The sequence below is a fragment of the Pseudomonas sp. Irchel 3A5 genome, assembly GCF_900187575.1.
In the GTDB taxonomy this organism is placed as follows: Bacteria; Pseudomonadota; Gammaproteobacteria; order Pseudomonadales; family Pseudomonadaceae; genus Aquipseudomonas; species Aquipseudomonas folii.
The window spans coordinates 57356-172698 of the sequence record NZ_FYDU01000013.1 but is presented as its reverse complement, the minus strand read 5'-3'; the positions used below and the strand labels follow the sequence as shown (position 1 = coordinate 172698).

Here is a 115343-nt window from a genome sequence, read left to right as displayed (position 1 = left end):
CATATAGGTCCTGTCAAACAAAACGCAGCGATCTAAATTGGAATATTTTTCTGTAGGAGCGCACGAGCACCGCGAGGCCGCGATGGCGGTGTATCAGACAGAACGCTATCGCTGCCTCGCGGTGCTCGTGAGCTCCTACAGGAAACATGTTTGTTACACCTGACTGCGCCGTGACACCGGCAGCAGTTTGGCAACAGGTTCGGCGCTGGCGCTGTGCTGCCCGAAGTTGACGTTGTAGGTAGCGATGACTTCAGCGGCAATCGATACCGCAATCTCGACAGGCAACTTGCCTTTGACCTCGCTCAGCCCCATCGGACAGCGCATGCGCTGCAACAGTGCCGGATCAAAACCGCGATCACGCAACCGATGCTCGAATTTGACTCGTTTGGTTTTCGAGCCGATCACACCGAAGTAGGCAAAGTCGCCGCGCTTGAGAATCGCTGCGGTCAGTTCCAGGTCCAATTGATGGTTATGGGTCATGACAATGCAATAACTGCCTTTGGGCAACTCATCGATTTCGTCCAGTGGGTCTTCGGCGACGATCTTGCGCACGCCGCTGGGGATCTGCGCGGGAAATTCCTGCTCACGGGAATCGATCCAGCGCACCCGGCAGGGCAGACTGGCCAATAAAGGAACCAGTGCTCGGCCCACGTGACCGGCGCCGAACACGGTGATGTGTGCCTGAGGTTGGCCCATGGGCTCGAACAGCAGCACATTCACGCCGCCACAGCATTGGCCCAGGCTCGCGCCGAGGCTGAAGCGCTCCAGTCGAGTGTTCTGGCTGCCGCATGCGAGCATTTCCCGGGCGATTTCCATGGCCTTGTATTCCAGATGCCCGCCACCAATGGTGTCGAAGATCCGTTCGGCACTGACCACCATCTTCGAACCGGCATTGCGCGGCGTCGAACCCAGCTCTTCGATGATGGTCACCAGCACGCAGGCTTCACCCTGGGTTTGCAGGTCGGCGAGGGCGCTTATCCAGTTCATTTTTTGATCTCCGGGCTTGCGATCTTCACCGCTCCCATCGCGGGCAAGGTCGAGCGCGACCCCGGCCGCTCCCACATTGGATCGCGGTCCCCTGTGGGAGCGGTGCTTGCCCGCGATATTGGCGACTCGGTCTTACGCATCTGCTCACACCCCCACAACACCCGTTCCGGCGTCGCGGGCGCATCGATCTTTGGTTGATGGCGATAGTCGGCCAGACTGGCCACTGCATCCTTGATCGCACACCAGGCCGAGATGCCAAGCATGAACGGCGGCTCTCCCACGGCTTTGGAATGAAACACAGTGTCTTCCGGGTTTTTGCGGTTCTCCACCAGCTTGACGCGCAAATCCAAAGGCATATCTGCGACCGCGGGGATCTTGTAGCCCGCCGGGCCGTTGGTCATCAGTTTGCCTTTGTCATTCCAGACCAGTTCTTCAGTGGTCAGCCAGCCCATGCCCTGAATGTAGCCACCTTCGACCTGGCCAATATCGATGGCCGGGTTCAGCGATGCGCCGACGTCGTGCAGGATATCCGTGCGCAGCATCTTGTATTCGCCGGTCAGGGTGTCGACGATCACTTCGCTGCAAGCCGCGCCAAAGGCGAAGTAGTAAAACGGTCGGCCCCGCGCCTGACTGCGGTCATAGAAGATTTTCGGCGTCTTGTAATAACCGGTGCTGGACAGCGAAACCTGCCCCATCCACGCCAACTGCGCCAGGGACTGGAATGACACCATCTGCTCGCCAGCGCGAATGTGGCCGTTGCGAAACTCCACGTCCGTTTCTTCAACCTTGAAGTGTTTGGCAGCAAATTCCACCAGACGCTGTTTGAGTATTTCCGCCGCGTTCTGCGCCGCCTTGCCATTCAAATCCGTGCCGCTGGAAGCCGCAGTCGGCGAAGTGTTGGGCACTTTGTCGGTGTTGGTTGCAGTGATCTGAATCCGATCGATATCGACCTGAAACACTTCGGCCACGACTTGCGCGACTTTGACGTTCAAGCCCTGACCCATCTCTGTGCCGCCGTGGTTCAGATGGATACTGCCATCGGTATAAATATGGATCAGCGCGCCGGCCTGATTGAGAAAACTGGCGGTAAAGGAAATGCCGAACTTGACCGGGGTCAGCGCCAGGCCTTTTTTCAGAATCGGGCTGCTGGCGTTGAACGCCCGAATAGCCTCGCGCCGCTCGTGGTATTGACTGCTTTCTTCCAGCTCGGCAGTCATTTCTTCCAGCAGGTTGTGCTCCACGGTCTGGTAGTAATGAGTGACGTTGCGGTCGGTCTTGCCATAGTAATTGGCCTTGCGCACCGCCAGTGGATCCTTGCCCAGATAGCGGGCGATTGAATCCATGACCTCTTCAATGGCGACCATGCCTTGCGGGCCGCCGAAGCCTCGGTACGCGGTATTGGATGCGGTGTTGGTCTTGCAGCGATGGCCGTTGATCGTGGCTTCGCCCAGGTAATACGAGTTGTCGGCATGAAACATCGCCCGGTCGACAATTGACGCAGACAGATCGGGCGAATAACCACAATTGCCCGCCAGATCCAGCTGAATGCCGTGCAGACGGCCATCTTCATCGAAACCCACGTCGTACTCAATGTAGAACGGATGGCGCTTGCCGGTCATCAGCATGTCTTCGACGCGGGGCAGGCGCATTTTGGTGGGCTGCCCGGTCAGGCGCGCGATTACGGCACACAGGCACGCAGGACTCGCTGCCTGGGTTTCCTTGCCGCCAAAACCTCCGCCCATGCGACGCATGTCGACGACAATTTTGTTCATCGAAACGTCCAGCACTTCGGCGACCAGTTTCTGTATCTCAGTGGGGTTCTGGGTCGAGCAGTAGACGATCATGCCGCCATCTTCGGTGGGCATCACCGAGGATATCTGGGTCTCCAGATAGAAGTGTTCCTGACCACCGATGTGCAGATTGCCCTGAAGACGATGCCGGGCAGCGTCCAGCGCAGCGGCGCTATCACCGCGCTTGTGCGTATGGCTGTCGAGCACGAAGTGCTTGTCGCGCAACGCTTGGACCACATCCAGCACCGGCTCCAGATCTTCGTATTCAATCACCGCGGCCATGGCCGCCTGACGAGCGATATCGAGGCTGCGAGCAGCAACGGCGAGCACCGGCTGGCCGACGAACTCCACTTTGTCGATGGCCAGCAATGGATCGCCGGGCAGCAGCGGACCGATGTCTTTCAGGCCGGGGATGTCTTCGTGAGTGATGACAATCCGCACGCCATCAAAGGCGTAGCATGGGGCGGTATCAACGCTGATGATCCGTGCATGAGCGCGGTCTGACAGGCGCGCATACACATGCAGTTGATTGGGAAATTCCAGGCGGTCATCGATATACACCGCTTCGCCGGATACATGTTTGTCGGCGCTGTCGTGCTTGACGCTGCGGCCAACACCGGTGGTCAGGTCCTGCTGAAACAGGGCGATCATTTCCGCCTGTGACTTGATGCCTGAATGATTAGACATAAGCCGTCACCCGCGTCTGGACGGTGGGCGTTTGCAGTTCGATGAAGCATTTGCGCAGCAGGTTTTGCGCGCTGAGCAGGCGATATTCCTTGCTGGCGCGGAAGTCCGACAGGGGGGTGAAATCTTCGGCCAGTGCCCCGCAGGCAGCTTCCACTGTGGCAGATGTCCATGGCGAACCGATCAATGCCCGCTCGCAGGCGGCGGCGCGCTTGGGAATTGCCGCCATCCCCCCGTAAGCAACCCGTGCATCAACGATGCTGCCATTCTCGACATGCAGATTGAACGCCGCGCATACCGCGGAAATATCGTCATCCAGCCGCTTCGACACTTTATAAGCGCGGAACGCCTGCTGCGCCTTGGCTTTTGGCACGACAATGGTTTCGATGAACTCGCTTTCCTGCCGCGCCGTTACCCGGTAATCAATGAAGTAGTCCTCAAGTGCCAGGGTACGGCGAGTGTCGCCTTTGCGCAGTACGATTTGCGCACCCAGGGCGATCAGCAGAGGAGGGGAATCGCCAATCGGCGAGGCGTTGCCGATATTGCCGCCCAGCGTGCCCTGATTGCGGATCTGTAACGAGGCAAACCGCTGCAGCAGTTCGCCGAAGTCCGGGTACTCGGCACTCAAGGCAGCGTAGCAATCGGTCAGTGGTGTCGCAGCGCCGATTTCCAGTCGATCATCGAAATACTCGATGCGCTTCAGCTCGGCGACATTGCCGACATAAATCATCACCGGCAGCGGGCGATGGAACTGGGTGACTTCAAGCGCCAGATCGGTACCGCCAGCCAGCAACCGCGCCTGCGGGTTGGCTTCATACAATTGCGCCAGGTCGGCGACGGTCTGCGGTACCAGACAGCGCTTGTCGCCGTCATTCAGTTCCCCGGTTTGCGTCGGCGTAATACTGCGCAGGCGAGCGATGGTCTGTGCTTTGCGTTCGTCGAACTGGTCCGGCTGACGCTTGCTGCATGATTGTTCGGCTGCATCGAGGATGGGCCGATAGCCGGTGCAGCGGCAGAGGTTACCCGCCAGCGCTTCGTGGGTTTTGTGACTGTCGGGCTGTGCGCTGTTCTTTTGCAGGGCGAATAACGACATGACAAAACCGGGAGTGCAGAATCCGCATTGCGAGCCGTGGCAATCGACCATGGCCTGTTGAACGCTGTGCAGTTTGCCTTGATGCTTGAGGTCTTCCACGCTGATCAACTGCTTGCCATGCAATGAAGCCACAAAGGTCAGGCACGAATTGAGGCTGCGATAACGCAGGCTGTCTTCACCCCGTGAATCGCTTTCAAGTTCACCGACCACCACCGTGCAGGCGCCGCAGTCACCGCTGGCACAGCCTTCTTTGGTGCCCGACTTGTGCAGATGTTCGCGCAGATAGTTGAGAACCGTCAGATTGGGGTCCAGGCTATGTTCGGTGCGTAGCTCATTGTTCAAGAGAAATTGGATCACGGCAGGTCCTCTACGCGTTTTTCTGGTCATCGAACACGACAGACCGCGTGAAAACTACTGCAGGCTGGGCACCTTCGGTGCTACGCGCACAATACTGCGTTAAAAACAGGCGAAAAATGCTCATTTAGAACACTAGAGTCGGACGCGACCCCGGCCGTTTTTCGCCTGTTTTTGCCTTGTCTTGCCGTCGCTCGCTACGTTTTCACACGGTCTGTAAGCCCGAATTTATCAGGTCTGACTTCTCGGTCAATTTGTTTCTGACTCTTAGGTCAGGAAGTGTCGTTTTTAGATCGGTCACAGGCTATCAGCGGGCTGCCAGTGCGACGAACTGACACGATATGTTGAAAGTTTTGCTTAATTCGTGCCAGTTTCCATCGGTATGGCCCTGCGCCATAGGCCTTGCTTGGGATACACTGCGCCGCTTGGTTATCACCAGCATTTGGGAAAGACATGACGTTCAAGGCTCCGGACAGCCTCGCCGAGCAAATTGCTCACCACCTTGCCGAGCGCATCATTCGGGGCGAACTCAAGCCCGCTGAGCGCATTCAGGAACAAAAAGTCACGCAGGCGTTGAACGTCAGCCGTGGCTCGGTGCGCGAAGCATTGCTGATTCTCGAACGCCGTCATCTGGTGGCGATCCTGCCGCGTCGCGGTGCCCAGGTCACGGTGCTAAACGCACATAACGTGCAGAGCCTGTGCACGCTGATGACTGAATTGTATGTGTTGCTGGGCATTGCGGTCGCCGAGAAGTGGCAGCAGCAAAGCGATCTGGCGACCTTCCTGCAAATCCAGCAGCGGCTGATGGCCAGTTACGAGCGTCAGGACGTAAAGGCCTTCGTAGAAGAAAGCTTCAGCGTGATGCGCGCGGCTTATCCCTTTGCCGATAACCCTTACCTGCAGGAAACCGTGGATAACCTGCAACCGTCCATGAGCCGCACCTATTATCTGGCGCTCGATCAGCGCAAGGCTGAGATGCGTGACTATCTGACCCTGTTCGAGCAACTGCTCGAAGCAGTGATAGCCCGGGATACCACCCGGGTCCGCAGCGTATTGACCGATTACGGGCAACGCAGCTGTCAGCTGGTGCTTTCGGCTCTGGAAGCGGGCTGAACCCATGCGGCTGAAGTGCATCAAGCTGGCGGGGTTCAAATCCTTCGTCGACCCCACTACGGTGAACTTCCCCAGTAACATGGCGGCGGTCGTCGGCCCTAACGGCTGCGGCAAATCCAACATTATTGACGCCGTGCGCTGGGTCATGGGCGAAAGCTCGGCCAAGAACCTGCGCGGCGAGTCGATGACCGACGTCATCTTCAATGGCTCAACCAGCCGCAAGCCCGTCAGTCAGGCCAGCATCGAGCTGGTGTTTGATAACTCTGACGGCACGCTGGTGGGCGAATACGCCGCCTACGCGGAGATTTCCATTCGCCGCAAGGTCACCCGCGACAGTCAGAACACCTATTACCTGAACGGCACCAAATGCCGTCGGCGGGACATCACCGATATTTTCCTCGGCACCGGTCTGGGCCCACGCAGCTATTCGATCATCGAGCAGGGAATGATCTCCAAGCTGATCGAAGCCAAGCCCGAAGACTTGCGTAATTTCATCGAGGAAGCGGCCGGCATCTCCAAGTACAAGGAGCGCCGTCGCGAGACTGAAAACCGGATTCGTCGTACCCACGAGAATCTTGCGCGCCTGACCGACCTTCGCGAAGAGCTGGAGCGTCAGCTGGAACGCTTGCATCGTCAGGCTCAGGCCGCCGAGAAGTATCAGGAATACAAAGCCGAAGAGCGACAGCTCAAGGCGCAGTTGTCGGCGTTGCGCTGGCAGGCGTTGAACGAGCAGGTGGGTCAGCGCGAAGCGGTGATCGGCAATCAGGAGGTCGGTTTCGAGGCATTGGTCGCCGAGCAGCGCAATGCTGATGCCAGTATCGAGCGTCTTCGTGACGGCCACCACGATCTGTCCGAGCGCTTCAATCTGGTTCAGGGCCGCTTCTATTCCGTGGGCGGTGACATTGCTCGCGTCGAACAAAGTATCCAGCACGGTCAGCAGCGTCTGCGCCAATTGCAGGACGACCTGCGTGAAGCCGAGCGCGCCCGCCAGGAAACCGAATCCCATCTGGGCCATGACCGCACGCTGCTGGCGACATTGGGCGAAGAGCTGGAAATGCTCGAACCCGAGCAGGAAATGACTAGCGCGGCAGCCGAGGAATCCGCTGCCTCGCTGGAAGACGCTGAAAGCGCGATGCATGGCTGGCAGGAAAAGTGGGACAGCTTCAATTTGCGATCCGCCGAACCGCGGCGGCAGGCGGAAGTTCAGCAGTCGCGCATCCAGCAACTGGAAAACAGCCTGGAGCGACTGGCCGAGCGGCAGCGACGTCTGGGCGAAGAATTACAGTTGCTCAAAGCCGATCCGGAAGACGCGGCGATCCTGCAACTGGACGAAGATCTTGCTACCCGGGAAATGACCCTGGAAGAGTTGCATATCGGCGAAGAACAAGCTGTCGAGCGGCTTGAGCAGTTGCGCAACGAGCTGCAACAGGCCAATCAGGCGCAGCAACAGGCGCAAGGCGAATTGCAGCGGCTTAACGGTCGTTTAGCATCCCTTGAAGCGTTGCAGCAGGCTGCGCTTGATCCCGACACCGGTACCGCCGAATGGCTGCGCGATCATGATCTGGCTGAGCAACCACGGCTGGCTGAAGGCCTGCGGGTTGAGCCGGGTTGGGAGCTGGCGGTGGAAACCGTGCTGGGTGCTGACCTGCAGGCCGTGCTGGTTGATGACTTCGGCGGACTTGATCTTGCGGGTTTCCAGCAGGGCGATTTGCGGCTGGTCAGTACTAGCGCCGAGGCTGCGCGAATCCCCGGCAGTCTGCTGGATAAAGTCGACAGTGCCATGGACCTTGCCAGTTGGCTGGGCCAGGTGCGTCCGGTGGAAACCCTCGACGAAGCGCTGGCCCAGCGCGGTCAACTGGCGACGGGGCAAAGCCTGATCAGTCGCGACGGTTATTGGGTGGGGCGGCATTTTCTGCGGGTGCGCCGCGCCAGTGAAGCGCAAAGCGGCGTGCTGGCCCGTGGGCAGGAGTTGCAGCGTCTGGGGCTGGAGCGCGATGAGCGTGAAGCCACACTGGCCACGCTTGAAGAGCAACTGTTGATGCTGCGCGAACAGCAATCGAATAAGGAAGAGGCCCGGGAAGAGCTGCGGCGTCGGGTGCAGGATGAAACCCGTGAGCAAAGCGAGCTCCGGGCGCAATTGTCTGCCGCCAGGGTCAAGGTCGAACAGCTCACCTTGCGACGTACTCGACTTGAGGAAGAACTCGCAGAGCTAGGCGAGCAACGCGCCATCGAGCACGAGCATCTGGGCGAATCACGCCTGCAACTGCAGGATGCGCTGGATACCATGGCGCTGGACACTGAACAGCGTGAATTGCTTCAAGCCCAGCGCGACAGCCTGCGCGAACACCTCGACCGTGTGCGTCAGGAAGCCCGTCAGCACAAGGATCACGCCCACCAACTGGCCGTGCGCCTCGGCTCGCTCAAGGCTCAGCACGATTCCACACGGCAGGCCCTTGAGCGTCTGGAAATGCAGTCCGAGCGGCTGACCGAAAAGCGTGAACAGCTCGATCTGAATCTGGAGGAGGGCGAAGCTCCGCTGGAAGAGCTGCGCCTGAAACTTGAAGAATTACTTGAACGGCGCATGGCGGTGGACGATGAAATGCGTACCGCCAAGAATGCTCTGGAAGACGCCGATCGCGAATTGCGCGACGCCGAGAAGCGCAGAACCCAGGCCGAGCAGCAATCACAACTGTTGCGTGGTCAACTGGAACAGCAGCGGATGGAGTGGCAATCCCTCACGGTGCGGCGTACTACCTTGCAGGATCAGTTGCTGGAAGACGGTTACGACCTGCAAGGCGTGTTGGCGACCCTGACCGCAGAGGCCAACGAAAAGGATGCCGAAGAAGAACTGGAGCGCATTGCCGGACGCATTCAGCGACTGGGCGCGATCAACCTTGCGGCCATCGATGAGTATCAGCAGCAGTCCGAACGCAAGCGCTATCTGGACGCCCAGAATGCTGATCTGGTTGAAGCACTGGAAACCCTCGAAAACGTCATCCGCAAGATCGACAAGGAGACGCGAAATCGCTTCAAAGAGACCTTCGATCAGATAAATAGTGGAATTCAGGCACTTTTTCCAAAAGTTTTCGGTGGAGGCTCAGCTTATTTGGAACTGACGGGCGAAGATTTACTCGATACAGGGGTAACAATCATGGCGCGCCCGCCGGGGAAGAAAAACAGCACGATCCATTTGCTGTCCGGTGGCGAGAAAGCCTTGACTGCGTTGGCGTTGGTTTTCGCCATTTTCAAGCTCAATCCTGCACCGTTCTGCATGCTCGACGAAGTGGATGCACCGCTGGACGATGCCAACGTTGGACGCTACGCGCGACTGGTCAAGGAGATGTCGCAGACTGTGCAATTCATTTACATCACCCACAACAAGATCGCCATGGAAATGGCCGATCAATTGATGGGTGTCACCATGCATGAACCGGGTTGTTCGCGACTTGTGGCGGTGGATGTGGAGGAGGCGATGGCGCTGGTCGATGCCTAGTAAGGCCTGTTCCGCACGGTAGAAATGGCCATTTAATGGCCTGCGTGAACAACTCTGTGCGGTAGATATCGCTTTGCGCACCAACCAGATGTAACAGACGGTGTAAAGTTACCTTTGGTCGTGCTAGTTTAATGTCCACTTTTTCTTTTCGCGTGGGCAAATTGCCAGTCAGAACAGAGACTTGGCACCACGTTTTAAAGGGGTTTAGGCCCTTATTTCAAGCATTCTTCACTAGAGGCACTGGATTACATGGAAATCGGTCTGCGCGAGTGGCTGATCGTCATCGGCATAATTGTCATTGCCGGTATTCTTTTTGATGGCTGGCGCCGTATGCGCGGCAGCAAGGGGAAATTGAAATTCAGGCTGGACCGCAGCTTCTCGAACCTGCCGGACGACGATGAAACGTCCTCCGCTGAGGTGCTGGGCCCACCGCGAGTGCTCGACACGCATAAAGAGCCGCAGCTCGACGAGGAAGACCTGCCGTCGATGAGCGCGACGCCGCGTCAGAGCAAGCGCAATAACAAACGCAAGGATGAGCCGCAGCAAGGCGATCTCAATCTGGACATGGACGGCCCGAGCCTGTTCACCGGGCGCGACGATGCCTTCGAAGACGACAAGCCCGCTCAGCGCATTACCGAAGACAAGGATCTGCCGCCGGTAGAGGAAGTGCTGGTTATCAGTGTTATCTGCCGTGACGAAAGTGGCTTCAAAGGCCCTGCGTTGTTGCAGAACATCTTGGAGAGCGGTCTGCGTTTCGGTGAAATGGATATTTTCCATCGCCACGAAAGCATGGCAGGCAACGGTGAAGTGCTGTTCTCCATGGCCAATGCGGTCAAGCCTGGGGTATTTGATCTGGATGACATCGATCATTTCAGCACCCGTGCCGTGAGTTTCTTCCTCGGCTTGCCGGGTCCGCGTCATCCGAAGCAGGCTTTTGACGTCATGGTTGCCGCTGCTCGCAAGCTGGCTCATGAACTCAACGGCGAACTCAAGGATGACCAGCGCAGCGTCATGACCGCGCAGACCATCGAGCACTACCGTCAACGCATCGTCGAATTCGAACGCCGCGCCTTGACTCAGCGTCGTTGAAGCCAAACCTGTAACTGTAGGAGCGCGCTTGCCCGCGATGGCGGTTGTCAGGCAACGAAGGTCCTTCGGCCCTTATCGCGGGCAAGCGCGCTCCTACGGTCGAACCAACAGAGCACCAACATCTGAGCAGCCTAGGCTGCTCTTTTGCTTTTGAAGAGAACACCGCATGAAAGCCGCCGAAACCCGAATCCTTGAGCTGCGTGCCGAACTGGACCAGCACAACTACCGCTATCACGTTCTCGACGAGCCGAGCATTCCGGATGCCGAGTACGACCGGCTGTTCCACGAACTCAAAGCGCTTGAAGCGGAAAACCCTCACCTGGTCACCCCTGATTCGCCCACACAGCGGGTCGGTAGTGCAGCGCTGTCGGCGTTCACTCAAGTGCGTCACGAAGTACCGATGCTCAGTCTGGGTAACGCGTTCGAAGAAGTCGACATGCGTGAATTCGACCGCCGCGTAACCGAAGGACTGGACCTGCCTGCTGGCGATTTGCTCGGTACCGGCGCGAAAGTGCAGTACAGCTGCGAACCCAAGCTCGATGGCCTTGCGGTCAGCCTGTTATACCGCGACGGCGCGCTGGTTCGGGGCGCCACACGTGGTGACGGCACCACCGGTGAAGACATCAGCGTCAATGTGCGCACCGTGCGTAACATCCCGCTCAAGCTGCATGGCACGGGCTGGCCTGAAGTGCTGGAAGTACGCGGTGAAGTGTTCATGTCCAAGGCGGGCTTCGAGCGACTCAATGCGAGCCAGGCGGAAATCGGTGGCAAGACTTTCGCCAACCCGCGCAATGCGGCAGCGGGCAGCCTGCGTCAGTTGGATTCGAAGATCACCGCCAACCGTCCGCTGGAATTCTGTGCGTATGGTCTGGGTCAGGTGTCTGCGGAAATATCCGACACCCATATCGGCAACCTGAACCAGCTCAAGGAATGGGGCATGCCGGTCAGTCGCGAACTGAAACTGGCAGATGGCATTGAAGAATGCCTGGAGTATTACCGCGACATCGGCGAGCGGCGTCTGGCCCTGACCTACGAAATCGACGGCGTGGTGTTCAAGGTCAACGATCTGGCGGCGCAACGCGAGCTCGGTTTTCGCGCCCGTGAGCCGCGCTGGGCGATCGCTCATAAATTCCCTGCCATGGAAGAGCTGACTGAACTGCTCGACGTCGAGTTTCAGGTCGGTCGCACCGGGGCTGTTACGCCGGTGGCGCGTCTGAAACCCGTGAAAGTAGCAGGTGTGACGGTCGCCAACGCGACCTTGCACAATATGGATGAAGTTGCACGGCTGGGCCTCATGATTGGCGACACTGTGATCATCCGCCGTGCAGGCGATGTGATTCCGCAAGTGGTGCAGGTGGTGGTTGAGCGCCGCCCGGAAAACGCCCGTGCGGTGGAAATTCCGCAAACCTGTCCGGTGTGCGGCTCGCACGTTGAGCGCACGCAACTTATCAAGCGTAGTAAAGGCAAGGAAACCGTCAGCGAAGGCGCGGTTTACCGTTGTGTGGGTCGACTGGCCTGCGGTGCGCAACTCAAGCAGGCGATCATCCATTACGTTTCGCGACGGGCCATGGATATCGAAGGTCTGGGCGACAAAACCATCGAACAACTGGTGGACGAGAAGCTGATCGGTTCTCCGGCTGATCTTTATGCACTGACCTTCGAGCAAATCGTCGACCTGGAGGGCTTCGCGGAAATCTCCAGCAAAAAGCTGCTCAAAGCCATCGAAGACAGCAAGCAACCCACGCTGGCGCGCTTTATCTATGCGTTGGGCATCCCCGATGTGGGCGAGGAGACCGCGAAGGTACTGGCTCGCTCGCTGGCGTCGCTGGAGCGGGTCAAGCAGGCGTTGCCTGAAGTGCTGACTTATTTGCCAGATGTCGGTCTGGAAGTAGCCCATGAGATCCACAGCTTCTTTGAAGACGCGCACAACCAGAACGTGATTGACGCGCTGCTGAACGAGCGCGGCCTGCAATTGCAGGACGAGGGTGAGCTGGGCGCAGAGTTCGCCGCCAGCGCGACGCTGGGTGGCATGGTCGACAAGCTGAACATCCCGTCGGTGGGCCCCGGTGCCGCACAGAAGCTCGCCGACAAGTTTGGCTCGCTGGAAGGCATCATCAAGGCTGACTGGCTGGACATGCGTCAGGCCCTGCCCGAGAAACAGGCCAAGGCGGTGCGTGAGTTTTTCGACAAACCGGAAAACGCCGAACGCGGGCTGGCCATCGAAGCCCAGTTGAAAGACTTCGGCATGCATTGGCAGAGCGAGAAAAAAGTCGTCGAAGGCCTGCCTTTGGCGGGGCAGACCTGGGTGTTGACCGGTTCGCTGGAGCTGATGAGCCGCGACGTCGCCAAGGAAAAACTGGAAAGCCTGGGTGCCAAGGTATCTGGCTCGGTATCGGCCAAAACCCATACCGTGGTTGCCGGACCGGGGGCGGGGTCAAAGCTGACCAAGGCCAACGAGCTGGGTTTGAAAGTGCTGGATGAAGAGGCGTTCGTGGCTTTCCTGGGCAAACATGGTATTGCGGTGGATTAAAGGGCCTCGTGCTGACTGTGTTTTTTACAGGAGGCAGTTGTGATCCCGATAATCGAGAAATGTCGTGGGACCGGCTTTAGCCGGGAAAAGGCCATTACAGTCACTAAAAATGTGTCGTTAGAAACACCGCCTTCCCGGCTAAAGCCGGTCCCACGTCATCAGCTTGCAGTCAGCCATGGATATCCCACGGAACCGTGCTCCATCAAAGATCTATGTCACGCATCAACTCCAGGGAACGACGGCAAGCGGCGGTGATCTAGTGCATGCTGGCCCACCAGGAGATCGCCATGTACCGGTTTTTCGAGCAACTCAGTTCACGTATTGCTGCACCTTTTGTTGGCGAGACCCGGCGTAACAGCAAGGTTTGGCAGTGCCGGTGTGGTCAGTCCGTATTCTTTCCCAATACCCTGTGCCTGGCCTGCTCCGCGGCGCTTGGTTACTTGCCAGAGCAGGGCCGGGTTGCAGCCCTTGAACCCGGCCCCGATCTTGACACCTGGCGCTTGAGTGACGAGCCCGGAGCCGGGTTGTATCGACGTTGCGCCAACGTCGATACGCCTGCTGCCTGCAACTGGCTGTTTCCTGCAGATGACAGCGGCGAATTCTGCATCGCCTGTAGCCTCAACCAGACCATCCCCGACTTGTCGGTCCCGGAAAACGGTGAGCGCTGGTGCAAGGTGGAAACGGCCAAGCGTCGACTTGTCGCACAGTTGATTTCCCTCGGTCTGAAAGTCATCCCTAAAGCCCGGGACGAAGAGCGCGGGCTGGCCTTTGAGTTTCTAGGCGTTGACCTGGAAGGCAAGGCGCCGACCACCGGCCATGCCAACGGTTTGATCACCCTGGATATCAAAGAGGCGGACGACGCCCATCGCGAGAAAATTCGCGTGCAGATGCATGAACCGTATCGGACTCTGCTTGGGCATTTCCGGCATGAAGTGGGGCACTACTATTGGGACCGATTGATCGCGAACACGTGGTGGCAGGACGGATATCGCAACCTGTTCGGCGATGAACGCGCCAGCTACGCCGAGGCTCTGGATCATCACTACCAGAACGGAGCACCTGCCGACTGGCAGCAGAACTTTGTCAGTGCCTACGCCACCATGCATCCCTGGGAGGACTGGGCGGAGACCTGGGCGCATTACCTGCACATGATGGATGCGGTCGACACCGCACTGGGTTTTGGCATGAGTGCCCGGGATATGGACCTGGATTATCAGCCGTTCCCGCTGGAAACCCTCTACGACCCGCAGCACCCTGGCGGGCCTGCGTTTCTGTCATTCGTCAATGCCTGGATTGAACTGGCCGGGATGCTCAACGAGCTGTCGCGCAGTATGGGTCAGCCCGACTTCTACCCGTTCGTCCTGCCTCCCGCAGTGATCACCAAACTGCATTTCATTCATTTGGTTATCCAGGATGCAGGCGGCAAGGCGGATGAGGTGTTGCAGGCGCAGTAGGTAGGGACGTAGTCCTCCGTTACGCCGCCGTATGCTGATCTGTAGGAGCTGCCGAAGGCTGCGATGGCGGTGGGCAGGCAGAATGCATTCGCAGCCTGCGGCAGCTCCTACAGATTGATTTATGGCAATGAGTCTCGCGCCAAACGGCAGACCTGTAGGAGCGCACGAGCCCCTGAGGAATGCATTGCAATTCGGTGATGATGTTTTGGATTGATAGGACCCGATTTCTCGAGGCTAAACCTTCAACACCAACTTCCCGAAATTCTCGCCTTGGAACAGCCTCTGCAGCGTTTCGGGAAAGGTTTCCAGACCATCGACAATGTCTTCGCGGCTCTTGAGCTTGCCCTCAGCCATCCAGCCAGCCATTTCCTGCCCGGCAGCGGCAAACTTGCTGGCGTAGTCCATGACCACAAAACCCTCCATTCGGGCGCGATTAACCAGCAGTGACAGGTAATTGCTCGGGCCTTTGACGGGCGAGGTGTTGTTGTACTGACTGATCGCGCCGCAGATCACGACTCGTGCCTTGGGGGCGAGACGGCTGAGTACCGCGTCGAGAATGTCACCACCGACGTTATCGAAATAGACGTTCACGCCTTTGGGGCACTCACGCTTCAGTCCGGCCAGCACATCCTCGTTCTTGTAGTCGATGACGCCGTCGAATCCAAGCTCATTGATCAGCGACTGACATTTCTGTTCGCCGCCTGCGATGCCGATCACCCGGCAGCCTTTAAGCTTGGCAATCTGCCCGGCCACGCTGCCCACCGCACCCGCTGCGCCGGAAATCACCACGGTGTCGCCGCTCTGCGGTGCGCCGACATCGAGCAACGCAAAGTAGGCAGTCATGCCGGTCATGCCGAGCGCTGAGAGGTAGCGGGGCAGGGGCGCGAGCTTCGGGTCTATCTTGTAGAAGCCTTTCGGTTCACCCAGAAAGTAATCCTGAACGCCCAGCGCGCCTTGAACAAAATCACCCTCCGCGAACTGGTCACTCTGCGAAGCGATGACTTCGCCTACGCCCAGTGCGCGCATTACCTCGCCCAGTCCGACTGGCGCGATATACGACTTGCCCTCGTTCATCCAGCCGCGCATGGCCGGGTCCAGTGACAAGTAATGGTTCTTGACCAGAATCTGCCCGGTTGCCAGATCGCCGACCGGTACTTCCTGATAGGTGAAGTCCTCGCGACTGGCGTGTCCGACCGGGCGCTTGGCGAGCAGGAATTGACGGTTGGTGGGGGTACTCATGGCATTTCCTCATGGATTGTCAAAGATTGATTGAAGTCGCTGAGGCGCTACCCGGCAAGTGAAGATCATTGCGCGAATGCGTTGCGATCCAGTTGGATGATGACGCGCTCTATATGTACAGGTCTTTCTCTTCAAGCAATTGTTTTGATAAGGGCGAATTTTTTTGTAATTTTTTACAAGTGTGTGTGCAGTTATGTACAGAAGGTATTTTCGTAATGTCCGGTAAGAGTTTCAAAGGGCTAAGGGGTGTTATCAGCATTCTGTTTATGGAGAATTCCCGAGCCCCGGATGGGGGTGGCTTGCTTTATCCAAATGGAGTAATAAGTGAAAACGTTAACAACTTCTCTTGCTGCACTGGCTTTGTCGGTCGCGTCGGTCAGTCAAGTAATTGCCAGTCCTGCTGACCCCCTGTTTATTTCCGGTGACTACACCTGTACAGGTTTTGACAGCCATGACGGTGCGTTCAAAGGCGCACTAAAGTTGACGGTGGACGAGCAGGCCAGTCATTTTCAGCAAAATTTCGGTGCCTATAAATTCACGTTTGATGTTGATGGGCATGCGTCAAGTTACTCGGGTTATGCCGCCGCGCAGGGGCAATCCCTGGCGATGTATTTCGCCAACGACAGCCAACAGGCATCCACAGATCGTGGGGTGGGTATGGCATTGATTACTCATGATCAGGATGCGGCCGGCCGGTTCACCACCACGCTGCACAAATCGTATTATCTGCCGGACTACATGCGCACTTCAAAAGAGGGAAAGGAGGCAGGCGGGCGCGGCACAGAAGTCTGTACCAAGGTCATGAAGCGATAGTGGGCGCTATCTGGGTTCGGCGGCTCACCGCTTGAATAAAGCGTGCTTGCGACGGCTGTCTCTATATAGAAAGTGGCCGTCGCTATTCCACGTGCAGTAAACATCCTCATGTTCGATTTCGCCGCGGGCTGCAGACAGCTGAAAAAGTACTCGATATCCAGCGATAAAATATTTATGTAGGTAGATCAATAGTCGCGACTGATCTACATTGTTTCCATCGCCTGAAGCTTGAGTTTTCGTAATGCCTTCCATCTGTTTGCCAACCCTTCGCCCTGATGCGCTTCGCCCTGGAGACTTAGTCGCTCTGGTTTCACCTGCTGGCCCGGTGGCGGCGGCAAAGGTCGAGAGCGCAGCAGAGGTTCTCAAGAGCTGGGGTCTGAAACCCCGGATCTATCCTCATGCACTGGATACCCATTCTTTTTACGCGGGCACCGATGAGCACCGGCTCGCAGACTTCAATGCTGCGTTGGCGGATCCGGAGATCCGCGCACTCTTTTGCAATCGTGGCGGATATGGGGCGCAGCGTATCGTTCAGCATCTTGATTTCGATGCGGTTAGACGCGATCCAAAGCTGGTAATCGGTTTTTCTGACATCACTGCTTTTCACGGCGCGCTCTGGGAGCACGCGCGACTGGCGACCATCCACGGGCCAGTGGCCAGTCAGCTTGAGCGCGGCGGCGTGTTCGTCAGTGGCTTGCAACACGTGACCATGAGCACCGAACCGGTTCTGATTGCAGCCGATGCAACGGAGCGCACTTTCGATGTGCGTACTCGCGGCACGGCCCGCGGTGTATTGCTGGGAGGCAATCTCAGCATACTCAGCAGCAGTGTGGGTACTGATTACATGCCCGACCTTAACGGCGCCATTCTGTTGATCGAAGATGTGAGCGAAGCGGCCTATCGTGTCGACCGCCTGCTTACTCATCTACTTAACAGTGGTGCGCTGAATGGGCTGGCAGGTATCGCTGTTGGGCAGTTCAGTGAACCCAAGGGCGCTACAGGAACAATCACCCATTCAAGTGTCTTGATGGAAAGACTGGGTGATCTGGGCATTCCTGTTCTGGGCGGTCTTTCCATTGGTCACGACGCCGTCAACCATGCCGTGCCGCTGGGCATCGAAGCCACTCTCGATGCGGATGCCGGAACCTTGCTGGTTGGTGCTGCAACTCGCTGACAACCCCAGTACATGTCAGCGCTACACGCCGGGTAATTGCCCCTGATCGGGCGTTTACCTTGGGATTGCTCCGAGGCTGGTCATTCTTGTCAGCCCGAAGCACCGTGCTCCAGGCTGACCGTTTGTCCGGAGTCTTCAAGAAACAGTCTGAAAGCGACTCCGGCATAGCTATTTGCCATTATCTCGACGTCAAAGTCTTGTACATCCCCTGACCCATTGCGAATCTGCACGATTATTGAATGGCGTGAATCAACGGCCTCAGCATTCGGCCAAAACGCCTTGAGTGATCGAACGGAGATGAGCGCTATGATTTCGGCCGTGCAAGCTCGCGTTGCCAACCTGGGGATGGCAAAGAAACTCGGCGTGGGTTTCACCCTGGTTTTGTTGCTGACCGCTCTGGTGGCGGCCATTGGTGTCTGGTCGCTGAAAAACATCAGCGCTCACTTCGATGGCCTTAACCAGATGTCTTCCCTGAACAGCGGGCTGCTCAAGGTTCGGTTGCTGGAGCAGGAATACGCGCTGCGCAGTGATCCGAAGATCGTGGAGCAACTGCATGTCGGGATTGATGAGTTGAATGCACTGGCTGAGCAATTGAAAAGCCAGTCCCCCGCCAGCGAGTCGCGTATGACCGAGGTCCAGCAGACGCTGGGGGCTTATCGCAAATCATTCGATCAGTTCGTCGATATCAGCCAGAGCAAGGACATTGCGCTGGAAATGGCCAGTTGGTCAGTTTCCAGCGTTGCCAACAATCTGGATGTTTTACAGGCAGGGCTGGCGGATGACGGCGCTTATGGGCTCAAGGAGTCCAAGGGAGAGCAGGGGGCTGAATTCATCGAGCAGGCCAATCAGGTCAGCCAGGTCTCCAGACTGATGATGCAGGCGATGGACGAGGCCCGGGTGCGTCTTGATAAAAGCCGCAAGACGGGCTCGGGTGATGAGGTCAAGACTGGCAAAATCCAGCAGGCCGATGAGGCAAGGGCGCTGGCCGAGGAGCTTAAAGGTGTCGTCAAGGACGAGGGCTATCTGACTGTGTTGGGTGAAGTCAGTACGCACATCGTCAATTTCACTGAAAAGCTGAACGAGTACACCGACCTGCTCGACAGCGAAGCTCAGGTATCACTGCAGCTGGCTGCCAACGCCACGCAGGTTGTCGAGCAGGTGAAGCAGGCCTACGCCGCTGAAGATCAATCGATGCAGGCGCAGCTCACCACGAACACGTGGCAGATCATCGGTTCATCAGTGGTGGCCTTGCTGGTGGGTGTCATCGCTTCGCTGTTGATCACTCGTCTGATCGTTCTGCCGTTGCGCAGCGTGATTGCCACTGCGCAACGAATTGCTGCGGGGGACTTGAGCGGTAGTATCGATATACGGCGCAAGGATGAGATCGGCCAACTGATGCTCGCCATGCAGCAAATGGGTGCTGGCCTGAGTGGTATAGTCAGAGGTCTGCAAGCGGGTATCGATCAGTTGGCCAGCTCCGCGCATTCCCTTTCGGCAGTGACCGAACAGACTAATCGCGAAGTCAGTCATCAGCAGGAAGAGACCGAGCAGGTCGCGACGGCCATGAACCAGATGACGGCAACCGTGCATGACGTCGCCCGCAATGCGGAAGAGGCCGCGCTTGCCGCGCAGAGCGCTGATGAGCAGGTCGACAGTGGCCAGGCAGTGGTGCGTCAAAGTTTGCAGCGCATTGAACAGCTGGCCAGTTCTTCTGCGTCTGCCAGCGACAGCATTCAGAGCCTAAGCGCCGAGATTCAGAACATTGGCACGGTGCTCGGGGTCATCAAAAGCGTGGCCGAACAGACCAATCTGTTGGCACTGAACGCCGCCATTGAAGCGGCGCGCGCAGGTGAGCAAGGCAGGGGCTTCGCAGTGGTTGCCGACGAGGTAAGAGCGTTGGCCAAGCGAACTCAGCAATCCACTGAGGAAATCGAACGACTCGTCAGCAGCCTTCGCAATGGTGCGTCTGCCTCTGTGGCACAAATCCACAGCAGTGGTGAACTGGTCAAGCTTGCGGTCAGCGATGCGCTGCAAACCGAAAGTGCGTTGGGCAGCATCGCTGCGGCGGTTTCGATGATCCAGCAGATGAACCAGCAAATTGCCGCAGCGGCAGAACAACAGACCTCGGTAGCCGAAGAGATCAACCGCAGTGTCACCAACATTCGCGCCAGCGCCGACCAGTCAGCCCTGGCCATGCGTGGCAATGCGGCATCGAGCACCGAGCTGGCGTCACTTGGGACCGAGCTGAAAGGGATGGTCGGGCATTTCAGGTTGTAGCGAAACACTGAATCTTACTGGCCTGTAGGAGCTGCCGAAGGCTGCGAAGCACTTAGTCTGATGCACCGCAATCGCAGCCTTCGGCAGCTCCTACAGATCACTCGTTTGTTGCGCAAAAGAGTTAGACCCACAGATCGTCTTGTCTCTACCGGCGAGACGTACCATTGAGGATCAGCATTGTCACAACTCCCGCCACAATTCCCCAGAACGCCGAGCCAATCGAAAGCAGGGTCAAGCCTGAAGCTGTGACCATGAAAGTGATCAGTGCCGCTTCACGCTCCCTGGGTTCGTTCATGGCAACGGTCAGGCCGTTGATGATCGAGCCGAACAATGCTAGGGCGGCAATCGACAGCACCAGCTCTTTGGGGAATGCGGCAAACAATGCTGCCAGCGCTCCACCGTAGATGGCCGCAATGGCATAGAAGATTCCACACCAGATGGCCGCTGTGTAACGTTTGTCACGGTCCTCATGAGCGTGGGCGCTGGTGCAAATAGCCGCGCTGATGGCGGCCAGATTGATCCCGTGGGAGCCGAACGGCGCCAGCAACAATGAAGCGATGCCTGTGACTGAAATCAGCGGCGAGGCCGGCACGTGGTAACCATCAGCGCGCAATACGGCGACGCCCGGCATGTTTTGCGACGTCATGGCCACCACAAACAGCGGGATGCCGATGCTTACCGTTGCCGCCAGGGAAAACTCCGGCGTCGTCCAGACCGGCATTGCGACTTCCAGAGTAAAACCGCTGAAGTCCAGCAACCCCAGCCAGCCCGACAGTACGATACCCACCAGCAGCGCAGCCAATACGGCATAGCGTGGTGATACTCGTTTGATCAGCAGATAGGTGAAGAACATGCCCAAGACCAACGTGGTGCGGTGTTGGGCGGCGACGAAGATTTCGCTGCCGATCTTGAACAGAATGCCTGCCAGCAACGCTGCAGCCAGAGATGCCGGAAGCTTTTTTACCAGTCGATCAAAGCTGCCGGTCACCCCGCAAATGATGACTAGCACAGCGCAGGTGATAAACGCGCCGATGGCTTCCGGATACGCCACGCCGCCCAGGCTGGTGATCAGCAAGGCAGCGCCGGGGGTCGACCATGCCACCGTGATAGGCGTCCGGTAGCGCAAGGAAAGACCGATGCTGCACACTGCCATACCCACGAACAATGCCCAGATCCACGAAGAAATCTGCGCACTGGTCAGCCCTGCTGCCTGACCTGCCTGGAACATCAGCACCAGTGAACTGGTACAGCCCGTCATCATGGCGATAAAACCAGCGACTATTGCAGCGGGGGAGGTGTCAGCCAATGGGCGTAGGCGGGCAGGGGGTGAGGCGTTCATCGATCCATCCTTGAGCGTGTGCAACGGCAGGTCGCAAGCGTAAACGTAGTGGTATCAGAGTGTTGCGATACAGCGGGATTCGTAAACGTGAGTACAGTTATGACTGCATTCAAATATTTTTCTGTAGGAGTGAGCTTGCTCGCGATAGCGTGAGGTCGGACGATAGTTTCTTGAAAAAAATTTACCTCTATCGCGAGCAAGCTCACTCCTACAATGGCCCATGCTTTCTGCGCTTCAGGGACGCTCCTACAGGCCCAGTGCTGGACTTTCAATCATCCTCACGGGAAACAGGCCTGGCACTGCTCTGCAATGTCCTGCCCAGCGCCTCATTGACCTGCAGCCAGCCATCAACGGCATCGCGACCGGCTTCGGCAAAGACCCGTTGCAACAGCTTTACCTGTTCGCGACGCAATGCCTGTTCGAACTTCACGCCCTCGTCGGTCAACCCCAACAGACGTTTGCGTTTGTCGGTGTCCGGGGCGGCGCTGTGGACCAGGTCCATAGCAATCAACTGACGCAGCGGCGCATTGAGTGCCTGCTTGCTGACACCGAGCACGCAGAGCAGCTCTTTCACGCTCAAACCAGGGTAGCGCGCGATGAAAAACACCACGCGTTGGTGTACGCGACTGAAGCCTCGGCGAGCGAGCATTTCGTCAGCTTTTGCTGTGAATGCCTGATAGCCGAAGAAAAAAGCTTCCATGGCGGCTTGTTGGGATGCGGAATTTTTAAGGTCAAGCATATTGACGTATCTAGGTCCGGCGTCGTAATTTCGGTCAACCAGTTTGACTTATTTCCAATTACTTCGGCTAGCGGTGATCTCAATGGCTTTCTCCGAACGCGTGTCCCGGCTTAAAAGTTCTCTGATTCGTGAAATCCTTGCCGCGGCTCAGCGTCCGGAAGTCATGTCTTTCGCCGGAGGCCTGCCGGCCGAAGCCATGCTGCCCAAAGTGGAGTGGGCGGACATGCCCGTTGCGCTCGGCCAATACGGCATGAGTGAAGGCGAGCCTGAATTGCGCGAAGCCCTGGCCGCAGAGGCGCGAGCTATCGGCTTGCAGTGCGACGCCAGCCAGGTGTTGATCGTCAGCGGTTCGCAGCAGACGCTGGATCTGGCGGCCAAGCTGTATATCGATAAAGGTACGCAGATCGTGCTTGAGGCGCCGACTTACCTGGCGGCGTTGCAGATTTTCCAGCTGTTCGGCGCCGATTGCCTGACGGTACCGCTGCAAACTGATGGCCCGGACTTGCAGGCCTTGCGACAGCAACTGGAGCAACACCAGCCTGCGTTCGCCTATCTGATTCCGACTTTCCAGAATCCTTCCGCAGTGCGTTACAGCGAGGCCAGCCGTGTGGCCGTGGCCGCCCTGCTTGATGAGTTCGACGTGACCTTGATCGAAGACGAGCCTTATCGCGATCTGACGTTTGATGGCGGCAGCGCCAAGCCCATCGCAAGCCGTTTGCAAAAAGCCAGCTGGATCTACACCGGCACCGTGTCAAAAACCCTTTTGCCAGGTTTGCGGGTCGGCTATCTGATTGCCAGTCCTGACCTGTTCCCGCATTTGCTGCGTTTGAAGCAGTCGGCGGATCTGCACACCAATCGTTTAGGCCAGTGGCAGGCTCTGCAATGGATCGGCACCGAGCACTACCGTGAGCACTTGTGTGAGTTACAGAGCTTCTACCGTCAGCGTCGTGATGCATTTGAGGCTGCACTAAAACAACATTTTGCCGATATAGCTGACTGGAACAGTCCGCAAGGTGGTTTGTTTTTCTGGCTGACGCTCAAACAACCGATGGATACACGCACTTTGCTCGACGAAGCGCTCAAGCAAAATGTTGCGTTTATGCCGGGGGAACCGTTTTTTGCTGATCCAGACGCCAACCTTGGTTATTTAAGGCTCAACTTCAGCCACATTGATCCGGCCCGTCTCGACGAAGGCCTGAGACGATTGGCAGCGGTCGTGCGTCAGGCCCGGTTAGAGCGAGCCGCTTAGCAGCGGGCATCAGGCGAATTCAAGGAGAAGGGTATGTACAAGGTTTACGGCGATTACAAATCGGGCAACTGCTACAAGGTCAAACTGATGCTCAATTTGCTGGACGTCGAGTATCACTGGGTGCCGGTAGATATTCTCAAGGGTGAAACCCAGACCGCAGCGTTCCTGGAGAAGAACCCCAACGGCAAGATCCCGGTACTGGAACTTGAGGACGGCACCTGCTTGTGGGAATCCAATGCGATTCTCAATTTCCTCGCTGATGGCAGCCAGTACCTGCCAAGCGAACCGCGATTGCGCACGCAAGTGCTGCAGTGGCAGTTCTTCGAGCAGTACAGTCATGAGCCGAGCATCGCCGTCGCACGTTTTATCCAGTTTTATCTAGGGCTGCCTGAAGAGCGTCTGGAGGAATATCGTTCGTTGCACAAGGCTGGCTACCGCGCCCTCGCGGTGATGGAACAGCAGCTGAAACGCACGCCGTTCCTGGTCGGCGATCACTTTTCCATCGCAGATATTGCGTTGTATGCCTACACCCATGTTGCCCATCAGGGCGGTTTCGACCTGACGCCATACCCTGGCATCGAGCAATGGCTTGAGCGCGTACAGGCGCAACCTGGTTATGTGGGCATGTTGGATTGATCGCGGCGGATACCTGAAAAGCCGGTCACGCAACATGACCGGCTTTTTTATGTCCGATTGTTTTAGCAGGGCTTAAATCACTTGGCTGTGTCAGCACAGGCATTTAGTCTTCGCGCCCTTCGGGAGCGGCCCCGTAACCCGATAACAATGACTTTAAGGAAACAAGTTCCCTATGCGCTTTTCAATGATGGCGGTTCTGATGTTCATGGCGCTGGGCATTGGCTGCTCTGCTTCGGCGCAAACCCCGGGCTGCGATGCCAACCAGGCTGCAATGAATCGTTGCGCAGGCCAGCAACTGGCGACACTGGATGCGGAGCTGAACAAGCAATACAAGGCACAAATGGCGTACTTGCAGACGCCTGAGAAGAAGCAGGCGTTCAAGGCTGCGCAGCAGAAGTGGATTGCTTTCCGTGATGCGGATTGTATGTATCAGGTAGGCAAGGCTGAGGATTCCGGCTCGATGTGGCCGCTGCAGCAATCCCGGTGTATGGCGGAGCAGACCAGGGTGCGCGTCGAGCAGTTGAAACAGTATGCGGCGTGCCGTCAGGAAGGCTGCCCGAACTGAAGTCGGGCGCGCGATAAGCGGGGCGGTGACGGTTTCGATGCGGTGACCAAGCCCTCTGTAGGATCCAACTTGTTGGCGAGGCGGTGTGTCAGGCAATGATGCTTTTCTGGCATGCCCCCCTCGTGAACAAGTTCACTCCTACAGGGAGATGGTGCCCCGTTGAATCAGATCGCTGCGAAGCGCTGATTCAGATAATCAATGATCACCTTGGACTCATACATCCAAGTGGTCTTGCCATCTTCTTCGATGCGCAGGCAGGGCACTTTGATCTTGCCGCCCTGATCAAGCAGGGTCTGGCGATCCTGTTCGTTGTTTTTTGCATCATGCAGCGCAACCGGGACATTGAGCTTGTGCAAGGTGCGCCGGGTTTTGACGCAGAACGGGCAGGCATTGAACTGATACAGGCTCAGATTCTTTGCTGACTGCTCGACGGCAGCCTGGGCCTCGGGCGTGCGTTTTTTCTTCGCCGGGCGGGTGATGAAGTCGCCGAAGATCACCAGTTGGCCAAGACCAACCCTCAAAGCTTTTATAAACACGTGAAGACCTCGCGAGAAACAGGCGGGAACGTATCGCCCTGCCCGGCGAGTGGTCAGCCGGGCAGGGCGTCGGTCACTTGATGAGGCTGAGGAACTCGCTGCGGGTGGCAGCGTTGTCGCGGAACTCCCCGAGCATCACTGAAGTGATCATCGACGAGTTCTGCTTTTCGACACCGCGCATCATCATGCACATGTGTTTGGCTTCAATAACTACCGCAACGCCAAGCGCACCCGTCACTTGCATTATCGCTTCGGCGATCTGACGGCTGAGGTTTTCCTGGATCTGCAGGCGGCGGGCATACATGTCCACAATGCGTGCGACCTTGGACAGACCCAGTACCTTGCCATTGGGGATATACGCAACGTGCGCCTTGCCAATGAACGGCAACAGGTGATGCTCGCACAGCGAATACAATTCGATGTCCTTGACCATCACCATTTCGCTGGCGTCGGAGCTGAACAGGGCACCATTGGTGACCTCTTCCAGCGTTTGCTGATAACCGCGACACAGATACTGCATTGCCTTGGCAGCGCGTTTGGGAGTGTCGAGCAGACCTTCGCGGGAAACGTCTTCCCCCAGTTGGCCAAGGATCGCGGTGTAGTTCTGTTCCAGTGTCACAGGGGTTGTTCCGTAAAAGGTAATGCTGTCCGCAGCGGTACCGTGTCGATAACCAACATTTGCACGACATGGCCAGGCTGATCAGCAAGAAATGCAGGGCAAGCCTGCGTTGCGCGACATAGTAACGTAGGACAGGCGGCAATTGTATCGCTTGATGTGGGTAGGTTGCCTTCCAGACCGCTTTCACGGGGTCACGGCAGTCTTGTGGGGAGACGATTGCTACTTGATATTGGGCAACAGTCGTACTTCCACGCGTTGTCCCAAAGCACGTGCTGCACTGGCCAGGGTTGCCAGAGTCATCCCCGCGTCGCTCTCATCAAGGGCGCGGTCCACCACTGTCCGGCTGGTATGCATCCGCTCGGCGAGGTCTTTTTTGGTAACTTTCTGAAGCCTCATCGTTTCTGCAAGCTGCCAGGATATGACTCGTTTCAGTGCCGCAGCGGTGACTTCTTCAACAAGATCCTGTTCCGCAAGAAAATCGTCGAAGTCAGATCCTACGTTCTTGTTCATCATTGGCTCCTCATAGCCGCGACTTGCGCTGTCGTGCAGTCGTTAAATCCGTTGAAGGTGTCTTCTGGCTTTTTTGATGAAGCCGTGAAGCAATACCATTTCGCAAGCTGTGACCGTGAACAGTACCCGGGCGATGGTATCGCCAAGCTCAACCCTGACCTCCCAGAGCCCGGCTTCAAGCTTTCGAACAACGGGCATACCCATCGGCCATCCGAGTTGGACGGCTTTTATATCAATCCCGATCAGTCGCCTGTGCTGGCGCGTTAGATTTGATAGCCATTCACGAACCGGCTCATTGCCAGCGTCTGTGCAGAAGAAACGTACGGCGAGAACAGGTGTGTCATCAGGCATGAGGATGCAGTGTACCGAAATAGGTGCATATGGCAATGGTGGAAGGCTTGCGGGTGCCTACTGTAGTCACTGATGATTAGAGCTGGTGGTAGATATGTATCCAACCGCTTACCAAGCCCCTACCAACCCGCAACAGAAATAAAGCCACACGCGCTGTCTGAACGAGCAGGTAACAAATACCTGTCGCATGAGAGAGTGAAGTGATGTTCGGTCGAATGGTAAAAGTGGCAATGGTGGTTGCAGTGCTGTCTACAGTTTCAGGCTGTTGGCCGTTCTGGGGTCCAGGCGGACCCGGTGGGCATGGAGGCGGTGGTGGGCATGGCGGCGGCGGTCACTATGAAGGTGGCGATCGCGGCGGTCCTGGGGGCGGCGGTCCGGGCGGGCGTCCGTAACGATCCCCGTAGTTGATTCTGGCTGCGACGGATTACTCGTCGCGGCCTTCCATCATGGTCCGCTTGAGGATCACGTAAACCGCTCCCGCGCCGCCATGTTTTGCCTGGCACGAACAGAAGCCCAATACCTGCGGATGTTGCCGTAGCCATGTGTTGACGTGGCTTTTGATCATAGGACGCTTGCCGTCCAGCCGCACAGCCTTGCCATGGGTGACACGCACGCAGCGGATTTCCAGTTTTGTCGCCTCGGCGAGAAACTCCCACAGGGTTTCCCGTGCGACCTCGACGGTCATGCCATGCAAATCCAGACTGCCCTCGAAGCTGATCTGGCCAAGCTTCAGCTTGCGCATCTGGCCTTCCTGCACGCCATCGCGGGACCAGCTCAACACATCCTCCGGCCCGACATCGATCACGAACTGATCCGATAGCCCGTCGACTGTCACTGAATCGGTACGCACCGTCGCGGACTGACGCAGTCTGGCCAGGAGTTTACGGTCGGTCTTGGGTTTGCCTACATCGGCATATTCTTGCTTGATGGGCTTAACGCCACGCAACTCGTTTTTGAACAGGGAAAAATCGTCGTCTTGCATGTCAGCCTCCGCGAAGAAGGCTAGTTTAACCAAGTCGCGGTGTGAGCGGTGGTGTGATCCACATATAGGTCGTGGGACCGGCTTTAGCCGGGAAGAGGCCGGTACAGGCAGTGATGATGTGGCGTCAGGAATGCTGCCTTCCCGGCTGAAGCCGGTCCCACGTGCAAGCGTGTTTGCCGAAAAAGTTCTTCAGTCCTGCTTCTTCATCAAGTGCGGTGACATGTTCAGACCGTTTATGCGGCGGCGACCTACACGGCAGCGACGCCATAGCCAGATGCCGACGTAGAGCACCAACAAGCCACCGAACACTACCAGCGCTGCGCCCAGCGGGCTGGCGTTAAGTTCACCCAGCACCTGAGGTCGACCAATCAGGCTGGAAACACCCGCCATAGCCAGCAACACGCCGAAAGTCGCCAACAGAGCTGCAATGGCCGAACCAATGCGCACGCCCCAACTGCCCGATCCTTTTGGACGCAGGCGACGGGCGTCAAAACCGTCGGATACTTTCATTCCTATTTTCCTCCAGAGTATCGGGGTCTGACCCGGACAGTCGGCCGCTGGTTCCCGGAGGCGGGGGATTCAAGGCAAATGGCGGGTATTAATGGATAGGCGGTAATGTGAACAGCGTCACATGACCGCGAATGCAGCGACTGGCGTATGGCCGCCCGCGTGGCATGAAGCACTCCGGCGTGGAGCGATGATGCTCGTAGCCGGGCGGGGCGCATGGGGGTTGGTTTCTAGCGGTTCAGATCAGGTCTTTGGTCAGGGCCAGGGTCGCGAAGTTATCGTTCATGATCGCCATTTCAGTGCGATGAACGATGTGGGCGCTGACCACCCCGTCGGGGCTTGGCAGGTCGCGTGTTGCGCAGGCATCGTCTACCAGAGTGCAACGGTAGCCGTAATCCTTCGCTGCCCTTACGGTCGTGCTGATACTCGAATGGCTCATGAAGCCGCAAACGATAAGGTCCAGATGACCAAGGCTTTGCAACAAGTCGTCAAGGCCGGTGCCGTTGAACGCGTTGGGCAGACGTTTTTCAACCACGCGTTCGTCTTCCAGTGGCTTCAACTCGGGCATGAACTCACCGCGCTCACCCTGCGGGTCGAACAGGCCGCCGACAGTACCGAGATGGCGGATGTGCACAACCGGGCATTTGCCGGCACGGGCCGCCGCCACCAGTTTGCAGATGTTGGCTGCTGCTTCGTTAACGCCGGTCAGGGCCAGCGGACCACTGAGATATTCTTTCTGGGCATCGATAATAATCAGCGTGGCATTACTCAAAGTGGCCGCTGCGTAGCCACGGCCGCTGAGTTGAAACATAGTCTTTGGATCGGACATCTGGGGCTCCTTTGTGTGGGGCTTTTGCGTCATTCTCCTCCGCCTGAACGGTTCTGTGAATGGCGACGGTGAGAAGCTCCGGTTTCTCTGGCCTGTAGCGGCGTTGATCAATCTGGGCGGTTAGCATTATGCCTTGATTGAAATGCCACGTATCCAAAACCATCGTCGAACGTGAGCCGGGTCGCGAATGGCGTTCGGGCATCGTGTGTTGCAGTCATGGCTGCTAGAATCCCGGAACGTATTCCAAGGAGCTTGCCCCCGTGATCACATCCCGCTTGCGCACCGTGCGCGACCATATCCGTTGGGCGGTCAGTCGCTTTCATCAGGAAGACCTGTTTTTCGGTCATGGAACTGACAATGCCTGGGACGAGGCGCGCCAGTTGGTGCTGGGCGCGTTGCACCTGCCTTGGGAAATTGCCGACAGCTATCTGGATTGCCGTCTGGAGCTTGATGAGATTTCGGAGCTTCAGCGCCTGATCTCCCGGCGCATTGACGCACGCGTGCCGACCCCGTATTTGCTGGGCGAGGCATGGTTCTGCGGTATGTCGTTCATTGTCGATGAGCGTGTACTGATCCCGCGGTCACCGATTGCCGAGCTGATCGAGAACCACTTTGCCCCTTGGCTGGCTGACGAACCGGCGCGCATTCTCGACCTGTGCACCGGTTCCGGCTGTATCGGTATCGCCTGTGCTGACGAGTTCCCTGACGCGGAAGTGGTATTGGCTGACTTGTCTTTTGAAGCGCTGGAAGTTGCCAACCAGAACATCGAGCGTCACGGTGTTGATCAGAGGGTTTACACCGTTCAGGGCGATGGCTTTGACGGCTTGCCGGGTCAGCGCTTCGACCTGATCGTCTCCAACCCGCCTTACGTCGATTCCGAAGATTTCGCAGACATGCCGGACGAATACCAGCATGAGCCGGAACTGGCCCTGGCCTGTGGCAGTGACGGTCTTAACCTGGTGCGCCGGATGTTGAGCCAGGCGGCGAATCATCTGACCGAAAAAGGTCTGTTGATCGTTGAAGTGGGTAACAGTCAGGTTCACGTCCAGGCGTTGTACCCGGAAGTCGAGTTTGCGTGGCTGGATTTCATGCGCGGTGGTCACGGCGTATTCATGCTCAGCGCAGCCCAGTGTCGAGAGCATCAAGCGCTGTTTGAATCGCGGGTCTGATGACTGTTCAAGGCCTGAAGGCGCTCGCGATGAGCGCCTTCAGTTTGGAGAGCTATTCAGTTTTGAAGGCTAGCGGTGGGTTGCGATCCAGATCAGCAATCCGGCCTGGAACACTGCAAAAGTCACCAGGCAGGCAATAGTGAAGCGCAGGCCACTGTCTTCACGCTTGTATTTGCCGACTCGATCCTCATGCTGACGGATCGCAACTTCTTGCTCGATCATCTTCTTCTCGGCGTTTTCCAGCATCTGTGAGGCTTCGAGAATTTCGATGATCTGAATCTTGTCGTTGTTCCAGGTGCTGTGCAGATTGCCGACCGGGACTTCCTTGAAACTGCCTTTCATGTGCTGCGCGTCGGCGTAGGCGACTTCGAAGCCCTGGGTTTTCAGGAAATGATCGCGGCGCAGGCGAGTGTCTTCGTTCAGCCCGTCCTTGCTCGGCAGGGCGAAGGTTTCGACTTTATAGGTCGACCATTTTTTCTGCGCCCAGTGAATGCCCTGAGCGATCAGAAAACGGCCGATACCCCGGTTCCAGGGCTCGATCTGCAAGCCCGAGTCCGGTCCGAAGCGTACGATATGCTTTTCGTGATCGACCCAGACATCCAGATGGTTCTGTTCACGCCGCACCCGTTGCCCTGGCAACTGGATGCTCAGGCGCAGCAGGCTCACCTCTTTGCTATGGCGCTCGGCACGGCCAAACTGGACAAAGCGCAACGGCCGGCCACCCGTGGCCCGGTCGGTCTGTAGTGGGGCCAGACGCAACATCACAAAATGCTCTGGCTTGACTTCGTCCCACAGCTGCGCAGGCGCCGGAGCTTCAGCTTCGGCGACTGAAGTATTTTCAGTGGTTTCGGGTAACGCGTTCGTTTCAGTCATGTTCACGGCGATCCTGTCCTTGACCCTGTGCAGCAAACACAGAGCCAGCAATCACGTATCGGCCGTTTTTCCGAGTCCTGAAGGGGCGTCAGGATTCCTGACGCCAATTTCCCACGGTCATGCCTTAGGCAGGCCGTCGATAAAGCGCAGAATTCGCGTGGACAGCTCACTGGCTAGAGGCAGTTGCGGATTTTTGTAGGACTCCAGTTGCTGCTTGATGTCGTCCGGTACGATGCGCAACACGTGATTCATGCCCTCTATCAGGGCCAGTTCGGCATCGGGTTTGGCTTGCTTCAACAGCTCTGCATCGCCGACACCGACCTGGATGTCGTTTCGACCCTGGACGATAAGCGCTGGAACTTTCAATTTGCCGAACGCGGCAGCCGGGGCCTGGCGGAACAAAGAAATCAGATACGGCTGCACGCTGGGGCGGAACACCACTTCCAGCTCGTCCGGAACATCGTTGTCGGTCTTGCCTGCCTTGATTTCATCAATCAACTGATTGCTGCGCAGCAGCAGAGGCGGAGGCAGGCGCTCTTGCAGTTGTTCGCGCAATACTTCATCCACCGGACGACCTGTACCTGCTACCGAGATCACCGCAGCGGCACCGGCTTTTTCAGCCGCCAGTGATGCAACCAGTGCCCCTTCGCTGTGACCCAGCAGGATCAACTGACCCAGACGCGGGTCCGTCTTGAGTTTCTGGCCCCATGCTTCGGCATCGGCAACATAAGCCTCGATGCTCAGATTGCGCTCATCAGGAGTAGCGGCCTTGCTCGCGGCGACGCCGCGTTTGTCATAACGCACGCTGGCGATGTTGTTTCTGGCGAGGGTGCGCGCCAGAAGTTTCATGCTGTCGTTACGCCCGCCGTCGGGGTTATTGCCATCGCGGTCAGTAGGACCCGAGCCAGCAATAATCAATACCACCGGTACGGGCGTAGCGGATTTGGGCAGCAATAAGGTGCCGGACAGCTCACCCGTCGCGGTTTGCAGAACGATGGGGCGCTGCAGGACAGATGGGGTGGCAGCGTGGGCAAGCCCGGTGAGCAGGGGAAGGATCAAAGCGATAACGCGTAGCATCGTTGGGCCACTATCTGATGGGATGCCGATTGGACGCGGCCAGACGGATAAGGTTCGAGGATGAACTACACGAGCAGCCTGCGTATACTGGCGGGCTTGTTTATATCGACCTGGTTTTTTCGCTGATTTATCGGAGCGTCCGCATGTCCGGCAACACCTTCGGCAAGCTGTTCACTGTCACCACTGCCGGCGAAAGCCATGGTCCGGCGCTGGTTGCTATCGTTGACGGCTGCCCGCCGGGCCTTGAGCTGTCGCTGCAAGACCTGCAAGTCGATCTGGATCGGCGCAAGCCCGGCACCAGCCGCCACACGACCCAGCGTCAGGAAGCCGATGAGGTGGAAATCCTCTCGGGTGTCTTCGAGGGCAAAACCACCGGGACCTCCATTGGGTTACTGATTCGTAACACTGATCAGAAGTCCAAGGATTACTCGGCCATCCAGGCCCAGTTCCGTCCGGCCCACGCCGATTACACCTATTACCACAAATACGGCGTTCGCGATTATCGCGGCGGCGGTCGCAGTTCGGCGCGGGAAACAGCCATGCGTGTCGCGGCCGGTGCCATCGCCAAAAAGTACCTGGCGAAGATGGGCATCGTAGTGCGCGGTTACATGAGCCAGCTCGGGCCCATCGAAATCCCGTTCAAGACCTGGGATTCGGTAGAGGAGAATGCGTTCTTCTGTCCTGATCCTGCCAAGGTTCCGGAACTGGAAGCCTATATGGACCAGTTGCGCCGTGATCAGGATTCGGTCGGTGCAAAAATTACCGTCGTTGCCGAAGGCGTTATGCCAGGGCTGGGCGAGCCGGTCTTCGATCGTCTGGATGCTGATCTGGCTCATGCGCTGATGAGCATCAACGCGGTCAAGGGTGTGGAGATCGGTGCCGGTTTTGCCAGCGTTGCCCAACGCGGCACCGAGCACCGCGACGAGCTGTCGCCCGCCGGTTTCCTGTCGAACAATTCCGGCGGGATTCTCGGCGGTATCTCCTCAGGCCAGCCAATTGTGGCGCATCTTGCGCTGAAACCGACTTCCAGCATCACTACGCCAGGTCACTCCATTGATGTTCACGGCAATCCGGTGGATGTAATTACCAAGGGCCGACACGACCCGTGCGTAGGCATCCGTGCCACGCCTATCGCCGAAGCCATGATGGCCATCGTGTTGCTGGATCATCTGCTGCGTCATCGCGGTCAGAACGCCGATGTCCGGGTTACCACGCCTGTGCTGGGTCAGCTGTAATGCTCGAGGGCGTTGCTGCTGCCAAGGCCAACTGACGTGACGCACCCCCCGGCTGGACAGCTGCCTTATTGGCGGCTGTCCAGCTTTTACGTTTTTTACTTCGCCTTGCTCGGCTCTACCGCGCCATTCCTGCCGTTGTATTTCAGCCATCTCGGCTTCTCCAGCGCGCGTATAGGGGAACTGGTTGCGATCCCGATGCTGATGCGTTGCCTTGCGCCGAATGTGTGGGGTTGGCTTGGGGATTACACCGGCCGCCGACTGGTCATCGTGAGACTTGGCGCTATGTGCGGGTTGCTCGCGTTTTCCCTGATTCTGGTTAAGCAAAGCTACGCCTGGCTGGCGATGGTCATGGCCCTGCATGCGTTCTTCTGGCATGCCATCCTGCCGCAATTCGAAGTCATCACCCTGGCGCACCTGCGTGGTCAGACGTCCCGCTACAGCCAGATCCGGCTGTGGGGCTCCATCGGTTTCATCCTGACAGTCGTGGGCGTGGGACGGCTATTCGAGAGCTTGAGCCTCGACTATTTCCCCGCTGTATTGGTCGCAATCATTGTCGCGATTGTCATCAGCAGTTGGTGGATTCCCAATGCTCAGCCGGTGGTGTCGACGACGCACCCGGAAAACGGTGGCTTTTTCCGACAATTGACCCGGCCCGGTGTGCTGGCCTTCTACGCCTGCGTCGGGCTCATGCAAATGAGCCACGGGCCGTATAACACGTTCCTGACCCTGCATCTGGAACAACTGGGTTACGGTCGTGGCTTGATCGGAATGCTCTGGGCAGTAGGCGTCGTCGCGGAAGTGTTGATGTTCATGGCCATGAGTCGGGTATTACAGCGTTTCTCGGTACGGCAGGTACTCCTGACCAGCTTTTTGCTGGCGTCGTTGCGCTGGTTGTTGCTGGGTAATCTTGCGGATCATCTGGTGGTGTTGCTGTTTGCCCAGTTAATGCACGCCGCGACGTTCGGCAGTTTTCACGCCACTGCCATCCATTTCGTGCAACGTAGCTTCGGTGCGCAGCAACAGGGGCAGGGGCAGGCGCTTTATGCCGCATTGGCGGGCACGGGCGGCGCATTGGGTGCACTTTACTCCGGTTACACCTGGAACTTCCTTGGGGCTGGCTGGACATTTACTATCGCCAGTGCTGCGGCGCTGGCCGCTGCCGTGATGGCGGCTACACGAATGAAAGAGGAGCGGGCATGAGCCGCGAACAACTGAGTCAGGCAATCATCGACGCCGGCCGTTTTCTGTACGGTCGTGGCTGGTCACCGGCTACCAGCAGTAATTACTCGGCGCGGTTGTCTGCTACTGAAGTGCTGCTGACCGTGTCGGGGAAACACAAGGGCCAGTTGGGCATCGACGATGTGCTGGCGACGGATCTTGACGGTAATAGCCTGGAGCCCGACAAGAAGCCGTCTGCGGAAACCTTGCTGCACACGCAACTGTACAGTTGCAGACCGGAAGTCGGCGCGGTGCTGCACACCCATTCGGTCAATGCGACAGTATTGTCGCGTCTGACCGAGGCCGATCACCTGGTGTTTGAAGATTACGAGCTGCAAAAGGCTTTCAGTGGCGTCGTGACCCATGAATCCCGGGTTGTGGTACCTATTTTCGACAATGATCAGGATATCGCGCGCCTGGCGGCCAAAGTGCAGCCCTGGCTTGATGCGAACACTGATTGCGCGGGCTACCTGATTCGCGGCCATGGTTTATATACTTGGGGTGCGAAGATGAGCGATGCACTGCGGCAGATCGAGGCGTTCGAGTTCCTCTTTGAATGTGAACTCAAAACCCTCGCCATACTGAACCGATAACGTTTTAGTCTTCAGCCTGAGCGATCTGCAAAAAGTCGCAGGGCAAACTGAACCGAGCCGAACCGAACTGAGGAGCGCCGCCATGAGCAGCCTGTATGTTTATCACCAGTCCAGCCCTGAGCAGCCAGATAAAGTCTTGACCCATGTCGAGGACATCGCCTCGACCCTGGCCGAGCATGGCGTCGGCTTTGACCGCTGGCAGGCGGCGACGCCGATCACGCCGGGTGCCAGCCAGGAAGACGTGATCAATGCCTACCGGGTACAAATCGACAAGCTCATGACCGAGCGCGGCTATGTCACTGTGGATGTGATCAGCCTCAACAGTGATCACCCGCAAAAAGCCGAATTGCGCGCAAAGTTTCTCGATGAGCATCGTCATTCCGAGGACGAGGTGCGTTTCTTCGTCGCCGGGCGCGGCTTGTTCACTTTGCATATTGGTGAGTATGTCTACGCCGTGCTGTGCGAAAAGAACGACCTGATTTCGGTTCCAGCGGGCACGCCGCACTGGTTCGACATGGGTGAGAACCCGCATTTCGTCGCGATCCGCCTGTTCAATAACACTGAAGGCTGGGTTGCGAACTTCACCGGCGAGAAGATTGCCAGCCAATTTCCGCAGCTTGACGATTTATAGGGTTCAGTTAATGACAATCAAAGCGGTCCTGACTGACATCGAAGGCACCACCAGCGCCGTCAGTTTTGTGTTCGACGTGTTGTTCCCATACGCGGCAAAGCATTTGCCGGATTTTGTCCGTCAGCAGGCCTCACGCCCTGATGTCGCCGCGCAGCTGCAAAAGGTGCGCGAAGACAGCGCGCAGCCGGATGCCGACGTCGAGCGGGTCATCGAGATTCTCCTGGGCTGGATTGCTGAAGATCGCAAGGCCACACCACTCAAGGCGCTGCAAGGCATGGTCTGGGAGCAGGGGTACAACGCCGGTCAGCTCAAAGGCCATGTTTATCCTGATGCGGTGGACGCGCTCCAGCGCTGGCATCAGCAAGGTTATGGGCTGTACGTTTATTCCTCCGGCTCGATTCAGGCGCAGAAGCTGATCTTCGGCTGCTCGGATGCGGGCGACCTGTCGGGCTTGTTCAGCAGTTATTACGACACCACCTCGGGGCCCAAGCGCGAAGAGCAGTCGTACCGCAACATCACCACGACCATTGGCTTGCCGGCTGGGGAAATTGTTTTCCTGTCGGACATCGTCGAAGAGCTGGATGCCGCCAAGACCGCTGGCATGGCCACCTGTGGCCTGGTACGTGACGGTGGCGAGTTGAAGGGGCACATCAACGTGGCCAGCTTCAGCGACATCGACCTGGCTGCATTCTAGTCGCGCAGTTCTGACTGCCATTGCAGAAGTGAGTCGCAGCTTCTACCAGTTGATTCAACCTGTTCAGCCGATATCAAGCCATCACGTGTAAGCCTCGTCCTGTTGAAAAGTAGGATGAGGCTTTTACTTGGGTACGTAATACCTGTTTGTTGCGAGTGTTGTTCTACGAAGCTTTTAATCGTGTAGTTTTCTGATTGATCCATCCCTGGCGCAGCCCAACTAACAATCATTCAAACCCTGCGCCGTGCCTGGACATAGGAGCGAACTGCGATGGGAAGTGCTGAATCAATCAACTCGAACGAGAATCCTCTCATACAACAAATGGTCAGGAGCATCCATGAACTGGACAGCAATCAGGCGATCGAGAATGCGCTGGACTGGTTACGCCAGGAGTGTCAGTGCGAAGGGGCGATATTTTGCCAGTTCAGGGGCTCAATGCTGCTGACGTTGGTGACCTCCAATATTGATCGCACCTGGAGTCAGCATTATCGACGTCAATTGCTGTTGATGGACGATCCGGTGGTCAATCACTACCGTGAACAATTGGGATTCATCGACTGGAAAGCTGCTTTCAAGCGCTATCCACCTACGGACAGCTTTATGCAGCACGTGGAAAAGCATGCGCTGACACCGGCATGTTCCTATGGGTACACCAGCCCCGCGCGCAGTTTTCAGGGCGTTACTTCGATTTGTTCACTTAACGGTTTGAGTCGACCACTCAAGGCGCCGGACATGTATTTATTATCCAGCCTGGTGCCGGTCCTGCATCTGGTGGGCCGAGGGACGAAGTTGCGTTCACGAGGGCTGAGCGACAAAGAAGTTGAAATTCTCGAATGGGCACGTGACGGCAAGACGGCTTGGGAAATCGCGACGATTCGACAAGTGTCCGAGGCGACGGTCAAATATCACTTCAGAAGTATCTACAGCAAACTTGGGGTGTCCAACAGGGCGCAGGCAGTAGGGGAGGCGTTGTGTCAGGGCATCATCAAGTGAGCAACAATCAGCCAAATACCTGTGTGGCAATCATGTTCCCTATAGGAGCGCGCCCTATGCCCATGACACACCGCTGTCGCGAAGAAAACATAGATCTGTAGGAGCTGCCGAAGGCTGCGATCGCGGTGTATCAGGAGAAATGCCTCGCAGCCTTCGGCAGCTCCTACAGAAAATGCATTTCAACCCACTAATTTGCTTTTCGGCGAACCATTGGGCTTGTATGGGCAAAGGTTCTGCCTCGCCAACAAGTCGTCTCCTGCAGGGGCTGGGTTTCGGCCGATCTGTCACCAAAGCAAAAAAAAGCCGTGAAAACCAATTGGCAATCACGGCTAAACAAAGGGAGCGAAGCGTTTGAATCAATACAGCGTGAAACGGGTAGTCAACATTCAAAATCAACGGGTGTGATAAGTCGGCAGGTCAAAGCGGTGCTGACTTTGCAGCATGGAAATCGCGGGCAGATCGCTTGCCTGGCCAGCCAGATCACGACGAATCGCGCTGATCACCCACTCAAGTTGCACTGGAGTGTGCAACTGAGCGTAGGAAATTGAACGGCGGATCTGTTTACCTTCGCTATTACGCAACGACAACAGCACACCGCCATCCGGGCGGGCTTGAGTGGTCACGTCGAATTCGGAAAATACGGAAGCGAATTTTTCTTGAATAAAAGTCATGTCTAGCGGCTCCATTGCTCATGGGATAACAAGCTTGGTAGTACTAGTGCAGTGACTGTGCCAGTCTTGGCGTTCTAAAAAAAACGTTTAAAAACAACATCTTATAAATATTTTATTTTTTCATATTCGTGCAATATGCATGAATGGCTATCGGGCATCCTGCATTTTGCGGTTTTTTTCAGGTTTTTTTTTGCGGCGAGGGAACTTTGCTGCGCGGGGCAGAAAGGATTCAGCGGGATAGGTCGTGTCTTGTTTCGTGAATACTCCGACCGCGCAATCGGGTTTTTATTCGAGCAGCCAATAAAAAAGATGGGACGAACGTCTCATGGGTCGATGAATGGTGGTGCGCAATCGTGCATCTTGACCCCGGACGAACGCCTCTGGAGACTTGCGGTCATTAAATGCAAGGAGAGAGTTGCCGCACGGTCGCTCTGCTCATGCCTTATTTACTGCGGGAGTCACCCATGTCAGACCAGAACACCAGCCATCAACCTGTGCAAATGAACGACGAAGAAGCTTTGGAATTTGCCGAGCAGGTCTTTGATGTCGCTCGTCGCGGCGATGCAGTGATGCTGGAGAGGTTGCTGGAGAAGGGCCTTACGCCAAACTTGCGCAACCACAAAGGCGACACGCTATTGATGCTCGCCAGTTACCACTGCCATCAGGATGCCGTGCAGGTTTTGCTCAGATACAACGCTGATCCCGAAATTCGTAACGACAATGGTCAGAGCCCGATTGCGGGGGCTGCATTCAAAGGTGATCTCGACGTCGTCAAATTGCTGGTCGAGGGCGGCGCTGAAATCGAAGGTGCTTCGGCTGACGGCCGTACTGCACTGATGATGGCGGCGATGTTCAACCGCACGGCTATTGTCGATTACCTGATCAGCAAGGGCGCAAACCCTGATGCGCGTGATGCCAAGGGTGTTACGGCGCTGGCCGCTGCGCAGGCGATGGGGGCCGCAGATACTACCGAGCAACTGGCTCGGCTCGCTGGCTGATTGCATTACTGGCGTAAGTGATAGAGGCGCGAAGGAATTGTCGGTATCCTTCGCGCCTTTATTTTGCTCGTGATCAGGATCTCCATGAAGAATCAACTCATCGAATTAATCAGCAAAATCAGTTCGGGTTGCATGGGTGAGCAGGAGATTGAGCGTATTGCCGATGAGGCTGCACAGGCCTATGCGGATCCTTCGGCGTTTCTGGCCGCCAACCCCGATATCAATTACGACGATACGTTTCCGATCCCGTTAGGCGAGTGGGTCGTGGTGGGCAGCTTGCCGGATACGGTGCTGTTTCAGGCCGACACCTACATGGACCTGTTTGCGCAGATCGTCGAGTCGTTCGGCAAAGACGTGGCGTTCAATATCAAACCCAAGCAATTGGCCAAGGTTGAGGCGCTGACCGCGCTCAATCGCATCCAGATTCAGTTGGGCAGCATGAACAAGGAAAACGGTGGCTACGTGTTGATGAATTTCAGCCAGCCGCTGGATGATGAGCTGCAGGCCGTACTCGTTTATGGGAACGATCAGGCTCGTGTACTTGAGTTGTGCGCGGCACTGAACATTCAGGCAGCGCCTGCACTGGAAGCGCTGCGCAGCCTTTAAGGGCCTAGCCCAGCGCCGTGTCGAGAAACATCATCACCGCAAAGCCGCCCATCAGCCCCAGGGTTGCTGAAGTTTGATGGCCATTGCGGTGGGTTTCCGGAATCACTTCATGAGACACCACGAAGATCATCGCTCCCGCAGCCAGCCCCAGGCTGACGGGATAAGCGATGGCAAAGCCGCTGGAAATCCCCACGCCGATCAGCGCGCCGACGGGCTCCATCAAGCCTGAGCCAACCGCCACCAGCATGGCCTTTATTGAAGACAGGCCCGTTACCCGCAACGCCAGAGCGATAGCCAGGCCTTCGGGAATGTCCTGAATCGCAATGGCGGTGGCCAGCGGTATCCCGACGTCCATGTCGCCATTGGCAAAACCGACGCCTATTGCCATGCCTTCTGGCAAGTTGTGCAGAGTGATTGCCAGCACGAACAGCCAGACCCGGTTGATGCGCTCGGAATGAGGGCCCTGACGGCCAACACTTTCGTGTTCGTGGGGGGTGAATTTATCCAGGCCAAGCATCAAAAGCACGCCCAGCCCAAGGCCGAGCACCACGGTGCCCGCAGCGAGTGGCCCGCTGTCGGTTATTTCACGAGCTGCCGCCAGACCCGGCAAGATCAGCGAAAACGAACTGGCGGCAAGCATCATCCCAGCGGCGAAGCCCAGCATCACATCCTGGGTGCGCTGAGCCACTTCCCTCAGTGCCACGGCAACGATTGCCCCCAATGCGGTCGCCGCGAAACCTGCTGTCCCACCGAGCAGCGCGTAATGCAGGTTGTCTTGATTAGTGCCGTAAAGAGCGTTGTAGCCGCTGGCAATAAAAAGCCCGAGAACGACCAGCACTACCAGCAAAAAACTCAGGCTGAGCAGGGGAGTGGACTGAGCCTGGGCTAACCATGAAGCCCAAAGTGATCTTGGTTGTGCGGGTGTTTGCATGACTGGGCGACCTGTCTGAAAAATCTGAAGGCCAATGTTTAAATAAATGACCTGATCCGATTCGGAACCTGCAAATATGCTGTTGGTTCAACGGAACGCTTTAGGAAAGCCACTATCCTAAGGGTCAAGTATTCAATCTGGAGCAATATCATGGGTTCGACGTTTAATGGTTTGGTAGGGCTGATCATTCTGGCTCTTGATATCTGGGCCATCATCCACGTTTTGAAGAGCGGGGCCGAAACCGGGATCAAGATACTCTGGGTACTGCTGATCGCATTGCTGCCTGTGCTGGGGCTGATCATCTGGGCTGTTGCCGGCCCGCGGGGTAATGTGCGGATTTGATGTCTGCTTGTGGATTCAAGCCCTGTATTGGCATCACGCTGTAAACGAGTGAACTGTAGGAGCTGCCGAAGGCTGCGATAGTGGTGTGTCAGGTTAAACGCTTCGCAGCCTTCGGCAGCTCCTACAAAATGCGCATCTTCAGACTCAGGGGTTTTTTAACAGAACCCAGGGTTTTCAGTGATTGCGTCACCCAAGGTTCGACCTGTCATCGTTCGCGACGTAGAATGCGCGCCTTTCTTATGGGCGGCTGGCCGTCCTGTTTTCAGCATTCATCAGGGACCTACCCATGAGCGATTATCAAGAAACGTTGTACGAGGGTTACGGCCAGCGCTTTCGCATTGAGAAAATGCTTCACGAAGTGCGCACTGAGCATCAGCATCTGGTGATTTTCCAGAACCCGCGCATGGGCCGGGTCATGGCGCTGGATGGCGTGATCCAGACCACTGAAGCTGACGAGTTCATCTACCACGAGATGCTGACCCACGTGCCGATCCTGGCTCATGGCGCGGCCCGTCGTGTATTGATCATCGGCGGAGGTGATGGCGGCATGCTGCGTGAAGTGGCCAAGCACGACACCGTCGAGCACATCACCATGGTCGAAATCGACGGCACCGTGGTGGAAATGTGCAAGGAGTTCCTGCCAGAACATTCCAAGGGTGCATTCGATGACTCGCGCCTGAATCTGGTGATCGACGACGGCATGCGGTTTGTCGCGACCACTGAAGAAAAGTTCGACGTGATCATTTCCGACTCCACCGACCCGATTGGTCCGGGTGAAGTGTTGTTCTCGGAAAACTTCTATCAGGCCTGCCATCGCTGCCTGAACGAAGGCGGTATCCTGGTGACGCAAAACGGTACTCCGTTCATGCAGCTCAGCGGCGTGCAAACCACGGCCGGGCGCATGCGTGGCCTGTTCGCGGACTGGCATTTCTATCAGGCAGCGATTCCGACCTACATCGGTGGCGCAATGACGTTTGCATGGGGGGCAACTGATCCGGCATATCGCAAGTTGCCACTGGAGACCTTGCGTCAGCGTTTCGCAGGCAGCGGCATTGTTACGCGCTATTACAATCCTGAGGTGCACATCGGCGCGTTCGCATTGCCGCAGTATGTCTTGCAGGCTGTGAACAAACCGAGCAACGACTGACCTCTCCGACGGTTACGCAGGCTTCTTCTATCACGGAGCGAAGCCTGCGTAACGTTTGACGGCACTCATTGCCGTCGATTCGCTACTACAAAATTTTCACGCACCGTCATTGAAAATTGCGCGCGCTTTTCAGCCGTTCGCGATGGGTAATTGTGTGGCCGGGTTTTATTATTCTGGCTTTTCCTCTCACTTCTCACCCGACTTCCTACCGCTGAAGGTAAAACATCTGTCTTGCATCGCTGCTAAATCCTGGGCGATCACGTAAGATTTGCGCCCGTCGTTCGCCAATGCCAAGTCATTGCCGGGCGCACCTGCTTTTCGAACCTTACTTTGAATCCAACGGATCCTAGAACAACATGGCTAAACCGGACGCTATGATTCATAAGCACGCGTCGTCGCGCTCGCTGCAACCCACCGTCAAATCGCATCTGGCCTATACGCTGCTCAGTGCATTGGTACTGATGGTCATGTACACGCTCCTGCGCGTCGCTTTGCTGGTTTATAACCGCGAGATGATCGGCGATACACCAGCCTCTGCCTTTGTCGAGGCGATGTTCAACGGCATGCGTTTCGACTTGCGTCTGACGGTTTACCTGGTTGTCCCGCTGCTGCTCTCGTTGTTCAGCGTCCGGGCCATGGCTGCACGAGGCTTCTTTCGTTTCTGGCTGACTTTGGTTGCCAGCATCACGCTGTTTCTAGGCCTGATGGAGATGGACTTCTACCGCGAGTTCCACCAGCGCTTGAATGGACTGGTGTTCCAGTACGTCAAGGAAGATCCAAAGACCGTTCTGAGCATGTTGTGGTACGGCTTTCCGGTGGTGCGCTATTTGCTGGCCTGGGCTGCGGTTACATGGCTGCTGAGCCTGGTATTCAAAGGGGTTGATCGTGTAACTCGCCCGCGTGGTGAGTTCAGTGTCAGCGATGCCAGCAATCGCACTGTTGCGCCTTGGTATGCACGTATTGGCGTCTTCGTGGTTTGCCTACTGATCGCTGTTATTGCCGTGCGTGGCACGCTGCGCCAAGGGCCGCCGCTGCGCTGGGGGGATGCTTACACCACGGAATCCAATTTCGCCAACACGCTGGGACTCAACGGCACCCTGACGCTGATCGCCGCGGCCAAGGCCAGCATGTCATCGCATCGCGACAATGCCTGGAAAGCCACGTTGCCTGAGGCTGAGGCGGAGCAGATCGTGCGTAGCATGCTGTTGACCAGTCACGACAAACTGGTAGATGGCGATATCGCTTCTGTCCGCCGCGACTTCACGCCACCGGTAGAGAATACGCTGCCAATCAAAAACGTCGTTGTCATCCTGATGGAGAGTTTCGCGGGACATGCCGTGGGCGCGCTGGGTGATGAGGCGAACATCACGCCTTACTTCGACAAGTTGTCCAAAGAAGGACTGTTGTTCGATCACTTCTTCTCCAATGGTACGCACACCCACCAGGGGATGTTCGCCACCATGGCATGCTTCCCCAATCTGCCAGCTTTCGAGTACCTGATGCGCATGCCTGAAGGCGCGCACAAGTTGTCTGGCCTGCCGCAGTTGCTCAGTGCCCGTGGTTTTGACGACGTCTATGTTTATAACGGTAACTTCGCCTGGGACAACCAGTCAGGTTTCTTCAGTAATCAGGGCATGACCAATTTTGTGGGTCGTGAAGATTTCGTCAATCCAGTGTTCTCTGATCCGACCTGGGGTGTTTCTGATCAAGACATGTTTGATCGTGGCGCGCAGGAGTTGAAAGCGCGTGCGGAGAAGGGCAAGCCTTTCTACGCGCTGCTTCAAAGCCTTTCCAACCACACACCTTATGCATTGCCGACCAATCTGCCGGTCGAGAAAGTTACCGGTCAAGGCTCGCTGGACGAGCACCTCACTGCGATGCGTTATTCGGATTGGGCGCTGGGCCAGTTCTTCGAGAAGGTCAAAAAAGAGCCGTTCTACAAGGAAACCCTGTTTGTTGTAGTGGGTGACCACGGTTTCGGTAATCATCAGCAGATTACTGAAATGGATCTGGGACGCTTCAATGTGCCGATGCTGATCATCGCCCCAGGTGTTCAAGATAAATTCGGGCAGCGCAGCAGCATTGTAGGAACCCAGATCGACATCGTGCCGACGATCATGGGTCGTCTTGGTGGCGAAACCCGTCATCAGTGTTGGGGACGCGACTTGCTCAATCTGCCGGCTGGCGACACGGGCTTTGGCGTGATCAAGCCGTCGGGTGGTGAGCAGACAGTTGCTTTGGTCACTCAAGACCGGATTCTGATTGAACCGAAGGATATGGAGCCTAAGGTTCTGTCCTACACCCTGGGACATACGCCGCATGCTGAAGTGATTCCGAATGCGCCTGATGCCAAAGAGATGCGCGAGAAGCTCGACAGCTTCCTGCAAACGGCAACCAAAAGCCTGCTGGATAACACTGCAGGGGTCGAAGCCAGCAAAAACTGACCTGCTGGTGATGTAAAACAAAAAGCCCCTCGTGCAGGGGCTTTTTGTTGTGTGGCAAACGCCGCGTTTATGTTCTGTAGCGAACTTGCTTGTGGGACGTAGACCTGAGCCACCGCATGAAACCCTCTCGCCAACAGATTGCCCCCTACCTGAAACAGCGCTGAACCGGTAGGAGCGAACTTGTTCACGAGGTGTTGGGCCTGGATCACCGCGTGAAACCCTCTAGCGAACAAGTTGCCTCCTACCTGAAATAACGCTGAACCGGTAGGAGCGAACTTGTTCGCGAGGTGTTGGGTCTGGATCACCGCGTGAAACCCTCTCGCCAACAAGTTGCCTCCTACCTGAAATAACGCTGAACCGGTAGGAGCGAACTTGTTCGCGAGGCATCATGCTTGAACCACTGCACCACCTTTTTCTCCAGCAAGACCACGCGTGCCCGTTGTTCCGACGCACTGCCGTGATTGCAAATCCTGTGAACGAATCCTCGCGTCAAAAGGTCAAGATCACGTAAGCCGCATTGTCGGCTGCCGAGGAGACCTTGATGAAACAGTGGAACATTTCGTATCTCGACAAAGACGGTGTGCAACAGAGCCATGTGATGGAATCCGAGGAGCTGCCCAGCGAGGAGAAGGCCGCCCAGCGTCTTCGCCACATCCTGGTTCCGGTCGCTGACGAGCTGGACATGAATGACCTGGACGGCCGCATAGCCGAGCCCACGGCCAAGTCTTTGAAAGAACACAACGCTGTGCAGATCATCTCGATCAAAGAGGTTTTCTGAGTGCATTGAAAAAATGGCCCCGCCGGGAATTGGCAGAAGACCAATGATGGGGTTACTCTGCAAGTGAGACGGGTGAAGCGTTTCTCCCGTTTTCTCCATGTCGATGCCAGTCTGGCAACAGGCTCGGCCTTGTCAGCTACATGCTTGATCCCGTATGGCAGAGTATCTGCTGTGTAGTGGCGCTGCCGCGAGCGGCGCGCAGGGAATGTTGAAACTCTATCTATCGTTGAATAGGAGGACGTTTCATGAGCACAGCCTATCAAGAGGACATCAGCAGCAACGTGCTGCGCCGCATGAAAGAAAGCGGTTTTGACTTCGCACGTATCCATCCCATCGAGTTCTACGCCATTTTCCCGGACGAGGAACGGGCAAGGCAGGCTGCAGATCAGTACCGCGGCGAATCTCTCAATACTCAGATCAATGTTCGGGATGACGGTGCCTGGCACTTGCAATTGAGCAAAGTCATGCACGCGACTTATGACGGCATCGGTGATTTCGAGCAGGATTTCCAGGCTGCGATTACTCCGCTGGACGGAGAGGTCGAGGGCTGGGGAGTGAGACAGGAGATCCGGCGGCTACACGCATGAAACGCGCTATGACAGGGTGAATCGCCGGTCAATTACCAGGCAAATGCCTGGGAATTGGCCGGTTTTAGTTTGTATGTTCTAAACGCAAAACAGAGTATCTCGGCTCTACCGGTGTATCTGTTCAGTTTTCGGTAGACAAAAAAAAAGCCACTCAGCGAGTGGCACAAAGGGAAGTTCGGTCAGGACAGCCCGGTTGGAAGTCGGTACTGGCAGCGCGCTCGTATTTTCGACAGCGACTTTAAACGGGGCATACAAATTCGGTGTGTTTCGGATGTCGCTGATTATCGACAAACGATATCGTCTCGTGAAATCAACTCTGGCTATGCTGGTCATAGTTTTTGCAGTTGAATAACGCTTCCGAATGAGGCGTAGGAGAACTGGTTGGGAAGCTTATTGCACAGGAATGGTGCGGTTGGCTTTCGATTTTTATGTAACCAGTTGATATTTAAGCGTTTATGCCGATGGCACGGGCCTTGCGAAGGCCCTTGGTGTCCGTGGTGACAAGGAGTACGGCATGATCCGCACCTTTTATGATGAGATGTACGATGCTGGCGGTATAGTCCGCCCGCATTATCGGGAATTCGCCCGTTGGCTGGGTGAGACGCCCCCTGAGCTTCTGGCTCAGCGCAGGCGTGAAGCCGATCTATTGTTTCATCGCGCCGGGATTACGTTCACGCTCTATGGTGATGAGCAGGGCACCGAGCGCCTGATTCCTTTCGACACGATTCCACGCAGCATTCCGGCCAGCGAGTGGCGGGTGGTTGAGCGCGGGTGTATTCAGCGCGTCAAGGCGCTGAACATGTTCCTTGCCGACCTCTATCACGAGCAGCGGATTATCAAGGCAGGGGTGATCCCCGCCGAACAGGTGTTGGCCAACGAGCAATATCAGTTGGCGATGCAGGGCCTGAATCTGCACCGCGACCTCTATTCGCATATTTCCGGGGTCGACCTGGTGCGTGATGGTGACGGCACGTATTACGTGCTGGAAGACAACCTGCGCACGCCTAGCGGCGTGAGTTACATGCTCGAAGACCGCAAGATGATGATGCGTCTGTTCCCCGAGCTGTTCGCCGCGCAGCGCATTGCGCCTATTGATCACTATCCGAATCTGCTCCTCGACACGTTGAAGAGCTCCAGCCCGCTGGATAATCCGAGCGTGGTGGTACTCACGCCGGGCCGTTTCAACAGTGCGTTCTTCGAACATGCGTTCCTCGCCCGGGAAATGGGTGTCGAGCTGGTTGAAGGTGCGGACCTGTTCGTGCGTGATGATCGCGTGTTCATGCGCACCACCGATGGACCGAAAGCGGTGGATGTTATCTACCGTCGTCTAGACGACGCATTCCTCGATCCATTGGCGTTCAACCCTGATTCGATGCTGGGGGTGCCAGGCTTGCTGTCGGCCTATCGCTCCGGCAATGTGGTATTGGCAAACGCAATTGGCACCGGTGTCGCGGACGACAAATCGGTTTATCCATATGTCACGGACATGATCCGTTTCTATCTGGATGAAGAACCGATCCTGCAGAACGTGCCGACCTGGCAATGCCGCAAGCCTGCTGACTTGTCCCATGTGCTGGCCAATCTCCCGCAACTGGTGGTCAAGGAAACTCAAGGGTCGGGCGGTTACGGCATGCTGGTCGGGCCCGCTTCGACGGCTGCGGAGATCGAGTCGTTCCGCGCGCGTATCAAAGCCAAGCCGCATGCTTACATCGCGCAACCGACGTTGTGCCTGTCGACCTGTCCGACCTTCGTCGAGAACGGCATCGCACCGCGCCATATCGATTTGCGCCCGTTTGTCCTTTCTGGTCGTGAAACCCGCGTCGTACCCGGCGGGCTTACCCGAGTCGCGCTGCGTGAAGGCTCGCTGGTGGTGAACTCGTCTCAAGGTGGCGGAACAAAAGACACCTGGGTGGTCGAGGATTAAGGATGCCTGCCAATGCTAAGTAGAACTGCCTCGGATTTATATTGGATGTCGCGTTATCTGGAGCGGGCAGAAAACCTCGCCCGGATGCTGGATGTCAGCTACTCGTTGTCTTTGATGCCTCAGGATGGGCGTGGTGACGGTCTTGATGAACTGGCCATGCCACTGCTGATCACCGGCACGCTGGATCATTATCTGGAGCGTCACGGTGAGCTGCATGCCGAACGGCTGCTGCATTTTTTCGCGCTGGACGCGAGCAACCCGGCCAGTATTTACAGCTGTCTGGGGGCCGCACGGGCCAGTGCTCACGCGGTACGCGGTCGAATCACCGCGGACATGTGGGAGAACATCAACTCCACCTGGCTGGAGATTCGCGGCATCGCTGAACAAGGTCTGACCCGATACGGCATGAGTCGTTTCTGCGAGTGGGTCAAAGAGCGCTCGCACCTGTTTCGTGGTGCCACATATGGCACGATCATGCGTCATGACGCATTCCGTTTCATTCGCCTGGGCATATTCATCGAGCGCGCCGACAACACCATGCGCATGCTCGATGCTCGCTATGAAATGCTCGAACTGCGTGGCACGGACACCAATGTGGATGCCGACAGCTCGGCTCATGGTTATTACCAGTGGAGCGCGCTGTTGAGGGCATTGTCGTCCTTCGAAGCCTACACGGAGCTGTATCGCGATGCGCCAGGCGCGAGGCATGTTGCAGAACTGCTTTTGTTACGCCCCGACGTGCCCCGTTCGCTGAGTGCCTGTCTTGAAGAGCTGGATCAGATCCTTGCCAGCCTGCCGGGTGCCAATGGCCGCCCTGCGCAACGTCTGGCAGCTGAGCTGGATGCACGTCTGCGCTACACCGGGATCGACGAAATACTGGAGGAGGGCTTGCACGAGTGGTTGAACGAATTCATCCCGCTGCTGGCCCAATTGGGTAACGCCATTCACACTTCTTACCTGGAGGCTGCATGAGACTCTCAATTAGCCACGAGACCACCTATCACTATGAGGATCAGGTCCGCGCGAGCATCCAGTATTTACGTCTGACGCCACACGACAGCGAGCGCCAGCAAGTGCTTAGTTGGCAATTGACCCTGCCGCGCCCGGTGCGCGCGCAGATCGATCCGTTCGGCAACATTCTGCATGTGTTGAGCATGGATGAGCCTCATGAGGCGATCATCATCGGCGCACGCGGCCAGGTTGAAATCGACGAGAAGCGTGAAGCCGAACATGAAAGTCAGTCACCGCTGCCGTTTCTGCGTTTCACCCGTCTGACCGAGCCTGATGAGGCCATTCGGGCGTTTGCCGATCAGCAATGCAAAACGCGCAAGGACCGCACGGCATTGATTGATCTGATGCACGCGTTGAATCAGTACATCACTTACACGCCGGGTTCTACCGAGGTCGATACATGCGCCGCGCAAGCCTTTGCGGGCCGTTCCGGTGTTTGTCAGGACCACACCCATGCGTTTCTCGCCTGCACACGCAGCCTCGGAATTCCGTCGCGCTACGTGTCCGGTTATCTGTACAGCGAAGACAGCGAACATCTGGCCAGCCATGCCTGGGCCGAAGCGTGGATTGACGACGCCTGGTACAGTTTTGATGTGACTAATCGGTTGGCGATCCCGGAGCGTCATCTGAAACTGGCGGTAGGTCTGGATTACCTGGATGCCTGCCCTGTCCGCGGTATGCGCCGCGGCGGTGGTAGTGAACAGATGCACGCCAAGGTACTGGTCTCGCCGATGGTTGGCGCACCGAAGGTCATGATGCAGGCGCAGCATCAGTGATTAAAGGGGGCTCATCAGCCATTGATGCCCAGGCGCCATGATCAAGCCCACTCGCCAACAAGTTGCCTCCTACCTGACACGGTGCTGAACCGGTAGGAGCGAACTTGTTCGCGAGGCGTGCCGGGCCCTCGCTGCGCTTATTGTTATTCCCCCGCCTTGCGCCGCGCCGCCATGTGTTCCAGATAGGCAATCACCTGATCCAGTTCGGTATCTGACAAGACCTCCTTCGGGATGGAAGGCATCTTGCCTTGCGGCCACTCCCGCAGGCTTTGTGGGTTGCGAATGTATTGGCGTAGATATCCGGCGCTGAAGTATTCAGTAGGGCTGTAAGGCTGGTTCAGGTCAGGGCCTAGTTGTGAATCCCCGGCAGCGTTGAGTCGATGGCAGGCCAGACAATTCTTCTGGAACAGCGCGAAGCCTTTGTTTATCGGATCTTCAGCCGCCAGTTTCCGGTCGGGTAGCAACGCGGGAAATCGTTCACTCACGGACGCCAGCACTTTCAGGGTGCTCATCGCATAAGGCCATTCTTCGCGGCCAATATTATCGGCCGATGGGTCTGTCCACACCAGATAGAACGGGCCAGCGCTGTGCGTGCCGTTGTTGATAGCAGGCCAGGGATGAGACGGGTCTTCGATGGCGAGCCAGGCCTTTGCGCCTTTGGGCTGAATCACCGGTGCTGCGGATATTTCTGCAGCAAAGCCGTCAGTCGCGACTGCTTGAATGTGATCCTGTGCAGTGACGCCTTCAAGCAGCGCCGCCAGCGGAATGGCCTGGTAGCTCATGGTGCGCTTGTAGGCAACATCCTCGCTGATCTTGATGGTCTGAATCAGCGGGTGTGCGAGCAGTTGGCGGGTTTCCCAGATTTTGACTTCATCGGGTAGTTCTATCTTCAACTCTGCGGCTTGCAGGGGAAACTGAGGGGCTAGCGCCAGTGTCAGCGCAGCCAGAGAAAGAAAAAAGCGCAAAACATTACTCCGCAGGATCGTCGCTGGTGTCATAAAGAGCGTTGTGCAACTCTTCATAATTGCCGCCATTGATAACGCTGTAGTAACCGGCTCTGTTCAGTTTGTCCTGAGCCTTGCTGGCTTTTTCGTTGCTGCTGCTGAACACCACAAACACCACATTGCGGTCGTTGAGCACCTGCTTCATCTGATTGACCAGTCGTGCTTCCTCAACGCGTACTGCATTGAGAACAGTGCCCGCGTCATAGTCAGTCTGGCTGCGTACATCGACGGCCAGTTTCCCTTCCTTGAGCGCCGCTACGGCGACAGCCTGTTCGACGTCACCTGCGGCTGCACTGCCGGCACATACTGCGAGTGCCAGTGCTATCCATTTACCCATCACCAATGCCTCCTTTCTTTGAAGAAGGAAGATTGGCACAGAAAATTCTCGCCAGATAGGGCGATGAAATCGTCGGTTTCAATGGCGAAGTCTCTCAGCCAAATAAACGGGTCATATTCGGCAAGATCAACAGAAGGGTAGTGGCGAACAAAATAAGCCCGGCTTGACGTACTTTCGAATGCTTGAACATGGCTGTCTGCCTTTTTTTGTTATTCCTGAGCGACAAAAGCTCACCGAATGTGTTGATGAATGTTCGGGCAGCTGGCAAAGGTGATTCCTTGAGCAACCGGTCCGGCAAAGTCGCCGACAACCCGAGCGCCGCATATGATTTTTATCGCGCTACTGTTGCTACAAAATTAACCTTAGAGCCCTCGGTGGTGATTGTTTAGAACCATTTCGTATCTATGGTTAACAAATGCGAATATCCGGTTATAGAAACCGCCGTCAGCGGGCGCATGCTCCCTTGCTAGACAGGTCGGGCATTTTTTTGCCTGGACAGCGCCAACCTACCGTTCGTCGGTGTCGGAATATTCCTACGTCTGTCATTACTGTTGTACCAATCTCTCAAAAGACTGGTCGCCAAAAATGCAGGTGGTACAGCGGTGGTTCAGGTAATGACGTACAGATCCGGCAACGGGCGCTTGCCTTGGCCTACCCGTTCAAGGCAGGCTTGAGCCACGCACTATCGCCTTGACCGCTTCAGGTACTTTTTATGCCGCTACGCATCTGCATTCTGGAAACCGACGTTCTTCGCCCTGAGCTGGTGGATCAATATCAGGGGTACGGGCGGATGTTCGAACGTCTGTTCGCACGGCAACCAATTGCCGCCGAGTTCGAGGTTTACAACGTGATGCAGGGCGTATACCCACCGGAAGGCGAGCGCTTTGACGCGTATCTGGTGACTGGCAGCAAAGCTGACTCGTTTGGCACTGATCCGTGGATTCAAACCCTGAAAGTCTATTTGCTGGAGCTGTACCAGCGCGGCGACAAGCTGCTCGGTATCTGCTTCGGTCACCAGTTACTGGCGCTGCTGCTGGGTGGTAAAAGTGAACGGGCGAGCAAAGGCTGGGGCGTCGGTATCCACCACTACGAGCTGGCACCTGCCACGCCATGGATGACCCCGTCCATGGATAAATTGACCCTGCTGATCAGTCACCAGGACCAGGTCACTGCGCTACCGGAAAATGCCACGGTGATTGCTTCGAGCGAGTTCTGCCCGTTTGCGGCGTATCACATCAATGATCAGGTGTTGTGCTTCCAGGGGCATCCTGAATTCATTCACGATTACTCACGCACTTTGCTGGATATCCGCCAGGCCTGCCTGGGCGAGAAGGTTTACCAGACCGGTATCGCCAGCCTCGACCACGACCATCACGGCCAGACCGTAGCCGAATGGATGATGCGGTTCGTGCAGCATAAAGCTGCTGTTTGAGACGTGATAACACGCAAGCGAGGCAAATGCTGACGTGGGACCGGCTTCAGCCGGGAAAGCGGCAGTACAGACGAAGAAGATGCAGTGGGATGCACCGGCCCTTTCCCGGATAAAGCCGGTCCCACGTCTCATGTCGTACAAAGGTTTTCAAAGCCAACCTGAACGCTTGAAGCTCGCGAACAGCCCGCCACATACCGTCACGATCGTGCCCAGCACCACGTAATACCCATAGTGCCAGGTCAGCTCCGGCATGTTCTCAAAGTTCATGCCGTAAATGCCCGCGATGGCTGTCGGCACTGCAAGGATCGCCGCATAGGCAGCAAACTTGCGTTGCACGATACTTTGACGTGAAGACTCCAGCAGCAGGCCGATTTCAATGGTCTGGCTGGCGATATCACGCAGGTTGCCCAAATCTTCCATCTGCCGTTTGACGTGAATCTCCACATCTCGGAAGTAAGGCCGCATGTTCTTGTCGATGAAAGGGAAGCTGAGTTTCTGCAGCTCTTCACCCACTTCCACCATCGGCGCTACGTAACGCCACAGGCGCAACAGGTCGCGACGTAGACTATGGATGCGCTGGATGTCGCTCTCTTTCAATGCCCCCGTCAGCACGCTGTGTTCCAGCTCTTCCAGCTCGCAATGGATGGCTTCCGTGACCGGCTGATAGTTTTCAGTGACGAAATCCAGCAAAGCGTAGAGCACGAAGTCTTCGCCATGCTCCAGCAGCAGCGGCCGCGCTTCACAGCGTTGGCGCACCAGTCCATAAGATTTGGAGTGACCATTGCGCGAGGTGATGATGTAACCCTTGCCAGCAAAGATATGAGTTTCAACAAACTCGAGTTTGCCGTTCTCTCTGACCGGTGCGTACGTGACGATAAACAGTGCGTCACCGAAGGTTTCCAGCTTGGGGCGGCTGTGTACTTCCAGGGCGTCTTCAAGGGCCAGCTCATGCAGTTTGAACTGCTCCTTGAGGCTGGACAGCTCGGCTGCAGTTGGTTGCTCAAGACCGATCCATACAAAATGACCCGGTTTTGCAGCCCAGGCTGCGCCTTCTTCGAGGCTGATATTGCTGACTTTCTTGCCTGCACTGTATACCGCAGCGGCAACGACTCGACCCATTTTGGTTTTGCATCCTGAGAGTGGCGGGGGATGCCCGGCAGCGGGCTCACGAATAAGAGTCGGCAAAACCCGCCGAGTTCGCGGGCTCTCCCACGCCTGTTTCGACAGGCGATTGAAGTCAGCTCAGCGAATGCTGCTGATCGGCTTCAATAGCCGCATCCAGGGTTTCCAGCAGCGTTTTGCGCACTTTCAGTTTGGTGTGCTTGTGAGCATTCATGTTGATCTTTTTCAATTGCAGCGCTGCTGTACGCGCAGCCTCAGTCAGGTCTTCGACGCTGACCAGCTTGTCGAGGAACCCAGCGTCCATCGCACCTTTCGGATCGAACATTTCACCGTTGATGACCGAGCGATGGAAAGCCGATTTGCGTAAGCGATCCCTGGCCAGCTCAATGCCGACGTGGTGCATGGTCATGCCGATCTGCACTTCATTCAAACCAATGCTGAATGGCCCTTCGACACCAATCCGATAATCAGCAGACAGCAGCAGGAAAGCGCCTTTGGCGACTGCATGACCGGGGCAGGCGATCACGATGGGGAAGGGGTGGGCCAGCATGCGTCGGGCCAGCGTCGAGCCCTCCTTGACCAGATTGATGGCAGCTTCCGCGCTCGACGTCATGACTTTCAGGTCATAGCCACCGGAAAGAATTCCGGGCTGACCGGTGATGATCACCACCGCACGATCTTTCACGGCTTGATCGAGCGCACTGTTGAAAGCGGCCACTACCTCAGGAGAAATAGCGTTGACCTTGCCGTTGCGCAGCGTCAGGGTGGCAATGCCATCTTCCAGTTGGTAAGAGATCAAATCACTCATGGCAATGTTCCTTGTTATTGACGTGAGCAGACGTTACCCACCCGCAAGGGGCAGGTAAAGCGATGACTACCGAGTCAGCTTTTCTTTGATCGTCTGGTGTCAGTGGCAGCTTACAGAATCGCTGATCGAGCACTGAACAGCGCCACTTTTCCCACCACCTCAATGCTCACCTGAGCGAAGTGCTGGTCAAGGGCACTGCGCAGACCGGCCACCGTATCGCTGCGATTACCGAAAATCCCTTTCTTGTTGTAAATGTCCATCAGCTTTCGGCCAAAGCCATTGTGCCCGGCCGCATCTCCGAGGATGGTGGCGCCGAACAACACGCCGTTGTCTTTCAGGCAGGGCTTGAGGCTGGCAAACACCTGGGCCTTGTCAGCCATGGTGCCCGGCAGGCAATGCAGCAGATAGAACAGCGAGATCGAGTCATAGCGGCCATGCTGCGAGGCATCCAGCGGCTTGAACACGTCATGCTGCAGGACTTGCGTGTCAGCGCGACCGAAGCGGTCTTTGGCGGCTTGAAGGCTACTGGGGTTCAGGTCCAGCAAGGTGACATGAGTGGTGTCCGGCAGATGGGCATTGGCCAGGTAATAACCGGTGCCGACACCCACATCCAGATGGCGTGCGCCCACGTGACGGTCGAAGAATGGCTGTAGCACCTGCCGGGTAGGGCAGTGCCAGGCGAACTGGTTGGAAATCCCAAGCACCCACGCGTCATAAAGCTTCAGCGTCAGGGGCGAGTAAACGGCAGCCCCTGCTTCGGACGATGTGCTCATCAGTGCGTTACTCCTGAATGTCGTTCAGCTCGCAATATTCGGCCCAGTCCATGCCCAGCGCCTCGGCTACCTGCCGATGGGTGTCAAGGCGCATGGCCTTGAGTTCCTCAGGGGTTTCAGCGATCAATTGCGCTGCCAGCTCCCAAGGCTCGATGCCTTGTGCTTCTGCTTCATCTTCAAAAGCCCATTTGATCTGATCTTGCTGATCCTTGGCGCTCAGGCCCTGGATTTCATCGCGCAGAAGAGGGTTGGTCTCAAGGTATTTGGCTTGAGTAACGTCGTTCCATTCGAGCAGATTCATCGGGTTCTCCGGCAGGTTTGCAGCCAAGTCGATCATCTCCAGCGCAACGCGCCAAAGCGACGGGAAGGGGATTGTGCGTGATTGGGGGATGAGCTGCCAGTGCCACCGGGTCTGTCATGTGTAATTGGTCTGCGGCCATCAACCCGCCATCGCCATCCTCAGCGCCACTGCAGCCTCCAACAGTTTGTGCGCCTGGAGCGCCACGTTCCCTGACAATCCTTCGTCGCCAGCCTCCTTGAGCATGACAACCAGGTCCAGCAGCTTGCCCACCTCTGTTTCAATATTGCGTACGGATTCCGAGATTTGATACCGGGGTGAATGTGCCATCGCTTTCGATCTCCGCCGAGCAGGATTCGAATATAAAGCAATGCTCCACAGGAAATCACCTCGGTCAGCACCGGTAATAGGTTGAAACCCTGTGATCATGAGTTGGCGCTAGGCGCGCAGAGGGGGATTTGCTTAACCGCATGAAAATTCTGAAAAAACCTTTGCGTTCGTAAAAGCTTTCGACTACATTAGCGCGCCTCGACAGACCAACGGTGTGACGAGATACGGTGAAGTGTCCGAGTGGCTTAAGGAGCACGCCTGGAAAGTGTGTATACAAGAAATTGTATCGAGAGTTCGAATCTCTCCTTCACCGCCAAATTCGCTACAAACGAAACCCCTGACTTCCTTGAGAAGTCAGGGGTTTTTCGTTTCTGGCTGTTTGTCTTTAATTCATTGCCTTCAAAGCCACCTCAATCGATAGCCCGCCGATCCATCAAGCCCCCAACCCACCATCAATCGTCAAACTCGCACCAGTGATGTAACCCGCTTCCGGGCCCGCAAGGTAGGCGACGAAGCTGGCGATCTCTTCAGCGTGGCCATAACGCCCGATAGCCATCAGCGGGATCAGCGATTCGGCGAAGTCGCCGCTTGCCGGGTTCATGTCGGTGTCGACCGGGCCGGGTTGTACGTTGTTGATGGTGATGCCCCGTGGGCCCAGGTCCCGGGCGAGGCCTTTGGTCAGCCCGACCAGTGCCGATTTGCTCATGGCGTACACGCCGCCACCGGCGAAGGGCATGCGATCGGCGTTGGTGCTGCCGATGTTGATGATGCGACCACCATCGCCCATGTGCTTCGCTGCGGCCTGGGAAGCAATGAATACGCTGCGCACGTTGATAGCCAGGGTGCGGTCGAAATCTTCCAGACTGAATTCTTCCAGCGGACCGACGGCGAGTACGCCTGCGTTGTTGACCAGGATGTCGACGCGACCGAATTTTTCAACCGTGAGGGCGACTGCATTGCGAATGGCTTCTGCGTCTGCGCTGTCGGCTTTGATTGCCAAGGCCTTGCCGCCATTGCCAGTGATGCTGTCCTGCAACTCCAGTGCCTTGGCTTCGGAGCTGACGTAGGTAAAAGCGACTGACGCGCCTTCTTCGATCAGACGTTTGACGATGGCTGCGCCGATGCCCCGTGAGCCACCTTGAACGAGCGCTATTTTGCCGCTGAGTGGTGTGTGCTGAGTCATGAGTTTCTCCTGAGCAGTGGGTAGGTGAGTTGATGGGAGCCAGTATCCAGCGCAGATTGCATCCTGAGTAGACGGTAATTGCGATAGTCTGTGTAAACCAAAAGTTTAGAATCCAGCTGATGGAAAACTTGAGCAGCATCGAATGCTTTGTGCGCAGCGCCGAGGTGGGCAGCTTTGCCGAAGCGGCACGGCGTCTAAGCCTGACGCCTGCGGCCGTGGGTAAAAGTGTCGCCAGGCTGGAAGCGCGATTGGGTGTGCGCCTGTTCCAGCGTAGTACCCGCAGCCTGACACTGACAGAAGCCGGGCAACGTTTTCTGACGGAAGTCGCTGCCAGTTTCACCACCATTCAAAATGCCGTTGCCAATCTCGCCAGTGCAGAAGGGCAGCCGACTGGTACGCTGAAAGTCAGCATGGGGACGATCTTCGGACGGCTTTACATCGTGCCGCTGCTGGCCGAGTTTCTGCGCCGTTACCCGGCTATCACGCCGGATTGGCATTTCGATAACCGACAGGTGGACTTGATCGGGCAGGGATTTGACGCAGCCATAGGCGGCGGCTTTGATCTGCCGCAAGGAGTCGTGGCGCGCAAGTTGGCGCCTGCGCACCGGGTGCTGGTGGCATCGCCGGGTTATCTGGCTGGGCAGCCGCTTATTGATCAGCCCGAGGATCTGCAGATCCATCCGGGAATTCTGATCCGCTCGCCGCAGACGGGAAGAATTCGCTCCTGGCCGCTCACCAGCCGCGATCACCGGTACAGCGCCCTTGACCTGAAGCCGCGCATGACTATGAGTGATTCAGAGGCTGCGTGCTCTGCTGCCGAGCAGGGACTGGGCATCGCGTTGGTCAGTATGCCGTTTGCCGTGCCGTATTTACGCAGCGGTCAACTTGTCCGTGTATTGCCCGATTGGTACGTTGACGACGGTAATATTTCGCTCTATTACACGGAGCACAAATTGTTGCCTGGCAAGACACGGGCATTCGTGGATTTTGTACTCGAGCAGTTCGCCGAGCAGGGTCTGCCCGCAGCGTTCAGTGCGGTCTAGAAGTTTTTTACAGAGCCAACTCAATGGATATTCACGCTAACGCCGCGCTACTGATCATCGATATGCAACAAGGCATTCAGCATCCCAAATTGGGCCGCCGCAATAATCCTCAGGCTGAAGGGCAAATGCTCGCGCTGCTCCAGGCCTGGCGTTATTCCCAAAGGCCTGTGATCCACATCCGGCATTTTTCACGAGAACCGGAATCCGTGTTTTGGCCAGAGCAGTCCGGAGTTGAATATCAGCCCGCCTTTTTGCCTTTGGACGGTGAGCGTGAATTGCGCAAACAGGTGCCTGATGCGTTCTGCAATTCGCCCTTGGCGCAGTGGTTAAAAGACGATTCCATCACTCAGGTCGTTATCGTGGGTGTTGTCACCAACAACTCAGTGGAATCCACTGCCCGCGCTGGTGGCAATCTGGGGTTTGAGGTGATCGTGCCCCATGACGGATGTTTTACCTTCGACAAGAACGATTTCTTTGATACGCCACGTACTGCTGAAGACGTGCATGCCATGTCGCTGGGCAATCTGCACGGGGAATACGCCACCGTTGTCGCCAGCGAAGAAATACTGAAGTATGCGAATCGTCCGTAGGACCGGCTTCAGCCGGGAAAGGGCCTGATCATCTTCTGGATAAGTCACCTCACTTGGTCATGTACCTGGTATTACCAGTAGTACTGCAAGGATTTACCCCAGCGTGTATCGGCAAATCCACCTTTGAGCTGTTTGAACCACGCCTTGCGTACTGAGGGCTCTACCGCTTTACCGCCACAACCATTGTTGCCCGACGGGGCGTAGCAGTTGATGGCACGAAACAGTGCGTAGGCTTTGTCTTCGTGGTCGGCTTTTGGATTGGCGATAACGGTTTGATACGCGCTGTGCCTGGAGAATACCTGCCCGGCAAAACCGGGGGCTGTGCCGCCGAGGACGTCGGCGCTACGCGCTTCGTCCAGCGGCATGCTGTCCAGACTGTTGCGCAGGATGAATTCGCCCATGCAATTCAGGCTCCGGGGATTCTTCGCATCTTTGTCCAACGTCGCGGCGGTGTCCGCAATACTCGGACAGACGTAGCCGGATTCGGCCTTGTCGCCTTGCCAGCGAAACAGCGTCAGAGCCTGCCCCTGATCGTAGACATAGCCAAGGCTATAGCTAAGTTTTTCTGCTGAGGGGATTTCTGGTAATTGTTTGAGATCCTCGCCGAACGCGGCGAACTGACTGCGCATCAGGTCCTTGTAGAGCAAAACAAACAGCGCGGTATTACGCTCGGTATCGCTCGCACCCAGAGTGACCTGTTGACGCAACAGGTCCGCATCAGCAGCTTTACTGAGCAGGATGTAACGCACTTTTTCGGCTTTGATCGGCGAGTCAGCGGCGAAGACCCTGGCCAGTTGTTCGTCGCGCTCGTAGCTCATGGCCAGCGCTAACTGCAATTGTTCATGTTGCAGCGGCAATTTGGCCAGAGGCATTAATTGCAGCCACAGCGCCTGTGCGTCCTTCGAATCCTGATTGGCTTCCAGAGCCAACCCACGCAGCATCTGTTGGCTGAACGCCAGGTAGTTGAGTTCGGCAGGAATGGCATCGGGTAGCAGCTGCAAGGCGCTGACCGGATTGTTCTCGACGTACAGGGCAAACGCGGCCTGCAAATAGTTGAAGAGCTCAGGATGTTCGGCGAACGTGTCCTTTTGCGCCATCAGACCGGCTTTGCTCAGCGTTTTGTCGGAGCCTTCACGCATCCACATCAGGTCGTTGACGGCTGCGATCATGGGCGACTTGACCGCGGTTGTGTTCGGCGTGATCAACTTGAGATCAGCTTCGCGAACCAGAGCTTCGTAAGCCGGGCGGTTTCCGCTCGGGGCCAGCAACTGCGCTTCATAATCAGCGGCAAGCTTGTCGTTGTCCCGGGTCAGCCAATGTACCCGGCGCAACAAGCCAGTGGCGGTGTTGGAGTACACGCCATAGGGGTAATTATCGACGTAGTTCCTGAAGGCGCTTTCGGCACGTCTGGCTGCGGCCACATCGACGCGTTCCGGCCTCAGTTCACCGTACTCGAAGGCCTTTTCCTGAGCCAGATTCAGCTCGGTTCGGCCAATCATGTACAGCGCCGTGTCTTTCAGCCACTCGTTTGGATTGTCGGCCAGTAAGGTGAAGCCTTTGCTCGCTTCGACGAAACGTCCGCTGTAGAAGTCGGCCGCCGCTTGCAGATAGGTGGCGAAGGCTTTGCCTGTGGTCGAGGCTATTTCGCGGGGTAACAAACTGGTTAGTTGCTCGGGTTCCCACCCGCAGGCCGGGAGCATCTGCATTCGGCTATTGGCCAGAGCAGCGCGTTCGGCCGGGGAGAGTTCAGGTGTTCCGATCAATTCGCGAACAAAGTCCGTGGCGGTGGTTTCATTGTTGCTGCGACAGCGGCTGCCTTCGCCGTCCACCAACATATCGCCGGCCACCTCTGCGGGTTCGCGCTTGATACCTAGCGTGGCAAGCATTTCATTCAGGCCGAGTGTGTGACCTTCTTTGGCAACTTCCTCATCGACGTCGCCGGGCACAGACAGCAGACGGTAATGAGCAAACGGTACTTCGCCGTAACCTTCCGCCAGGTCATCCTTGTTCAGTGCCGCGGGGCTCAGTTGCAACTTGCCGGCATTGGCCAGTAACAGCCGCAGATTCACCGAGCTGTCATTGCCTGGGCTCAGGAAAGGCAAGCTGCTGCAAGTGTCCAGTTGTTCGCTGAGTATCGACCAGGTCGGATAGCAAGCGTCATCACTGCTGGCATTGGCCAGGGAGGAAGTCGATGCACACACGGCAATAGCCAGGGAAGTCAGCAAGCGGTTTTGCATGGAACGTCCTTGATATCAGGGAGGCGGTAACGGTCAGTGTTGGCGATCATACCTTGAGCGGCCCTTGCTCTTATCAACTACGTATGGCTGCCTGAATGTAAGGCATTCCTAAGGGATCTCCGTTTGCCGCACACCTACCTGGTATCAGTGAGATTTACACCATCCGCTTGAGCGTATTGTCCTTGCGTACAAAGTGATGCCAGATCGCGGCGACGACATGCAGGCCAATCACGTAGTAAAAAATCGAACCCAGCAATTTGTGCAGGTCTTCCAGTGATTCGGCGAAGCGCTCGGAGAGTGGGAAGGGCGAAGGGATCAGAAAATCCGTCAAAGGAACGGGCAGCGAGCCTTTCTCTATCAGCACTGTGAATAGCCCCAGCAGCGGCTGCGCAAACAGGAATGCATACAGCAGGTAGTGAGAAGCGGTTGCCGCGAGCCGCAGAAAACCTTCAAGCGGTGGGGTGACATCAGGTGGTGTATGACGACGTCGCTCAGCAACGCGGAAAAATGCGAGGGTCAGCACCAGGATGCCAACCCAGAAGTGGCTCTGTACTACGAAAGTTCGCAAGCCAGAACCACGGGCAAATTGTGTGCGGCTCAGGATCAGGGCATAGGCCAGCACGATCAGGACGGCCATAACCCAGTGAAGCCAACGGGCTCTGTAGCTATAACGTGCTGCTAAAGGTGTATTCACGGTGTTTTCCCTTGATGTCTTTTGGCATTCTAGGCACAGATGCAAATGGTCGCAGCCCGATTATGGCGTGTCGTGTTTCGACCGGCTAATCCTCCCGCTTGCTCAGCAATGGCGGTTCAGTGAGTGCCCGCACTGTGGACACTTTTTTGACTGAGAGTCGCTTACATCGTTACAGCAATACCCATGCCCGAAACCAGGTTGCGTCGCCGAAGCATGGATCATGAGCGCTCGCCCAGGCGCATGAGGTGAGCGCTGAGTTTGAATGTTCGGTTTTAAAACCTGATTAGTTATATCCAATAGTGCTGTTAAAGACGGGTTAGTTAATTGACAGTGTTTAATCCTGGATCCATCTTTACACCTGCTCGCAGGGCAGTATCTGGTCGAAAGCCGGGAGCGGTGTAAATGTCATGTTACACCCGAATGGGCAGTGGCTTTGTGGGCTTATCCAATGTCTTTATAAGGCTCTAAACGTGTCTTTGGATTCTGTTTGGTTTCCCATAAAGTTGATTGGAGTTCTCAATTGGGGGGCGCTGTTCAGACAGGTAAAACGTTAAAGGCTTTTGACTTGCTGTAGAGGCGCAATCACGAGAGCGGAATAGATCCCCTGTTGTGATGTAAGCCGCACTTCGACGTACGGACTAAAGGTTCCGGGGCCTCTGCCAGGCGGGAATACCGAAATGGAAAAGAAAAAGCTTATGTTAGTAGGCGGGGGCGACCTGTGCCTGCAGATCCTGAAAATGTTAATGCCTAGAGATGATTTTATCTTCTACGTGGCCGGTCGTGATTTGGAAAAAATCACCCGGCTTTGTCACCTTCTGCGGCTGGGATGTTTACAGATGGGGGGTACGTGTACCGCTCATCCCCTCGTCATGGATCTGACCGAAGGTAATATAGAGGCGAACGCCAGGACTATTTATTGGGTTCGCCCGGACATCATTTTTAACAGTGCTTCGTTGCTGTCATGGCGGATGATGACTCAATTACCAACGGAGCACTATCAGGCACTGGACAAGGCCCGATTCGGTCCCTGGTTGCCCATGCATCTTGCGCCAGCCTACGAACTTATGCGGGCAATCAAACATTCCGGGGTAAAGGTTGTGACCGTCAACGCGGCGTTTCCTGACGCCGTCAACGCGGTGCTTGATAAGGTGGGCATGGCGCCAGACACCGGGATTGGCGGTATTGCCACTATGATTCCCGGTGTTCGGTTGTCGATTGCCCGGATGGCCATGCGTCCACCTGAGAGCGTTCGGGTCCGACTGGTTGCGCAGCAAAGCCTATGTCAGCAGGTTGCGCGCACGGGCATGGCCCCCGATACGCAGTACCGACTCACCTATTGGGTGGATAACCTTGACCGCACTGGCGAGTTTGCTGATGAAGCGATTTTTAACGCGGTAGGCACACATTTTCGCAGCCTGGGCGGGGTGGATATCAATTTCTTCAACGCAATCTCCGCGGTTCGTCTGTTGGAGAATCTGTACGCCGAGCATGAAATCATCACCCATGTCCCCGGTCCGAACGGGCTGCCGGGCGGCTATCCGGTTCGCGTGGGAATGGGGCAGGTGCTGCTGGCTCTGCCGTATGGTGTGTCGCGCAACGATGCAATCATGGTCAATCAAAACGGCCAGCGCCAGGACGGCATCAGCGCCATACGCGCTGACGGCAGCGTTAGTTTCGAGTCTGAACAAATGGCAGTCATGGAGGCACTGCTCGGCTTCACTATGTCTAATATGGAACTTCCAGACGTTCATTACTATGCGGCGGAACTGGGCCTTAAATACAAAAGCTTCGCGGACTCGGTCAGTCAGGCGCGGATGAGCTGACAAATCGGTATGGAACCTGTGCCAGTGCCAGGCTTCATATGACGTGAACATTCATGCCTGAAAGCGGGCGTGGACCTCGGCCAGGATCGCGCCTGGAGGTCCGCAGCTTTCAGGCGCCGCGCATTGCACTGGGCCTCTCATCATGAGCGATATCCGCATTGGCATCTCCGGCTGGCGCTACGTCCCGTGGCGGGGCGACTTCTATCCAGAAGGGCTGACGCAGAAAAACGAGCTTAAGTTCGCCTCGCGTGCGGTCAACAGTATCGAGATCAATGGGTCGTTTTACGCCCTGCAATCGCCGGAGCTGTATGCGCGCTGGTATGCCGATACGCCTGATGATTTTGTATTCAGTGTCAAAGCCCCGCGTTTCATTACCCATGTGCGGCGCTTGAATGAGGTTGAAAAACCTGTCGCCAATTTCTTTGCGTCGGGTATTTTTCAGCTCAAACAGAAACTGGGTCCGATCCTCTGGCAGTTTCCGCCGAGCTTCAAATTCGATGCGGAAAAATTCGAACACTTCCTTAAGCTACTGCCTCATGACATGAAGCAGGCCAGGCTTTGCGCCGCGCAGTGCGACGAAAAAATGCAAAAACCCGGTTATCTGGATCTTCCCAAGACCGGTCGGCTGCGGCATGCGGTAGAAATCCGTCATGCAAGCTTCAAGGTGCCCGAGTTCATCACCTTGTTACGCAAGTACAAGGTAGCGTTGGTGATGGCGGACACTGCGGGCAAGTGGCCTTACATCGAAGACCTGACCAGTGATTTTGTCTACCTGCGACTGCACGGCGATAAAAAGCTTTACGCCAGTGGCTATACAGAAGAGGCCATCGAGCATTGGGGCGATCGTATCGATGCCTGGCGTAAAGGCTCGCAACCGTCCGACGCGCAGGTGGTAATCGCTGAACCCCGGAAGTCTGCGACTCCTAAACGCAAGTCCCGGGATATCTACTGCTACTTCGATAACGACCTTAAAGTCCGTGCGCCGTATGACGCCCGTCAATTGCTGGAGCGCTTCGATCTCGCCAAACGGCTGGACGTTGCGCCGGGCGACCTGCAAGGAGTTGAGTTTTGACCACTGCCACAACGCCCGTTGGCGTGCGAACGGCGACATCCGCCAGCGTTTCTCTGAACGTACTGACTATGAACATGCACATGGGATTCGGCTTTCTGAATCGCCGGTTTATTTTGCCCGAGCTGCGGGACGCGGTGCGCTCGGTGTCCGCCGATGTGGTGTTTTTGCAGGAAGTGCACGGCGAACATCAAAATCATGCGCAGCGCGTCAAGGATTGGCCAACCACATCGCAATACGAATTCCTTGCCGACAGCATGTGGGGCGATTTCGCCTATGGCCGCAACGCGGTCTATCCCCATGGCCACCACGGCAACGCACTGCTGTCCAAGTACCCGATCAGCTACCACGAGAACCTCGACATCTCGATCCATGGCACGGAAGAGCGCGGCTTGCTGCACTGTGTGCTGGACGTTCCCCATCACGGTCACGTGCATGCCATCTGCGTGCACCTGGGCCTGCGGGAAAATCATCGGTTGCAGCAGTTGAAGCTGCTCGCCGAGTTGTTGGCCCGGTTACCTGAAGGTGAGCCGGTGATCGTAGCTGGCGATTTCAACGACTGGCGTCAGCGCGCAGATGCCGCACTGGAAGGCACCGGGATGCACGAGGTTTTCGTGAAGCACTTCGGTGTTCCCGCTAAAAGCTTTCCCGCGCGCTGGCCGTTACTTCGGCTGGATCGCATTTATGTACGCAATGCCACGAGCAATCGACCCAAAGTCTTGTCCAATCGTCCGTGGTCACACCTTTCAGATCATGCGCCGCTGGCAGTGGAGTTAACCTTATGAGTGATCAGGCGAATAACCACGGGCAGTGGCAGGAGGGCAATTCGGTTGAATTGCTGATCAACGGCGAAGACTATTTCACCCGCGTCTTCGAATGCATCCGTGCGGCGCGCAAAGAAGTGCTGCTGGAAACCTTCATCATTTTCGAAGACCGGATCGGGGAAGCACTGCAGCAAGCACTAATTGAAGCGGCGAGCAACGGTGCTTACGTCGTGGTGACCGTCGACGATTACGGTACTTCGGATCTCAGCAAGTCGTTTGTCGGCAGGATGCTGGCTGCGGGTGTGCATATTCAGCTGTTCGATCCGCGTCCGCGCCTGATGGGCATGCGCACCAACCTGTTCCGGCGTCTGCATCGCAAAGTCGTGGTGATCGACGGGGAACTGGCCTTCATCGGTGGCATCAACTACAGCGTTGATCACATGAGCGACACAGGTCTGACCGCCAAACAGGATTATGCAGTTCTGGTTCGCGGCCCTATCGTCGGCGATATTCATAAGTCCGCACTTCGCCTGTTGAGTGAGGCCGTGCGTGCCAAAGTCCCGGCGCTGCGAGTAGCGACCCAGCACGCGGGCAGTGCGCGAATGCTCTTGTGTGAACGTGACAACGAAGAGCACACCACGGATATCGAAGAGCAGTATTTGTTGGCGATTCGCAATGCAACCCAGCGGATCACCATCGCCAATGCCTACTTCTTCCCCAGCTACCGCTTCCTGCGTGAATTGCGCAATGCGGCGCGGCGCGGCGTCAAGGTCACGCTGATTCTGCAAGGCCAGCCGGACATGCCGTTCGTGCGCGTGTGCTCGCGTCTCACGTACACCTATTTATTGCGTGACGGGGTGAAAATTCACGAATACACCCAGCGCGCTCTGCACGGCAAAGTCGCGCTGATCGACCGCGAATGGTCCACCGTCGGCTCCAGCAACCTGGACCCGCTAAGCCTTGCGCTGAATCTTGAAGTAAACCTGTTCATCCGCGACCAACAGCTCAACCAGCATCTGCACGAGCATTTGACCGGACTCGCTGCTACCCACAGTAAAGAGATGAGCCTGCGGGGCGCAGCACGCGGTCAGTGGTGGCGTGCGCCGATGATCTTCCTGAGTTTTCACTTCCTGCGTCACTTCCCGGCCATCGCTGGCTTGTTTCCGGCTCACGGCATGAGGCTCAAACCGTTGCGGGCTGCGGATGTGATTCCTGAAGCCAGCGTTGTTGAAAACGAGAAAAGCAGCGTGACAGAACAATTGAAGTCCAGCCTGCAATCGGATCAGGAGAAGTCGCTATGAGTCAGGCTTATGAGGCGTCTTCGGATCAGCCAAAAGAAAAAGAGAAGCAAAGCAACAAATGGAAGTGGGCCAAGCGTGCCTTCAACCTGTTCTTCTTCATTGCGGTGCCGGTGTTGTTGTTCCTGCTGGTCAAGAACCTCGACTGGCAGGAAGTGAAGCAGGCATTGCAATCCTACAAGCTGAGCACCCTGGCTTTGGGTGTGGTGATTGCGCTGTGCAGTTACCTGACGTATTGCTGTTTTGATGTATTGGCGCGGTTTTATACCGGGCACAAGTTGGCGATCAAACAGATCGTGCCGGTGGCGTTTGTCTGTTATGCGTTCAACCTGAACCTTAGTTCCTGGGTCGGCGGGATTGCCTTGCGTTATCGCCTGTATTCCCGGCTCGGGCTGGATGTGCCGACTATTACTCGTATCTTGAGTCTGAGCCTGATTACTAACTGGCTGGGTTACATGATTCTGGCTGGTGGCGTGTTCTCCATGGGTTTCCTGGAGCTGCCAAAGGACTGGGCCGTAGGGACTGGAACGCTACGGCTGATCGGCTTTGCGTTGTTGGCGGTGTCGGGTGCGTATTTGCTGGCTTGCCGGTTTTCCAAGCGCCGTTCGTGGACGATTCGCAAGCAGGAAATCACGCTGCCTTCCATGAAGCAGGCGCTGTTACAGGCCAGTCTTGGCGCGCTGAACTGGTCGTTGATGGCGTTGGTGATTTATACGCTGCTGCCGGACAAAGCATTTTATCCAGCCATTCTTGGGGTGTTGTTGATCAGTAGCATTGCCGGTGTCATTACGCATATTCCGGCTGGGCTTGGGGTGCTGGAGACGGTCTTCATGACCTTGCTGCAGGATGAGTTCTCCAAGGGCACGTTGCTAGCGGCGCTGATTGGCTACCGGGCGATTTACTTTCTGCTGCCGTTGACGATTGCTGTGGTGGTTTATCTGGTGCTGGAGAAGCGTAGCAAGAAGATGGGGGAGAGGAATCAGGCTGAGGGTGAGGCCTGATTTGTGCACATATCCGTTACTTAGGTAACGGCTTCTATTGGTTGCGCCCTTACGGCGCGTCACTTTTGGTTCCGGAAGCCGGCCCAGCCAAAAGTAACCAAAAGGCTCTTGCCCAACCACTGGGTGCCTCGCTGTCGCTCGGCATACCCGTAATCCGACATTGCTGCGTAGGGCCGCCGCCACCGGCCATCCATGGCCTGAGGCGGCTAAACCGGCATCCCTGCCGTCTCTTCATTTAACAAGAGCCCCCACGCAGCAATATCGAATTCCGGCCGGCGTGGTTTAACGGGGTGCCTCAGATCAAAATCAAAAGCAGATCTAAGCAGATCTAGAGTAGGGGCTGGATACACGCGGTTTTATGTGGGAGCGGTGCTTGCCCGCGATGAACGATTACGCGGTATATCTGACGTACCGTGGCGCCTGAATCGCGGGCAAGCACCGCTCCCACAAGGTCCGTGTTAGCCGGAGCGAAGGTAGCAGGTTCAAACAACCAGGTCGGCTGTCAGGCCGCCGCGCTTTTGATCTTGATCTGAGGCGCCCCGTTAAATCACGCTGGCCGAACGCAGATCCTGAACCGTGGGCGGGTACACCGAGCGCCAGCGAGGTGCCGAGTGATGGGGCAAGAGCGTTTTGGTTACTTTTGGCTGGGCCGGCTTCCGGATGTTCGAAAGTGACGCGCTGTAAAAGCGCAACCAATATCCGCCATCACCGCAATAACGGATATGTACACATGAGCAACCAAACGCCCACAAAAAAGCCCGCAACTCTCACAAGCCGCGGGCTTTTTCATAGGCGTACTCGAAGATTACTCTTCGATATTGCCCATAGCAGTAGTGTTGAAACCACCGTCCACGTACATGATTTCGCCGCTGATGCCGGACGCCAGGTCCGAACACAGGAACGCGCCAGCGTTGCCGACTTCATCAATGGTCACGTTACGACGCAGCGGAGTTTGCGCCTCGTTTGCGGCCAGCATCTTGCGGAAGTTCTTGATACCCGAAGCCGCCAACGTACGGATCGGACCGGCCGATACCGCGTTGACGCGAGTGCCTTCCGGACCCAGGCTGCCTGCCAGATAACGTACACCGGCTTCCAGGCTGGCCTTGGCCATACCCATCACGTTGTAGTTCGGCATGGTGCGCTCGGCACCCAGGTACGACAGAGTCAGCAGACTGCCATTGCGGCCTTTCATCATTTCGCGACCGGCTTTGGCCAATGCCACGAAGCTGTAGGCGCTGATGTCGTGAGCGATGCGGAAACCTTCGCGGGTAGTGGCGTCGGTGAAGTCGCCATCCAGTTGGTCACCTGGAGCGAAGCCAACGGAGTGAACGATCACGTCCAGGCCATCCCATTTCTTGCTCAGGTCTTCAAAGACCTTGGCGATTTCTTCGTCACTGGCGACGTCACAAGGGAAGCACAGCTCAGGGCCCGAACCCCAGCCAGCGGCGAATTCTTCGACGCGACCTTTGAGTTTGTCGTTCTGGTAGGTGAAGGCAAGCTCTGCACCCTCGCGATGCATGGCGGCAGCGATGCCGGATGCGATGGACAGTTTGCTAGCGACACCGACGATCAGGACGCGCTTACCGGCGAGAAAACCCATGTGTTGTTCCTCTTCAGGTTAATCGACAGCTACTGGTGCCAAAAAGGCGGCTTCCAGCAACTGCTGTGTATAAGAATGTTGCGGTGCGGCAAAGATTTCTTGCGCATCACCCTGTTCGACCACTTGACCCTGCTTGACCACCATCAATTGGTGGCTGAGGGCTTTGACGACAGCCAGGTCATGGCTGATAAACAAATACGTCAGGTTGTACTTGGTCTGCAGCGAGCGCAGTAGCTCGACTACCTGACGCTGCACTGTCCGGTCGAGCGCCGAAGTGGGCTCGTCCAGCAGAATCAGCGCCGGTTTCAATACCAGTGCCCGGGCAATGGCGATTCTCTGCCGTTGCCCACCGGAGAACTCGTGAGGGTAGCGGTGCCGTGTTTCCGGATCCAGTCCTACCTCTCTGAGTGCTTCGATAATTGCAGTTTCCTGTTCGGCCGCTGTGCCCATGCGATGGATACGCAGGCCTTCGCCAACGATTTCACCCACCGACATCCGCGGGCTCAAGCTGCCAAACGGGTCCTGAAAAACCACCTGCATCTGTCGACGCAACGGACGAATCTGTTGCTGCGACAGGCAGTCTAGCGTTTCGCCCTGGAAACGTATGACACCCTGGCTACCGATCAGACGAAGAATCGCCAGACCCAACGTCGATTTGCCCGAGCCGCTTTCACCGACAATCCCCAGCGTTTGCCCTTTGGGCAGGCTGAAGTGGATGCCGTCCACTGCCTTGACGTGATCGACGGTGCGTTTGAGCAGGCCTTTCTTGATCGGAAACCAGACCCGCAGATCCTCCACTTCCAGCAGCGGTGCGCCCGCCGGGTTGGCCGCCGGGCCGCCGCTGGGCTCTGCGCTGAGCAGAATTTTGGTGTACGGATGCTGGGGCGAACGAAACAATTCGTCACAGGACGCTTGTTCGACGATGCAACCGCGCTGCATGACACATACGCGGTTGGCTATTTGCTTCACAACGTTCAAGTCATGGCTGATCAGCAGCAACGCCATGCCCAGACGTGCCTGCAGTTCCTTGAGCAGTTCGAGGATTTTCAGTTGTACCGTGACGTCCAGCGCAGTGGTTGGCTCGTCGGCAATCAGCAGTTCCGGCTCGTTGGCCAGCGCCATGGCGATCATCACCCGTTGCCGTTGGCCGCCCGATAACTCATGGGGCAGGGCTTTCAGGCGTTTCACGGGCTCGGGGATGCCCACCAGCTCCAGCAGTTCAAGGGTGCGGCGGGTCGCGTCCTTGCCGGTCAGACCTTTATGAAGGCCGAGGACTTCATTGATCTGCTTCTCGATCGACTGCAATGGGTTCAGCGAGGTCATCGGCTCCTGGAAGATCATCGCGATGCGATTACCGCGAATCTTGCGCAGTTTTCTCTCGTCCAGGGTCAACAGGTCCTGACCGGCATAGCGGATAGTGCCGCTTGGGTGGCGGGCCAGCGGGTAAGGCAGCAGACGCAGGATCGAGTGGGCGGTGACCGATTTACCTGAGCCGCTTTCACCCACCAGCGCCAGGGTTTCGCCCCGGCGGATATCAAAATTGATGCCTTCGACCACGCGCTGACAGCCTTCGCCGGACACGAACTCGACGGCCAGATCGCGGATCTCGATCAGATTGTCATTGTTCATTTCATTTCCTTGGGTCGAAAGCATCGCGGGCGGACTCGCCGATAAATACCAGCAGGCTCAACATCAGGGCCAGGACCGCGAAGGCGCTGATGCCCAGCCATGGGGCCTGCAAGTTGGATTTACCCTGGGCAACCAGCTCGCCCAGTGACGGCGACCCGGCGGGCAAACCAAAGCCAAGGAAGTCCAGCGCAGTGAGGGTACCGATGGCGCCGGTGAGGATAAACGGCATGAAGGTCATGGTCGAGACCATGGCGTTGGGCAGAATGTGGCGGAACATGATCGCGCCATTCTCCATGCCCAGCGCACGGGCGGCACGCACGTATTCCAGATTGCGCCCGCGCAGGAACTCGGCGCGCACCACATCCACCAGGCTCATCCAGGAAAACAGCAGCATGATGCCCAGCAACCACCAGAAGTTGGGCTGCACGAAGCTGGCAAGAATGATCAGCAGGTAGAGGACCGGCAATCCGGACCAGACTTCCAGAAAACGCTGGCCTACCAGGTCCACCCAGCCGCCGTAGAAACCCTGCAAGGCACCGGCGATGACGCCGATGATTGAGCTGAGCACGGTCAAGGTCAGGGCGAACAGCACCGAAATGCGGAAACCGTAGATCACCCGGGCCAGTACGTCTCGCCCCTGGTCATCCGTGCCGAGCAGGTTTTCCGATGAGGGCGGGGCAGGGGCGGGGACTTTCAGGTCGTAATTGATGCTCTGGTAGCTGAAAGGGATCGGTGCCCACAATGTCCAGCCGCCTTTGGCTTCAAGCAGTTCCTTGATGTAGGGGCTTTTGTAATTGGCTTCCAGCGGGAATTCGCCACCGAAGGTGGTTTCTGGATAGCGCTCGAGTACCGGGAAGTACCACGCGCCGTCGTACCGTATGGCCAGCGGTTTGTCGTTGGCGATCAGTTCCGCGCCCAGACTCAGGACGAACAGGATCAGGAACAGCCACAGGGACCACCAGCCGCGCTTGTTGGCCTTGAAACGCTCGAAGCGTCGACGATTCAGAGGAGACAACTTCATATCAATGCTTCCTGCTTTCGAAGTCGATGCGCGGGTCCACCAGTGTGTAGGTGATGTCCCCGATCAGTTTCACCACCAGCCCAAGCAGGGTGAAGATAAACAGCGTGCCAAACACCACGGGATAGTCGCGGTTGATGGCGGCTTCGAAACTCATCAGGCCCAGGCCGTCGAGGGAGAAGATCACTTCCACCAGCAGGGAGCCGGTAAAGAAAATGCTGATGAACGCCGACGGGAAACCGGCAATCACCAGCAGCATCGCGTTGCGGAACACGTGGCCGTAGAGCACGCGGTTGTTGCTCAGGCCCTTGGCCTTGGCAGTGGTCACGTACTGCTTGCCGATTTCGTCGAGGAAACTGTTTTTGGTCAGTAGCGTCATGGTCGCGAAGTTGCCGATCACCAGCGCGGTAACCGGCAGTACCAGGTGCCAGAAGTAATCGAGAATCTTGCCGCCTGTGCTCAGCTCGTCGAAGTTGTTCGAAGTCAGGCCGCGTAACGGGAACCAGTCAAAGTAGCTGCCCCCGGCAAACATCACGATCAGCAGGATAGCGAACAGGAAGGCCGGGATTGCGTAACCGACGATGATTGCCGAGCTGGTCCAGACGTCGAAATGGCTGCCGTGTCGGGTTGCTTTGGCGATCCCCAGCGGGATCGACACCAGGTACATGATCAGGGTGCTCCATAACCCGAGGGAAATGGACACTGGCATCTTTTCGATGATCAGGTCGACCACCTTGGCGTCACGGAAGAAGCTGTCGCCGAAGTCCAGATGGGCGTAGTTCTTGATCATGATCCATAGACGTTCCGGCGCCGATTTATCGAAGCCGTACATCTTCTCGATTTCTTTCACCAGGGCCGGGTCAAGACCTTGTGCGCCGCGATAGTTGGAGCCAGCCACCGAGACTTCGGAGCCGCCACCTGCGATTCGCGTGGTGGCGCCCTCGAAGCCTTCGAGCTTGGCGATCATTTGCTCTACCGGGCCACCGGGCGCGGCCTGGATGATCACGAAGTTGATCAGGAGGATGCCGAACAGCGTCGGGATAATCAGCAGCAGACGTCGCAGGATATAAGCCAGCATGTCAGCGCTCCTCCTTCTCGGCGTCTGCATCGGGGACAGGTTGCTGCGGCGGTGCAGGCTTCACATCCGGTTTTACCCACCAATTGGTCAGTCCGATATCCGACAAGGCCTTGGCCTCCGGATGCGCCAGGTGGTCCCAGTAGACGATGCGCCAGCTCTTGATGTGCCAGTTGGGCACCATGTAGAAGCCCCACAGCAGCACGCGATCCAGAGCTCGGGTGTGGGCGATCAGATTTTCCCGCGAGTCGGCGTTGATCAGGCCATCCACCAGCGTATCGACTGCCGGGTCTTTGAGGCCCATGAAGTTGCGGCTGCCAGCGCGGTCGGCGCTCACCGAATGGAAAAACTCACGTTGCTCGTTACCCGGCGACGAAGATTGCGGATAACTGCTGACAATCATGTCGTAGTCTCGCGAACGCAGGCGGTTCATGTATTCGGCGACATCCACGCGGCGGATGGTCAGTTCGATACCGAGGTCCTTGAGGTTGCGCTTGTAAGGCAGCATGACCCGCTCAAAGGCGGTTTGCGCCATCAGGAATTCCAGTTTGACCGGGTTACCCTGCGCGTCTGTCATGTGGTCGTCCTTGATGCGCCAGCCTGCTTCTTGCAGCAACTGGTAAGCACGGCGCATTTGCGGACGAATCATGCCGCTTCCGTCGGTGGTTGGCAGCACGAATTCATCCGTGAACACCCGATCAGGAATCTTGCCGCGCAACGGCTCGAGAAGCTTCAACTCCGCGGCAGAGGGCAGGCCGCTGGAGGCCATTTCCGAATTGTCGAAGTAGCTTTTGGTGCGTGTGTAGGAGCCGTTGAACAACTGCTTGTTGGTCCATTCGAAATCAAACAGCAGCGTCAGCGCTTCACGCACTTTCGGGTCCTGGAACATCGGGCGGCGCAAATTCAGGACGAAGCCCTGCATCCCCTGCGGGTTGCCGTTGGGCAGTTCCTCCTTGATCAACCGGCCTTCGCGCACGGCAGGGATGTCATAGGCTGCGGACCAGTTTTTCGCGGTATTTTCCATGCGGTAGTCGTATTGACCGGCCTTGAGGGCCTGCAACGCCACGTCGCTGTCGCGATAGTAGTCGTAACTCATCACATCGAAGTTGTACTGGCCGCGGTTGACCGGCAAGTCCTTGGCCCAATAGTCCTTGACCCGTTCATAACGAACCAGGCGCCCGGCTTTGACTTCGGCGACCTTGTACGGGCCGCTGCCCAACGGAAACTCGAGATTGCCTTTGTTGAACTCACGTGTGGCCCAGAAATGTTTGGGCAACACCGGCAGCTGTCCGATGATCAGCGGTAATTCGCGGCTGTCGCTGTTCTTGAACTTGAACAGGACCTGCAGCGGATCCTCGACGACTACCTTGTCTACCCCGGCATAGTACGCCCGGTACATCGGGGAGCCATCTTTGATCAAGGTATTGAAGGAAAACTCCACGTCTTCGGCGCGAATCGGGTGACCGTCATGGAAGCGTGCTTCGGGACGCAGATAAAAACGCACCCAAGTGTTGTCCGGTGCTTTTTCAATCTTGCTGGCGACCAACCCGTATTCGGTCAGCGGCTCATCCAGGCTGGAACGGGCCAGTGTGTCGTAGATCAGGCCAAGGTCTTCGGCGGGCGTGCCCTTGTTGATAAACGGGTTGAGGCTGTCGAAGCTGCCAAAACCTGCCTGGCGAATGGTGCCGCCCTTGGGCGCATCCGGGTTCACATAGTCGAAGTGCTTGAAGTTGGCGGGGTACTTCGGCGCCTCGTCATAGAGCGTCAGGGCGTGCTGGGGCGCAGCCTGGGCGGTGCAGGCAATACCGACCAGCAACAGGCCGCCAGCCTGCTTGAGCAGGGAACGCAACGGGTTCATTGGGTCTTCTCCAGAGGCTTTATCCACCACGCACGCAAACCCAGGGTGTAGGGCGGGGTGGTGACCATGGCGAACCGGTTGCGGTACGCCAGGCGATGATTGTTCAGATACCAGTTGGGGATCATGTAGTGCTGTGACAGCAGGACGCGATCCAGCGCGCGGGCGGCCGCCACTTGCGAATCCCGGGTCTGCGCGGCGAGCAGTTGATTGAGCAGGCCGTCGACCACCGGACTGGCGACGCCCGCGTAATTCTTGCTGCCCTTGATAGCAGCCTGACTGGAGTGGAAGTACTGCCACTGTTCCAGGCCGGGGCTGAGGGTCTGCGCCATGGTCATGCTGATCATGTCGAAATCGAACTGATCCAGCCGCTGTTTGTACTGCGCACGGTCGACCGTGCGTAAGCGGGCGTCAATGCCGATCCGGCGCAGGTCTTCAATAAAAGGCTGCTGGATACGTTCAAGGCTCGGGTTGACCAACAGGATCTCAAAACGCAGTTGCTGGTCTTTGGCATTCACCAGACCGTGATCCGACAGCTTCCAGCCCGCGTCGCCAAACAGCTTCAAGGCCTTGCGCAGGGTTTCACGCGGAATGCCGCCACCGTCGGTTTTCGACACCGTAAACGGCTGGGTGAACAGGCTGGGAGGCAATTGCTCGCGATACGCTGATAGCAGCAGCCATTCGGCACCGGTAGGCAGGCCGGTGGCGGAAAATTCGCTGTTGGGGTAGTAGCTGGTGGTACGCGAATAGGCATCGCTGAACAGGGTGCGATTGGTCCATTCGAAGTTGAACATCAGCCCCAGTGCTTCACGTACCCGTGCGTCGGCGAACATGGCGCGCCGGGTGTTCATGAACAGACCCTGCGTCTGGGTCGGGATCTTGTGCTCGATCTGCGCCTTGATGACCTGGCCGTTGGCCACGGCCGGGAAGTTGTAGCCCGTGGACCAGTTCTTGGCCTGATGCTCGATGTAGATGTCGAACTCGCCTGCTTTGAAGGCCTCGAAGGCGACGTCGCTGTCGCGATAGAACTCGACTTCAACCCGATCAAAGTTGTATTTGCCACGATTGACCGCGAGATCCTTGCCCCAGTAATCCTTGACCCGCTCGAAGACCAGTTGCCGACCGGGTTGCACCTTGGTAATCCGGTACGGCCCACTGCCCAGTGGCGGCTCGAAGGTCGTGGCTTTGAAGTCACGATCTTTCCAATAGTGTTGAGGCAGCACCGGCAACTCGCCCAAACGCAGGATCAACAGTGGATTGCCCGTGCGTTTGAAGACAAACCGAATGCGGTGGCGATTGAGAATATCGACTCGCTGCACTTCCTGAAGGGCGGTGCGGTACTGAGGATGGCCGTCTTTGAGCAGGGTGCGATAGGAGAACGCCACGTCGTAGGCCGTGATTGGCTTGCCGTCATGGAAGCGGGCCTGCGGGCGGATGTTGAAGACTACCCAGCTGCGATCTTCACTGAACTCGACACTTTGTGCGATCAGGCCATAGCTTGAAGTCGGTTCGTCGCCGGAGGGATCGTATTGACCAGTGCCCACCATCAACGGCTCGTTCAGCTCATTGACGCCGTACTGCAGGAAATTGGCCGTCGAAATCGGGCTGCTGCCCTTGAAGGTATAAGGGTTGAGCGTGTCGAACGAGCCAAAAGCCATCATTCTCAAGGTGCCACCTTTCGGCGCCTCGGGGTTTACCCAGTCGAAATGCGTAAAGCTGGCTGGATACTTGAGAACACCGAACTGCGCGTAGCCATGACTCTCGCTGATGGCCGCGTAGACGGGAAAGCTCAAGGCCAGGCTGATGATGAGCAGGAAGGGACGTATCACGATCCAGACGGCTTGGGCTTTTGGGTCGTCAACAGTAACAGCTTGTATCGACAGGAAAAAGGGTGGAGTGGAGAGCCTGTTGGCGCGCGGCTTCTGTGGGAGCGGTGCTTGTGCAATGTCGTGGGACCGGCTTTAGCCGGGAAGAGTCCGGAACACTCACTGATAATGAGGCTTCAGGAATACCGCTTTCCCGGCTAAAGCCGGTCCCACGCCTGCTCGCAGGCAAACATGGAACCTCCCACAGGTCGATAGCCAGGTTTGACAATGCGATCAATGCGGCAAATAAACCGTCAACGTCTGACCCGGCTTGAGAGCCGAACCGCTGCGCGGGTTCCAGCGCTTGAGATGTTGCATCTCCACGTTGAAGCGTTTGGCAACCAGGTACATCGAGTCGCCTTTCTGGATCTTGTACTGCATGGACTTCTTGTCAGCCGAAGCGGCACTGGCGGTCGCCGTGCTTCTGGCTTTCGGGGTGTTGTCCTGCATTACCAGAGTCTGACCGACCTTGAGGTTCTGCCCGGAAAGCTTGTTCCAGCGCTGCAGATCCTTGACATCGACCTTGTTCGCCTTGGCGATGATCGACAGGTTTTCACCGCTCTTGACCGTGTAGTTCCTGCTGCGAGCGGGTTTTTCGTTACGCGCCAACTCTTCGAATACCGGTTTTGAAGGCGTCATGCCCGGCTGAGTCGGAATGCTCAACGATTGCCCCAGGCGCAAATTGTTGCTGGACAGACCGTTGGTGCTCTTCAGCGAGTCGACTGAAACCTGATAGCGGCTGGCCAGGCTGGCGAGTGTATCGCCCTTGCGAACCCGGTACTGCTTCCAGTCCACCAACTCCTGAGGTTGCATGTTCGACAGGCTGGCGGTCAGCAGTTGCGTCTTGGCCGTTGGCACCAGCAGATGCTTGGGACCATCGATGGTCATGCGCTTCTTGTAAGCGGGATTGAGCTGGATCAGTTCGTCTTCGTCGATGTTGGCCATGGCGGCGACCTTGGAAAGGTCCACGCGCTGATTCAGTTCTACAACGTCGAAATACGGTTCGTTGGCGATTGGATTCAGGTTGACGCCATAGGCTTCGGGTGCCAGCACCACTTGGGACAGCGCCAGCAGTTTGGGCACGTAGTCCTTGGTTTCCTGGGGCAGAGGCAAATTCCAGTAGTCGGTCGGCAGACCGAGCTTGTCGTTACGCTCTATAGCCCGGCTGACCGTGCCTTCACCCGCGTTATAAGCCGCCAGTGCCAGAAGCCAGTCGCCGTTGAACATGTCGTGCAGACGCGTCAGGTAATCCAGTGCGGCAACGGTGGACGCCTGAATGTCACGGCGACCGTCGTAGAAGTTGGTTTGACGCAGGTTGAAGTAACGCCCGGTAGACGGGATGAACTGCCACAGACCTACTGCCTGACTGCGGGAGACCGCCATGGGGTTGTAGGCGCTTTCGATGACTGGAAGCAGCGCCAGCTCCAGCGGCATATTGCGCTCTTCGAGGCGTTCAACGATGTAGTGCATGTACAGACTGCCACGTTCACCGGCGTTCTCAAGGAACGACGGGTTGTTGGCGAACCAGAGGCGTTGCTGGTCAATGCGAGGGTTCAGGCCGTTGCCTTGTTGCAACTGGAAGCCCTGACGCATGCGCTCCCAGACATCTTGCGGTGGCGCAAGTGGGGCAGGTTTATGAGAGAGAAAGATCGGTTTTTGCTTGATGCCCGCGGCCAGATTGGGCGTGCGGTGGCTACTGCTGGGTTCGACGTGGCTAGTGGTCTGGCAGCCGGCGAGCGTGGCGCTCACGGCTACGGCAATAGCCTGAGCTAACCGAGTCAATGCGTCTGAATTAAGGGTGCTGCGTATAGATGACGACATTGGCTGGGAGATAGTTCCAGGCGAAAATGTCGGGCGATTCTAGAAACCCCCCTGCCAATGGTCAACCTTTGAGAACTTTCAGGGTCCAGGTCGCGCTTTTTAGAACGTATCCTTCCAGGCCCTCAGGGCAGCAAAAATCTCGCTTGGCGACTGATTATCGGTCCCGGTCCGTTCGTCCGCTTTTTGTTTAACAGATGTTTCACTGGTGCGAATGAACGGGTTTGTGAGACGTTCCAGAGCAAGATTTGACGGCAGGCTGATGCGATTTTCACTGCGCCACTGGCTGACTTGTGCCAGGCGCTCTGCAATGTGGGTGTTGTGAGGCTCAACCGCTTGGGCGAAGCGCAGATTACTCAGTGTGTATTCGTGAGTGCAGTACACAAGCGTGTCATCTGGATATTCGTTCAGGCGACCCAGCGACTGGTGCATTTGTACTGGTGTACCCTCGAACAGACGCCCACAACCCGCCGCGAAAAGTGTGTCGCCACAGAACAACAACGGCTTCTCTGACCTTGCGTGGTAAAAAGCAATGTGGCCAAGGGTGTGGCCAGGTACGAGAATGACGTCGAAATCCAGCCCCAGTACGTTGATTTGATCGCGATCGGCAAGGCTGATGTCCCGCGCCGGAATGTTTTCCGTCGCAGGACCGGCGACCTGGGCGCCCGTACGTTGTTTGAGTTGCGCGACGCCACCCACATGGTCGTGGTGATGGTGAGTGATCAGGATGTCGCTCAGGGTCCAGTCCGGATGTTGCTCCAGCCACTCGATGACCGGTGCAGCATCGCCCGGATCCACCACAGCACAGCGTTTGCTGGAAGGATCTTGTAACAACCAGATGTAGTTGTCGGTAAAAGCCGGCAGGGCATCAATCTGTATCATGGCGCAGTTCGCTTAGCTGGAAACAATGAGGCATCTTAGAGTCTGATGACGCTCGATGCGAGGATCACACATGACCGATGAAGCATTCGCGCAGGCTGATCCCGAGTGGCTGGCGCTGATCAGTTCAGCGCGCGACTGGCTGTCAGGCCCGTTGGGCCAGCTTTTATTGCATGAGGAGCGGCGGGTTCTGGAAGAAGAACTCGGGCGCTTTTTTGGGGGGTATCTGGTGCATTACGGTCCTTCGGCCGAAACACCGCCCGCTGCACAGCAGGTTCAGCGCAATGTGCGCCTGGGCGCGCCCTTGCCCGGGGTGGAGATTGTCTGTGAAGAACAGGCCTGGCCCCTCAGCGAGCATGCCGCCGACGTCGTGGTCATGCAGCACGGTCTGGATTTCTGCCTGTCACCCCACGGTTTGTTGCGCGAGGCAGCCAGCAGCGTGCGGCCCGGCGGCCATTTGTTGATTGTCGGTATCAACCCCTGGAGCACGTGGGGCCTGCGGCATGTTTTTGCCAAAGACGCGTTGCACAAGGCTCGCTGCATTTCCCCGTCAAGGGTCGCAGACTGGCTGAATCTGCTGGGCTTCGCACTGGAGAAGCGCCGCTTCGGGTGCTATCGTCCGCCGCTTGCTTCCGCGAGCTGGCAAGCGCGTCTCTCTGGTCTGGAGCGTCTCGGCGATGGCTGGCAAAGCCCCGGCGGCGGCTTCTATTTATTGGTTGCACGCAAGCTGGTGGTAGGATTGCGACCTTTGCGGGAGTTACGCCGCGAGCCCATGGGCAAGCTGATCCCGCTGCCCATGGCCAAGGTCAACCGAGACACGTGCGAGCCTGAATAGCAAAGCCAACCCATTCTGGATGTTTGTAATGAGCGATACCGTTGAACTGTTCACTGATGGCGCCTGCAAGGGCAATCCCGGGCCTGGCGGCTGGGGCGCGTTGCTGGTCTGCAAGGGCGTTGAAAAGGAACTGTGGGGCGGCGAAGCCAATACCACCAATAACCGCATGGAGCTGCTGGGTGCCATTCGCGGCCTGGAAGAACTCAAGCGTCCCTGCGAAGTTCTGCTGGTGACCGATTCGCAGTATGTGATGAAAGGCATCACCGAGTGGATGGTCAACTGGAAGAAGCGCGGCTGGAAAACGGCTGCCAAGGAACCGGTCAAGAACGCCGATCTCTGGAAACTGCTGGATGAACAAGTCAATCGCCACACCGTGACCTGGAAATGGGTCCGCGGCCACATTGGTCACCCTGGTAACGAACGGGCAGACCAGTTGGCTAACCGTGGTGTGGATGAAGTAAGAGGCATCAAACATGCGTAGCGTAGTACTCGATACCGAAACGACCGGTATGCCGGTCACCGATGGCCACCGGGTCATCGAGATCGGTTGCGTCGAACTGATGGGCCGCCGCCTCACCGGGCGGCATTTCCACGTGTATCTGCAACCGGACCGGGAAAGTGACGAAGGCGCTATCGGCGTCCACGGTATCACCAACGAATTTCTGGTCGGCAAGCCGCGCTTCGCTGAAGTGGCGGATGAGTTCTTCGAATTCATCAAAGGTGCGCAACTGATCATTCACAACGCGGCGTTCGACGTTGGCTTCATCAACAACGAATTTGCCCTGATCGGTCAGCAGGACAGAGCTGATATCACTCAGCACTGCACCGTGCTCGACACCTTGATGATGGCCCGTGAGCGTCACCCGGGTCAGCGCAACAGCCTCGATGCGTTGTGCAAACGTTATGGCGTCGACAACTCCGGCCGTGAATTGCACGGCGCATTGCTCGACTCCGAGATTCTCGCTGACGTCTATCTGACCATGACCGGCGGCCAGACCAGTCTGTCGCTGGCAGGTAACGCCAGTGACGGCAATGGTTCTGGTGAAGGTTCAGGTAATACGGCAACCGAAATTCGTCGTTTGCCAGCTGACCGTCAGCCATGCCGTGTCATTCGTGCCAGTGAAAACGACCTGGCCGAACACGATGTGCGCATGGCGGCCATTGCCAAGGCTGCTGGCGCTCCGGCGTTGTGGGTGCAGTTACAGGAAGCCGCAGCCGCTGCCCGACAGGCGTAACGCAACGCTCGACCGATTCATTGGCAACTGAATGGACTCACGAACTTGGCTAATCCGGCACTGAGCATTCGCGTTGCAGACGAATGCTTCGAGGACTACATCCTCAACAGCGAATTCACTTTCACCGTCAGCGGTTATGCGGCGGTGCAAGTGGGGCAGCGTGTTGAGCAATGGCAGGTCGAAGCGGTCGAGCCTTACAGCAAAAACTATGGCATCGACTCTCAGGAATTTTGCGACCATCGGGATGCCGCCGACAGCACAGTGATGGTTGCCTGGCTGGGCGAACGTGCCGTGGGGCACATGGTCCTGAGTCGGCACTGGAACGGTTTTGCGCACGTCGACGAGTTGGCCGTCGATGCATCGGCGCGCCGTAACGGTGTGGCGCGGTCGCTGCTGGATGTCGCGCAGTTCTGGACGCGCAAGCAGAATTTGCCAGGCATCATGCTGGAAACCCAGAACAACAACCTGGCTGCTTGCCGGTTATACGAGCAGTATGGATTCGTTGTCGGTGGGGTAGACCACCTGCGTTACCGCGCCATCGACCCTCAGACACGCGAATCCGCGATCTTCTGGTATCTGTTGTTTAGCTGACCAGCTGTGCCTAGCCGTAGGACCGGCTTTAGCCGGGAGGGCTGAATATCAGGCCACACAGACCCTGCTGGCGCATCGATCTGCTCGCGGCTGAAGCTGCTCCTACGAGTTGCGCGTAACCGTGGGACCGGCTTTAGCCGGGAAGGCGTCATGCCCGACGATGAAATGTACCGGCCTCTTCCCGGCTAAAGCCGGTCCCACGTCAAGAGCTGAGCCTGTGAGAACCGGATCGCGCCTCCAGACCGCCGACCGTATCAGGACGTACGAGTCATGGTTATGCCGGACTGGACCAGCTGAAACTCATCGCCACCCAGATGGTTGACCCGGTCGCCAATCGCCAGCTTGTAGATTGAAACAGGCTCCGTGCCACTCGCTTCAGACAGCTGTTCCCGGAACTCATGCACCGAATAAACACGGCCTTCGGCATCGCGTGCATGAAATTGTCCAACCTTGATTGAAGCCATTTGCTTTGTAACCTCTGAAGATAACCGCATGTTTACTGTTGCATGCTAACACTGCGCATCGAGCGTCGGGTTCACATCTTGCATGACTCTGACAAAACGTCGTGCGCAGTACGCAATCAAGCGAAGTAGACCGCTGTTTGGCCGTGGAGTTTGCCCGCGATTAAAAAATAGTCATGGCCGGATTTTGGGCTGTTTGTGCTGTTTAATGCTCAATCACAGCAATGCAATCTGCACCTTGGCCGCGACTTGATCTATAACTAGTGGCTCTTTTCATACGTTGAAGGAAATATTCATGAGTCAGGTTTACTCAATCGCCGTAGTAGTGGGCAGTCTGCGCGCTGATTCCATCAACCGTAAGATCGCTCTGGCCCTCGCCGACCTGGCCCCGGCCAGCCTGCAACTGAAGATTGTCGAAATCGGTGATTTGCCGCTGTACAACGAAGACATCGACACGGCTACTTCAAGCCCCGAGAGCTACACGGCGTTCCGTCAGCAAATCAGCGCAGCCGATGGCGTGTTGTTCGTGACACCTGAATACAATCGATCGATTCCAGGTGCCCTGAAGAACGCCATTGACGTGGGCTCGCGTCCTTACGGTAAAAGCGCCTGGAGTGGCAAGCCCGGTGCGGTGATCAGTGCTTCACCAGGCGCCATCGGTGGATTCGGTGCCAACCATCATCTGCGTCAGGCCCTGGTCTTTCTGAACGTACCGTGCTTGCAGCAGCCGGAGGCCTATCTGGGCAATGCCGGGACATTCTTCGATGCAGCGGGGACGCTCTCCGAGCAGACCAAGCCTTTCCTGCAAACCTTCATCAATGCCTATGCGACCTGGGTCGAGCAGAACCACAAAGCCTGAGTGGTCTGATATTGGCAATACACTGCTTTATGTACCGTCGGTAATGATTTAGCCCCCGATAAGCTCCTTTGCTCTTTCAACCCATCGCCCTGAGTGGCGATGGGTTTTTATTGCAAAAGGAACTTGTCATGTCAGCTACAGACTCACCCTGGTTTTATTCCGGGTCGCTTGACTCACGATTTTCCCAGGACATCGACGATGCGCTTCAGGCGGAGCGCATCACTGATCCGCAAGCCACCTGGCTGCGATTGCTCATTGATCCGCAGGACGAGGAGGCCACCGCGCCGCGGGTTGATTTGCTGTCCCGTGGCGACGGCGGGCTGATGCATGCCGAACTGGCAGGCGCGCTGTTGATCAGTGACTCGAAAAACCTCACGCCTGAGGTTTATCTGTGCACGGCCCTGAACGGTGTAGAGCGATTCGATGATCGTCAGGCATTAGTGGCCGGGTTGACGACCCGGTATGGCCTGCAATATGGCGATCCAAATCAATTCGAGTATGAGCTGATTGAAGGACGGCTGTCCGAACAGCGCATGTTCGCAATCATTGATCAGCAGGCGCAGCAGCTCCATCAACTGGCTGAACACTTGCAGCGTGTACCCTCGTTGCAGAAGGCCATAGGCCATAACCTGCAACAAGAGGTCGATACGCGTTTTCCAGGGACGACGATCAACGTGCTGACCCATATTGCTCAGGTGAAGCAGCTGGACAGTTCGAAACAGGATGGTGTCACTTTGGGGACGCAGACTCTGGTCGACGTGGCGACCAGGGCCTGGTGCGGGAGGCCGCTGGGCATCGGTATACGTCAGCAGTGGCTGGACAGCGAAGGGCGGGAACTGACGGGGGACGAGGCAAGATCCTGGCAACGAGCGGTCACCAGCAGCAGCGGGCTGGTCGGTGTCTATGAAAACCTGCTGGAGGATTACTGGCGTACCCCGATAGAGGGCGACATGAGCCTCCGGGATCTGGCAGGACAGGCTTTTATCGGGTGTTTCCGTCAGCATTTGCTGAGCAGCCGACAGGACGGCACCGTCACTGCGGCGGAATACGCCGCGCTCAAATCACTGTGCCAACCGGGTGAAAGCGTATCGGACGAGGTCGAGATGTCGCGGTTATCCATCGCGATACACAATCAGGACCCGCTCAAGCTGGCAGGCGTTATCTTGATCGGTTTCAGCTCGAGTGAACTGCCGGACGTTTTTCTGTACAGCGCGAAACCGGGCTTGCGGCGCTTCAGCAGCGTCGGAGCCGTCGCTGAGTACTTTTTCAGGATCGAAGGTCGAGCAGAAGTTCTCGGCTACACATCGCTTGATGACGACCTGTTGCTGCGCGCTCAGGGGAACGTGCATTTACGTCTGGACCCGGTGAGCAAAACGCCCTTCATCAGGCTCGTGGATTCGGTCATTGCGCTGCAAAAGCGCAACCTCGCGAGCATTCTCAAACTGGGTTTCAAATCGCCTGCTCACGCGTTGGTAGCCGTTGCTGGAGCGCTCGATATCCGTAGATTGCTCGATCCCCGGCTCTTGCTCCCAGATGACGCCAAGTCATGGAGCAAAGAGATGGAAAGCTCCGAGGAACTCTGGTCCAGCTTCAGTTCGCCATCCAGAATGTCCTCACTGGATATCCATCTCAAGGATGCAGGCGACGCTGCGCCGTTAATTTGGGCGACTTATCTGCGTGATACACGCATGCGGATTGACAGTATTCTCGACGCTCATCCCGCTGTTACAGATTGCGCTCGCAGATTGCTGAACCGGTATTTTTCGGTACTGCACGATGACGCTGTCGATGCCCAGCGCATGTGGTATCGCGAGGACGACGACAGCGTTGTCAGTCTGGTGGTGTTACTGGTCGAGCGGGTGACCGGCCACCGCCAGGCAAAGGTCTCGCAGGATTGCCTTGTTTATTTTGACCCGCTTGATTCGGTGTACTCCCGGCATCTGACGTGGCTGACACCTGATTTGCTCAATCACGTGATGGATCGCGCGCAAAGAGCATTCACCGGCGAATATTTCCGGCAGATCAGAAACTTTCACGGATCACACCTGCGGGTAGCCGGCTCCAGCGTCATTTCGGCCAATGCCTCGCGGTTGATTCGGGAGGGGTTGCTCAGGCTGGCCTTGAGCATGCACGGCAAAGCCCGAGAGGTGAGCAGTCACGGGCTGGGCATGCTTCAGCAGGTTCTTGATCGGCCGGTGTTCAAACTGCGCGAGCACTTTGGTTTCGAGGCCGTCGAAGTCTCGGTTCCGTTTCTTGTTTATGACAGTAATCAGCCTCCGATAAAGCTCACCAATGTCTTTATCCTTCAGCAGCCATTGAATGGCGATGGGAAGCCGCTGCAATGTTCGGCGGTGCTTGGCTTGCGGGAGTTCGAAAGCCTCAGTGACCTTCAACTGGATCTCAATGCCAGGCTGGCCTATCCCGAGTCTCGAGACAGGTGGTTGGCCCTGGTGGCCGAAGCTGACCGGCACAGGCTCCATAATTACTTCAGGCAAGGCCTCAGCCAACCCATTACTGTCAGCCTGGCGCGGGTCGAAAATGATTTTATCAAGCATCTGGTGGATGACGAATGGCGCAGGCAATGCCTTGGCATCGAAGCGGTTTACCGTACGGCAGTTGAATGGCAAGCCGACGCCGGGCTGCTGAAAAAAATGCTGGTTCCCATGGAATCAGACGACAAGGCGCGTACCGTGATAGATACGTTGTCTGGCCAGCTGGAGTTCTCGTTGCTGGCCGGACGTTTGCCTGACTGGCTGAAAAAGGCTTCTGAACGCGATTTGCTGGCGTTCAGAGAATTGATGGTGCGCTTCTGGCAGCTTTACACCTCGAAGCAGAGAATCGTGTCGCTCTCCAGTCTGGATCAGTACACCGTCGTGCAACTGCGAGAACGGCTACAGAAGGATTACCCCAGCGCGCAACTTGACCCCGAGCAAATATCGATCACCCTCACTCACTACACCGTGGCACCCGTGGGTACCGGCCAGGTGCCGTCTTCAATTCCTGCGGCGACCAGCACCCTCAGCGAATCGTTGTCTGACTTCGCCATCAATCGTTTTTCCAATTTCCAGGATGCGTCGCTCAGTGTCTCGACTAATGGCACGACACCTCTACCTGCCTCGCTGGACGCAATTTATGTGCGCAATCTGGCGCGAACGCTGGATATCGGTACCGGGTATCAGCAATATCTGGCTGGCAAGTTCAAGGAAACCGCGCCGGACTATGCCGAGCGCCTCGGGCAGTTTCTCGAGCAAGCCCCTTGTGCGCTGCTTCTCGCCGCCTTTCAGTCCATGCTCGAAGGGAAGCTGACCAGCACGGCGTACAACCTCATTGAAAACGTGGTCAGCATGCCCGATGGCTTCGCACGGCTGCCCCTTGACGGCCGAAAGATTATTTTCTGCCCGCTGCAGCTGCTGCCCGCTCCAGACTACCTCGTCGACGTGGCTGCGGGGATTTACCTGATTGGCCCGGAAAAACAGGATGAGGGGCCCTGGATCCTGCACATGATTGCCAATCCGGACTACATCTTCAAGGAATACGCCAGCCAGAGTGATTTTCTCACCGACCTGCAAACCAACGAAGAGCTGCAGGCTCTGGTCCTTGAGCGCCTGGATCCAACGGTGCGATTTATCTACAACCGGGGAGGTTTCCTGCAGCCGCGTCTCTCCTGGTTTGTCGGGGGGGTGAGCGATCTGGGTGAATCTCACCCAGGGCCTGTGCAAATCAAGGTCGAAGCGACGCAGGAAAACTTTTTGTCCTGCCTGTTTCGTGCTGCGCAACAGGTGATGATGCTTATTGCGAAAAGAAGCAGTGTCACCACCGCTGAGGCCGACCGCGCCGAGATGCGCTACCTGATGCTGCTGGGGGCTGAGCAGTCCCTGACGTTTTTACCCGGAAGGGTTGGCGGGCTTCTGGGGTTATGGCAGGCAAAAGACCTGTTTCATTCGTCACTCAATTCGGCCAACCATGATGAGTGGGGCGAGGCGGCTGCCGAATTTGCAGCCGCATTACTGGTGCTGATCTCCACTGGTCAGCAGTTGGGTGGAGAGACTTCGCTACTGGCGGAAGGCGACAGAGACCCCGAGGAACTGGCGGAATCCCACTGGCATGATCAGCAAATGCAGCGGGAGCTGGATATTCGTCTGCGGCAGTTCGAAGTGCACGATATATCACTGAGCCAGCTGGAAAAAAATGATGCGCTCCAGGTTTTCAAAGATCCGGCGACGCTCAAGCAATACGCCGCGGTGTCCGGCAGGGTGTTCCAGGTAAAAAAAGCCCTGAAGGGCTGGTGTGTGATTGAAGGGGAGAAAGAGGGGCCTCTGATCAGGCTGGATGCTCACAAACGCTGGGAATTTGATACTGACCTGGGTAGCAGACGCAATGGTGGTGCGCTTACCCGGTTCAAGACCGATCTGACAGATCGCAACGTCGATGACGTCTTTGTCGTTGAGGCTCGTGGGATGGCCGAGATCCAGCGTCTGTACCCGCTAAAGGCCACGCAGATTGTCGAAGCTCATCGCCAGGCACGGATCTACCTGCGTTACGCTCTGGAAAATCTGACCGTTCGTGCCACGCGCCGCGTTCTTGATCCTCGTGTCGAGCAAATCATCAAAGACTTCTTCGGGGTCACAAGCCTGAGTAACAAGCTTGTCATCCCCATCAAACAAGCGATCACCGATATCTACCGATTGGTGCTGGACCCTACGCTGTCGCCACATTCTTCACCCCGTTATGTGGTCGGAACCAACAAGCTCAACTCCCGAGGCACGACGGCCTTCACTTATACGAATGATCCATTGCAACGGGTGTTTTTCAGTGAGCGGTATTTCTGTTCACCGTTTGTCCGCCTCAAACCCGCGCAATCGCGCCTGGGTGGTTTTAACACCGGTGCCCATTACCGGGCGACTGCACTGATTCATGAGCTTTCGCACATTGCCGGCAAAACCGTAGACATCGTTTATGTGGATTCAGAACTTCCGTTCCTCGATCTGCTAGAAGATGCCGGCGAGTATCGGGCGCGTTTGAAAAGAGAGCAGGCGAAACACCAGAGCAAGTTGTCCCATCTCACCCCTCGTGATGAGTTGTTTCTGATCGAAGACGAGGGAGTGTTGCGGGACCTCAAATCAGAGGATGGCGGGGCTAAACAGAGGGTCCTGAAGCTGACGGGAGCTCCGACCATTGATGCTGCCCGGGATGTCTTTCTCGATGATGCGCATGCACGCGCCAAAATCATCATGAGCAATGCCGATTCCATGGCCTTGCTGGTAACGCTGCTGGGGCGTGAGCGGTTTTGAGTCACTACATGATCTGATTTGCCGTGGGACCGGCCTTAGCCGGGAAGGCTGCATTCCTGACGATAGAGATGCTGCGGCTGTACCGGCCCTTTCCCGGCTAAAGCCGGTCCACGCAAGGATTAGATCAGATAATGCTTCAGCTCCCGCGCAATCAACAGTCGCTGGATTTCGCTGGAACCCTCGTAGATCTGGGTGATGCGGGCATCCCGGTAATAGCGCTCGACGGGATAGTCCTCAAGATAGCCATACCCACCGTGAATCTGGATCGCTTTGGAGCAGACCGACTCGGCCATCTCTGAGGCGAACAACTTGGCCTGCGATGCTTCTGACAAGCAGGGTTGGCCCGCACTGCGCAGTCGCGCGGCGTGCAGGACCAGCAAGCGTGTTGCATTGATGCGGGTATGCATGTCGGCAAGCAGGTTGGAGATGCTTTGATGCTCGATGATTGGCTTGTCGAACTGCACCCGTTCCCGTGCGTAGGTCAACGCCGCTTCAAACGCAGCGCGGGCGATGCCAAGCGCCTGAGCGGCAATGCCGATTCGCCCACCTTCAAGATTCGAGAGGGCGATGGCCAGGCCTTTGCCACGCTCCCCAAGCAGATTGGCGGCAGGAATACGGCAGTTGTTTAGGGTCACAGCGCAGGTATCGGATGCTCGAATGCCCATCTTGTGTTCTGAGCGGTCGACCACGTAACCGGGGTTGTCGGTGGGCACCAGAAACGCCGAAAGGCCTTTTTTGCCCAGCTCCGGGTCGGTGACCGCAAACACAATCGCCAACTGTGCCCGTTTACCATTGCTGACGAACTGCTTGGCACCGTTGATTATCCACTCGTCGCCTTGCAGCACGGCCCGCGTGCGCAAGTTATGAGCTTCAGAACCGGCATGCGGTTCGGTCAGACAGAAACAGCCAATGGCTCGCCCGCTGGCCAATTCGGCCAGCCAGGTGTGTTTCTGTTCCTGGCTGCCGTAATTCAGAATCGGCCCGCAACCCACCGAGCTGTGCACGCTCATCAAGGTGCCTGTTGCGGCATCAGCAGCAGAAATTTCTTCGACTGCCAGCGCGTAGGCCACGTAGTCGATGTAGGTACCGCCCCATTCCTCGGGCACGATCATGCCCAGCAAACCCAGATCGCCCATCTTGCTGACCAGTACGTCATCAATCCAGCCAGCTTTCTCCCAGGCTTGCGCATGAGGCGCGATCTCGTTGCGGGCGAAATCCCGGGCCATGTCGCGGATCATGACTTGTTCTTCGGTGAGTTCGATATCGTGCATGACTCAATCTCCATGGCCGCTGAAAAAGCTTCGCACACGCTCGGCGCTTAATGCTTGAACAGTGGGCGGATTCCATTGCGGCTTCTTGTCTTTATCGATGATCAGTGCGCGGACACCTTCGATCAGGTCGCCTTGCTCAAACCATTGTCGATCCAGATGCAACTCCATCGCGAAGCAGTCCTCCAGCGACAGATGACGCCCGCGCCGGAGCATTTCCAGCGTCACGGCCATTGCCAGTGGCGAGCGGCTCTCCATCAGCGTTGCGGTGTTCAAAGCCCAGGTATGGGTGTCGAACACGGCAACTTCACGCAGCTGTTCGATGATGCTCGTGATGTCCGGCTGCGCGAAGTAATGGTCGATGGCGGGCCGCAGTTGCTCCATAGGGGGATCAGGCAAGCGCTGACTGGCGACTTTCGCCAACGCTCCTTGCAGATCCTTGAGTGGCTGATTGCGCCATTGCAGGCGGTCGAGCTTTCTGTCCAGCTCTGTCAGCGCGTCGCTGTGCAGATACCAGTCCGCCAGGCCGCAGTACAAAGCGTCTGCCGCGCCGATCTGCGCGCCCGTCACCCCCAGATAAATCCCCAGTTCGCCGGGAATTCTCGGCAGAAAGTAACTGCCACCTACATCCGGAAAGTATCCGATGGCCACTTCCGGCATAGCCAGGCGGCTTCGCTCTGTGACCACCCGCAGATCCGCGCCCTGCACCAGTCCCATACCGCCCCCCAGGACATAACCGTCCATGAGCGCGACAACCGGCTTGCGGTAACGGTGAATAGTCAGGTCCAGGGCATATTCTTCGGCAAAGAAAGCCTGATGCAGGGTCTCGCCATTTTTGAAGCTGTCGTAAAGCGAACGAATATCGCCACCGGCGCAAAACGCCTTTTCTCCGGCACCGCGCAGGACTACGGCGTACACCGAATCATCCCGGGCCCAGGCGTCCAGTTGCGCCTGAAGACTGCGCACCATGCTCAGGTCAATGGCGTTCAGATCCGCCGGGCGATTGAGTGTCAGGTGGCCGATGTGATTGCGTACCTCGGCCAGAATGCTGTTGTCGGTGAGCGTCTTGAGGGCAGTTGAAGCAGATGCAGTCATTACAAACTCCCTGTTCGTTTTTGTTTTATAGGCTGCGAGAGATGACAGTCACGATGCTAACAGTGCAAATTTGCAAAAGACAGCCGGTAAAGGTGCATAGTCCTAGGGCGTTCTTGCAGGGTGCGGTTGGTAGCTACACATCCTTCAATTCTTGTGCACATATCCGTTGCTGCGTTACGGCTGCTATAGGTTGCGCTTTTACAGCGCGTCACTTTTGATAGATCCGGAAGCCGGCCCAGACAAAAGTAACCAAAACGCTCTTGCCCCACCACTGGGTGCCTCGCTGGCGCTTGGCATACCCGTAATCCGACATTGCTGCGCGGGGCCGCCGCCACCGGCCATCCATGGCCTGAGGCGGCTAAACCGGCATCCATGCCGCCCCTTCATTTAACAAGAGCCCCCACACAGCAATATCGAATTCCGGCCGGCGTGGTTTAACGGGGCGCTTAAGATCAAAATCAAAATCAAAAGCAGATCTAAGCAGATCTAGATCAGGGCCTGGATACACGCGGTTTCATGTGGGAGCGGTGCTTGCCCGCGATGAACGATTACGCGGTATATCTGACGTACCGTGGCGCCTGAATCGCGGGCAAGCACCGCTCCCACAAGGTCCGTGTTAGCCGGAGCTGAGGTAGCAAGTTCACACAACCAGGTCGGCTGTCAGGCCGCCGCGCTTTTGATCTTGGGCGCCCCGTTAAACCACGCTGGCCGAACGCAGATTCTGAAGCGTGGGGCGCTCTTGAGTTGAAGAGTGGCAAGGATGCCGGGTTAGCCGCACCGGGCCATGGATGGCCCATTGCGGCGGCCCACTGTTCAGGATCTGCGGGCGGGTACACCGAGCGACAGCGAGGTGCCAAGTGGTGGGGCAAGAGCGTTTTGCTTACTTTTGTCTGGGCCGGCTTCCGGATCTTTCAAAAGTGAGGCGCTGTAAAAGCGCAACCAATATCAGCCGTTACCGCAAAAACGGATATGTACACTAGAACAGTGGCACAGCGGCACAAAACGATGAGCCCCCTCACTCACCCCCCGGATCCGCTGGCACCTCGCCGTCCTGACTCGTATCAATACTGACCACCACCGACATACCCGGTCGCAAACGCTTCGCCAAAGGCTGGTTGGGCTCGACAATGATCCGCACCGGGATCCGCTGAGAGATCTTCACAAAGTTGCCGGTAGCGTTATCCGCCGGTAGCAGGCTGAACTCCGAGCCCGTAGCAGGGGAAATCCGCTGCACGCGCCCGTGCATTTTTTCATGACCCAGCGCATCCACAGTAAACGTGACCGGCTGGCCAAGGCGCACATTCACCATCTGCGTTTCTTTCATGTTGGCGATGACCCACAACCGGTCCGGTACCAGTGCCATCAACTGCGCGCCGGAATTCACATAGGCACCCAGGCGCACGCCAATCTGCCCCAATTGGCCGTCACGGGGGGCCAGGATACGGGTGTTGCTCAGGTCGATGCGTGCCAGCTCGATAGCCGCTTCAGCATTGGCTACCGAGGCCTCCAGCGAGCCGCGATTGATGATCACGGTTTGCAGGTCTTCTTTGGCAATGTCCAGCGCAGCACGGGCTTCAGCGATGGCAGCGTTGGCCTGCGCATCGGCAGCGCGGCTGACGTCCAGCTCACTTTTCGACACGGAACCATCGGTGACCAGCGCCTGATTACGGCGCAGGTCGGCCGCCGATTTGCGACCCTGAGCGATGCTGTTTTCCAGGGCTGCCTTGCGCTGGGCGATGGTTGCTTCGGCGCTGCGTCGCTGTTGCAAGTTATTGGCCAGTGAAGCTTTCTGGATGCCCAGTTGCGCCAACGACTGATCCAGATGCTGGCGGTAAATCCGGTCATCCAGCCTTACCAGCAGGTCGCCTGCCTTGACGAACTGGAAGTCCTGCACTGGCACCTCGAAAACATAGCCGCTCAATTGCGGGCTGACGATCGTGGTCTGGCCTCTCACCAACGCGTTTTCAGTGCTTTCGATGGGGCTGCTGAACGGCGGCAATTGCCAGGCGTAGAGCACGATCAGAATGCCGATCAGCGCAATGCTGGCAAAGATCACCGAGGAAATGAGCCGGGTGCGCGAAGAGCGCGGTTCGCTGCTGGCAGGAGCGGCTGCCGGAGGCGGTGGCGGTCCTGATGATGCGGATTGTTCCGGGGTCGGATTAGAGCCTGCGTCGGTCGATGCAGGAGGCTTGGTCGTGTCATTCATGAAGGTTGAGCGCCGCTGGAGTTAACGGGAGTAGAGTTCGCCGTTGCAGGGGGTGTCGCTGCAAGCGGTTTTGTAGTCATTCTCAGCCAGGTCACGCGAATCGAAATCCAGACCATGGTCAGGACCGCAACCAGTGCGATCAGCATGAATACGTCGTTGTAGGCCAGGATATTGGCTTCCCGGGTGGCTGTGTTGGCGATGGCGCGGATCCCCAGATTAGTCCGTGTCGATGGGTCGGCAATGGCTGAAGCGTAGCTCGCGCTGGAGCTTTGCAGGCGGGCCTGAACTTGAGGGTTGATCAAGGTGAGGTGCTCGACCAGCACACTTGAGTGAAATTTCTCCCGCACCACCTGAAACGTCCCGAACACCGCTGAGCCGATCAGCCCGCCAAGGTTCTGGGTGATACCGAACAACACGGAAAAACTGACCATATTACGCGGGTTGGCGATCACGCTGCTGATCCCCATGACCAGCGTCGGACCCAGAAAGAACGTGCCGCCGAAGGCCAGCAGGAACTGGCTCAGGTACATGTTCGATTGTCGGGTGACGTTGGTCGAGCCGCTGTCCATCCAGGCACCAATCGCAATCATCGCCAAAGAGATCAGCAAGGGTTTGATCAGGTGCTGCGGGTTGATCGTCCACGCGCTGACCGCCAGACCCGCCACGCTGCCCAGTAGCATCACGGCGTACAGTGAATGCAGTTGCTCGGAGCCCATGTTCAGGGTTTGCAGGAACCCCACCGCGCCGATGGACTGCTCCGACAGCACGACCCGAAACAGGATGACCGCCAATCCAAGTCGCCAGATTGCACCACTGCCCAGCCAGCGAGTGATCAGCAGCGGGTTCTTGCGGTTATGTTCGATGGCCAGCCCGGCGCAGATCAGTCCGATCGACGCGGCAGATGCCAGACCGATCCAGGTTTTCTCCAGCCACCATTCGATGCGCCCCAGAGAAAGCACGGCGCAGAGCAGGGCAAAACCGGTGGAAAGCAGGCCAAACGTCAGGAAATCGAGTTTTTCGAAGGCTTTGAAGCGATCCCCTGGCGGTAACTTGAGCAACAGCACGCAGCCCAGCGACAGCAGCGCCATGCCCAGTTCGAACAGGTAAAGGCCGCGCCACTCGGCAATCTGCAGCAGATCTTCGGACACCAGCCGGGCCATGGGAATGGCCAGTTGTGCAGTGCCGAGTCCCAGCACCAATGCTTTCAAACGCCATTTCTGCGGGAAGGCCTGGATCATGTAATACAGGCCCAGCGTCGACAGGGCGGCACCGACCATGCCATGAGCCGCGCGCACGGCGATGGCTGAATTCAGGTCGTTGACGAACAAGTGAGCGAAGGTCACCAGTGCGTAGAGCACCAGAAATAACTCAGTGAAGGTCCGCAAACCGAACTGCTGGCGGAACTTCACCAGCACCAGATTCATTGAAACGTTGGTCATGACGTAGGCGGCGGGGAGCCAGGCGACTTCGGCGGTGGTTGCGCCCAGTGAACCTTGCAAATAGGGCAGGTTGGCAACCACCAGCGCATTACCCAAGCCGCCGGTCAGCGCGACAATCACCCCGACCAGTGCGAATGCCCAGCGTTTGGGCGTCGAATGCAACGGCGTCGACGGCGAGCCCGGCATGGTCGGCCGTTCATGGGGAGCCCAGTTGTGTTGGGTGTATTTACTGCTCATGAGCCGCTACTGCCTTGTGGCAACTTTGTTTGATGTTTGAAGTGCTGCACAGGACCTGTAGGAGCGCGCTTGCCCGCGATGGCGTCAGCACTGGCGATACATTCATCGACTGACCTGACGCCATCGCGGGCAAGCGCGCTCCTACAAGTCCAATCTTTGCTGCGCGACAACGCTGTGTCAGGGACACAGGGGGGCCTACAGGTTTTGTACATGTCAGCAGGTCAGAAAATACCTAAGACCCACTCTTGAGCAATCCCATCTCACCCGCCATCATCACATCCGCCGCATGGATGCTCGCTTCGCGATGCTTGAGCATGCCGCCGTTGCGCTGGTTGAGCACCGCATTGATCTCCGCCAGGATCGACAGCGCAACACTTGCCGGTGTATCGCCGCCCAGGTCCAGACCTACGGGGTAATGCAGCGTTGCGAAGGCTGGCAGTTGACGCATCTCGCTGCTCATTTCGTCCAGCAGTCGCTCGGTCCTGCTGCGCGGCCCAAGCTGGCCGATGTAACGCGGATTCAGCGTCAGTACCTGACTGAGCCAGTGACGATCCTGAGTGTAGCTGTGGGTCATGACTACCACCGCAGCGTCATCGACCAGCGCCTGCATGCCGGCGAAAGGCTGCAAGGGCAGGGCGCTGACTTGATCGGCCTCGGGGAAACGCTCCGGGCGGGCGAAATGCGTGCGCGCGTCGATCACTGTGGTGTGCCAGCCTTGCAAGTGCGCCATGTTGACCAGTGGTACGGCATCATGCCCCGCACCAAAGATCACCAGTCGACGCGGTGCCGGAATGAATTCAAGCAGCACCTGAATTGATCCTGCGTGACCGTCGTAGTTGCGAATGGCTGACTTTTCGGCGGTGAGTACGGTTTGCAGGTCGGCGGCGATGGTCTGGCTGAGTGCACGGTCTTGCATTTCCTGCTCAAGCTTGCCGTCTGCCCACAGCGCAACCCGTTCACCTACTGCTGCAAGGTGCTCATTCCCGGAACTGATCACCGTCGCCAGCGCAGCGGGGCGCGAGGTGGCTTGCACCTGTTTCAATACGCTGATTGCCAGTGATGGATTCTGCGCACTGACTCGCTCGAACAGAATATGCACGGTGCCGTTACAGCCCAGTCCGAAGCTCAGTTCAGCGTCTTCAAGGTCATCATCGTCCTCACCCGTGCTGTATGTGCGCAGTACCGGTTTGCCTGCGGCGGTCAACCACCAGGCTTTTTTGCTCACATCGCTTTCCAGGCAGCCGCCGCTGACCGTGCCAGTGGCGCTACCGAGTTGCGGAATCACCATCCGCGCGCCGGGACGCCGATAGGCCGAACCCTCGACCTTGACCACCGTCGCCATGACCGCGTCCTGCCCGTCGGTATGAGCAAGGGACAAAGCCTCGAGCAGGCGGGATAAATCATTCATTACAAAACCTCGGGAATCTGTGTGCACAGCATAGAGTGTTCGGATGCAGGGTTGCTGAAAACGTTCAGTTCACAGACGCATACCATTGGGTTATCCGCTGGCGAGACCAGAGAGGAACGCTACTCTGCAAGCAAGGACACACTGATGACGTGGGACCGGCTTCAGCCGGGAAGACTGCATGGCAGACGACAGAGATGCAGCGATTGTACCGGCCCTTTCCCGGCTAAAGCCGGTCCCACGACCCCGCAGGGGCGCGACATACATAAAAATCAACGCTATCTGTGAAAGGGTCATGCACCATGAAAACCCCCGACTACGACCACCCCATCACTATCACCCCCTGCAAAGGTCCGGTCAGCGTGATGTTCGAAGAAACGCTGCTCGCCCGCAGTGATCACGCGCTGTTGCTTGAAGAGGCCAAATACCCGCCGGTTATCTACATACCCCGTTCGGATATACGGATTGAACATTACGTTAGAACCGAACATCAAACCCACTGCCCGTACAAAGGCGACGCCAATTATTTCAGCCTGGATATCCATGGGCTACGCATCCCGAACGCGGTCTGGACTTATGAACAGCCTTACCGTGCCGTGGCGCAGCTCAGGAATCACGTAGCGTTTTACCCGGAGCGGGTGACGTTCGTGACGGAGATGCCACATGACTGAAGCGGTGTTTGTGCACCGGTTGCCTGATAAATGAAATGCTCGACGCCGCATTGCCTGAACAAACAGGTCGCGGCAACGCCGGAGATTCACACTGATGATCAGCCCCTCACGCGAGCCTCGCCAGACTTCTGCTGCCAACGAATTGCTCAAGCGCTACCAGAACGTGCGCAGCCGAACCCAAAGCCTGGCCGCGCCGTTGAGCGCCGAAGACATGGTGGTCCAGTCCATGCCCGATGCCAGCCCGGCAAAATGGCACATGGCACACACCACCTGGTTCTTCGAAACGTTCCTGCTCAGCGAAAACGTACCGGGCTACGAGCCTTTCGACCCGGTGTTCGGTTACCTCTTCAACTCTTATTACGAAGCCGTCGGCCCGCGCCATCCACGTCCGCAGCGTGGCTTGATGACTCGCCCGGGAGTTGATCAGGTCATGGCTTATCGCGAACATGTCGACCAGCACATGGGCCTCCTGCTGCAAAGTACGCTACCCCAAGACTTGAGCAGCCTGATCGAACTGGGCCTTGCCCACGAGGAGCAGCATCAGGAATTGCTGCTGATGGATATCCTGCATCTGTTCAGTACGTCGTCCCTCAAACCGGCTTATGACCCTGCCTGGCCCAAAGATACGGCTGGTCGACGGGGCCGCTACAAACCGCTCAAGGGCGGCCTGACCGAGATAGGCCATCAAGGCACCGATTTCGCTTTCGACAACGAAGGCCCGCGGCACACCACGTATTTACAGTCTTTCGAGATCAGTGATCGGCTGGTGACCAATGGCGAGTGGCTGAAATTCATCGATGCAGGTGGCTACAGCCAGGCCGGACTTTGGCTTTCCGAGGGCTGGAGCATCGTTCAGGAAAACGCCTGGAACGCGCCAATGTACTGGCAGCACGATGAAACCCACGGCTGGCGCTGCATGACGTTGCGGGGCCTTCAGCCAATTGATCCGGACGCACCTGTTACCCACATCAGCTACTACGAAGCAGCGGCCTATGCGCATTGGGCTGATGCACGATTGCCTACTGAAGCTGAATGGGAGGCGGCCGTGGTTGCCGGTTTGCTGGAACAGGTGGATGACGTGGCCTGGCAGTGGACCCAAAGCTCATACAGCGCCTATCCGGGATTTCGTCCGGCAGCCAGTGCGGTAGGGGAATACAACGGCAAGTTCATGATTAACCAGATGGTATTACGTGGTGGAGCGAGCGTCACGTCGCCTAGCCATTCCCGCGCGACCTATCGCAACTTCTTCCACCCGGAAAAGCGATGGGTGGTTTCCGGCCTGCGCTTGGCCCGGGACAGCCGCCAGCCAGGAGTGGTTAACCTTCACGACAGCGAGTTCGCCCGCGATGTGATTGGTGGGCTGTCCTCCCCGGTGAAAAATCTCTCGCCGAAATACTTCTACGACGCAGCGGGCTCACAGCTATTCGAAGCCATCTGCAAGACGCCTGAATACTACCCGACTCGCGCCGAAACCCGGCTGTTGACCGATGTTGCCGCGCAAATGGCCGGGCTGGTTCCGCAGGGTGCTGCTTTGGTGGAGTTTGGCAGTGGTGCCAGCGACAAAACCTGTCTGTTGCTGGATGCCGCTCCGCAGATTGCGGTGTACGTGCCGATTGATATCAGCGCCAATGCCCTGAATCGGGCGGCTCATCAGCTCAGCAATAAATACCCGCATCTGACGGTGGCGCCGCAGGTCGACGATTTTACCCGTGCCCTGAAATTGCCAAGGGCGGCTGACGGTTTGCCTCGGGTCGGTTTCTTTCCCGGCTCCACCATTGGCAACTTTACTCCCGAGCAGGCGGTGAAGTTCCTGCGTTCTGCCCATAGCCTGCTGGGTGAAAACGCGCACTTCATCGTCGGTGTGGATCTGGTCAAAGAACCGGACACCCTGGTTGCGGCTTACGACGATGCCCAGGGTGTCACCGCACGCTTCAACAAGAATCTGCTGACCCGTATCAACCGTGAACTGGACGGCACCTTCAACGTTGATGACTTTGAGCATCTGGCGCTATGGAACGATCAGGACCAGCGCATGGAAATGCATCTGGTCAGCCGTGTGGAGCAAGTGGCTTCGGTGGCGGGGCACACGTTCCACTTCGGCGTGGGTGAGCGGCTGCACACGGAGAACTCCCACAAGTTCACCGTAGAGTCGTTCACCGCGCTGGCCGCCGCTGCGGGTTGGTCAGTGAGTCAGCATTGGGTCAGCGATGAACCTGAAGTGGCGTTGTTCACGCTGCACGCTTAAGTCTGTCTGGAGGAAGGAAAGCCAGCGCGATGCGCGCTGGCGCTGACGATCAGGGCGCCGATCAGCAGCAGGCAAACCAGCCAGTTGAAGGACTGCACACCGAAGCTTTGCAGCAGTAAACCTCCGGCCAGTCCGCCACCGGCGATGCCCAGATTCCATACAGTGACGATCATCGATTGGCTGACATCGGCGGCGGCACCGCCAGTGATCGCCGACGCGGTCTGAAACAGGGTTGCCGCACCTCCGAATGCCAGCCCCCATAGGGCCACATACAGATAAATCAATTGATTGTTTTCACCGTTGACCGCCCAAGCCAAGGCGGTGAACAGGAACAGTACGATGCTGATCAGTACCAGTTCACGCAGCCAGCGATCAATCAGCACCCCCACCAGCCAGATCCCTCCCAGCGCCGCGACACCAAAAGCCAGCAACACCCGGTCGATCTGTTCGGATAAACCGGCGGGTTCCAGCAGCGGCGCGATATAGGTGTAGAGGATGTTATGGGGCAGAACGAAGGTCAGGGTGGTGAACAACACTGAACGAAGACCGGGAAGCACGAACACCTGACGGATCGACAGGCGTTGCTGTTGGGTCTGGCCAGGAAAGTCCGCCAGGCTCAGACGTGCCCAGATCACCAGGATCAGACTCAGCACGCTCATGATCCCGAACGCCCAGCGCCAACCGATGACTGAACCCAGCAGCGTCCCGGCCGGAATGCCGATGGACAGCGCCAACGGCGTTCCCACCATGGCCACCGCAATAGCGCGCCCACGTAAATGTTCAGGCACCAGACGGCTGGCGTAACCGGCCAGCAGCGACCAGAGCAAGCCTGCGAAAACGCCGGCGAAGAATCGCGAAACCAGCGTTACGCCATAGTCATTGGAGAGCGCGGTGATGCTGTTGACCACGGCAAAACCAGCGATGGCAATCAACAGCAATGGCCTGCGCCGCCAATTACGGGTCAGGGCCGTCAGCGGAATGGCCGCCAGCAGCGAGCCCACGGCATAGACCGTAATCAGTTGCCCCACCAGAGTGGGCGATACCTTTAAGTCAGTGCTCATCAAGGGCAGTAATCCTGCAGGCAACGCCTCGGTAAGAATGGTCAGAAAACCGGCCATGGCCAATGCCAGCAACGCCGCCCACGGCAGCCGCTCTGCGGTTGATCTATCAATAAGGTCCAGCGTGTTGTCAGTCATAACCATGAGCCCGGTTGAAAAGAGGGCCAGATTAATGGGCTGTGGTTAGCGGAAAAACAGGCTAAGGTTCCGCTTATAGCGGACAGATGTGTCCGTAATCAAATTATGAAATTGAAATGCATTTCCATGTGGGAGCGGTGCTTGGTCTGGGCGGCATTCCGACGATAAGGCAGACACGGTTCACGCCAGATCGCGTCCAGCCTTATCGTCGGAATGCCGCCCAGACCAAGCACCGCTCCCACAAGGAAATCGCATTTCAACTCAGACAAATATTTTATAAGGAGCACACGACTGGACAGTCTCAGTGGCATCGCAATCTTTGTGCAGGTCGCACAGACGCGCAGCTTCACCGCCGCGGCCCGCACGCTGGAGGTTTCTTCCTCTGCGGTCGGCAAGAGCATTGCGCGGTTGGAACAGCGCCTTGGGGTTCGCCTGTTTCATCGCAGCACACGCAGCATCACCCTGACTGCCGAAGGCTCACTGTTTCTTGAGCGGTGTCGGCGAATACTGGGAGAGGTCGAAGCCGCGGAGCTGGAGCTTTCGCATTTCACCGCTGAGCCCAGAGGCAAACTGCATATCAGCGTGCCGTTGCAGGATGGTTTGATGATGCCGGCATTGACCGCATTCATGCGTCGCTATCCGGACATTGAGCTGGACATCGACCTGTCGGATCGCATGGTAGACATCATCGAGGAGGGCTTTGATGCGGTGATTCGCACCGGCACGCTGCAGGACTCACGACTGGCGTCGCGGCATCTGGGGGACTTTCGCCTGATGCTGGTTGCGTCCCCGGATTACTTGCAACGCTATGGCGTGCCTTCCACGCCCGGCGATCTGGCAGGGCATGTCGGCCTGCTGCACAAGTTTCCCGCCACCGGCAAAATCGAGCCCTGGCCATTGCGCAGTGTTGACGGTCTGCCTGTCCCAAGCGTGAAAAAAGCAGCGACCTGCACCACCACCCATTCCCTTTATCACCTGTGCAGGCAGGGAATGGGCATCGCCTACCTAGCGGATTTCGTCGTCAATGACGCGTTGCAGCGCGGCGAGCTGCAGGTCGTGCTGGAAGATTTCACCCTCAGCCACGGCACTCTCTGGATGCTATGGCCCGTGAGCCAGCATGCATCTCCGAAGTTGCGTGCCTTGATCGATTTTCTCAAAGAGCACTTATTACCCGCAGGCGGCGATCAGAAGATCTGAGTAAACACCCAGTACAGCGACCCCGATAGCAAAATCGCAGCAGGCAGGGTCAACACCCAGGCCAAGGCCAGATTACGCAAGGTCCGCAATTGCAGGCCCGAGCCGTTGGCGACCATGGAGCCCGCGACACCGGACGACAACACGTGAGTGGTCGACACCGGCAGGCCGTACATGTCGGCGGCACCGATGGTCAGCATTGCGACCACTTCTGCCGAGGCGCCCTGGGCGTACGTCATATGGGTCTTGCCAATCTTCTCGCCGACGGTGACCACGATGCGCCGCCAGCCCACCAGTGTGCCAAGGCCCAGGGCGATGGCTACCGCGATTTTCACCCAGGTCGGAATGAAACGGGTTGCGCTGTCGATCTGGTCTTTGAACAGCTTGAGCTTGTCCTGTGTATCCGCGTCGAAATTGCCGACCTTGTTTTTCTCCATCACGCGGATGGTTTCCGACGTCAGGTACATATCGTTACGCACGTTAGCCACCGCTTCGGCGGGAACCTTCGACAGTGAGCCGTAGCCTTTGACCTGAATACCGATCTTGCCCGCCATCACCGCCAGGGCCGGAATCAGTTCGGGAGTTTCCTGTTTGCTGACCAGATATTGCGACAGCGTCTGCCGTGGATCAGCGGGTGCGGGCAGTGGTGCGGCGCGAGTGAGTGCCTGCTGGGTGACTTCGGCAACGGCAGCAAACTGAAGCGACTGATCGGCAGGCATGGTGCGGTTCAGGGCGTAGGCCATTGGCAATGTGCCGACCAGGATCAGCATGATCAGGCCCATGCCTTTCTGTCCGTCATTGGAACCGTGGGCGAACGACACGCCGGTGCACGTGACGATCAGCATGCCGCGAATCCACCACGGCGGTGGAGTATTGCCTTCAGGCGCTTTATAGAGCGCGCGGTTCTTGATGAACATGCGCATCGCCAGCAATAACAGCGCAGCAAACCCGAACCCTACCAAAGGTGAAAGCAGCAGCGAATAACCGATCTTGGTCGCCTGAGACCAGTCAACGCCGCTGGTGCCATCGCGACCATGCATCAAGGCATTGGCGACGCCCACGCCGATGATCGAGCCGATCAAGGTGTGCGAAGAGGAGGCGGGCAGTCCCAGCCACCACGTACCCAGGTTCCAGATGATCGCAGCGATCAACAGTGCAAAGATCATCGCAAAACCAGCGCCGGAGCCCACCTGCAAAATCAGCTCGACCGGCAGCAAGGCAATAATCGCGAACGCCACCGCCCCGCTGGAGAACAGCACGCCGAGAAAGTTGAACAACCCGGACCACGCCACGGCAAAGCCCGGTGGCAGCGAGTGGGTGTAGATCACCGTGGCAACCGCGTTGGCGGTGTCATGGAAGCCGTTGACGAACTCGAAACCCAAGGCAATCAGCAAGGCCACGCCCAGCAACAGAAAGGGCGTCCAGGTGGTCACCACGGTGCCCAGATCATCCACGTCTTGCTTCAGGCTGTAGGCCGTGAACAACAAACCGGTGGCAAGAATGGCGAAGAAAACCACCATCGTCAGCGTGCTGGGCTTGCGGTGGAGCTGAGGTTTTGAGTCTCGGGCCTGTTCAAAGGAGTCCGGGGCTAACGTGCTGGTTGCCATGGTGCTTGATCCTGTTGACGAATGGATTTGCCCATGTTCATTACAAAATGTTACCGAGTTGCTACACAGGTCAATGATCCCGGTAATAGTCGGCGTTTTCGGATGATCGGCATGCACCAACAGCTTTCTTGATTTGGAATGCAGTCCCCTGTGGGAGCCGGGCTTGCCCGCGATAAGTGATAACGCGGTGTGTCTTCAAACCGCGTCTCATGTATCGCGGGCAAGCCCAGCTCCCACAGGGCCGCATTCCAATTAAAAAATGCATACGCCTTCCAAGCCTCAGGCCGGTTTTTGCTCATCGCAGTGAACCCTTTCCCGGTTCCACTGCCTCACACCTCATCATTTAACTGACTTGCAGGCTTTCCCCATGCGCACTCTCGAATTAGCGGGCAAACAGGTTCCGGTTATTGGCCAGGGCACCTGGCACATGGGCGAGCGTCAGGACATGCGCTCTGCCGAAATCCGCGCACTGTGTCAGGGCATCGAACTGGGCCTTAACCTGATCGACACCGCTGAAATGTATGCCGACGGCATCGCCGAACAAATCGTTGGTGAGGCCATTGCCGGTCAGCGCGACCGCGTGTTCGTGGTCAGCAAGGTTTACCCACACAACGCCAGCCGCTCAGGCATTCCCGCTGCCTGCGAGCGCAGTCTCAAGCGGATGAAAACCGATTACATCGATCTGTACCTGCTGCACTGGCCGGGCTCCTACCCGTTGGAAGAAACCGTTGAAGCCTTCGAACGTCTGCGTGAAGAGGGCAAGATCGGCCGCTGGGGCGTGTCGAACTTCGACGTGCCTGACCTGCTGGAACTGAACAATTCGGCCTGCGCCACCAACCAGATTCTGTACAACCCGGAAGACCGTGCCATCGAGTTCGACCTGCTGCCCTGGGCACAAGCCAACAACTTGCCGACCATGGCGTACTGCCCGATTGGTCAGGGGCAGGCCGGCAACCTGCTGCACCACCCGGCGCTGCACGAAATCGCTGCACGGCACAACGCGACGCCGGCGCAGATCAGCCTCGCGTGGGTATTGCGTCAGAGCAACATGATCGCCATTCCCAAAGCGGTCACACCGAAACACATCGAGCTCAATGCTGCTGCGGCTGAGCTGGTGCTTACGCCGCAAGACCTCGCTGACATCGACAGAGCCTGGCCGGTGCCAAGCCGCAAAATGCCGTTGGCGATGGTTTGACGTCGTGGGACCGGCTTCAGCCGGGAAGAGTTCGGTACAGGCGATGCATTTGTATCGTTAGAAATATCGCCTTCCCGGCTAAAGCCGGTCCCACGGAAATGAATCGATAATGCAACAAAACTGCAACAACAGCTTGCGATGATGCGCACTTCGTCCTTTTGCCACGGACCCGGCGCATCACGGCCAGCGAGCATTCATGAACCAAAGCATCGTGCAGAACCACCAGGATTCAGATCTGTTCGGCCTGCTTTATGGCTTCAGTTTCAAACCCGGTGAAAGCGGCCGGGAAATTGGGTCCGCCGCTGCACTGCAGTGTCTGCACTCCAGCGACAGCAGTGATGAATTTATCTGGCTGCACCTGAATCTGGCCCATGCGGCGTGTGAGCGCTGGATGAAAACCAACCTGCGCCTGCCAGAGGAATTCTTCGAAGCCTTGCATGAAGGCTCACGCTCGACCCGTATCGAACATGTGGACTCTGCTCTGCTGGCGGTGGTCAACGACGTGGTCTTCGACTTCAACATGTTGTCGACTGACATTTCGACTTTGTGGGTCTGCACTCATCACAACCTCCTGATCACGGCCCGGCTGCATCCCTTGCGTTCGGTGGACAAGCTGCGTTCTTCAGTCAAACGCGGCGAGCGGTTTCGTTCGCCGCTGGAATTGCTGGTGCATCTGTTGCGCGATCAGGGCGAAGTGCTGACTCAGTTTCTGCGCAAGACCAGCCTGAGTGTCGACAGGATCGAAGACCAATTGCTGTCGCAACGCTTGAGCAATAACCGCTCGGAGTTGGGGGCCATGCGGCGGGTGTTGGTGCGCCTGCAACGTCTCCTGGCGCTGGAGCCGGGTTCGCTGATGCGCTTGCTGCATCGCCCGCCTGACTGGTTGCTGGAAGCGGACGTCAAGGAATTGCGGCAATCGACGGAGGAGTCGGCGTTGGTGATCAGCGATCTGGTGGCGTTGGGTGAGCGCATCAAGTTGCTGCAGGAAGAAATCGCCGCGAACCTCAATGAGCAGAGCAGCCGTACGCTGTTTACGCTGACGGTGGTGACTGTGCTTGCGCTGCCTATCAACATCGTTGCGGGTTTCTTCGGGATGAATGTCGGCGGTATTCCGCTGGCGAGCGATCCGGAGGGGTTCTGGGTGTTGGTGGCGTTGGTGGCGACGTTTACGGTGATAGCGGGGCGGTGGGCGTTTCGCAAGAATCGGGATCAGGGGTAGTTTTTTGCGCTTTCGCGCGTTAGGTGGTTTGAGTACATATCCGTTATTGGGGTAATGGCGGATATTGGTTGCGCTTTTACAGCGCCTCACTTTTGAAAGGAGCCCAAAAGTAAGCAAAAGGCTCTTGCCCCACCACTCGGTCCCTCGCCTAGGCTCGGGATGCCCGCCCGCAGATCCTGAACCGTGGGCCGCCGCAACGGGCCATCCATGGCCCAATGCGGCTAACCCGGCATCCTTGCCGGGTTGCCCACGCTTCAGAATCTGCGTTCGGCCAGCGTGGTTTGACGGGGCGCCCAAAATCAAAAGCGCGGCGGCCTGCCAGCCGACCTAATTTGTGAATTTACCGGTTTTCTGTAGGAGCTGCCGAAGGCTGCGAAGCGGTGTGTCAAAGAACAAATGCGTTGGCTGTGGGTACGTCTCGCGAACAATTTCGCTGCTACAGTCCGAGGTGAAACCGCTGCTTTTGATCTGCTTTTGATCTTAAGCGCCCCGTTAAACCACGCCGGCCGGAATTCGATATTGCTGCGTGGGGCAAACCGGCAGGGATGCCGGTTTAGCCGCCTCAGGCCATGGATGGCCGATGGCGGCGGCCCCACGCAGCAATGTCGGATTACGGGTATGCCGAGCGACAGCGAGGCACCCAGTGGTGGGGCAAGAGCCTTTTGGTTACTTTTGGGCTCCTTTCAAAAGTGACGCGCTGTAAAAGCGCAACCAATATCAGCCACACCGCAAAAACGGATATGCACACAAGCCGCTACACGTACGCGAAAGACTCAGGGCTTAGGCGCCGAGCCGCTACTCTCCCAACCCCCACCCAACGCCAGAAACAGATCAATCTGCCCCATTGCCACCTGCGTATTGGCCGTCGCCAACTGCGCCCGCACATCCGTATAAGTCCGGGTCGCCTGCAAATCAGCCAGAAACGAAGCCCGTCCGGCCTGGAAGAAACGATGCGTCTGGTCCGCCGCCTGCTCCGCCGATTGCGCCGCATCGGTCAGCGCATCACGGCGTTGCAACAGCGCCGTATATTGCGCCAGACCCGTCTGGGTTTCCCTTATGGCATTGAGCACCACACCATCAAATCGCGCCAATGCCGCCTGGCTCGACGCCTCGGCCTCATGAATCCGGGCGCGAGCGCCGTTCGACGGTACCGTCCAATTAATCAACGGGCCGAAGCCCCAACGGTTGGCGACCGGCTTGCCCAGGTTTTCCAGCAGACCCACGGTACCGACGGTCGCACCGATGCTGATGTCCGGGTACAACTCACCCGTCGCCACACCGATTTCAGCGGTCGATGCTGCCAGACGCCGTTCTGCCTGACGTACATCCGGGCGACGCTTGAGCAGCGCGGCACCATCACCCACCGGCATCACCTGAGCGATATGCGGCAATTCATTACACGTGCTCACGCCCGCCGGTAACTGATCCAGCGGCTTGGCCAGCAGCATCGACAAACGATACAGACCGGTCTGACGCAAGGCTTCGTAACGCGGCAATTCCGCGCTCAAGGATTTGAACTGGGTTTCCGAGCGCGTTACTTGAGTTTCATCACCACGCCCGGCGTCACGCAGACGCTGGGTCAGGCTGACGCTCTGCTTTTGCAGGCTCAGCGACTCCATGGCGATGTCGTGCTCTTCGTTGGCGGCGCAGACCTGGGTGTAGGCGCGAACCACGTCGGCAACCAAGGTGATGCGTGCGGTGTCGGCGGCGGCTTGCGCAGCATCAACGTTGGCGTTGGCGGCTTCAATGCCTCGTTGCAGGGTGCCGAACAAATCGAACTGATATGACGTAGTAATGCCCACATCGCCGACGTTACCCACCGGGACTTTCTCGGACAGCAAAAACGCTTCGCCGGACTCTTGAAGGCGCTGCGCACCGGCTTTGGCGCTGGTGGTAAAACCGCCTGCCGCTTCGGCCTCGGAGCTCTGGTAGCGGGCGCGTTGCAGGTTGGCGGCGGCGATGCGCAGGTCGGTATTGGAGGCCATGGCCTGCTGCACCAGTTGATCCAAACGTGGGTCCTGATACAGACGCCACCAGTCAGCAGGGACCGGTGCGGAAACGGTATTGATCGACTCTCCGGCCAACTCGCCTTGCAGGTCCGGACGGTTGATCGCGGCGTCCTTGGGCAGTTGGTAGTCGGGTCCCACCATCTGACACGCCGACAGCAGCAAGCCAAGCCCGACCGTTGCCGTCAGGCGCGTGAGGTGTGTCATTGGCCGGTCTCCTCTGTGTGAATTGCCTGGCTGTCTTCGATGATCGACACCGTGGCGGTGCGCCCGGCGATCATGCGGAAGTTGTCCGGCACTTCGTCGAAGGCGATGCGCACCGGAATGCGCTGGGCCAGACGTACCCAACTGAACGCCGGATTGACGTTGGGCAGCAGGTTGGAGCCGCTGGTACGGTCGCGGTCTTCGATACCGGCGACGATGCTCACCACATGGCCACGCAGGCGGGCGTTGTCGCCGATCACGCGGATGTCCACGCTTTGGCCGATATGTATGCCGTCGAGCTTGGTTTCTTCGAAGTAGCCGTCGATGTGGAATGAAGCGCCATCGACCACCGACAACACGGGGCGACCTGCGGTGACGAACTCGTGGGCACGAGGTGCGCGGTCGTTGAGGTAGCCGTCTACCGGGCTGCGGATCACCGAGCGATCGAGGTTCAGTTGCGCGGCATCCACCGCCACTTGGGATTCCTGCAAGGCGGAGAGGGCGCGGGCTTCCCGGGACTGGCTTTCCTCCAGTTGCTCGCGGGCCACCAGATTGCCGAGGCCACGGTTACGCTTGTTCTCGCGGCGGGCCTGTTCCCAGGTTTCCTGACGCTCGGCTACCGTGGCCTTGGCCTGGCGCAACGCCAGGCGGAAGCGGTCCTGGTCAATGGTGAACAGCACCTGGCCTTTGCTGACCAGTTGGTTGTCACCGACTTCGACTTTTTCGATCAGCCCGGAGACGTCCGGCGCGATCTGTACGATGTCGGCGCGGATGTGCCCGTCGCGGGTCCAGGGGGCGTACATGTAATACATGACCATGCGCCACACGACGATGGCAGCGAAGGTCACGACCAGCAGAGTCAGGACCACGCGGCCCAAAGTAAGCAGAGGTTTTTTCATTTCATCAGGTATCGACTGAGAGTATCCACGGCGCCGAGCAACAAAGCGTATAGACCTACGTTGAACAATGCCCGGTGCCAGACCAGACGGTAGAAATGGGTGCGCGATAACACCGCGTGGACCCCGAGAAACAGTAAATAGGTGATGCCCATCAGCGCGAGAAATGTGGGTACGAAGACCCCGCTGATGTCCAGATCGCCAATCATAGGGACGCTCCGTCGAGGCCATGGGGCGGTAATTCTTCGGTTTCGGCCGCGGCATTGACCACTTCCACGCCGGGCAACAGCGCCAGACGCAGACCGCTCAAGGCATGCAGCAGATGCAGGCGGGCCGGTTCTTCGCCCAGCATTTCAACGGTCAGGGCGCGGCGTGCGCGGTCCATGGTCATCAACATGCCTTTGGGCGCTGGCAGGCGTTCACCGGCTTTCAGGCAGGCCTGGAAGTGGCTGCCGACTTCTTCGACGACCTGGCGCAGCAACAGCTGTTGCCCCGCGTGCGCCCTTGGTAACCAGGCCAGCATGTCCAGTAGATTCAGCGCCACGCGCAGGTCGCGCAGGGCAATGCCGGTGTCTTGCGCGGTGATGGTCAGACGCGGCAGTTGTTGCATCAATCGGTCGAGCATCTGTGCGCCCATGGCCCGATGTTCAGCCAGTGTCGCGGGTTCGGTCAGGGCAACAATGTCGCGCCAGCTGAAGCGGGTCAGGCGTTTGGCTGCCAGTTCGACGCCAAACGGACGCATGACCAGTGTCCAGATGAACGCGAACAGCAAGCCCACCGGACCGGCCAGGTTGGAGTTGATGAAGTTCAAAAAGTCTGCGTCGTAGGCGCTCTGAATGCTGACAAAGGACGAGGTGTTGACGATGGTCAGCAAGGTGCCCAGATAGAAGCGCGGCTGCACGGTCAGGGTACCGACGCAGATAAACGGCACCGCGAAGGCCAGCACCAGCATCGGGAAGTCATGCAGGTTGGGCAGCACCACGAACAGGTACAGGCTGGCGAAAACGACTGACAGCATGGTCCAGAAGAAGAACCGGTAAATCTGCGGGGCCGGATCGTCCATGGCCGCAAAGAAGCTGCACGACACGGCCGCCAGCGCTACGGCAGCGGCACCGTCGGTCCAGCCCAGCAGAATCCACAGCACCGAAGCAACGATGATCGCCAGCACCGAAGTCATCACCGAATAAAGCATCAGCCCGCGGTCCAGAAACGGCGTGATGCGCGCCAGCCGCCAATGCCGGTAAACGGCGCGCCATGGTGTCTGGTCGTCGGTCTTGATGGCGTGCTGCAAGGTTCGGCAGTCCTGCCACAGATCGATGAGTTCACCCAAGCGGTAAAGCGCGTTGGACAGCAACAACTGACGGCGATCATCAAGCTGCGCCGCGCTGGGTTGCAGGCGATCCAGCTCGCCATGCAACGTCTCCCATTGTTTTGTCTGCAGGCCACTGGCGGTGTTTTCCAGCCAGGCGCGCGTCTCGATCAACAGCGGCGCGAGATTTGCGACCAGTTCCGGCGTGCGTCGCTCCAATGCCCATAAAGCATCGTCCAGGGCGTCGATCACCGGCAGCAGGTGGATCATGCGGCCCCGCAGCTCTTTGGCGTTGCGCACCGTTTGTTTGCGGGCGCCTTCATGAGGTAACTGGCCGATCATCAGTTCGAGGGTATTGAAGGTGCCGACCATCGAGCTGCGCAGGGTGCCGACTTCTTCAGCGTTGGCGCTGCGTGACAGAAAGCGGTCGCAGTAGGCCGAGGCATCGCTAAACCATTTATCTGCCGAGCCTTGCATGACCGGCGCCAGGCGGCGCGGCCAGAAAATGCTGCCGACCACGGCGGCGCAGACGATGCCGAGAAAGATCTCTTCGGTCCGCGATACGGCGATTTCAAACACTGCCTGCGGGTTATCCACCACCGGGAAGGAGATCAGCGGCATGGTGTAACCGGCCAGCATCAGCGCATAGCTGTTGGCGGTGCGCAGATGCAGCGACAGAAACAGCAGCGTGCCGGTCCAGAGGGCAATCACGATGGCGAGCAGAAATGGCGTCTGCACGAACATCGGCACAATGAACACCGACGCCGCTGCGCCGGTCAGCGTACCGATTGCCCGGTACAGCGCCTTGGAGCTGGTCGGACCCACGAACGGGCTGGAGACGATGTACACCGTCGCCATCGCCCAGTAGGGCCTCGGCATTTCCATGAGTAGCGCGATATACAGCGCCAGCATTGACGCGCCGAAGGTCCGGACGCCATAGAACCAGTCGCGTGCGGGTGGCACGCCTGCGAAGAAATCTTTCAAAGCGACCCCGCGCTGTCTTGATTGGCCGCATCACTGAACGCCTTGAACACTCGCAAAGTCGCTTCGAGGTCTTCCTTGGCCACGCCTTTAAGTACCTCGCGGCGCAAGCGCAGCAACTCGTCTTCGATGGCCAGCGCGACCACCCGGCCATTTTCGGTAAGGCTCAGGGATTTCGCCCGACGATCCGACGGGTCTTCAGTGCGGCAAACGATATCGGCATTGCACAGTTGGTCAAGCAGACGGACCAGCGTCGGGCTTTCCATGCCTGCTGCGTGGGCCACCGTGACCTGATTCACGCCATCGCCCAAGCGAAGAATCATCAACAGCGGCGCAGCACAGGCTTCGGAAACGCCATAGCGCACCAGTGTGTTGTGGCAGATGCGGCGCCATTGTCGGGACGAAGCGACCATGCCGCTGCTGATGCTCATCTGCAGTGAATCGAGGGACATAAAAGAACCGGGAAATTAGTTAGCGAGGATATTGTTCGTGACAACATAATTAGCTTGCTAACTATAATCCTGTAACAAAGTCTTACAGTCAAGTCCGAATCGCCAATCGGCTTGATGAGCGGATGCACTAACACTCGTGAAAAAATCACGTCGGCCGACAGGGTTTAATCAAAAAAGTGCCGTTCGATTTGATTATTTTCATACCGTTGGTCGGCATTTATTTATGTTTTTTTAACCGTAAAGCAGCCATTACAGAACGCACGTCCAAAAAACTGACGTGGTTCTCATTTCGCAGTTTCCATATTTGATGATGCTTGCAGGGCAGGGGAGGACATGAGCCCTGATTCGAGCGTTGATATCGAAATAGTGGCCTTTAATGCGGAGCGCTGTTTTATTGACGCCAATTCAGTGTCGCGTGTTGCTCACAAAAAAATCGATTCAGCCGATACGCCAGACGAAGCCATCCGGTAGCTCAAGCGCCCGGTTTAGAGACCTTTGTCGGTGCGCTGGCCGCACCTTGTGAGCATGCGATGATCGACCTCGCCACCTGGAACCTTTCCATTCCTGTAGGCACTCCATCCGTGATTATTGATACCCCTAAACTGGTTCAGGGGTATCAGGATGGTTATTTTCGTTCTGGCAATACATTGTTCTTCTGGGCTCCGGTAACCGGGTCCAAGACGGAGAACGCTAAATTCCCGCGGACGGAACTGCGAGAGACGACAGCGGACGGCAAGGTCTACAACTGGACTTACTCCCAGGCAGACAATTTCCTGCGCGCTGCACTCACGGTCAATCAAGTGCCTTCAACCGGCAAAATTGTCATCGGTCAGATTCACGCTTTCCAGAGCACCGAGCCGTTGCTCAAGGTCGAGTATCAATTCAAGGAAAAACTGCAGACCGGCAATATCGTCGCTAAATTCCGCCGTAGCCCGGACGCTGAAATCGAAGTCATCAACATTGCTTCCGGCGTGCCGCTGAACGTGAGGTTCAGCTACAGCATCCACCTGACGCCTGCAGGCAATCTGACAGTGAATGCGGCTGACTTTGCTTGGGGTGCCAAGCTGGATGCTACGTGGAAAGACAAGTTGCTGTACTTCAAGGCGGGTGTTTATACCCAGGACAACACCGGGTATGCCACCGAAGGCGGGGCTGCAACGTTTTACAAGCTGATCATCAATCACGACAAGAAGGCGTGAAGGCAGGCTTGGTGGATATCCCACAGGGGATGCATAACCCCTGTGGGATATCCGCAAGTTGACGTGGGACCGGCTTTAGCCGGGAAGGCGTTATTCCTCACACTGCATATCTGTCGACTGCACTGGCCTCTTCCCGGCTAAAGCCGGTCCCACGCCGCTCCTACAGGATGGATTAGATCAATTCCCCACCCGATCTCACAGATCGGGTTAAATCAATTCAATCCCAACTTCCCACGCAGGGTCGACAGGTCTTCAGCCAGGGTGTTAACCGGGCCGACCAGCGCTTTGCGGTCGTTTTCTTTCACTTTGTCGTAAGTCTCGAAACCGCCATCTTTGGTCTTGTACTTGGCCAGGATCTTGTCCACGGTGGCGAAATTCTTGTCGACCTTGGCAGCGAACACCTTGTCGGACTTCTCGATTTGCGGGCGGAACAGGTCGACGATTTTCTTCGCGCCGTCGATGTTGCCCTGGAAGTCATACAGGTCAGTGTGGCTGTAACGGTCTTCCTCACCGGAGATCTTCGTTGCAGCAACTTCTTCCAAAAGCGCAGCTGCACCGCCTACAACCTTTTCAGGTGGGAAGGTGAGACCGGCAACGCGGCTTTCCAGGTCTTTCACGTCAGCCATCAACTTGTCAGCAATCGGGCCCTGATCCTTAGTGCTGTTCTGCGAGAACAGCGCGTATTCCAGGCGGTGGAAGCCGGTGAAGTCTTCGGCGTTCACGCCAGCCTCGTGGTCATCAACACGGGAGTCGATGGAGGCGTCCAGGTCGCTGAACAGCTCAGCCATTGGCTCGATTTCTTCATAGAACACGCGGGTCGGCGCGTACAGTTTTTTAGCGGTGGCCAGGTCGCCTTTCTTCACTGCGTCAGTGAACTTCTGGGTGTGGCTGACCAGCTCGCCGATCTGTTCGGTGACGTAGATTTTGTAGTCCGAAACCGGCCCTACCAGGTCCAGCGGCGCAGTGGCGGCGAAGACCGGGGTCTGCAGCAGACCGGCGGTGAGCAGCAAAGCAAAAGGCAACTTCTTCATGGGACTCTTCCTGTTGAGGTGGCTTTAAGGGGTAGTCATTACGCAGTTTTGGTGTCGGATTTGGCCGAAGCCTGAAGCAGTGAGCGACCAATGAAGTCCTGGTCGTTGATCACGCCGGGCAGGGTGAAGAAGTACCCACCGCCCACCGGCTTTAGGTATTCCTCCAGTGGTTCGCCATTGAGGCGGGTCTGCACGGTGATGAAGCCTTTTTCGAGGTCGGACTGGTAGCAGATGAACAGCAGGCCCATGTCGAGCTGGCCATTCTTGTTGACGCCGTTGGAGTAGTTGAACGGGCGACGCAGGATCAGGTTGCGCTGGCTTTCAGCCGTGCGCGGGTTGGCCAGACGGATATGGGAATCCAGTCTGGTTTTCTTGCCGTGAGGGTCGGCGGCGTAGTCCGGCACATCGGTTTCTACCTTGCCATCCATGGGCGCGCCGGTGGTTTTGACCCGGCCGAAAATCGCTTCCTGTTCCTGCAATGGCGTGCGGTCCCAGCGCTCAACAAAGTTGCGGATGATCCGCACCGCCTGATAGCTGCCATTGACGGCCCAGTCCGGTTCGTCGCTGCCCGGTTGCACCCAGACCAGCTCGTTCATGGTCTTCTGGTTATTGGAGTCCGGGTTGGCCGAGCCGTCGCGGAAACCGAGGAAGTTACGGGCGCTTTCCGGTGGCTGGCCGGGTTTCTTCGGCGCTTGCGGCGGCACCGTGCCTTCCTGCTTCCAGCGCACCAGTAGCAGGTCCGGCAGGTTTTTCACGATGTCGCGCAGGGCGTGGATGTTGCTGTCGGCGCTGTTGGCGCAGAACTGAATGCTCAAGTCGCCATGGCAGCTGTCCGCTTCCAGCGCATCGTTGGGGAAGCCGACCATGCGGCTTAGACGCTTGGGCTTGACGCTTTCGAGGCCGAAGCGCTCGTCGAACAGCGAGTCGCCCACCGAAACGGTGATGGTCAGGTTATCCGGCGTGACGACCGGGCCGAGGATGCCGGAGTCCACAGGTGGAAACTTCGGATCAATCTGCGGCACTGTTCCGCCGGTCATCAGGAACGTGATGCGCTCGTTCAGCGTTCGAAACAGACGCTCCAGGTCTTCCCGGTCGGCGGCCAATACATCGAACGCCACCAGCATGCCAGACGCCGGACGCGGGTTGACGATCCCGGTCTGGTGGATGCCGTAGAATTCGTTGTGGTCAGCGGTCTTTTCGCTATTCGGCGCTTCAGTCACCTGTGCCGGAGCGGCTGCCAATACGTTGCCGCTCAGGCTGCTGCCAGCCAAAGCCGCACCCGCAGCACCGAGGCCTAGCAGCACTCGACGGCGTTGTACGGATTGTGGGGCGTTGCTGTTGTCTGAGTCGTTCATGGCTAGTGGTCTTTCTCGAAATCAGTTGTTTGGTGGTTACCTGTGGGAGCGGTGCTTGCCCGCGATAAGGGCGACGCGATCTAAAGTGAACCGCGTCCAGCCTTATCGTGGGCAAGCACCGCTCCCACAGGGGCGCATTGAACTCAGAGAGTTGCTGTCTTAGTATCAGAGCCCCGAAAGGCCAAGCGCCTGATCTATCCCGCCCAGCGCATCCGCCAGGGCGTTGGCTTTGCTGGCGATCAACTTGCGTTGCTCTGCATCCACCTGGTCGTAAGGGCGCATGCCGGTGCCCGTGCTCAGGCCGTTCAATTCGGTGTCCAGCGCAGCGGCGGCGGCATCGATCTGCTCCAGCAGCGACTTGGCACTTTTTGCCAGCATCGGGCGCAGCAACTCGATGACCTTGCGGGTGCCTTCCAGGTTGGCAACGAAGCCGTTCAGATCGCTGTGGCTGTAGCGTTCCTCTTCG

General features: G+C 57.3%; 99 protein-coding genes, 1 tRNA gene and 2 pseudogenes (2 of these 102 running past the window's edge). 50 read left to right on the top strand and 52 right to left on the bottom strand.

Annotation, left to right across the window (positions count from 1 at the left end):
- The 4 genes from guaD to xdhA all read right to left on the bottom strand — a co-directional run.
- A protein-coding gene (gene guaD / locus CKW31_RS21275) for a guanine deaminase (protein WP_095099646.1) crosses the window boundary here: on the bottom strand, positions 1 to 3 show its 5' end (the start). 1302 nt of this gene lie to the left of the window's left edge; only the first 3 of its 1305 coding nucleotides appear in the window; the start codon lies at positions 1 to 3; the stop codon falls past the left edge of the window.
- A gap of 150 nt (positions 4 to 153) precedes the next feature.
- Positions 154 to 987, bottom strand: a complete 834-nt coding sequence (xdhC, locus tag CKW31_RS21270; RefSeq protein ID WP_095099643.1) for a xanthine dehydrogenase accessory protein XdhC — start codon at positions 985 to 987, stop codon at positions 154 to 156.
- On the bottom strand, positions 984 to 3464 hold the full coding sequence (gene xdhB / locus CKW31_RS21265) for a xanthine dehydrogenase molybdopterin binding subunit (RefSeq protein WP_256582684.1): 2481 nt from the start codon (positions 3462 to 3464) through the stop codon (positions 984 to 986). The genes xdhC and xdhB overlap by 4 nt, the downstream gene beginning before the upstream one ends.
- Positions 3457 to 4911 carry a xanthine dehydrogenase small subunit gene (xdhA, locus tag CKW31_RS21260; RefSeq protein WP_095099640.1) on the bottom strand — a complete coding sequence of 485 codons (1455 nt, stop codon included), beginning with the start codon at positions 4909 to 4911 and terminating at the stop codon, positions 3457 to 3459. Before xdhA ends, xdhB begins: the two co-directional genes overlap by 8 nt.
- A gap of 450 nt (positions 4912 to 5361) precedes the next feature.
- Here xdhA and CKW31_RS21255 point away from each other — a divergent pair, with 450 nt between their 5' ends.
- The 5 genes from CKW31_RS21255 to CKW31_RS21235 all read left to right on the top strand — a co-directional run bounded on the left by CKW31_RS21255 (position 5362) and on the right by CKW31_RS21235 (position 14587).
- On the top strand, positions 5362 to 6021 hold the full coding sequence (locus tag CKW31_RS21255) for a GntR family transcriptional regulator (RefSeq protein WP_095099637.1): 660 nt from the start codon (positions 5362 to 5364) through the stop codon (positions 6019 to 6021).
- A gap of 4 nt (positions 6022 to 6025) precedes the next feature.
- Entirely contained in the window at positions 6026 to 9514 is a 3489-nt protein-coding gene (smc, locus tag CKW31_RS21250; RefSeq protein ID WP_095099635.1) for a chromosome segregation protein SMC, read from the top strand.
- A gap of 249 nt (positions 9515 to 9763) precedes the next feature.
- Positions 9764 to 10603, top strand: a complete 840-nt coding sequence (gene zipA / locus CKW31_RS21245) for a cell division protein ZipA (protein ID WP_095099632.1) — start codon at positions 9764 to 9766, stop codon at positions 10601 to 10603.
- Positions 10604 to 10769: 166 nt separating this feature from the next.
- The gene (ligA, locus tag CKW31_RS21240) at positions 10770 to 13133 is read left to right on the top strand and encodes an NAD-dependent DNA ligase LigA (RefSeq protein ID WP_095099630.1); all 2364 of its coding nucleotides are present in this window, start codon (positions 10770 to 10772) and stop codon (positions 13131 to 13133) included.
- Positions 13134 to 13420: 287 nt separating this feature from the next.
- Entirely contained in the window at positions 13421 to 14587 is a 1167-nt protein-coding gene (locus tag CKW31_RS21235) for a putative zinc-binding metallopeptidase (RefSeq protein WP_095099628.1), read from the top strand.
- Positions 14588 to 14821: 234 nt separating this feature from the next.
- Here CKW31_RS21235 and CKW31_RS21230 read toward each other — a convergent pair whose 3' ends face one another.
- Positions 14822 to 15826, bottom strand: a complete 1005-nt coding sequence (locus CKW31_RS21230) for an NADP-dependent oxidoreductase (protein ID WP_095099626.1) — start codon at positions 15824 to 15826, stop codon at positions 14822 to 14824.
- A 324-nt stretch (positions 15827 to 16150) separates the two neighbouring features.
- Here CKW31_RS21230 and CKW31_RS21225 point away from each other — a divergent pair, with 324 nt between their 5' ends.
- The 4 genes and pseudogenes from CKW31_RS21225 (at position 16151) to CKW31_RS30475 (ending at position 20090) form a co-directional block, all read left to right on the top strand.
- Complete coding sequence (locus CKW31_RS21225; RefSeq protein WP_095099624.1) at positions 16151 to 16639, top strand: hypothetical protein; 489 nt, start codon at positions 16151 to 16153, stop codon at positions 16637 to 16639.
- Positions 16640 to 16880: 241 nt separating this feature from the next.
- Positions 16881 to 17813 (top strand): LD-carboxypeptidase, encoded by a 933-nt coding sequence (locus CKW31_RS21220; RefSeq protein WP_095099621.1) that lies wholly within the window; start codon positions 16881 to 16883, stop codon positions 17811 to 17813.
- 297 nt (positions 17814 to 18110) lie between these two features.
- Positions 18111 to 19229: pseudogene (locus tag CKW31_RS30480) on the top strand (HAMP domain-containing protein); the annotation flags it as partial.
- Entirely contained in the window at positions 19209 to 20090 is an 882-nt protein-coding gene (locus CKW31_RS30475) for a methyl-accepting chemotaxis protein (protein WP_371856797.1), read from the top strand. The pseudogene CKW31_RS30480 and the gene CKW31_RS30475, both read left to right, overlap by 21 nt.
- A 145-nt stretch (positions 20091 to 20235) precedes the next feature.
- Here the strand turns inward: CKW31_RS30475 and CKW31_RS21210 are convergent, their stop codons facing one another.
- Together CKW31_RS21210 and CKW31_RS21205 are read right to left on the bottom strand one after the other, a co-directional pair.
- Positions 20236 to 21429 carry a benzoate/H(+) symporter BenE family transporter gene (locus tag CKW31_RS21210; RefSeq protein ID WP_095099617.1) on the bottom strand — a complete coding sequence of 398 codons (1194 nt, stop codon included), beginning with the start codon at positions 21427 to 21429 and terminating at the stop codon, positions 20236 to 20238.
- Positions 21430 to 21697: 268 nt separating this feature from the next.
- The gene (locus tag CKW31_RS21205; RefSeq protein ID WP_095099615.1) at positions 21698 to 22168 is read right to left on the bottom strand and encodes a MarR family transcriptional regulator; all 471 of its coding nucleotides are present in this window, start codon (positions 22166 to 22168) and stop codon (positions 21698 to 21700) included.
- An 82-nt stretch (positions 22169 to 22250) separates the two neighbouring features.
- Here CKW31_RS21205 and CKW31_RS21200 point away from each other — a divergent pair, with 82 nt between their 5' ends.
- The 3 genes from CKW31_RS21200 (at position 22251) to CKW31_RS21190 (ending at position 24618) form a co-directional block, all read left to right on the top strand.
- Positions 22251 to 23417: a PLP-dependent aminotransferase family protein gene (locus tag CKW31_RS21200; protein WP_095099612.1), complete on the top strand. Its 1167-nt coding sequence runs from the start codon at positions 22251 to 22253 to the stop codon at positions 23415 to 23417.
- 33 nt (positions 23418 to 23450) lie between these two features.
- Complete coding sequence (locus tag CKW31_RS21195) at positions 23451 to 24053, top strand: glutathione S-transferase family protein (protein WP_095099607.1); 603 nt, start codon at positions 23451 to 23453, stop codon at positions 24051 to 24053.
- 172 nt (positions 24054 to 24225) lie between these two features.
- Positions 24226 to 24618 (top strand): lysozyme inhibitor LprI family protein, encoded by a 393-nt coding sequence (locus CKW31_RS21190; protein ID WP_095099605.1) that lies wholly within the window; start codon positions 24226 to 24228, stop codon positions 24616 to 24618.
- A gap of 164 nt (positions 24619 to 24782) precedes the next feature.
- On the opposite strand, the gene CKW31_RS21185 is transcribed toward CKW31_RS21190, so the two are convergent.
- The 7 genes and pseudogenes from CKW31_RS21185 to CKW31_RS21150 form a co-directional block, all read right to left on the bottom strand.
- Entirely contained in the window at positions 24783 to 25154 is a 372-nt protein-coding gene (locus tag CKW31_RS21185) for a glutathione S-transferase N-terminal domain-containing protein (protein WP_176469938.1), read from the bottom strand.
- A 73-nt stretch (positions 25155 to 25227) separates the two neighbouring features.
- Complete coding sequence (gene folE / locus CKW31_RS21180) at positions 25228 to 25773, bottom strand: GTP cyclohydrolase I FolE (protein ID WP_095099602.1); 546 nt, start codon at positions 25771 to 25773, stop codon at positions 25228 to 25230.
- A 219-nt stretch (positions 25774 to 25992) separates the two neighbouring features.
- The gene (locus CKW31_RS21175) at positions 25993 to 26283 is read right to left on the bottom strand and encodes an XRE family transcriptional regulator (RefSeq protein ID WP_095099599.1); all 291 of its coding nucleotides are present in this window, start codon (positions 26281 to 26283) and stop codon (positions 25993 to 25995) included.
- Between the two features lie 10 nt (positions 26284 to 26293).
- Positions 26294 to 26634, bottom strand: a pseudogene (locus CKW31_RS21170) (type II toxin-antitoxin system RelE/ParE family toxin).
- A 424-nt stretch (positions 26635 to 27058) separates the two neighbouring features.
- On the bottom strand, positions 27059 to 27616 hold the full coding sequence (locus CKW31_RS21160) for a Smr/MutS family protein (protein WP_095099596.1): 558 nt from the start codon (positions 27614 to 27616) through the stop codon (positions 27059 to 27061).
- A 189-nt stretch (positions 27617 to 27805) separates the two neighbouring features.
- Positions 27806 to 28126 (bottom strand): hypothetical protein, encoded by a 321-nt coding sequence (locus tag CKW31_RS21155; RefSeq protein WP_095099593.1) that lies wholly within the window; start codon positions 28124 to 28126, stop codon positions 27806 to 27808.
- Between the two features lie 235 nt (positions 28127 to 28361).
- Positions 28362 to 28952 carry a cysteine hydrolase family protein gene (locus tag CKW31_RS21150; RefSeq protein ID WP_027898896.1) on the bottom strand — a complete coding sequence of 197 codons (591 nt, stop codon included), beginning with the start codon at positions 28950 to 28952 and terminating at the stop codon, positions 28362 to 28364.
- Positions 28953 to 29212: 260 nt separating this feature from the next.
- Here CKW31_RS21150 and prmB point away from each other — a divergent pair, with 260 nt between their 5' ends.
- Positions 29213 to 30121 carry a 50S ribosomal protein L3 N(5)-glutamine methyltransferase gene (gene prmB, locus CKW31_RS21145; protein WP_095099591.1) on the top strand — a complete coding sequence of 303 codons (909 nt, stop codon included), beginning with the start codon at positions 29213 to 29215 and terminating at the stop codon, positions 30119 to 30121.
- A 69-nt stretch (positions 30122 to 30190) separates the two neighbouring features.
- Here prmB and CKW31_RS21140 read toward each other — a convergent pair whose 3' ends face one another.
- The gene (locus tag CKW31_RS21140) at positions 30191 to 30994 is read right to left on the bottom strand and encodes a hypothetical protein (protein WP_095099589.1); all 804 of its coding nucleotides are present in this window, start codon (positions 30992 to 30994) and stop codon (positions 30191 to 30193) included.
- A gap of 117 nt (positions 30995 to 31111) precedes the next feature.
- Complete coding sequence (locus CKW31_RS21135; protein WP_095099586.1) at positions 31112 to 32071, bottom strand: alpha/beta hydrolase; 960 nt, start codon at positions 32069 to 32071, stop codon at positions 31112 to 31114.
- A 143-nt stretch (positions 32072 to 32214) separates the two neighbouring features.
- Here CKW31_RS21135 and aroC point away from each other — a divergent pair, with 143 nt between their 5' ends.
- The 6 genes from aroC (at position 32215) to CKW31_RS21105 (ending at position 37435) form a co-directional block, all read left to right on the top strand.
- The gene (aroC, locus tag CKW31_RS21130; RefSeq protein ID WP_095099584.1) at positions 32215 to 33306 is read left to right on the top strand and encodes a chorismate synthase; all 1092 of its coding nucleotides are present in this window, start codon (positions 32215 to 32217) and stop codon (positions 33304 to 33306) included.
- A gap of 36 nt (positions 33307 to 33342) precedes the next feature.
- The gene (locus CKW31_RS21125; protein ID WP_095099582.1) at positions 33343 to 34506 is read left to right on the top strand and encodes an MFS transporter; all 1164 of its coding nucleotides are present in this window, start codon (positions 33343 to 33345) and stop codon (positions 34504 to 34506) included.
- Positions 34503 to 35117, top strand: coding sequence for a methylthioribulose 1-phosphate dehydratase (locus CKW31_RS21120; RefSeq protein WP_095099579.1), 615 nt, complete (start codon positions 34503 to 34505; stop codon positions 35115 to 35117). Before CKW31_RS21125 ends, CKW31_RS21120 begins: the two co-directional genes overlap by 4 nt.
- An 82-nt stretch (positions 35118 to 35199) precedes the next feature.
- A complete protein-coding gene (locus CKW31_RS21115) occupies positions 35200 to 35748 on the top strand; it encodes an acireductone dioxygenase (RefSeq protein WP_095099577.1) in 549 nt (182 codons plus the stop codon).
- A gap of 10 nt (positions 35749 to 35758) precedes the next feature.
- The gene (mtnC, locus tag CKW31_RS21110; protein ID WP_095099575.1) at positions 35759 to 36442 is read left to right on the top strand and encodes an acireductone synthase; all 684 of its coding nucleotides are present in this window, start codon (positions 35759 to 35761) and stop codon (positions 36440 to 36442) included.
- Positions 36443 to 36712: 270 nt separating this feature from the next.
- Entirely contained in the window at positions 36713 to 37435 is a 723-nt protein-coding gene (locus tag CKW31_RS21105) for a LuxR family transcriptional regulator (RefSeq protein WP_095099572.1), read from the top strand.
- 392 nt (positions 37436 to 37827) lie between these two features.
- Here CKW31_RS21105 and CKW31_RS21100 read toward each other — a convergent pair whose 3' ends face one another.
- A complete protein-coding gene (locus CKW31_RS21100; protein WP_095099570.1) occupies positions 37828 to 38106 on the bottom strand; it encodes a DUF3509 domain-containing protein in 279 nt (92 codons plus the stop codon).
- A gap of 464 nt (positions 38107 to 38570) precedes the next feature.
- Here CKW31_RS21100 and CKW31_RS21095 point away from each other — a divergent pair, with 464 nt between their 5' ends.
- A complete protein-coding gene (locus tag CKW31_RS21095) occupies positions 38571 to 39104 on the top strand; it encodes an ankyrin repeat domain-containing protein (protein WP_176469937.1) in 534 nt (177 codons plus the stop codon).
- Positions 39105 to 39188: 84 nt separating this feature from the next.
- Positions 39189 to 39710: a hypothetical protein gene (locus CKW31_RS21090; RefSeq protein WP_095099567.1), complete on the top strand. Its 522-nt coding sequence runs from the start codon at positions 39189 to 39191 to the stop codon at positions 39708 to 39710.
- 4 nt (positions 39711 to 39714) lie between these two features.
- Here the strand turns inward: CKW31_RS21090 and CKW31_RS21085 are convergent, their stop codons facing one another.
- Positions 39715 to 40641 (bottom strand): ZIP family metal transporter, encoded by a 927-nt coding sequence (locus CKW31_RS21085; protein ID WP_095099565.1) that lies wholly within the window; start codon positions 40639 to 40641, stop codon positions 39715 to 39717.
- Between the two features lie 150 nt (positions 40642 to 40791).
- Here CKW31_RS21085 and CKW31_RS21080 point away from each other — a divergent pair, with 150 nt between their 5' ends.
- The 8 genes from CKW31_RS21080 (at position 40792) to CKW31_RS21045 (ending at position 49650) form a co-directional block, all read left to right on the top strand.
- Entirely contained in the window at positions 40792 to 40983 is a 192-nt protein-coding gene (locus CKW31_RS21080; protein WP_087267020.1) for a PLDc N-terminal domain-containing protein, read from the top strand.
- 286 nt (positions 40984 to 41269) lie between these two features.
- Positions 41270 to 42130 (top strand): polyamine aminopropyltransferase, encoded by an 861-nt coding sequence (gene speE, locus CKW31_RS21075; RefSeq protein ID WP_095099563.1) that lies wholly within the window; start codon positions 41270 to 41272, stop codon positions 42128 to 42130.
- Positions 42131 to 42486: 356 nt separating this feature from the next.
- Positions 42487 to 44574 carry an LTA synthase family protein gene (locus CKW31_RS21070; protein ID WP_095099560.1) on the top strand — a complete coding sequence of 696 codons (2088 nt, stop codon included), beginning with the start codon at positions 42487 to 42489 and terminating at the stop codon, positions 44572 to 44574.
- 541 nt (positions 44575 to 45115) lie between these two features.
- Positions 45116 to 45352 carry a hypothetical protein gene (locus CKW31_RS21065; protein ID WP_095099558.1) on the top strand — a complete coding sequence of 79 codons (237 nt, stop codon included), beginning with the start codon at positions 45116 to 45118 and terminating at the stop codon, positions 45350 to 45352.
- 245 nt (positions 45353 to 45597) lie between these two features.
- Positions 45598 to 45939 (top strand): ribonuclease E inhibitor RraB, encoded by a 342-nt coding sequence (locus tag CKW31_RS21060; RefSeq protein ID WP_027898878.1) that lies wholly within the window; start codon positions 45598 to 45600, stop codon positions 45937 to 45939.
- A 514-nt stretch (positions 45940 to 46453) separates the two neighbouring features.
- A complete protein-coding gene (locus tag CKW31_RS21055; RefSeq protein ID WP_095099555.1) occupies positions 46454 to 47863 on the top strand; it encodes a circularly permuted type 2 ATP-grasp protein in 1410 nt (469 codons plus the stop codon).
- 12 nt (positions 47864 to 47875) lie between these two features.
- Complete coding sequence (locus CKW31_RS21050) at positions 47876 to 48835, top strand: alpha-E domain-containing protein (protein WP_095099553.1); 960 nt, start codon at positions 47876 to 47878, stop codon at positions 48833 to 48835.
- Positions 48832 to 49650: a transglutaminase family protein gene (locus tag CKW31_RS21045; RefSeq protein WP_095099551.1), complete on the top strand. Its 819-nt coding sequence runs from the start codon at positions 48832 to 48834 to the stop codon at positions 49648 to 49650. The genes CKW31_RS21050 and CKW31_RS21045 overlap by 4 nt, the downstream gene beginning before the upstream one ends.
- Before the next feature lie 143 nt (positions 49651 to 49793).
- Here the strand turns inward: CKW31_RS21045 and CKW31_RS21040 are convergent, their stop codons facing one another.
- Both CKW31_RS21040 and CKW31_RS21035 read right to left on the bottom strand, forming a co-directional pair.
- Positions 49794 to 50648: a cytochrome c gene (locus CKW31_RS21040; protein WP_095099549.1), complete on the bottom strand. Its 855-nt coding sequence runs from the start codon at positions 50646 to 50648 to the stop codon at positions 49794 to 49796.
- Positions 50620 to 50991, bottom strand: coding sequence for a rhodanese-like domain-containing protein (locus CKW31_RS21035; protein ID WP_095099546.1), 372 nt, complete (start codon positions 50989 to 50991; stop codon positions 50620 to 50622). The genes CKW31_RS21040 and CKW31_RS21035 overlap by 29 nt, the downstream gene beginning before the upstream one ends.
- 712 nt (positions 50992 to 51703) lie before the next feature.
- On the opposite strand from CKW31_RS21035, the gene CKW31_RS21025 reads away from it, so the two are divergent.
- The gene (locus tag CKW31_RS21025; protein ID WP_095099541.1) at positions 51704 to 52423 is read left to right on the top strand and encodes an amidotransferase; all 720 of its coding nucleotides are present in this window, start codon (positions 51704 to 51706) and stop codon (positions 52421 to 52423) included.
- 147 nt (positions 52424 to 52570) lie between these two features.
- Here the strand turns inward: CKW31_RS21025 and CKW31_RS21020 are convergent, their stop codons facing one another.
- The 5 genes from CKW31_RS21020 to CKW31_RS21000 form a co-directional block, all read right to left on the bottom strand.
- Positions 52571 to 53542, bottom strand: a complete 972-nt coding sequence (locus CKW31_RS21020) for a magnesium and cobalt transport protein CorA (protein ID WP_095099538.1) — start codon at positions 53540 to 53542, stop codon at positions 52571 to 52573.
- 118 nt (positions 53543 to 53660) lie between these two features.
- A complete protein-coding gene (locus CKW31_RS21015; protein WP_095099536.1) occupies positions 53661 to 54353 on the bottom strand; it encodes a crotonase/enoyl-CoA hydratase family protein in 693 nt (230 codons plus the stop codon).
- Positions 54354 to 54463: 110 nt separating this feature from the next.
- Positions 54464 to 55126, bottom strand: a complete 663-nt coding sequence (locus tag CKW31_RS21010; RefSeq protein WP_095099531.1) for a bifunctional 2-polyprenyl-6-hydroxyphenol methylase/3-demethylubiquinol 3-O-methyltransferase UbiG — start codon at positions 55124 to 55126, stop codon at positions 54464 to 54466.
- Positions 55127 to 55133: 7 nt separating this feature from the next.
- A complete protein-coding gene (locus CKW31_RS21005) occupies positions 55134 to 55427 on the bottom strand; it encodes a DUF6388 family protein (protein ID WP_095099762.1) in 294 nt (97 codons plus the stop codon).
- Positions 55428 to 55565: 138 nt separating this feature from the next.
- Entirely contained in the window at positions 55566 to 55853 is a 288-nt protein-coding gene (locus CKW31_RS21000; protein WP_246475143.1) for a hypothetical protein, read from the bottom strand.
- 127 nt (positions 55854 to 55980) lie between these two features.
- On the opposite strand from CKW31_RS21000, the gene CKW31_RS20995 reads away from it, so the two are divergent.
- Positions 55981 to 56070 (top strand) — tRNA-Ser (locus tag CKW31_RS20995).
- 117 nt (positions 56071 to 56187) lie between these two features.
- On the opposite strand, the gene CKW31_RS20990 is transcribed toward CKW31_RS20995, so the two are convergent.
- Positions 56188 to 56937 carry a 3-oxoacyl-ACP reductase family protein gene (locus CKW31_RS20990; RefSeq protein WP_095099524.1) on the bottom strand — a complete coding sequence of 250 codons (750 nt, stop codon included), beginning with the start codon at positions 56935 to 56937 and terminating at the stop codon, positions 56188 to 56190.
- A gap of 119 nt (positions 56938 to 57056) precedes the next feature.
- Between CKW31_RS20990 and CKW31_RS20985 the strand changes: the two genes are divergently transcribed.
- Both CKW31_RS20985 and CKW31_RS20980 read left to right on the top strand, forming a co-directional pair.
- Positions 57057 to 57980, top strand: coding sequence for a LysR family transcriptional regulator (locus CKW31_RS20985; RefSeq protein ID WP_095099519.1), 924 nt, complete (start codon positions 57057 to 57059; stop codon positions 57978 to 57980).
- 23 nt (positions 57981 to 58003) lie between these two features.
- On the top strand, positions 58004 to 58570 hold the full coding sequence (locus CKW31_RS20980) for a cysteine hydrolase family protein (RefSeq protein ID WP_095099516.1): 567 nt from the start codon (positions 58004 to 58006) through the stop codon (positions 58568 to 58570).
- Positions 58571 to 58641: 71 nt separating this feature from the next.
- Here the strand turns inward: CKW31_RS20980 and CKW31_RS20975 are convergent, their stop codons facing one another.
- Together CKW31_RS20975 and CKW31_RS20970 are read right to left on the bottom strand one after the other, a co-directional pair.
- Complete coding sequence (locus CKW31_RS20975) at positions 58642 to 60807, bottom strand: outer membrane assembly lipoprotein YfiO (protein WP_095099513.1); 2166 nt, start codon at positions 60805 to 60807, stop codon at positions 58642 to 58644.
- Between the two features lie 154 nt (positions 60808 to 60961).
- Positions 60962 to 61501: a cytochrome b gene (locus tag CKW31_RS20970; protein WP_095099510.1), complete on the bottom strand. Its 540-nt coding sequence runs from the start codon at positions 61499 to 61501 to the stop codon at positions 60962 to 60964.
- Between the two features lie 677 nt (positions 61502 to 62178).
- Here CKW31_RS20970 and CKW31_RS20965 point away from each other — a divergent pair.
- The 5 genes from CKW31_RS20965 to CKW31_RS20945 all read left to right on the top strand — a co-directional run bounded on the left by CKW31_RS20965 (position 62179) and on the right by CKW31_RS20945 (position 67456).
- Positions 62179 to 63324: a hypothetical protein gene (locus tag CKW31_RS20965; RefSeq protein WP_095099507.1), complete on the top strand. Its 1146-nt coding sequence runs from the start codon at positions 62179 to 62181 to the stop codon at positions 63322 to 63324.
- Positions 63325 to 63466: 142 nt separating this feature from the next.
- A complete protein-coding gene (locus CKW31_RS20960; protein WP_095099505.1) occupies positions 63467 to 64396 on the top strand; it encodes a DUF72 domain-containing protein in 930 nt (309 codons plus the stop codon).
- The gene (locus CKW31_RS20955) at positions 64393 to 65178 is read left to right on the top strand and encodes an endonuclease/exonuclease/phosphatase family protein (RefSeq protein ID WP_095099503.1); all 786 of its coding nucleotides are present in this window, start codon (positions 64393 to 64395) and stop codon (positions 65176 to 65178) included. The genes CKW31_RS20960 and CKW31_RS20955 overlap by 4 nt, the downstream gene beginning before the upstream one ends.
- Positions 65175 to 66458 carry a cardiolipin synthase ClsB gene (clsB, locus tag CKW31_RS20950; RefSeq protein ID WP_095099500.1) on the top strand — a complete coding sequence of 428 codons (1284 nt, stop codon included), beginning with the start codon at positions 65175 to 65177 and terminating at the stop codon, positions 66456 to 66458. The genes CKW31_RS20955 and clsB overlap by 4 nt, the downstream gene beginning before the upstream one ends.
- Complete coding sequence (locus tag CKW31_RS20945) at positions 66455 to 67456, top strand: lysylphosphatidylglycerol synthase domain-containing protein (protein ID WP_095099497.1); 1002 nt, start codon at positions 66455 to 66457, stop codon at positions 67454 to 67456. Before clsB ends, CKW31_RS20945 begins: the two co-directional genes overlap by 4 nt.
- 805 nt (positions 67457 to 68261) lie before the next feature.
- On the opposite strand, the gene fabI is transcribed toward CKW31_RS20945, so the two are convergent.
- From fabI to gloB, 8 genes are all read right to left on the bottom strand, one after another.
- Positions 68262 to 69056: an enoyl-ACP reductase FabI gene (gene fabI / locus CKW31_RS20940; RefSeq protein WP_087274483.1), complete on the bottom strand. Its 795-nt coding sequence runs from the start codon at positions 69054 to 69056 to the stop codon at positions 68262 to 68264.
- 18 nt (positions 69057 to 69074) lie between these two features.
- Positions 69075 to 70685, bottom strand: coding sequence for an ABC transporter ATP-binding protein (locus CKW31_RS20935; protein WP_095099494.1), 1611 nt, complete (start codon positions 70683 to 70685; stop codon positions 69075 to 69077).
- Position 70686: 1 nt separating this feature from the next.
- Positions 70687 to 71706: an ABC transporter permease gene (locus CKW31_RS20930; protein WP_095099491.1), complete on the bottom strand. Its 1020-nt coding sequence runs from the start codon at positions 71704 to 71706 to the stop codon at positions 70687 to 70689.
- 1 nt (position 71707) lies between these two features.
- Positions 71708 to 72781 carry a microcin C ABC transporter permease YejB gene (locus CKW31_RS20925; protein WP_095099488.1) on the bottom strand — a complete coding sequence of 358 codons (1074 nt, stop codon included), beginning with the start codon at positions 72779 to 72781 and terminating at the stop codon, positions 71708 to 71710.
- Between the two features lies 1 nt (position 72782).
- Complete coding sequence (locus CKW31_RS20920; protein WP_095099485.1) at positions 72783 to 74636, bottom strand: extracellular solute-binding protein; 1854 nt, start codon at positions 74634 to 74636, stop codon at positions 72783 to 72785.
- A complete protein-coding gene (locus CKW31_RS20915; RefSeq protein WP_095099483.1) occupies positions 74633 to 76462 on the bottom strand; it encodes an extracellular solute-binding protein in 1830 nt (609 codons plus the stop codon). Before CKW31_RS20915 ends, CKW31_RS20920 begins: the two co-directional genes overlap by 4 nt.
- A 270-nt stretch (positions 76463 to 76732) precedes the next feature.
- A complete protein-coding gene (locus tag CKW31_RS20910; protein ID WP_095099480.1) occupies positions 76733 to 78319 on the bottom strand; it encodes a LysM peptidoglycan-binding domain-containing protein in 1587 nt (528 codons plus the stop codon).
- A gap of 99 nt (positions 78320 to 78418) precedes the next feature.
- On the bottom strand, positions 78419 to 79198 hold the full coding sequence (gene gloB / locus CKW31_RS20905; RefSeq protein ID WP_095099476.1) for a hydroxyacylglutathione hydrolase: 780 nt from the start codon (positions 79196 to 79198) through the stop codon (positions 78419 to 78421).
- Between the two features lie 70 nt (positions 79199 to 79268).
- On the opposite strand from gloB, the gene CKW31_RS20900 reads away from it, so the two are divergent.
- Genes CKW31_RS20900 through CKW31_RS20885 form a run of 4 tightly spaced genes read left to right on the top strand, consistent with a single transcriptional unit; the run spans position 79269 to position 81856 of the window.
- Entirely contained in the window at positions 79269 to 80030 is a 762-nt protein-coding gene (locus tag CKW31_RS20900) for a class I SAM-dependent methyltransferase (RefSeq protein WP_095099473.1), read from the top strand.
- Positions 80031 to 80058: 28 nt separating this feature from the next.
- Positions 80059 to 80511, top strand: a complete 453-nt coding sequence (rnhA, locus tag CKW31_RS20895; protein ID WP_087274467.1) for a ribonuclease HI — start codon at positions 80059 to 80061, stop codon at positions 80509 to 80511.
- A complete protein-coding gene (gene dnaQ / locus CKW31_RS20890; RefSeq protein ID WP_095099470.1) occupies positions 80504 to 81265 on the top strand; it encodes a DNA polymerase III subunit epsilon in 762 nt (253 codons plus the stop codon). Before rnhA ends, dnaQ begins: the two co-directional genes overlap by 8 nt.
- A 45-nt stretch (positions 81266 to 81310) precedes the next feature.
- Positions 81311 to 81856, top strand: a complete 546-nt coding sequence (locus CKW31_RS20885; RefSeq protein ID WP_095099467.1) for a GNAT family N-acetyltransferase — start codon at positions 81311 to 81313, stop codon at positions 81854 to 81856.
- A 254-nt stretch (positions 81857 to 82110) separates the two neighbouring features.
- On the opposite strand, the gene CKW31_RS20880 is transcribed toward CKW31_RS20885, so the two are convergent.
- Positions 82111 to 82320, bottom strand: a complete 210-nt coding sequence (locus tag CKW31_RS20880) for a hypothetical protein (protein ID WP_027902834.1) — start codon at positions 82318 to 82320, stop codon at positions 82111 to 82113.
- Positions 82321 to 82612: 292 nt separating this feature from the next.
- Here CKW31_RS20880 and CKW31_RS20875 point away from each other — a divergent pair, with 292 nt between their 5' ends.
- Both CKW31_RS20875 and CKW31_RS20870 read left to right on the top strand, forming a co-directional pair.
- A complete protein-coding gene (locus CKW31_RS20875; protein WP_095099464.1) occupies positions 82613 to 83176 on the top strand; it encodes an NADPH-dependent FMN reductase in 564 nt (187 codons plus the stop codon).
- 128 nt (positions 83177 to 83304) lie between these two features.
- Positions 83305 to 88467: a dermonecrotic toxin domain-containing protein gene (locus CKW31_RS20870; RefSeq protein ID WP_095099462.1), complete on the top strand. Its 5163-nt coding sequence runs from the start codon at positions 83305 to 83307 to the stop codon at positions 88465 to 88467.
- 119 nt (positions 88468 to 88586) lie between these two features.
- Here CKW31_RS20870 and CKW31_RS20865 read toward each other — a convergent pair whose 3' ends face one another.
- The 5 genes from CKW31_RS20865 to CKW31_RS20840 form a co-directional block, all read right to left on the bottom strand.
- Complete coding sequence (locus CKW31_RS20865) at positions 88587 to 89738, bottom strand: acyl-CoA dehydrogenase family protein (RefSeq protein ID WP_095099460.1); 1152 nt, start codon at positions 89736 to 89738, stop codon at positions 88587 to 88589.
- 3 nt (positions 89739 to 89741) lie between these two features.
- A complete protein-coding gene (locus CKW31_RS20860; RefSeq protein WP_095099458.1) occupies positions 89742 to 90830 on the bottom strand; it encodes an enoyl-CoA hydratase/isomerase family protein in 1089 nt (362 codons plus the stop codon).
- A gap of 1015 nt (positions 90831 to 91845) precedes the next feature.
- Positions 91846 to 93036 carry an HlyD family secretion protein gene (locus CKW31_RS20850; protein ID WP_095099455.1) on the bottom strand — a complete coding sequence of 397 codons (1191 nt, stop codon included), beginning with the start codon at positions 93034 to 93036 and terminating at the stop codon, positions 91846 to 91848.
- A complete protein-coding gene (locus CKW31_RS20845) occupies positions 93033 to 94712 on the bottom strand; it encodes an MFS transporter (RefSeq protein ID WP_176469936.1) in 1680 nt (559 codons plus the stop codon). Before CKW31_RS20845 ends, CKW31_RS20850 begins: the two co-directional genes overlap by 4 nt.
- A gap of 232 nt (positions 94713 to 94944) precedes the next feature.
- Positions 94945 to 96120: an XdhC family protein gene (locus CKW31_RS20840; protein WP_095099450.1), complete on the bottom strand. Its 1176-nt coding sequence runs from the start codon at positions 96118 to 96120 to the stop codon at positions 94945 to 94947.
- Positions 96121 to 96419: 299 nt separating this feature from the next.
- On the opposite strand from CKW31_RS20840, the gene CKW31_RS20835 reads away from it, so the two are divergent.
- Complete coding sequence (locus tag CKW31_RS20835) at positions 96420 to 96788, top strand: DUF427 domain-containing protein (RefSeq protein ID WP_095099447.1); 369 nt, start codon at positions 96420 to 96422, stop codon at positions 96786 to 96788.
- Positions 96789 to 96882: 94 nt separating this feature from the next.
- Positions 96883 to 99033 carry an ergothioneine biosynthesis protein EgtB gene (gene egtB, locus CKW31_RS20830; RefSeq protein WP_095099444.1) on the top strand — a complete coding sequence of 717 codons (2151 nt, stop codon included), beginning with the start codon at positions 96883 to 96885 and terminating at the stop codon, positions 99031 to 99033.
- On the opposite strand, the gene CKW31_RS20825 is transcribed toward egtB, so the two are convergent.
- Positions 99030 to 100235: an MFS transporter gene (locus tag CKW31_RS20825; RefSeq protein WP_371856795.1), complete on the bottom strand. Its 1206-nt coding sequence runs from the start codon at positions 100233 to 100235 to the stop codon at positions 99030 to 99032. The genes egtB and CKW31_RS20825 overlap by 4 nt on opposite strands.
- Before the next feature lie 285 nt (positions 100236 to 100520).
- On the opposite strand from CKW31_RS20825, the gene CKW31_RS20820 reads away from it, so the two are divergent.
- A complete protein-coding gene (locus CKW31_RS20820) occupies positions 100521 to 101426 on the top strand; it encodes a LysR family transcriptional regulator (RefSeq protein ID WP_095099759.1) in 906 nt (301 codons plus the stop codon).
- Here CKW31_RS20820 and CKW31_RS20815 read toward each other — a convergent pair.
- Positions 101414 to 103030: an inorganic phosphate transporter gene (locus tag CKW31_RS20815; RefSeq protein WP_095099438.1), complete on the bottom strand. Its 1617-nt coding sequence runs from the start codon at positions 103028 to 103030 to the stop codon at positions 101414 to 101416. The two genes, CKW31_RS20820 and CKW31_RS20815, sit on opposite strands and share 13 nt — an antisense overlap.
- Before the next feature lie 367 nt (positions 103031 to 103397).
- On the opposite strand from CKW31_RS20815, the gene CKW31_RS20810 reads away from it, so the two are divergent.
- On the top strand, positions 103398 to 104225 hold the full coding sequence (locus CKW31_RS20810) for an aldo/keto reductase (RefSeq protein WP_095099435.1): 828 nt from the start codon (positions 103398 to 103400) through the stop codon (positions 104223 to 104225).
- 196 nt (positions 104226 to 104421) lie between these two features.
- Positions 104422 to 105444 (top strand): transporter, encoded by a 1023-nt coding sequence (locus CKW31_RS20805; RefSeq protein ID WP_095099432.1) that lies wholly within the window; start codon positions 104422 to 104424, stop codon positions 105442 to 105444.
- Positions 105445 to 106217: 773 nt separating this feature from the next.
- Here the strand turns inward: CKW31_RS20805 and CKW31_RS20795 are convergent.
- The 5 genes from CKW31_RS20795 to CKW31_RS20775 are packed head-to-tail and all read right to left on the bottom strand — an operon-like array spanning position 106218 to position 111292.
- Positions 106218 to 107657: an efflux transporter outer membrane subunit gene (locus tag CKW31_RS20795; RefSeq protein ID WP_095099426.1), complete on the bottom strand. Its 1440-nt coding sequence runs from the start codon at positions 107655 to 107657 to the stop codon at positions 106218 to 106220.
- Positions 107654 to 108553, bottom strand: a complete 900-nt coding sequence (locus CKW31_RS20790) for an HlyD family secretion protein (RefSeq protein WP_095099423.1) — start codon at positions 108551 to 108553, stop codon at positions 107654 to 107656. The genes CKW31_RS20795 and CKW31_RS20790 overlap by 4 nt, the downstream gene beginning before the upstream one ends.
- A complete protein-coding gene (locus CKW31_RS20785) occupies positions 108550 to 108759 on the bottom strand; it encodes a DUF1656 domain-containing protein (RefSeq protein ID WP_027902485.1) in 210 nt (69 codons plus the stop codon). The genes CKW31_RS20790 and CKW31_RS20785 overlap by 4 nt, the downstream gene beginning before the upstream one ends.
- Entirely contained in the window at positions 108756 to 110843 is a 2088-nt protein-coding gene (locus tag CKW31_RS20780; RefSeq protein ID WP_176469935.1) for an FUSC family protein, read from the bottom strand. The genes CKW31_RS20785 and CKW31_RS20780 overlap by 4 nt, the downstream gene beginning before the upstream one ends.
- Positions 110840 to 111292 (bottom strand): MarR family winged helix-turn-helix transcriptional regulator, encoded by a 453-nt coding sequence (locus CKW31_RS20775; RefSeq protein ID WP_087273662.1) that lies wholly within the window; start codon positions 111290 to 111292, stop codon positions 110840 to 110842. The genes CKW31_RS20780 and CKW31_RS20775 overlap by 4 nt, the downstream gene beginning before the upstream one ends.
- Positions 111293 to 111822: 530 nt before the next feature.
- Here CKW31_RS20775 and CKW31_RS20770 point away from each other — a divergent pair.
- Positions 111823 to 112491 (top strand): polysaccharide lyase family 7 protein, encoded by a 669-nt coding sequence (locus tag CKW31_RS20770; protein WP_095099420.1) that lies wholly within the window; start codon positions 111823 to 111825, stop codon positions 112489 to 112491.
- Positions 112492 to 112703: 212 nt separating this feature from the next.
- On the opposite strand, the gene efeO (CKW31_RS20765) is transcribed toward CKW31_RS20770, so the two are convergent.
- From efeO (CKW31_RS20765) to efeO (CKW31_RS20755), 3 genes are all read right to left on the bottom strand, one after another.
- Positions 112704 to 113522, bottom strand: a complete 819-nt coding sequence (efeO, locus tag CKW31_RS20765; RefSeq protein WP_087273658.1) for an iron uptake system protein EfeO — start codon at positions 113520 to 113522, stop codon at positions 112704 to 112706.
- Positions 113523 to 113560: 38 nt separating this feature from the next.
- Positions 113561 to 114877 (bottom strand): iron uptake transporter deferrochelatase/peroxidase subunit, encoded by a 1317-nt coding sequence (efeB, locus tag CKW31_RS20760; RefSeq protein WP_095099417.1) that lies wholly within the window; start codon positions 114875 to 114877, stop codon positions 113561 to 113563.
- A 165-nt stretch (positions 114878 to 115042) separates the two neighbouring features.
- A protein-coding gene (efeO, locus tag CKW31_RS20755) for an iron uptake system protein EfeO (protein ID WP_095099413.1) crosses the window boundary here: on the bottom strand, positions 115043 to 115343 show its 3' end. Its footprint extends 908 nt past the window's final position; 301 of the gene's 1209 nt are visible here — the last part of the coding sequence; the start codon falls outside the window, past its right edge — the gene reads right to left on this strand; its stop codon occupies positions 115043 to 115045.

Bases quoted from the DNA above. Each gene is read 5' to 3' on its own strand.
- xdhC (WP_095099643.1), bottom strand. From the start codon at position 987: ATGAACTGGATAAGCGCCCTCGCCGACCTGCAAACCCAGGGTGAAGCC.
- xdhB (WP_256582684.1), bottom strand. From the start codon at position 3,464: ATGTCTAATCATTCAGGCATCAAGTCACAGGCGGAAATGATCGCCCTG.
- CKW31_RS21255 (WP_095099637.1), top strand. From the start codon at position 5,362: ATGACGTTCAAGGCTCCGGACAGCCTCGCCGAGCAAATTGCTCACCAC.
- smc (WP_095099635.1), top strand. From the start codon at position 6,026: ATGCGGCTGAAGTGCATCAAGCTGGCGGGGTTCAAATCCTTCGTCGAC.
- zipA (WP_095099632.1), top strand. From the start codon at position 9,764: ATGGAAATCGGTCTGCGCGAGTGGCTGATCGTCATCGGCATAATTGTC.
- ligA (WP_095099630.1), top strand. From the start codon at position 10,770: ATGAAAGCCGCCGAAACCCGAATCCTTGAGCTGCGTGCCGAACTGGAC.
- CKW31_RS21235 (WP_095099628.1), top strand. From the start codon at position 13,421: ATGTACCGGTTTTTCGAGCAACTCAGTTCACGTATTGCTGCACCTTTT.
- CKW31_RS21230 (WP_095099626.1), bottom strand. From the start codon at position 15,826: ATGAGTACCCCCACCAACCGTCAATTCCTGCTCGCCAAGCGCCCGGTC.
- CKW31_RS21220 (WP_095099621.1), top strand. From the start codon at position 16,881: ATGCCTTCCATCTGTTTGCCAACCCTTCGCCCTGATGCGCTTCGCCCT.
- CKW31_RS30475 (WP_371856797.1), top strand. From the start codon at position 19,209: ATGCTCGCCATGCAGCAAATGGGTGCTGGCCTGAGTGGTATAGTCAGA.
- CKW31_RS21210 (WP_095099617.1), bottom strand. From the start codon at position 21,429: ATGAACGCCTCACCCCCTGCCCGCCTACGCCCATTGGCTGACACCTCC.
- CKW31_RS21205 (WP_095099615.1), bottom strand. From the start codon at position 22,168: ATGCTTGACCTTAAAAATTCCGCATCCCAACAAGCCGCCATGGAAGCT.
- CKW31_RS21200 (WP_095099612.1), top strand. From the start codon at position 22,251: ATGGCTTTCTCCGAACGCGTGTCCCGGCTTAAAAGTTCTCTGATTCGT.
- CKW31_RS21195 (WP_095099607.1), top strand. From the start codon at position 23,451: ATGTACAAGGTTTACGGCGATTACAAATCGGGCAACTGCTACAAGGTC.
- CKW31_RS21190 (WP_095099605.1), top strand. From the start codon at position 24,226: ATGCGCTTTTCAATGATGGCGGTTCTGATGTTCATGGCGCTGGGCATT.
- CKW31_RS21175 (WP_095099599.1), bottom strand. From the start codon at position 26,283: ATGAACAAGAACGTAGGATCTGACTTCGACGATTTTCTTGCGGAACAG.
- CKW31_RS21160 (WP_095099596.1), bottom strand. From the start codon at position 27,616: ATGCAAGACGACGATTTTTCCCTGTTCAAAAACGAGTTGCGTGGCGTT.
- CKW31_RS21155 (WP_095099593.1), bottom strand. From the start codon at position 28,126: ATGAAAGTATCCGACGGTTTTGACGCCCGTCGCCTGCGTCCAAAAGGA.
- CKW31_RS21150 (WP_027898896.1), bottom strand. From the start codon at position 28,952: ATGTCCGATCCAAAGACTATGTTTCAACTCAGCGGCCGTGGCTACGCA.
- CKW31_RS21140 (WP_095099589.1), bottom strand. From the start codon at position 30,994: ATGACTGAAACGAACGCGTTACCCGAAACCACTGAAAATACTTCAGTC.
- CKW31_RS21135 (WP_095099586.1), bottom strand. From the start codon at position 32,071: ATGCTACGCGTTATCGCTTTGATCCTTCCCCTGCTCACCGGGCTTGCC.
- aroC (WP_095099584.1), top strand. From the start codon at position 32,215: ATGTCCGGCAACACCTTCGGCAAGCTGTTCACTGTCACCACTGCCGGC.
- CKW31_RS21120 (WP_095099579.1), top strand. From the start codon at position 34,503: ATGAGCCGCGAACAACTGAGTCAGGCAATCATCGACGCCGGCCGTTTT.
- CKW31_RS21115 (WP_095099577.1), top strand. From the start codon at position 35,200: ATGAGCAGCCTGTATGTTTATCACCAGTCCAGCCCTGAGCAGCCAGAT.
- mtnC (WP_095099575.1), top strand. From the start codon at position 35,759: ATGACAATCAAAGCGGTCCTGACTGACATCGAAGGCACCACCAGCGCC.
- CKW31_RS21105 (WP_095099572.1), top strand. From the start codon at position 36,713: ATGGGAAGTGCTGAATCAATCAACTCGAACGAGAATCCTCTCATACAA.
- CKW31_RS21100 (WP_095099570.1), bottom strand. From the start codon at position 38,106: ATGACTTTTATTCAAGAAAAATTCGCTTCCGTATTTTCCGAATTCGAC.
- CKW31_RS21095 (WP_176469937.1), top strand. From the start codon at position 38,571: ATGTCAGACCAGAACACCAGCCATCAACCTGTGCAAATGAACGACGAA.
- CKW31_RS21090 (WP_095099567.1), top strand. From the start codon at position 39,189: ATGAAGAATCAACTCATCGAATTAATCAGCAAAATCAGTTCGGGTTGC.
- CKW31_RS21085 (WP_095099565.1), bottom strand. From the start codon at position 40,641: ATGCAAACACCCGCACAACCAAGATCACTTTGGGCTTCATGGTTAGCC.
- CKW31_RS21080 (WP_087267020.1), top strand. From the start codon at position 40,792: ATGGGTTCGACGTTTAATGGTTTGGTAGGGCTGATCATTCTGGCTCTT.
- speE (WP_095099563.1), top strand. From the start codon at position 41,270: ATGAGCGATTATCAAGAAACGTTGTACGAGGGTTACGGCCAGCGCTTT.
- CKW31_RS21070 (WP_095099560.1), top strand. From the start codon at position 42,487: ATGGCTAAACCGGACGCTATGATTCATAAGCACGCGTCGTCGCGCTCG.
- CKW31_RS21065 (WP_095099558.1), top strand. From the start codon at position 45,116: ATGAAACAGTGGAACATTTCGTATCTCGACAAAGACGGTGTGCAACAG.
- CKW31_RS21060 (WP_027898878.1), top strand. From the start codon at position 45,598: ATGAGCACAGCCTATCAAGAGGACATCAGCAGCAACGTGCTGCGCCGC.
- CKW31_RS21055 (WP_095099555.1), top strand. From the start codon at position 46,454: ATGATCCGCACCTTTTATGATGAGATGTACGATGCTGGCGGTATAGTC.
- CKW31_RS21050 (WP_095099553.1), top strand. From the start codon at position 47,876: ATGCTAAGTAGAACTGCCTCGGATTTATATTGGATGTCGCGTTATCTG.
- CKW31_RS21045 (WP_095099551.1), top strand. From the start codon at position 48,832: ATGAGACTCTCAATTAGCCACGAGACCACCTATCACTATGAGGATCAG.
- CKW31_RS21040 (WP_095099549.1), bottom strand. From the start codon at position 50,648: ATGACACCAGCGACGATCCTGCGGAGTAATGTTTTGCGCTTTTTTCTT.
- CKW31_RS21035 (WP_095099546.1), bottom strand. From the start codon at position 50,991: ATGGGTAAATGGATAGCACTGGCACTCGCAGTATGTGCCGGCAGTGCA.
- CKW31_RS21025 (WP_095099541.1), top strand. From the start codon at position 51,704: ATGCCGCTACGCATCTGCATTCTGGAAACCGACGTTCTTCGCCCTGAG.
- CKW31_RS21020 (WP_095099538.1), bottom strand. From the start codon at position 53,542: ATGGGTCGAGTCGTTGCCGCTGCGGTATACAGTGCAGGCAAGAAAGTC.
- CKW31_RS21015 (WP_095099536.1), bottom strand. From the start codon at position 54,353: ATGAGTGATTTGATCTCTTACCAACTGGAAGATGGCATTGCCACCCTG.
- CKW31_RS21010 (WP_095099531.1), bottom strand. From the start codon at position 55,126: ATGAGCACATCGTCCGAAGCAGGGGCTGCCGTTTACTCGCCCCTGACG.
- CKW31_RS21005 (WP_095099762.1), bottom strand. From the start codon at position 55,427: ATGAATCTGCTCGAATGGAACGACGTTACTCAAGCCAAATACCTTGAG.
- CKW31_RS21000 (WP_246475143.1), bottom strand. From the start codon at position 55,853: ATGATCACAGGGTTTCAACCTATTACCGGTGCTGACCGAGGTGATTTC.
- CKW31_RS20990 (WP_095099524.1), bottom strand. From the start codon at position 56,937: ATGACTCAGCACACACCACTCAGCGGCAAAATAGCGCTCGTTCAAGGT.
- CKW31_RS20985 (WP_095099519.1), top strand. From the start codon at position 57,057: ATGGAAAACTTGAGCAGCATCGAATGCTTTGTGCGCAGCGCCGAGGTG.
- CKW31_RS20980 (WP_095099516.1), top strand. From the start codon at position 58,004: ATGGATATTCACGCTAACGCCGCGCTACTGATCATCGATATGCAACAA.
- CKW31_RS20975 (WP_095099513.1), bottom strand. From the start codon at position 60,807: ATGCAAAACCGCTTGCTGACTTCCCTGGCTATTGCCGTGTGTGCATCG.
- CKW31_RS20965 (WP_095099507.1), top strand. From the start codon at position 62,179: ATGGAAAAGAAAAAGCTTATGTTAGTAGGCGGGGGCGACCTGTGCCTG.
- CKW31_RS20960 (WP_095099505.1), top strand. From the start codon at position 63,467: ATGAGCGATATCCGCATTGGCATCTCCGGCTGGCGCTACGTCCCGTGG.
- clsB (WP_095099500.1), top strand. From the start codon at position 65,175: ATGAGTGATCAGGCGAATAACCACGGGCAGTGGCAGGAGGGCAATTCG.
- CKW31_RS20945 (WP_095099497.1), top strand. From the start codon at position 66,455: ATGAGTCAGGCTTATGAGGCGTCTTCGGATCAGCCAAAAGAAAAAGAG.
- fabI (WP_087274483.1), bottom strand. From the start codon at position 69,056: ATGGGTTTTCTCGCCGGTAAGCGCGTCCTGATCGTCGGTGTCGCTAGC.
- CKW31_RS20935 (WP_095099494.1), bottom strand. From the start codon at position 70,685: ATGAACAATGACAATCTGATCGAGATCCGCGATCTGGCCGTCGAGTTC.
- CKW31_RS20930 (WP_095099491.1), bottom strand. From the start codon at position 71,706: ATGAAGTTGTCTCCTCTGAATCGTCGACGCTTCGAGCGTTTCAAGGCC.
- CKW31_RS20925 (WP_095099488.1), bottom strand. From the start codon at position 72,781: ATGCTGGCTTATATCCTGCGACGTCTGCTGCTGATTATCCCGACGCTG.
- CKW31_RS20920 (WP_095099485.1), bottom strand. From the start codon at position 74,636: ATGAACCCGTTGCGTTCCCTGCTCAAGCAGGCTGGCGGCCTGTTGCTG.
- CKW31_RS20910 (WP_095099480.1), bottom strand. From the start codon at position 78,319: ATGTCGTCATCTATACGCAGCACCCTTAATTCAGACGCATTGACTCGG.
- gloB (WP_095099476.1), bottom strand. From the start codon at position 79,198: ATGATACAGATTGATGCCCTGCCGGCTTTTACCGACAACTACATCTGG.
- CKW31_RS20900 (WP_095099473.1), top strand. From the start codon at position 79,269: ATGACCGATGAAGCATTCGCGCAGGCTGATCCCGAGTGGCTGGCGCTG.
- rnhA (WP_087274467.1), top strand. From the start codon at position 80,059: ATGAGCGATACCGTTGAACTGTTCACTGATGGCGCCTGCAAGGGCAAT.
- dnaQ (WP_095099470.1), top strand. From the start codon at position 80,504: ATGCGTAGCGTAGTACTCGATACCGAAACGACCGGTATGCCGGTCACC.
- CKW31_RS20880 (WP_027902834.1), bottom strand. From the start codon at position 82,320: ATGGCTTCAATCAAGGTTGGACAATTTCATGCACGCGATGCCGAAGGC.
- CKW31_RS20875 (WP_095099464.1), top strand. From the start codon at position 82,613: ATGAGTCAGGTTTACTCAATCGCCGTAGTAGTGGGCAGTCTGCGCGCT.
- CKW31_RS20870 (WP_095099462.1), top strand. From the start codon at position 83,305: ATGTCAGCTACAGACTCACCCTGGTTTTATTCCGGGTCGCTTGACTCA.
- CKW31_RS20865 (WP_095099460.1), bottom strand. From the start codon at position 89,738: ATGCACGATATCGAACTCACCGAAGAACAAGTCATGATCCGCGACATG.
- CKW31_RS20860 (WP_095099458.1), bottom strand. From the start codon at position 90,830: ATGACTGCATCTGCTTCAACTGCCCTCAAGACGCTCACCGACAACAGC.
- CKW31_RS20850 (WP_095099455.1), bottom strand. From the start codon at position 93,036: ATGAATGACACGACCAAGCCTCCTGCATCGACCGACGCAGGCTCTAAT.
- CKW31_RS20845 (WP_176469936.1), bottom strand. From the start codon at position 94,712: ATGAGCAGTAAATACACCCAACACAACTGGGCTCCCCATGAACGGCCG.
- CKW31_RS20840 (WP_095099450.1), bottom strand. From the start codon at position 96,120: ATGAATGATTTATCCCGCCTGCTCGAGGCTTTGTCCCTTGCTCATACC.
- CKW31_RS20835 (WP_095099447.1), top strand. From the start codon at position 96,420: ATGAAAACCCCCGACTACGACCACCCCATCACTATCACCCCCTGCAAA.
- egtB (WP_095099444.1), top strand. From the start codon at position 96,883: ATGATCAGCCCCTCACGCGAGCCTCGCCAGACTTCTGCTGCCAACGAA.
- CKW31_RS20825 (WP_371856795.1), bottom strand. From the start codon at position 100,235: ATGGTTATGACTGACAACACGCTGGACCTTATTGATAGATCAACCGCA.
- CKW31_RS20815 (WP_095099438.1), bottom strand. From the start codon at position 103,030: ATGGCAACCAGCACGTTAGCCCCGGACTCCTTTGAACAGGCCCGAGAC.
- CKW31_RS20810 (WP_095099435.1), top strand. From the start codon at position 103,398: ATGCGCACTCTCGAATTAGCGGGCAAACAGGTTCCGGTTATTGGCCAG.
- CKW31_RS20805 (WP_095099432.1), top strand. From the start codon at position 104,422: ATGAACCAAAGCATCGTGCAGAACCACCAGGATTCAGATCTGTTCGGC.
- CKW31_RS20795 (WP_095099426.1), bottom strand. From the start codon at position 107,657: ATGACACACCTCACGCGCCTGACGGCAACGGTCGGGCTTGGCTTGCTG.
- CKW31_RS20790 (WP_095099423.1), bottom strand. From the start codon at position 108,553: ATGAAAAAACCTCTGCTTACTTTGGGCCGCGTGGTCCTGACTCTGCTG.
- CKW31_RS20785 (WP_027902485.1), bottom strand. From the start codon at position 108,759: ATGATTGGCGATCTGGACATCAGCGGGGTCTTCGTACCCACATTTCTC.
- CKW31_RS20775 (WP_087273662.1), bottom strand. From the start codon at position 111,292: ATGTCCCTCGATTCACTGCAGATGAGCATCAGCAGCGGCATGGTCGCT.
- CKW31_RS20770 (WP_095099420.1), top strand. From the start codon at position 111,823: ATGATCGACCTCGCCACCTGGAACCTTTCCATTCCTGTAGGCACTCCA.
- efeO (WP_087273658.1), bottom strand. From the start codon at position 113,522: ATGAAGAAGTTGCCTTTTGCTTTGCTGCTCACCGCCGGTCTGCTGCAG.
- efeB (WP_095099417.1), bottom strand. From the start codon at position 114,877: ATGAACGACTCAGACAACAGCAACGCCCCACAATCCGTACAACGCCGT.